This is a genomic window from Micromonospora sp. DT81.3 (assembly GCF_049847225.1).
Classification (GTDB): Bacteria; Actinomycetota; Actinomycetes; order Actinomycetales; family Microbacteriaceae; genus Microbacterium.
This window is the reverse complement of sequence record NZ_JBNCNY010000004.1, coordinates 114516-229858: the sequence shown is the minus strand read 5'-3', so window position 1 is coordinate 229858 and position 115343 is coordinate 114516. Positions and strand designations below refer to the sequence as shown.

At 69.6% G+C, this 115343-nt stretch carries 105 protein-coding genes, 5 tRNA genes, 1 other RNA gene and 2 pseudogenes (2 of these 113 cut by a window edge); 86 read left to right on the top strand and 27 right to left on the bottom strand.

Going from position 1 to position 115343, the window contains the following annotated elements:
* On the bottom strand, positions 1-508 hold the 5' end (the start) of the coding sequence (aceE, locus tag ACPW96_RS11285; RefSeq protein ID WP_425883192.1) for a pyruvate dehydrogenase (acetyl-transferring), homodimeric type. 2234 nt of this gene lie to the left of the window's left edge; the window shows 508 of its 2742 coding nt (coding positions 1-508); it begins with the start codon at positions 506-508; its stop codon lies off the left edge, out of view.
* Positions 509-675: 167 nt separating this feature from the next.
* Between aceE and ACPW96_RS11280 the strand changes: the two genes are divergently transcribed.
* From ACPW96_RS11280 to rnpB, 5 genes and pseudogenes are all read left to right on the top strand, one after another.
* A tRNA-Val gene (locus tag ACPW96_RS11280) sits at positions 676-751 on the top strand.
* A 49-nt stretch (positions 752-800) separates the two neighbouring features.
* A complete protein-coding gene (locus ACPW96_RS11275) occupies positions 801-1532 on the top strand; it encodes a zinc ribbon domain-containing protein (protein ID WP_425818449.1) in 732 nt (243 codons plus the stop codon).
* Positions 1529-1927: pseudogene (locus ACPW96_RS11270) on the top strand (reverse transcriptase-like protein); the annotation flags it as partial. The gene ACPW96_RS11275 and the pseudogene ACPW96_RS11270, both read left to right, overlap by 4 nt.
* 19 nt (positions 1928-1946) lie before the next feature.
* Complete coding sequence (locus ACPW96_RS11265) at positions 1947-3689, top strand: bifunctional 3'-5' exonuclease/DNA polymerase (protein ID WP_425883190.1); 1743 nt, start codon at positions 1947-1949, stop codon at positions 3687-3689.
* Between the two features lie 40 nt (positions 3690-3729).
* An RNA gene (rnpB, locus tag ACPW96_RS11260) (RNase P RNA component class A) lies at positions 3730-4096 on the top strand.
* Positions 4097-4135: 39 nt separating this feature from the next.
* On the opposite strand, the gene ppgK is transcribed toward rnpB, so the two are convergent.
* Entirely contained in the window at positions 4136-4924 is a 789-nt protein-coding gene (gene ppgK / locus ACPW96_RS11255) for a polyphosphate--glucose phosphotransferase (protein ID WP_425883189.1), read from the bottom strand.
* Positions 4925-5013: 89 nt separating this feature from the next.
* Between ppgK and ACPW96_RS11250 the strand changes: the two genes are divergently transcribed.
* Genes ACPW96_RS11250 through ACPW96_RS11240 form a run of 3 tightly spaced genes read left to right on the top strand, consistent with a single transcriptional unit; the run spans position 5014 to position 9637 of the window.
* Entirely contained in the window at positions 5014-5241 is a 228-nt protein-coding gene (locus ACPW96_RS11250) for an SPOR domain-containing protein (RefSeq protein WP_425818441.1), read from the top strand.
* Between the two features lie 38 nt (positions 5242-5279).
* Positions 5280-6617, top strand: coding sequence for a type I glutamate--ammonia ligase (glnA, locus tag ACPW96_RS11245; RefSeq protein ID WP_425818439.1), 1338 nt, complete (start codon positions 5280-5282; stop codon positions 6615-6617).
* A gap of 17 nt (positions 6618-6634) precedes the next feature.
* The gene (locus tag ACPW96_RS11240; RefSeq protein WP_425883187.1) at positions 6635-9637 is read left to right on the top strand and encodes a bifunctional [glutamine synthetase] adenylyltransferase/[glutamine synthetase]-adenylyl-L-tyrosine phosphorylase; all 3003 of its coding nucleotides are present in this window, start codon (positions 6635-6637) and stop codon (positions 9635-9637) included.
* A gap of 65 nt (positions 9638-9702) precedes the next feature.
* Here ACPW96_RS11240 and glnA (ACPW96_RS11235) read toward each other — a convergent pair whose 3' ends face one another.
* A complete protein-coding gene (gene glnA, locus ACPW96_RS11235) occupies positions 9703-11127 on the bottom strand; it encodes a type I glutamate--ammonia ligase (RefSeq protein WP_425818435.1) in 1425 nt (474 codons plus the stop codon).
* A gap of 134 nt (positions 11128-11261) precedes the next feature.
* On the opposite strand from glnA (ACPW96_RS11235), the gene ACPW96_RS11230 reads away from it, so the two are divergent.
* Positions 11262-11666 carry an RDD family protein gene (locus ACPW96_RS11230; protein ID WP_425818433.1) on the top strand — a complete coding sequence of 135 codons (405 nt, stop codon included), beginning with the start codon at positions 11262-11264 and terminating at the stop codon, positions 11664-11666.
* A gap of 49 nt (positions 11667-11715) precedes the next feature.
* On the opposite strand, the gene ACPW96_RS11225 is transcribed toward ACPW96_RS11230, so the two are convergent.
* Positions 11716-12426, bottom strand: a complete 711-nt coding sequence (locus ACPW96_RS11225; protein ID WP_425883185.1) for a DUF4191 family protein — start codon at positions 12424-12426, stop codon at positions 11716-11718.
* A 127-nt stretch (positions 12427-12553) separates the two neighbouring features.
* On the opposite strand from ACPW96_RS11225, the gene ACPW96_RS11220 reads away from it, so the two are divergent.
* Positions 12554-13936: a hypothetical protein gene (locus tag ACPW96_RS11220; RefSeq protein WP_425883183.1), complete on the top strand. Its 1383-nt coding sequence runs from the start codon at positions 12554-12556 to the stop codon at positions 13934-13936.
* Positions 13937-13945: 9 nt separating this feature from the next.
* Here the strand turns inward: ACPW96_RS11220 and sucB are convergent, their stop codons facing one another.
* The 3 genes from sucB to ACPW96_RS11205 all read right to left on the bottom strand — a co-directional run bounded on the left by sucB (position 13946) and on the right by ACPW96_RS11205 (position 18778).
* The gene (gene sucB / locus ACPW96_RS11215; RefSeq protein ID WP_425883181.1) at positions 13946-15769 is read right to left on the bottom strand and encodes a 2-oxoglutarate dehydrogenase, E2 component, dihydrolipoamide succinyltransferase; all 1824 of its coding nucleotides are present in this window, start codon (positions 15767-15769) and stop codon (positions 13946-13948) included.
* 109 nt (positions 15770-15878) lie between these two features.
* Positions 15879-17252 (bottom strand): dihydrolipoyl dehydrogenase, encoded by a 1374-nt coding sequence (gene lpdA / locus ACPW96_RS11210; protein ID WP_425883179.1) that lies wholly within the window; start codon positions 17250-17252, stop codon positions 15879-15881.
* Positions 17249-18778: a leucyl aminopeptidase gene (locus ACPW96_RS11205; protein ID WP_425883177.1), complete on the bottom strand. Its 1530-nt coding sequence runs from the start codon at positions 18776-18778 to the stop codon at positions 17249-17251. Before ACPW96_RS11205 ends, lpdA begins: the two co-directional genes overlap by 4 nt.
* A gap of 85 nt (positions 18779-18863) precedes the next feature.
* Between ACPW96_RS11205 and ACPW96_RS11200 the strand changes: the two genes are divergently transcribed.
* From ACPW96_RS11200 to ACPW96_RS11190, 3 genes are all read left to right on the top strand, one after another.
* On the top strand, positions 18864-19823 hold the full coding sequence (locus tag ACPW96_RS11200; protein ID WP_425818421.1) for a proteasome assembly chaperone family protein: 960 nt from the start codon (positions 18864-18866) through the stop codon (positions 19821-19823).
* Between the two features lie 204 nt (positions 19824-20027).
* A complete protein-coding gene (locus tag ACPW96_RS11195) occupies positions 20028-21431 on the top strand; it encodes an RNA polymerase sigma factor (protein WP_425883176.1) in 1404 nt (467 codons plus the stop codon).
* Positions 21432-21466: 35 nt separating this feature from the next.
* Entirely contained in the window at positions 21467-22180 is a 714-nt protein-coding gene (locus tag ACPW96_RS11190) for a coenzyme F420-0:L-glutamate ligase (RefSeq protein ID WP_425883174.1), read from the top strand.
* Between the two features lie 10 nt (positions 22181-22190).
* On the opposite strand, the gene ACPW96_RS11185 is transcribed toward ACPW96_RS11190, so the two are convergent.
* Complete coding sequence (locus tag ACPW96_RS11185) at positions 22191-23213, bottom strand: sugar-transfer associated ATP-grasp domain-containing protein (protein WP_425883172.1); 1023 nt, start codon at positions 23211-23213, stop codon at positions 22191-22193.
* Positions 23214-23258: 45 nt separating this feature from the next.
* Here ACPW96_RS11185 and ACPW96_RS11180 point away from each other — a divergent pair, with 45 nt between their 5' ends.
* Positions 23259-23981 carry an alanine racemase C-terminal domain-containing protein gene (locus tag ACPW96_RS11180; RefSeq protein ID WP_425883170.1) on the top strand — a complete coding sequence of 241 codons (723 nt, stop codon included), beginning with the start codon at positions 23259-23261 and terminating at the stop codon, positions 23979-23981.
* Positions 23978-25042, top strand: a complete 1065-nt coding sequence (locus ACPW96_RS11175; protein ID WP_425883168.1) for an alanine racemase — start codon at positions 23978-23980, stop codon at positions 25040-25042. Before ACPW96_RS11180 ends, ACPW96_RS11175 begins: the two co-directional genes overlap by 4 nt.
* Position 25043: 1 nt before the next feature.
* Here the strand turns inward: ACPW96_RS11175 and ACPW96_RS11170 are convergent, their stop codons facing one another.
* Complete coding sequence (locus ACPW96_RS11170) at positions 25044-25271, bottom strand: DUF7455 domain-containing protein (protein WP_425818409.1); 228 nt, start codon at positions 25269-25271, stop codon at positions 25044-25046.
* A gap of 172 nt (positions 25272-25443) precedes the next feature.
* On the opposite strand from ACPW96_RS11170, the gene ACPW96_RS11165 reads away from it, so the two are divergent.
* Both ACPW96_RS11165 and ACPW96_RS11160 read left to right on the top strand, forming a co-directional pair.
* Complete coding sequence (locus ACPW96_RS11165; RefSeq protein WP_425883166.1) at positions 25444-27558, top strand: DNA gyrase/topoisomerase IV subunit B; 2115 nt, start codon at positions 25444-25446, stop codon at positions 27556-27558.
* Positions 27559-27569: 11 nt separating this feature from the next.
* The gene (locus tag ACPW96_RS11160) at positions 27570-27995 is read left to right on the top strand and encodes an HNH endonuclease (RefSeq protein ID WP_425818407.1); all 426 of its coding nucleotides are present in this window, start codon (positions 27570-27572) and stop codon (positions 27993-27995) included.
* On the opposite strand, the gene ACPW96_RS11155 is transcribed toward ACPW96_RS11160, so the two are convergent.
* Positions 27947-30394: a DNA gyrase/topoisomerase IV subunit A gene (locus ACPW96_RS11155; RefSeq protein ID WP_425883164.1), complete on the bottom strand. Its 2448-nt coding sequence runs from the start codon at positions 30392-30394 to the stop codon at positions 27947-27949. The two genes, ACPW96_RS11160 and ACPW96_RS11155, sit on opposite strands and share 49 nt — an antisense overlap.
* 95 nt (positions 30395-30489) lie before the next feature.
* On the opposite strand from ACPW96_RS11155, the gene ACPW96_RS11150 reads away from it, so the two are divergent.
* The gene (locus ACPW96_RS11150; protein ID WP_425883163.1) at positions 30490-31614 is read left to right on the top strand and encodes an alkaline phosphatase family protein; all 1125 of its coding nucleotides are present in this window, start codon (positions 30490-30492) and stop codon (positions 31612-31614) included.
* A 39-nt stretch (positions 31615-31653) separates the two neighbouring features.
* Here the strand turns inward: ACPW96_RS11150 and sepH are convergent, their stop codons facing one another.
* On the bottom strand, positions 31654-32715 hold the full coding sequence (gene sepH, locus ACPW96_RS11145; protein WP_425883161.1) for a septation protein SepH: 1062 nt from the start codon (positions 32713-32715) through the stop codon (positions 31654-31656).
* Positions 32716-32919: 204 nt separating this feature from the next.
* On the opposite strand from sepH, the gene ACPW96_RS11140 reads away from it, so the two are divergent.
* Positions 32920-33213, top strand: coding sequence for a DUF4193 domain-containing protein (locus ACPW96_RS11140; RefSeq protein WP_425818399.1), 294 nt, complete (start codon positions 32920-32922; stop codon positions 33211-33213).
* Between the two features lie 22 nt (positions 33214-33235).
* Here the strand turns inward: ACPW96_RS11140 and ACPW96_RS11135 are convergent, their stop codons facing one another.
* A complete protein-coding gene (locus ACPW96_RS11135) occupies positions 33236-33760 on the bottom strand; it encodes a DUF3093 domain-containing protein (protein WP_425818397.1) in 525 nt (174 codons plus the stop codon).
* 12 nt (positions 33761-33772) lie between these two features.
* Between ACPW96_RS11135 and dut the strand changes: the two genes are divergently transcribed.
* The 5 genes from dut (at position 33773) to dxs (ending at position 40643) form a co-directional block, all read left to right on the top strand.
* Positions 33773-34228 (top strand): dUTP diphosphatase, encoded by a 456-nt coding sequence (gene dut, locus ACPW96_RS11130; protein ID WP_425883159.1) that lies wholly within the window; start codon positions 33773-33775, stop codon positions 34226-34228.
* A complete protein-coding gene (locus ACPW96_RS11125) occupies positions 34225-34824 on the top strand; it encodes a DUF3710 domain-containing protein (RefSeq protein WP_425818393.1) in 600 nt (199 codons plus the stop codon). Before dut ends, ACPW96_RS11125 begins: the two co-directional genes overlap by 4 nt.
* Positions 34821-35582, top strand: a complete 762-nt coding sequence (locus ACPW96_RS11120; RefSeq protein WP_425883157.1) for a DUF3159 domain-containing protein — start codon at positions 34821-34823, stop codon at positions 35580-35582. Before ACPW96_RS11125 ends, ACPW96_RS11120 begins: the two co-directional genes overlap by 4 nt.
* A 108-nt stretch (positions 35583-35690) precedes the next feature.
* On the top strand, positions 35691-38558 hold the full coding sequence (gene acnA, locus ACPW96_RS11115; protein ID WP_425883155.1) for an aconitate hydratase AcnA: 2868 nt from the start codon (positions 35691-35693) through the stop codon (positions 38556-38558).
* Between the two features lie 132 nt (positions 38559-38690).
* Positions 38691-40643 carry a 1-deoxy-D-xylulose-5-phosphate synthase gene (gene dxs, locus ACPW96_RS11110; RefSeq protein WP_425883153.1) on the top strand — a complete coding sequence of 651 codons (1953 nt, stop codon included), beginning with the start codon at positions 38691-38693 and terminating at the stop codon, positions 40641-40643.
* An 8-nt stretch (positions 40644-40651) separates the two neighbouring features.
* Here the strand turns inward: dxs and ACPW96_RS11105 are convergent, their stop codons facing one another.
* The 5 genes from ACPW96_RS11105 to ACPW96_RS11085 all read right to left on the bottom strand — a co-directional run bounded on the left by ACPW96_RS11105 (position 40652) and on the right by ACPW96_RS11085 (position 46807).
* Entirely contained in the window at positions 40652-41368 is a 717-nt protein-coding gene (locus ACPW96_RS11105; protein WP_425818386.1) for an SPFH domain-containing protein, read from the bottom strand.
* A gap of 231 nt (positions 41369-41599) precedes the next feature.
* Positions 41600-43705, bottom strand: coding sequence for a 3-hydroxyacyl-CoA dehydrogenase NAD-binding domain-containing protein (locus ACPW96_RS11100; RefSeq protein WP_425883380.1), 2106 nt, complete (start codon positions 43703-43705; stop codon positions 41600-41602).
* A 58-nt stretch (positions 43706-43763) separates the two neighbouring features.
* On the bottom strand, positions 43764-44966 hold the full coding sequence (locus ACPW96_RS11095; protein WP_425883151.1) for a thiolase family protein: 1203 nt from the start codon (positions 44964-44966) through the stop codon (positions 43764-43766).
* Between the two features lie 73 nt (positions 44967-45039).
* The gene (locus ACPW96_RS11090) at positions 45040-46233 is read right to left on the bottom strand and encodes a ribonuclease D (RefSeq protein ID WP_425883150.1); all 1194 of its coding nucleotides are present in this window, start codon (positions 46231-46233) and stop codon (positions 45040-45042) included.
* Positions 46226-46807: a DUF3000 domain-containing protein gene (locus tag ACPW96_RS11085; RefSeq protein WP_425883148.1), complete on the bottom strand. Its 582-nt coding sequence runs from the start codon at positions 46805-46807 to the stop codon at positions 46226-46228. The genes ACPW96_RS11090 and ACPW96_RS11085 overlap by 8 nt, the downstream gene beginning before the upstream one ends.
* Before the next feature lie 25 nt (positions 46808-46832).
* Between ACPW96_RS11085 and ACPW96_RS11080 the strand changes: the two genes are divergently transcribed.
* Positions 46833-48068 (top strand): alpha/beta hydrolase family protein, encoded by a 1236-nt coding sequence (locus ACPW96_RS11080; protein ID WP_425883146.1) that lies wholly within the window; start codon positions 46833-46835, stop codon positions 48066-48068.
* On the opposite strand, the gene ACPW96_RS11075 is transcribed toward ACPW96_RS11080, so the two are convergent.
* The 3 genes from ACPW96_RS11075 to ACPW96_RS11065 are packed head-to-tail and all read right to left on the bottom strand — an operon-like array spanning position 48037 to position 50150.
* A complete protein-coding gene (locus tag ACPW96_RS11075; protein WP_425883145.1) occupies positions 48037-48759 on the bottom strand; it encodes a dihydrofolate reductase family protein in 723 nt (240 codons plus the stop codon). The genes ACPW96_RS11080 and ACPW96_RS11075 overlap by 32 nt on opposite strands.
* A gap of 7 nt (positions 48760-48766) precedes the next feature.
* Complete coding sequence (locus tag ACPW96_RS11070; protein WP_425883143.1) at positions 48767-49207, bottom strand: SufE family protein; 441 nt, start codon at positions 49205-49207, stop codon at positions 48767-48769.
* Between the two features lie 37 nt (positions 49208-49244).
* Positions 49245-50150: a sulfurtransferase gene (locus ACPW96_RS11065; RefSeq protein WP_425883142.1), complete on the bottom strand. Its 906-nt coding sequence runs from the start codon at positions 50148-50150 to the stop codon at positions 49245-49247.
* A gap of 131 nt (positions 50151-50281) precedes the next feature.
* On the opposite strand from ACPW96_RS11065, the gene zapE reads away from it, so the two are divergent.
* The 3 genes from zapE (at position 50282) to ACPW96_RS11050 (ending at position 53386) form a co-directional block, all read left to right on the top strand.
* Positions 50282-51316 carry a cell division protein ZapE gene (gene zapE, locus ACPW96_RS11060; RefSeq protein ID WP_425883140.1) on the top strand — a complete coding sequence of 345 codons (1035 nt, stop codon included), beginning with the start codon at positions 50282-50284 and terminating at the stop codon, positions 51314-51316.
* Between the two features lie 169 nt (positions 51317-51485).
* Positions 51486-52760, top strand: a complete 1275-nt coding sequence (locus ACPW96_RS11055; protein ID WP_425883138.1) for an ammonium transporter — start codon at positions 51486-51488, stop codon at positions 52758-52760.
* A 95-nt stretch (positions 52761-52855) separates the two neighbouring features.
* On the top strand, positions 52856-53386 hold the full coding sequence (locus ACPW96_RS11050; protein WP_425883378.1) for a type II toxin-antitoxin system PemK/MazF family toxin: 531 nt from the start codon (positions 52856-52858) through the stop codon (positions 53384-53386).
* Positions 53387-53391: 5 nt separating this feature from the next.
* On the opposite strand, the gene ACPW96_RS11045 is transcribed toward ACPW96_RS11050, so the two are convergent.
* Positions 53392-53464 (bottom strand) — tRNA-Val (locus tag ACPW96_RS11045).
* Positions 53465-53611: 147 nt separating this feature from the next.
* Here ACPW96_RS11045 and ACPW96_RS11040 point away from each other — a divergent pair.
* The 6 genes from ACPW96_RS11040 (at position 53612) to ACPW96_RS11015 (ending at position 57476) form a co-directional block, all read left to right on the top strand.
* Positions 53612-53684 (top strand) — tRNA-Gly (locus tag ACPW96_RS11040).
* A gap of 58 nt (positions 53685-53742) precedes the next feature.
* A tRNA-Cys gene (locus ACPW96_RS11035) sits at positions 53743-53813 on the top strand.
* A gap of 43 nt (positions 53814-53856) precedes the next feature.
* Positions 53857-53928, top strand: a tRNA-Val gene (locus ACPW96_RS11030).
* A gap of 75 nt (positions 53929-54003) precedes the next feature.
* Positions 54004-54675, top strand: coding sequence for a DNA alkylation repair protein (locus ACPW96_RS11025; RefSeq protein WP_425883136.1), 672 nt, complete (start codon positions 54004-54006; stop codon positions 54673-54675).
* Between the two features lie 146 nt (positions 54676-54821).
* Positions 54822-56831 (top strand): threonine--tRNA ligase, encoded by a 2010-nt coding sequence (gene thrS / locus ACPW96_RS11020; protein WP_425883135.1) that lies wholly within the window; start codon positions 54822-54824, stop codon positions 56829-56831.
* A 138-nt stretch (positions 56832-56969) separates the two neighbouring features.
* Positions 56970-57476: an HIT family protein gene (locus ACPW96_RS11015; RefSeq protein WP_425883376.1), complete on the top strand. Its 507-nt coding sequence runs from the start codon at positions 56970-56972 to the stop codon at positions 57474-57476.
* Between the two features lie 7 nt (positions 57477-57483).
* Here ACPW96_RS11015 and pdxY read toward each other — a convergent pair whose 3' ends face one another.
* Complete coding sequence (pdxY, locus tag ACPW96_RS11010; RefSeq protein ID WP_425883133.1) at positions 57484-58335, bottom strand: pyridoxal kinase PdxY; 852 nt, start codon at positions 58333-58335, stop codon at positions 57484-57486.
* A 71-nt stretch (positions 58336-58406) separates the two neighbouring features.
* Here pdxY and pdxS point away from each other — a divergent pair, with 71 nt between their 5' ends.
* From pdxS to ACPW96_RS10990, 4 genes are all read left to right on the top strand, one after another.
* A complete protein-coding gene (gene pdxS, locus ACPW96_RS11005; RefSeq protein ID WP_425818362.1) occupies positions 58407-59321 on the top strand; it encodes a pyridoxal 5'-phosphate synthase lyase subunit PdxS in 915 nt (304 codons plus the stop codon).
* A gap of 12 nt (positions 59322-59333) precedes the next feature.
* Positions 59334-59933: a pyridoxal 5'-phosphate synthase glutaminase subunit PdxT gene (gene pdxT, locus ACPW96_RS11000; RefSeq protein WP_425883132.1), complete on the top strand. Its 600-nt coding sequence runs from the start codon at positions 59334-59336 to the stop codon at positions 59931-59933.
* A complete protein-coding gene (locus ACPW96_RS10995) occupies positions 59930-60466 on the top strand; it encodes a DUF1697 domain-containing protein (RefSeq protein WP_425883131.1) in 537 nt (178 codons plus the stop codon). The genes pdxT and ACPW96_RS10995 overlap by 4 nt, the downstream gene beginning before the upstream one ends.
* A gap of 83 nt (positions 60467-60549) precedes the next feature.
* Positions 60550-61236 (top strand): hemerythrin domain-containing protein, encoded by a 687-nt coding sequence (locus ACPW96_RS10990; protein ID WP_425883130.1) that lies wholly within the window; start codon positions 60550-60552, stop codon positions 61234-61236.
* Here the strand turns inward: ACPW96_RS10990 and ACPW96_RS10985 are convergent.
* On the bottom strand, positions 61233-62600 hold the full coding sequence (locus ACPW96_RS10985; protein WP_425883128.1) for a pyridoxal phosphate-dependent decarboxylase family protein: 1368 nt from the start codon (positions 62598-62600) through the stop codon (positions 61233-61235). The two genes, ACPW96_RS10990 and ACPW96_RS10985, sit on opposite strands and share 4 nt — an antisense overlap.
* 89 nt (positions 62601-62689) lie before the next feature.
* Between ACPW96_RS10985 and ACPW96_RS10980 the strand changes: the two genes are divergently transcribed.
* The 8 genes and pseudogenes from ACPW96_RS10980 (at position 62690) to ACPW96_RS10945 (ending at position 71577) form a co-directional block, all read left to right on the top strand.
* Entirely contained in the window at positions 62690-63448 is a 759-nt protein-coding gene (locus ACPW96_RS10980; protein ID WP_425818352.1) for a YebC/PmpR family DNA-binding transcriptional regulator, read from the top strand.
* Between the two features lie 156 nt (positions 63449-63604).
* Positions 63605-64195 carry a crossover junction endodeoxyribonuclease RuvC gene (gene ruvC / locus ACPW96_RS10975; RefSeq protein ID WP_425883126.1) on the top strand — a complete coding sequence of 197 codons (591 nt, stop codon included), beginning with the start codon at positions 63605-63607 and terminating at the stop codon, positions 64193-64195.
* A 31-nt stretch (positions 64196-64226) separates the two neighbouring features.
* On the top strand, positions 64227-64847 hold the full coding sequence (ruvA, locus tag ACPW96_RS10970; protein WP_425883124.1) for a Holliday junction branch migration protein RuvA: 621 nt from the start codon (positions 64227-64229) through the stop codon (positions 64845-64847).
* Complete coding sequence (ruvB, locus tag ACPW96_RS10965) at positions 64840-65862, top strand: Holliday junction branch migration DNA helicase RuvB (RefSeq protein WP_425818346.1); 1023 nt, start codon at positions 64840-64842, stop codon at positions 65860-65862. The genes ruvA and ruvB overlap by 8 nt, the downstream gene beginning before the upstream one ends.
* An 81-nt stretch (positions 65863-65943) precedes the next feature.
* Positions 65944-66345, top strand: a complete 402-nt coding sequence (locus ACPW96_RS10960; RefSeq protein WP_425818344.1) for a preprotein translocase subunit YajC — start codon at positions 65944-65946, stop codon at positions 66343-66345.
* Positions 66346-66390: 45 nt separating this feature from the next.
* Positions 66391-68262, top strand: coding sequence for a protein translocase subunit SecD (secD, locus tag ACPW96_RS10955; RefSeq protein WP_425883122.1), 1872 nt, complete (start codon positions 66391-66393; stop codon positions 68260-68262).
* Entirely contained in the window at positions 68262-69251 is a 990-nt protein-coding gene (gene secF, locus ACPW96_RS10950; RefSeq protein WP_425818340.1) for a protein translocase subunit SecF, read from the top strand. Before secD ends, secF begins: the two co-directional genes overlap by 1 nt.
* 32 nt (positions 69252-69283) lie before the next feature.
* Positions 69284-71577, top strand: a pseudogene (locus ACPW96_RS10945) (RelA/SpoT family protein).
* Here the strand turns inward: ACPW96_RS10945 and ACPW96_RS10940 are convergent.
* From ACPW96_RS10940 to ACPW96_RS10930, 3 genes are all read right to left on the bottom strand, one after another.
* Positions 71564-72124, bottom strand: a complete 561-nt coding sequence (locus tag ACPW96_RS10940) for a type IV toxin-antitoxin system AbiEi family antitoxin (protein ID WP_425818336.1) — start codon at positions 72122-72124, stop codon at positions 71564-71566. The pseudogene ACPW96_RS10945 and the gene ACPW96_RS10940 overlap by 14 nt on opposite strands.
* A gap of 94 nt (positions 72125-72218) precedes the next feature.
* Positions 72219-74033, bottom strand: coding sequence for a DUF349 domain-containing protein (locus ACPW96_RS10935; RefSeq protein ID WP_425883120.1), 1815 nt, complete (start codon positions 74031-74033; stop codon positions 72219-72221).
* Between the two features lie 77 nt (positions 74034-74110).
* The gene (locus ACPW96_RS10930) at positions 74111-74449 is read right to left on the bottom strand and encodes a hypothetical protein (RefSeq protein WP_425883118.1); all 339 of its coding nucleotides are present in this window, start codon (positions 74447-74449) and stop codon (positions 74111-74113) included.
* Between the two features lie 170 nt (positions 74450-74619).
* Here ACPW96_RS10930 and ACPW96_RS10925 point away from each other — a divergent pair, with 170 nt between their 5' ends.
* From ACPW96_RS10925 to ACPW96_RS10790, 28 genes are all read left to right on the top strand, one after another.
* Positions 74620-75897 (top strand): replication-associated recombination protein A, encoded by a 1278-nt coding sequence (locus ACPW96_RS10925; RefSeq protein WP_425818635.1) that lies wholly within the window; start codon positions 74620-74622, stop codon positions 75895-75897.
* A gap of 183 nt (positions 75898-76080) precedes the next feature.
* A complete protein-coding gene (gene rpsD / locus ACPW96_RS10920) occupies positions 76081-76710 on the top strand; it encodes a 30S ribosomal protein S4 (protein ID WP_425818330.1) in 630 nt (209 codons plus the stop codon).
* Positions 76711-76850: 140 nt separating this feature from the next.
* Positions 76851-77168, top strand: coding sequence for an ATPase (locus ACPW96_RS10915; RefSeq protein WP_425818328.1), 318 nt, complete (start codon positions 76851-76853; stop codon positions 77166-77168).
* Positions 77169-77244: 76 nt separating this feature from the next.
* Positions 77245-79911 carry an alanine--tRNA ligase gene (gene alaS / locus ACPW96_RS10910; protein ID WP_425883116.1) on the top strand — a complete coding sequence of 889 codons (2667 nt, stop codon included), beginning with the start codon at positions 77245-77247 and terminating at the stop codon, positions 79909-79911.
* A complete protein-coding gene (gene ruvX, locus ACPW96_RS10905; RefSeq protein WP_425818324.1) occupies positions 79908-80384 on the top strand; it encodes a Holliday junction resolvase RuvX in 477 nt (158 codons plus the stop codon). The genes alaS and ruvX overlap by 4 nt, the downstream gene beginning before the upstream one ends.
* Before the next feature lie 2 nt (positions 80385-80386).
* Positions 80387-81958: an endolytic transglycosylase MltG gene (gene mltG, locus ACPW96_RS10900; protein ID WP_425883114.1), complete on the top strand. Its 1572-nt coding sequence runs from the start codon at positions 80387-80389 to the stop codon at positions 81956-81958.
* Positions 81959-81962: 4 nt separating this feature from the next.
* Positions 81963-82811, top strand: coding sequence for a shikimate dehydrogenase (locus tag ACPW96_RS10895; protein WP_425883112.1), 849 nt, complete (start codon positions 81963-81965; stop codon positions 82809-82811).
* A 4-nt stretch (positions 82812-82815) separates the two neighbouring features.
* The gene (aroC, locus tag ACPW96_RS10890) at positions 82816-84033 is read left to right on the top strand and encodes a chorismate synthase (protein ID WP_425883110.1); all 1218 of its coding nucleotides are present in this window, start codon (positions 82816-82818) and stop codon (positions 84031-84033) included.
* A complete protein-coding gene (locus ACPW96_RS10885; protein ID WP_425883108.1) occupies positions 84030-84542 on the top strand; it encodes a shikimate kinase in 513 nt (170 codons plus the stop codon). The genes aroC and ACPW96_RS10885 overlap by 4 nt, the downstream gene beginning before the upstream one ends.
* 21 nt (positions 84543-84563) lie before the next feature.
* The gene (gene aroB, locus ACPW96_RS10880; RefSeq protein WP_425818314.1) at positions 84564-85640 is read left to right on the top strand and encodes a 3-dehydroquinate synthase; all 1077 of its coding nucleotides are present in this window, start codon (positions 84564-84566) and stop codon (positions 85638-85640) included.
* Positions 85637-86170 (top strand): GNAT family N-acetyltransferase, encoded by a 534-nt coding sequence (locus ACPW96_RS10875; RefSeq protein ID WP_425818312.1) that lies wholly within the window; start codon positions 85637-85639, stop codon positions 86168-86170. The genes aroB and ACPW96_RS10875 overlap by 4 nt, the downstream gene beginning before the upstream one ends.
* A gap of 40 nt (positions 86171-86210) precedes the next feature.
* Positions 86211-86669 carry a type II 3-dehydroquinate dehydratase gene (aroQ, locus tag ACPW96_RS10870; protein ID WP_425883106.1) on the top strand — a complete coding sequence of 153 codons (459 nt, stop codon included), beginning with the start codon at positions 86211-86213 and terminating at the stop codon, positions 86667-86669.
* 108 nt (positions 86670-86777) lie between these two features.
* On the top strand, positions 86778-87338 hold the full coding sequence (gene efp, locus ACPW96_RS10865; protein ID WP_425818308.1) for an elongation factor P: 561 nt from the start codon (positions 86778-86780) through the stop codon (positions 87336-87338).
* Positions 87339-87357: 19 nt separating this feature from the next.
* Positions 87358-87768, top strand: coding sequence for a transcription antitermination factor NusB (gene nusB, locus ACPW96_RS10860; RefSeq protein WP_425818306.1), 411 nt, complete (start codon positions 87358-87360; stop codon positions 87766-87768).
* Between the two features lie 72 nt (positions 87769-87840).
* Complete coding sequence (locus tag ACPW96_RS10855; protein WP_425883104.1) at positions 87841-89415, top strand: Rieske 2Fe-2S domain-containing protein; 1575 nt, start codon at positions 87841-87843, stop codon at positions 89413-89415.
* A 161-nt stretch (positions 89416-89576) separates the two neighbouring features.
* Positions 89577-90125 (top strand): bifunctional pyr operon transcriptional regulator/uracil phosphoribosyltransferase PyrR, encoded by a 549-nt coding sequence (gene pyrR, locus ACPW96_RS10850; RefSeq protein ID WP_425818302.1) that lies wholly within the window; start codon positions 89577-89579, stop codon positions 90123-90125.
* Positions 90122-91081 carry an aspartate carbamoyltransferase catalytic subunit gene (locus ACPW96_RS10845; RefSeq protein ID WP_425818301.1) on the top strand — a complete coding sequence of 320 codons (960 nt, stop codon included), beginning with the start codon at positions 90122-90124 and terminating at the stop codon, positions 91079-91081. The genes pyrR and ACPW96_RS10845 overlap by 4 nt, the downstream gene beginning before the upstream one ends.
* Positions 91078-92385 (top strand): dihydroorotase, encoded by a 1308-nt coding sequence (locus tag ACPW96_RS10840; RefSeq protein ID WP_425883102.1) that lies wholly within the window; start codon positions 91078-91080, stop codon positions 92383-92385. The genes ACPW96_RS10845 and ACPW96_RS10840 overlap by 4 nt, the downstream gene beginning before the upstream one ends.
* Positions 92382-92933 (top strand): hypothetical protein, encoded by a 552-nt coding sequence (locus ACPW96_RS10835; protein ID WP_425883101.1) that lies wholly within the window; start codon positions 92382-92384, stop codon positions 92931-92933. The genes ACPW96_RS10840 and ACPW96_RS10835 overlap by 4 nt, the downstream gene beginning before the upstream one ends.
* A complete protein-coding gene (gene carA / locus ACPW96_RS10830) occupies positions 92933-94144 on the top strand; it encodes a glutamine-hydrolyzing carbamoyl-phosphate synthase small subunit (RefSeq protein ID WP_425883100.1) in 1212 nt (403 codons plus the stop codon). The genes ACPW96_RS10835 and carA overlap by 1 nt, the downstream gene beginning before the upstream one ends.
* Entirely contained in the window at positions 94144-97452 is a 3309-nt protein-coding gene (carB, locus tag ACPW96_RS10825) for a carbamoyl-phosphate synthase large subunit (protein WP_425883098.1), read from the top strand. Before carA ends, carB begins: the two co-directional genes overlap by 1 nt.
* Positions 97449-98318: an orotidine-5'-phosphate decarboxylase gene (gene pyrF, locus ACPW96_RS10820; RefSeq protein WP_425883096.1), complete on the top strand. Its 870-nt coding sequence runs from the start codon at positions 97449-97451 to the stop codon at positions 98316-98318. The genes carB and pyrF overlap by 4 nt, the downstream gene beginning before the upstream one ends.
* Positions 98311-99228, top strand: coding sequence for a guanylate kinase (gene gmk / locus ACPW96_RS10815; RefSeq protein WP_425818289.1), 918 nt, complete (start codon positions 98311-98313; stop codon positions 99226-99228). Before pyrF ends, gmk begins: the two co-directional genes overlap by 8 nt.
* Before the next feature lie 80 nt (positions 99229-99308).
* The gene (gene rpoZ, locus ACPW96_RS10810) at positions 99309-99566 is read left to right on the top strand and encodes a DNA-directed RNA polymerase subunit omega (protein ID WP_425818287.1); all 258 of its coding nucleotides are present in this window, start codon (positions 99309-99311) and stop codon (positions 99564-99566) included.
* A gap of 135 nt (positions 99567-99701) precedes the next feature.
* Positions 99702-100895, top strand: a complete 1194-nt coding sequence (metK, locus tag ACPW96_RS10805; RefSeq protein ID WP_425883094.1) for a methionine adenosyltransferase — start codon at positions 99702-99704, stop codon at positions 100893-100895.
* A gap of 34 nt (positions 100896-100929) precedes the next feature.
* Entirely contained in the window at positions 100930-102915 is a 1986-nt protein-coding gene (locus ACPW96_RS10800) for a primosome assembly protein PriA (protein WP_425883092.1), read from the top strand.
* A gap of 40 nt (positions 102916-102955) precedes the next feature.
* Positions 102956-103876 carry a methionyl-tRNA formyltransferase gene (gene fmt / locus ACPW96_RS10795; RefSeq protein ID WP_425883091.1) on the top strand — a complete coding sequence of 307 codons (921 nt, stop codon included), beginning with the start codon at positions 102956-102958 and terminating at the stop codon, positions 103874-103876.
* Positions 103873-105243: an RsmB/NOP family class I SAM-dependent RNA methyltransferase gene (locus ACPW96_RS10790; protein ID WP_425883090.1), complete on the top strand. Its 1371-nt coding sequence runs from the start codon at positions 103873-103875 to the stop codon at positions 105241-105243. The genes fmt and ACPW96_RS10790 overlap by 4 nt, the downstream gene beginning before the upstream one ends.
* 7 nt (positions 105244-105250) lie before the next feature.
* On the opposite strand, the gene glsA is transcribed toward ACPW96_RS10790, so the two are convergent.
* On the bottom strand, positions 105251-106408 hold the full coding sequence (glsA, locus tag ACPW96_RS10785) for a glutaminase A (protein ID WP_425818279.1): 1158 nt from the start codon (positions 106406-106408) through the stop codon (positions 105251-105253).
* A gap of 81 nt (positions 106409-106489) precedes the next feature.
* On the opposite strand from glsA, the gene rpe reads away from it, so the two are divergent.
* From rpe to gltB, 12 genes are all read left to right on the top strand, one after another.
* The gene (gene rpe, locus ACPW96_RS10780; RefSeq protein ID WP_425818277.1) at positions 106490-107170 is read left to right on the top strand and encodes a ribulose-phosphate 3-epimerase; all 681 of its coding nucleotides are present in this window, start codon (positions 106490-106492) and stop codon (positions 107168-107170) included.
* A 57-nt stretch (positions 107171-107227) separates the two neighbouring features.
* Entirely contained in the window at positions 107228-107491 is a 264-nt protein-coding gene (locus tag ACPW96_RS10775) for a phosphoribosyl-ATP diphosphatase (RefSeq protein ID WP_425818275.1), read from the top strand.
* Between the two features lie 49 nt (positions 107492-107540).
* Positions 107541-108380 carry an ATP phosphoribosyltransferase gene (hisG, locus tag ACPW96_RS10770; RefSeq protein WP_425818273.1) on the top strand — a complete coding sequence of 280 codons (840 nt, stop codon included), beginning with the start codon at positions 107541-107543 and terminating at the stop codon, positions 108378-108380.
* Positions 108381-108402: 22 nt separating this feature from the next.
* Positions 108403-109209: an imidazole glycerol phosphate synthase subunit HisF gene (gene hisF / locus ACPW96_RS10765; RefSeq protein WP_425818271.1), complete on the top strand. Its 807-nt coding sequence runs from the start codon at positions 108403-108405 to the stop codon at positions 109207-109209.
* On the top strand, positions 109206-109607 hold the full coding sequence (gene hisI, locus ACPW96_RS10760; RefSeq protein ID WP_425883088.1) for a phosphoribosyl-AMP cyclohydrolase: 402 nt from the start codon (positions 109206-109208) through the stop codon (positions 109605-109607). The genes hisF and hisI overlap by 4 nt, the downstream gene beginning before the upstream one ends.
* A complete protein-coding gene (locus ACPW96_RS10755; protein WP_425883087.1) occupies positions 109607-110251 on the top strand; it encodes a Trp biosynthesis-associated membrane protein in 645 nt (214 codons plus the stop codon). Before hisI ends, ACPW96_RS10755 begins: the two co-directional genes overlap by 1 nt.
* 50 nt (positions 110252-110301) lie before the next feature.
* On the top strand, positions 110302-110532 hold the full coding sequence (locus ACPW96_RS10750; RefSeq protein WP_425818265.1) for a DUF6704 family protein: 231 nt from the start codon (positions 110302-110304) through the stop codon (positions 110530-110532).
* Positions 110533-110534: 2 nt separating this feature from the next.
* Positions 110535-111311, top strand: a complete 777-nt coding sequence (gene trpC, locus ACPW96_RS10745) for an indole-3-glycerol phosphate synthase TrpC (RefSeq protein WP_425883086.1) — start codon at positions 110535-110537, stop codon at positions 111309-111311.
* A complete protein-coding gene (gene trpB, locus ACPW96_RS10740; protein ID WP_425883084.1) occupies positions 111308-112567 on the top strand; it encodes a tryptophan synthase subunit beta in 1260 nt (419 codons plus the stop codon). Before trpC ends, trpB begins: the two co-directional genes overlap by 4 nt.
* Entirely contained in the window at positions 112564-113382 is an 819-nt protein-coding gene (gene trpA, locus ACPW96_RS10735) for a tryptophan synthase subunit alpha (RefSeq protein WP_425883082.1), read from the top strand. The genes trpB and trpA overlap by 4 nt, the downstream gene beginning before the upstream one ends.
* Positions 113383-113392: 10 nt before the next feature.
* Entirely contained in the window at positions 113393-114382 is a 990-nt protein-coding gene (gene lgt, locus ACPW96_RS10730; protein ID WP_425883080.1) for a prolipoprotein diacylglyceryl transferase, read from the top strand.
* 78 nt (positions 114383-114460) lie between these two features.
* Positions 114461-115343, top strand: partial view of a glutamate synthase large subunit gene (gene gltB, locus ACPW96_RS10725; RefSeq protein WP_425883078.1) — the beginning only. 3692 nt of this gene lie beyond the right edge of the window; only the first 883 of its 4575 coding nucleotides appear in the window; its start codon is at positions 114461-114463; its stop codon lies off the right edge, out of view.

The window sequence follows — 115343 nt, the reverse complement described above, 5'->3', positions numbered from 1 at the left end:
CGAGCTGCGCCTCCGTCAGGCGGCCCTCGAGGAAGGCGCGCGCATACGTGCCGGGGGAGGCGTGCCCCTGAATGAAGATCTGGTCGCCGCCGCTCGGGTGGTCGGCGCCGCGGAAGAAGTGGTTGAAGCCGACCTCGTACAGCGCGGCCGACGAGGCGTACGTCGAGATGTGGCCGCCGACGCCGATGCCCGGGCGCTGGGCACGGTGCACCGTGACCGCGGCGTTCCACCGGATCCACGCGCGGTAGCGGCGCTCGATCTCCTCGTCGCCGGGGAACTCCGGCTCGTTCTCTGGCGCGATCGTGTTGATGTAGTCCGTGGTGGGAACCATCGGCACGCCGAGGTGCAGATCCTTCGAGCGCTTCAGCAGGCTCAGCATGATCTCGCGCCCGCGGGCGTGACCCTTCGCCGCGACCAACTGGTCGAGGGACTCCTGCCACTCGCCGGTCTCATCGGGATCGCTGTCGAGCTGGCCCTGAGAATACGGATCCTGGTCGTGAACGGTCACGCGCGGCCTTTCGTCGGTTTTTCTGGCAGATCGTGCCAGGGAATCACTCTGGGAGCACGGGCGGCTTGTCGGCCGTGCACAACGCACCCTCTTCAAGCCTATCCATTTCGAGCGCGTGCGGTGCTCTCCCGACGGCGCGCGCACCCTCGCCTAGACTGAACGCGCACGGGCCTTTAGCTCAGCTGGTAGAGCGCCACGTTTACACCGTGGATGTCGTCGGTTCGATCCCGGCAGGGCCCACCACGATCCACCCCGCCGCGCGCTCCGGGGGGCGGGGGATTAGGTTGGTGGGGTGAATGCCAGCCCCGCAGACCAGCGCGCTCTCCTCGACGTGGCCGATTTGGACCGGCGCGCCCGGCGCGCCGAGGCATCCCGTCGCACTCCGCCCCAGGCGGCCCGCATCGGGGAGCTCACGGCGCAGCGCACGCTGCAGGCGCACGAGCTCGCGCTCCGGTCGGGCGTGCGCGACGACGCGCAGGTCGAACTGTCCCGTCTGGAGTCCGACGTCGCGGTGGCCGAGGCGCGCCGCGCGCGGGACGCCGCAAGGCTCGCCGCCAGCTCCAACTCGAAGGACGCGCAGGCGCTCGAGCACGAACTGGCGAGCCTCAAGAAGCGCCTGAGCGACCTGGAGGACGCCGAGCTGGACGTCATGGAGCGCCTGGAGCAGGCCGAGGCCGCGGTGGCGGCGCAGCAGGCGGTCATCGACGAGACGAACGCCGAGGGGTCCCGTCTCTCCGCCGAGGCGAAGGCCGTCGTCGCGGAGGCGACCGCCGAGCTGGAGCGCATCGCCCGCGACCGCGCAGCGATCGTCGCCTCGCTCCCGGCCGACCTGGTGGGGTACTACGAGAAGGTCGCGCTCCGGAGCCCGGGCGCGGCGCTCTTCACCCGCGGCACGTGCGAGGGCTGCCGCATGGTGCTCTCCGGCACCGATCTGCAGGCGCTGCGCAACGCGCCCGAGGACCGCATCGTGACGTGCCCCGAGTGCGGCTGCATCCTGGTGCGCACGGAGGAGTCGGGACTGTGACCGGGAGGCTCATCGTCGAGGCCGACGGCGGCTCCCGCGGCAATCCGGGCATCGCCGCCGGCGGCGCGGTCGTGATCGACGCGGAGTCGGGCGAGGTTCTGACCGAGCTGGGTGTCTACGTCGGCATTGCCAGCAATAACGTGGCCGAGTACAACGGGATGATTGCGGGCCTGGAGGCTGCGCTGGAGCGCGACGCCGAGGCATCCGTCCACGTGCGCCTGGATTCGAAGCTCGTGGTGGAGCAGATGACGGGCCGCTGGAAGGTCAAGCACCCCGACATGCAGGTGCTGGCGCGCAGGGCCCAGCAGCTCATCGCCGGCCGTGCGGTCACCTTCGAGTGGGTGCCTCGCCTCTCGAACAAGCGGGCGGATGCCGCGGCGAACGAGTCCATGGATCGGCGCGAGAGCTTCCGCCGTGACCTCCAGCCGTCGCGCTGAGCCCGCCCCCGCCTGGATCGTGCTCGGGCGGGTCACCGGGGTTCTCGTTGGAGCGGTGCTGCTGGATGCGGACTCCCACGAGCTCGCGCGCATCGACGTTCCGGCATCCGGGCTGGCGGAATGGGTCGCGGCTCGCGAGCGCGACGGAGCACCGCGCTGGGTGTGGAGCGACACCCCCACCTGGTACGGACCGCTGCTGGAGGCAGGGGTGCGGGTCGCGCGGTGCCACGACCTGCGGCTGTGCCATGCGATCCTCCGGGACAGCGCCTACGTCCGATCCGCGGAGCCCCTTCGAGCAGCGCGGGAGTGGGACGCCCCATCGGCCGACCTGACCCCTGGTGAAGACACGCTCTTCGAGGTCGCGGACGCCGGCGGACCGACGGGCGCGCCCGACGGACTCGACGCCGCCATGACCGAGTTCCCCCGGCAGCGCGCCGCCCTGGCATCGAGTGACCAGGACGCACGCCTGCGGCTCCTGCTGGCCGCCGAGTCGGCCGGTGCGCTGATCGCGTCCGAGCTGCGCTCGGCGGGTGTGCCGTGGGACGCCGCAGCCCACGATGCGATCCTCACCGACATCCTCGGCGCACGCCCCGTGGGCGGCGGCAATCCGGCCGAACTCGAACGAACCGGGCAGGCGGTGCGCGAGGCGCTCGGCGACCCGGCCCTCAGCCTGGACTCGCAGCCCAAGCTCATGAGGGCGCTGCACCGCTCCGGCATCCTGGTCGAATCGACGAGTCGCTGGGAGCTCGCCCAGCACGACCACCCGGCGATCGAGCCGCTGCTCGCGTACAAGAAGCTGTCCCGCCTCAACTCAGCCAACGGGTGGACGTGGCTCTCGACATGGGTGCACGACGGTCGCTTCCGCCCCGTCTACGTACCAGGCGGCGTGGTCACGGGGCGGTGGGCGTCTTCCGGTGGGGGAGCCCTGCAGCTTCCTCGGCAGCTGCGTGCCGCCGTGAGCGCCGACCCGGGTTGGACACTCATCGTCGCCGACGTGGCTCAGCTCGAGCCGCGGGTGCTCGCCGGCATGGCGAGCGATACGGCGATGGCGGATGCCGCGCGCGGGCGCGACCTTTATGCCGGGATCGTCGAGCGCGGCGCCGTGGCAACGCGCGCCGAGGCGAAGGTGGCGATGCTCGGCGCGATGTACGGAGCGACCACCGGCAGCAGCGGCCGGCTGGTGCCCCGGCTCCGCTCGATCTTCCCTCGGGCGATGGCCCTCGTGGATCAGGCGGCGCGCACGGGGGAGGACGGTGGCATCGTCACCACCTGGCTCGGGCGCAGCTCGCCGCCGCCGTCGCCTGGGTGGCGAGAGGCGCAGTCGCGAGCCGGCGACCACGCGGCGCTGCCGGCCGATGAGCGCCGGGCTCGCCAGAGCGCTCGTGATCGCGGTCGGTTCACCCGCAACTTCGTCGTGCAGGGCACGGCGGCGGAGTGGTCGCTCGCCTGGATGGCCGAGATCCGGAGGCGCCTCGACGCCCTCGGTGAAGTGGGCGAGGGGACTGCCGCCCCTCGCTCGGGCCCGGCGTTCGGCCGGAGGCCGCACCTCGCGTTCTTCCTGCACGACGAGGTCATCCTGCACGTCCCGCTCGAGCTGGCGGATGCCGCGGCCGACGCGGTGCGCGATGCCGCCGCATCCGCATCTCGGCTGCTCTTCGGCGACTTCCCCTTGGATTTCCCCCTCGAGCTGCACATCGCCGAGACGGCCGAGAAGACCTGAAGCGGGCGCCCGGCGCCGCTCGATAGAATGAGACCGCGAATGGGTCGGCTGGACGGTCACGTCGCGCGCGGTTCGCCGCACGCGCCGAGGAACGTCCGGGCTCCACAGGGCAGGGCGGTGGGTAACTCCCACCCGGAGTGATCCGCGAGACAGTGCCACAGAGAAGAGACCGCCGGGGTTCGCCCCGGTAAGGGTGAAACGGTGGTGTAAGAGACCACCAGGGGTCGCGGTGACGCGACTCGCTGGGTAAACCTCGCCCGGAGCAAGGTCAGACAGGGGATGTTGACGTGGCCCGCCGAGTCCCCGGGTAGGCCGCTGGAGCGGCACGGCAACGTGTCGCCGAGATAGATGACCGTCCACGGGGCTTCGCCCCCGGACAGAACCCGGCGTACAGGCCGGCCCATTCGCCCTTTCTCACCATCCCGCTGCGCGGGCGGGCGGGGAACTCAGCTCGCTGCAACCACCGCAGGCGGGCCGTCTGCCGCCAGGCTCGCGGCGCCGATGATCCCCGACGAGTTGCGGTGCACCGCGGGAACGATCGGCGTGCGCAGCTTCAGCAACGGCAGGAACCTCTCCGGGTGCTTGGAGACCCCGCCGCCCACGACGAAGAGGTCGGGAGAGAAGAGGAACTCGATGTAGGAGTAGTACCACTGCAGGCGCTCGGTCCAGTCGCCCCATGACAGCTTCTCGCGCTCCATCGCGGAGTAGGCGGCGTATGACTCGGCGTCGCCGCCGTGCTTGGCGCGCTGCACATGCCCCAGCTCGGAGTTCGGGATCAGGACGCCGTCGTAGATCATCGCGGACCCGATGCCGGTGCCGAGGGTGGTGAGGATCGTCAGGCCCGCTTGCCCCTCCGCCGCGCCGTGGCGGACTTCGGCGATGCCGGCGGCATCCGCATCGTTGACGAAGTGGATGCCCCGGCCCAGGCCGTCCTCGAAGAACTTCTCCGCCTCGAAATCGATCCACTTCTTCGACACGTTGGCCGCAGAGAGCGTGCGCCCGCCCTTGACGATCGCGGGGAACGCCACGCCGAGCGCCATGTCCGAATCCCCGACGCCCAGCGTGTCGAGCACCTCGCGGACGGCGGCCAGGACGGCCTTCGGCTCTGCCCCCTCGGGAGTCGACACGCGGATGCGGTCGCTCGAGAGCTTTCCCTGATCGAGGTCGACGATGCCGGCCTTGATGCCGGTCCCGCCGATGTCGACTCCGATTGCCTGTGTCGCACCCCGTGTCATGCCTCCACCATACCCAGGCGCGGCATCCGGGATCAGTAGGATCGAGACAGCCGAGCCGTTCGACGGGCTCAGGAATCGAAGGAGTCATCGTGACCCGTGACGACGAGAAGTACTGGTACAACTTCACGACCGGACAGGTCGAGAAGGGCTACGAGTCCCCGGCCATCGACAGGGCCGGTCCTTTCGACACCGAAGCCGAGGCCGCGCACGCGCCCGAGCTGCTGCGCGAGCGCTCACGCGCCTGGGCGGAAGAAGAGGCGCGCGAGAACTCGTGGGGCACCCCGCCGCAGACGGAACAGGACACTGACGGCAAGTAGTCTGAGACGTCACGGGCCGAAGGGAATCCAGGGAATCCATGGACAAGCAACGAGACTTCGTTCTGCGCACGATCGAGGAGCGGGGCGTCAAGTTCGTACGCCTGTGGTTCACCGACGTCATCGGCACGCTGAAGTCGGTGGCGATCGCCCCGGCAGAGGTCGAGGGGGCCTTCAGTGAGGGCCTCGGCTTCGACGGCTCCGCGATCGAAGGTCTCACGCGCAGCTACGAGTCCGACCTGCTCGCCCACCCCGACCCGACGACCTTCCAGACACTGCCGTGGCGCGGGGAGATCGACCCCACCGCGCGAATGTTCTGCGACATCACGACGCCTGACGGGCAGCCGGCGGTGGCCGATCCCCGGCACGTGCTGAAGAAGGCGCTGGCCAAGGCGGCGGATCGCGGGTTCACCTTCTACACCCACCCCGAGATCGAGTTCTACCTGCTCAAGTCATCCTCCTTCGGCGCGGAGGGACCGGAGCCCGTCGACTCCGCCGGCTACTTCGACAACGTGCCCGGCGGCACGGCCCACGACTTCCGGCGACGCTCGGTGCGCATGCTCGAAGACCTCGGGATCTCGGTGGAGTTCAGCCACCATGAGGGTGGACCAGGCCAGAACGAGATCGACCTGCGGTACGCCGACGCCCTGGCGACGGCCGACAACATCATGACCTTCCGCACGGTCATCAAGGAGGTGGCGATCGAGCAGGGCGTCTACGCGACGTTCATGCCGAAGCCCCTCGGCGGCAAGCCGGGCAGCGGCATGCACACCCACATGTCCCTCTTCGAAGGCGATGTGAACGCCTTCTACGAGGAGGGGGCCACCTACCAGCTCTCCAAGGTCGGGCGGCAGTTCATCGCCGGTCTGCTGCGGCACGCCAACGAGATCGCCGCGGTCACGAACCAATTCGTGAACTCCTACAAGCGGCTCTGGGGCGGCGACGAGGCGCCCAGCTTCATCACGTGGGGTCACAACAACCGGTCCGCGCTGGTGCGCGTGCCGCTCTACAAGCCCAATAAGGGCCAGTCGTCCCGCGTGGAGTACCGCGCGCTCGACTCCGCCGCGAATCCCTACCTCGCCTACGCACTGATGCTGGCGGCCGGCCTCAAGGGCATCGAAGAGGGCTACGAGCTGCCGCCGGAGGCGGAGGACAACGTCTGGTCGCTGACCGACGCCGAGCGCCGCGCGCTGGGCTACGCGCCGCTGCCTGCCAGCCTCGACCACGCCCTCGAGTACATGGAGGAGAGCGAGCTCGTCGCCGAGACGCTCGGCGAGCAGGTGTTCCAGTACGTGCTGCTCAACAAGCGGAGGGAGTGGCAGGAGTACCGCTCCCAGGTCACCCCCTTCGAGCTGAAGAGCAACCTCGAGATGCTCTGACCCGGCGATGACCGCCGATGTCCACGAACGACCGCTCCTCCGCGCTGACCGACCTTGCCCGGCTGGGGTTCAGCAGCCTCGGTGAGGCAGAGGCGCAGCTCACAGAGCTGGCCGAGACGACCGGGCTGCCCCGCGAGGTTCTGACCGCGGATGCCGCCACGGCGGGCGATCCTGACGCCGGTCTCAGGGGCATGGTGCGCGTTGCGCGCCGGGATGCCGATGCCGTCCGCGACGTGCTGGCCGATGACCTCAGCCGCCGGGCGGTGTGGGCGCTGCTCGGCGCCTCGACGGGCTTCGGCGACTTCTACCTGCGGCATCCGGAAGAACTCGCGCACCTGCGGGGCTCCGCCGGCGCCCTCCCATCGAGCGCGGAACTGATCGATGCACTGCTCGAGTCGGTGGGCGCCGTCGACGGGTTCGCCGAGAGCGGTGACGAATCGGCATGGTGCGCACTGCGCGTGCGCTACCGACGGCTCGTGGCCCAGATCGCCGTGTACGACCTGCTCAGCAGCGATCCCGTGGAGGCCGTCCGTGCCGTCTCGGCTCGGTTGGCGGATGCCGCCGGCGCGGCGCTGGAGGCGTCGCTCGCGGTCGCGCGGACGCGCATCTCCACGGGCGTCGCGGGGGCCGGTCTCTTCCCGCGCGAGGAGGTGGCGGCGGCACAGCTTGCGATCATCGGGATGGGCAAGACCGGAGCCCGTGAGCTCAACTACGTGAGCGATGTCGACGTCATCTTCGTCGGCGGGGCCGCGCCAGACAACGACACCGAACTGCCGGAGAGCAGGGTCATCGACATCGCGACGCGGCTGGCGGTGCAGACCATGCGCGGCATCTCGGGCGCGGAGATGGAGCCTGCGCTGTGGGAGGTCGACGCCAACCTGCGACCGGAGGGCAAGCAGGGCGCGCTCGTACGCACGCTGGACTCGCACCTGGCGTATTACGACCGCTGGGCGAAGAGCTGGGAGTTCCAGGCGCTTCTGAAGGCGCGCCCGATCGCCGGCGATGCCGAGCTCGGCGAGGCGTACGTCGATGCGGTGCAGCCGAAGATCTGGACCAGCGCCGCGCGCGAGAACTTCGTGGACAGCGTGCAGCGCATGCGGGAGCGGGTCACCGAGCACATCCCCACGGCGGACGTGCCCTACCAGTTGAAGCTCGGGCCGGGCGGCATCCGCGACATCGAGTTCACCGTGCAGCTGCTGCAGCTGGTGCACGGCCTCAGCGACGCCGGCATCCGTCAACGAGGGACGCTCGACGCCCTCGATGCGCTCGTGAGCGAGGGGTACATCGGCCGCAACGATGCCGCGATCTTCGCGCGGGACTATCGGACGCTGCGTCTTCTGGAGCACCGCCTGCAGCTCCAGGGACTCTCGCGCACGCACCTCATGCCCCGCACGCCGGATGGGCTCCGAGTGCTCGCGAGGGCGGCCGGCATCGCCGAGACCGGCCCCGACGTCTGGGCGCTGTGGGAGAGCGTGAAACGCGAGGTGCGCGAGATCCACGTGCGGCTCTTCTACCGGCCTCTCCTGTCCGTCGTCGCCTCGATGCCGGAGGAACAGCGTTCCCTCTCGACCGAGCAGGCCCACGACCGTCTGGCGGCCATCGGCTTCCGCGACCCCGCCGGGGCTCTGCGGCACATCGCCGCCCTCACGAGCGGCCTCAGCCGCAAGGCGACCATCCAGCGCCACCTGATGCCCGTGATGATCCAGTGGTTCGCGGACGGCGTGGATCCTGACTACGGGCTGCTGGCCTTCCGCCGCATCAGCGAGCGGCTCGGCAACATGCCGTGGTTCCTGCGGATGCTGCGGGACTCGTCGGCCGCCGGGGAGAGCCTGACGCGCGTGCTCTCCGGCTCGCGGTACATCGGCGAGCTGATGGAGTGGATCCCCGAATCGGTCGCGTGGCTCGACTCGGACGAGCACCTGCACCCCCGCAGCGGACGGGCGCTGCAGGAGGAAGCGCGGGCGATCCAGACGCGCCACGACACGATCGACGACGCGATGCGATCGGTGCGGGCGCTGCGCCGCCGGGAGCTGCTGCGCACGGCCATGGGGGGCCTCCTCGGCGTCCTCACGATCGAGCAGGTCGCGCAGGCGCTCACCACCATCACCGAGGTGACGATCCAGGCGACGCTGAGGGCGGTGTGGCGCTCGGTCGTCCCCGCCGCGGACGGCGCCCTCGACTTCGCGGTCATCGCGATGGGACGGTTCGGGGGAGCGGAGCTGGGCTTCGGCTCCGACGCCGACGTCATGTACGTCTACAACCCGAACGGCGTCGACCCGCAGCGGGCCCAGGAGCTGGCGCTCCTCGTGGTGTCCGAGCTGCGGCGGCACTCCGAAGACCACCGCCTGCCGCTCGAGCTCGATGCGGGTCTGCGACCGGAGGGCCGGAACGGGCCGCTGGCGCGGTCGCTCGAGGCGTACACCGAGTACTACCGTCGCTGGTCACTCTCCTGGGAGGCACAGGCGCTGCTGCGGGCCCGCGGGGTCGCGGGAAGCGTGAAGCTCATCCGCGCCTTCACCGAAGTCGCCGATGGGGTGCGCTACCCGGCCGTGGTCGACCCGCAGGGCCTTCGTGAGATCAAGCGCATCAAAGCACGCGTCGAGAACGAAAGACTCCCTCAGGGCGTCGAGCGGACACGGCACCTCAAGCTGGGGCCCGGCTCGCTCAGCGACGTGGAATGGCTCGTGCAGCTGTGGCAGCTTGAACACGGTCACGGCATCACCGGCCTCCGAACCACCTCGACGATGACCGCGCTCGTGGCGGCGGAGGACGCCGGGCTGGTGAGCGACACCGGTGCCCAGCGCCTGCGGGAGGCCTGGCGCCTGGCCAGCCGGCTGAGGTCCGCCAACACCCTGCTCACCGGACGCACCAGCGACGTCCTTCCCACCGATCGCCGCCAGCTGGACGGCATCGGGCGGCTGCTCGGGTACCCGCCGCGCTCCGCGACGGAGGTCGAGGCGGATTACCTGGGCGCCACCCGCCGGGCACGCCGGGTCTTCGAGCAGCTCTTCTACGGGTAGCACGTACCGGGATCACACGACGAAGAGGGCCACGGTCGCCCGCGGCCCTCTTCGTGCGTCGTGCGTCAGACCCCGAAGTACAGCTCGTACTCGAAGGGGTGCGGGCGCTGAGCGAGCGGCTTGATCTCGTTCTCGACCTTGTACTCGATCCACGTGTCGATGAGCTCCTGCGTGAACACGCCGCCCTCGAGGAGGAACTGGTGGTCGGCCGCGAGGGCGTCGAGCGAGTCCTGCAGGGAGTTCGGGACCTGAGGGATGTTCTTCGCCTCCTCGGGGGGAAGCTCGTACAGGTCCTTGTCCACGGGCTCGTGCGGCTCGATGCGGTTCTTGATGCCATCGAGACCGGCCATGAGCTGCGCGGCGAAGGCCAGGTAGGGGTTGCCCGAGGCGTCGGGAGCGCGGAACTCGATGCGCTTGGCCTTGGGGTTGGTGCCCGTGATGGGGATGCGGATGGCCGCGGAGCGGTTGCCGGCCGAGTACACCAGGTTGACCGGGGCCTCGAAGCCCTTGACCAGGCGGTGGTAGCTGTTCAGCGTCGGGTTCGTGAATGCGAGCACGGCGGGCGCGTGCGCCAGCAGGCCGCCGATGTACCAGCGAGCGACATCCGAGAGTCCGCCGTAGCCGGCCTCGTCGTAGAAGAGGGGCTTGCCGTCGAGCCACAGCGACTGGTGCGTGTGCATGCCGGAGCCGTTGTCGCCGAAGAGCGGCTTGGGCATGAACGTCGCGACCTTGCCCCACTCGAGCGACGTGTTCTTGACGATGTACTTGAACTTCAGGATGTCATCGGCCGCGTGCACCATGGTGTCGAAGCGGTAGTTGATCTCGGCCTGGCCGCCGGTGCCCACCTCGTGGTGCGCGCGCTCGAGGATGAGTCCCGCCTCGATGAGCTTGAGGCTGATGTCGTCACGAAGGTCGGCCTGCTTGTCGACCGGGCTGACCGGGAAGTAGCCGCCCTTGTAGGGAGTCTTGTTGGCGAGGTTTCCGCCCTCCTCCTCGCGACCGGTGTTCCAGGCGCCCTCTTCGGAGTCCACGGAGTAGAAGCTCTGGTTCTGCGTGACGGAGTAGCGCACGTCGTCGAAGATGTAGAACTCGGCCTCGGGCGCGAAGAACGCGGTGTCGGCGATGCCGGTCGAGGCGAGGTACTTCTCCGCCTTCTTGGCGACCTGACGCGGATCCTTCGAGTAGATCTCGCCGTTGCGCGGGTTGTAGATGTCGAACACCATGATGAGCGTCTTGTGCTCGCGGAAGGGGTCGACGTACGCCGTCGTCACGTCCGGAATCAGCTGCATGTCGGACTCGTGGATGTTCGCGAAGCCCCGGATGGAGGAGCCGTCGAACAGCTGACCGACCGTGAAGAACTCTTCGTCGACGGTCGACGCAGGGATGTTGAAGTGCTGCTGAACGCCAGGGAGATCGGTGAAACGGATGTCAAGGAACTTGACGTCGTTCTCCTTGATGAAGGTCAGCACCTCGGATGAATCGCGGAACATGGAACTCCAGAGGTAGGGCATCGGGAAGGACGACCCACCCGTAGCGGGTCGATTCGAACCTACCGACAGGGCGTTGCCCGACGGTATCTCCCACGTTTCGGCCGTGTTACGCGTGCCTGGTTACGCTGAGGAGCATGACGTCATCCGCCCCGCAGAGCACCTACCCCGGGCAGCGCCTCGGCCTGCCGGCCACCGGGCCGGGAAGCATCGCCCGTGTCGGCCGCCGACTCGCGGCCCTGGCGATCGACTGGACGGCCGCCGTTCTGATCTCGGTTGCCTTCTTCGCGTATGACTCGCTGGCGACGCTCACGATCTTCGCTCTCGTCCAGGTGGTCTTCATCCCCACGCTGGGCGGCAGCCCAGGGCATCGCCTGGTCGGACTGCGGGTGGCCGCCATGCGTGGAGGCTGGGTCGGCCTCTGGCGCCCGCTGGTGCGCACCGCGCTGCTCGTGCTGGTCATCCCGGCCGTCATCTGGGACCCGGATCAGCGCGGCCTGCACGACAAGGCGGCCGGCACGCTGCTGGTGCGCCGGGGCTGATCAGCGAGGGCGCCGGCCCGATCGATCAGCGAGGCGCTTACCCAGATGATCAGCGAGGACGCTGGGCCCGCACCTTGGTGGGGTCGATTCCCTTCGGAATGGGGAGGGAAGACAGCGACTGCGAGACCGAGTCGATCCGGCGGATGACGGCGGCCATGGTGCTCTTGTCGATCTTCTTCGGGAGCGCCTTGATCGTCTTCGAGAGGTCGTCGATCTTCACATCGCCGTCGCCGTGACCGAGGTAGAGCACCGTGACGGGAACGCCCTGCGCGACCCGCTGCACCTTCTGGCGCTCCTCGTTCACGAGACGCGTGAGGCGGCCGCGCGCACCCTCGCCGACGAGGACGACGCCTCCGCGGCCCACGGCACGGTAGACGGCTTCCTGCGTTTTCGGGTTGACGGCCACGGGCATGTCGCTCGTCTGCCAGTTGCGGCCGAGGCTCGTGGACAGCACGTGTCCGGCGGCCCCCGGCATCCCGTCGATCTTGCGGTACATGGCCTTCGTCGAGAGCCGTGTCATCGTCATGAGAGCGGCGAGGATGCCCGCCATCAGGCCGGTGATGCCCCACAGCAGCACGCTCCACCACACGAGCGGCGGGATCAGGAAGCCGATGAGCACGCCGACGCCGACGGCCACCAGCACGATGCCGATCAGGAGCCACGGGAGCCACCGGTACGCCTCCCGCGTGAAGCGGAAGAGAGAGCTGATCTGCTTGAAGAAGCCGGGGCGCTTCTCGGGCTCGGGACTGCGTGCTGCCATGCGTCAAGAGTACCTTCAGAGCGTTGTCGGCCGAGCCGATTCCTCCCCAGGCGAACCGGAGGCGCGAGGCTGCACAGAATGCGTCTCGCCGGCTCGATGCCGCCGCGCGGCCGAGAACACTGAGACCGTGCCACCGCCTACGTCCCCTCCCGCCCCTGTCGCCGATGCGCCTCTCACCGATGCGTACCGCATCATCCGCACGGTGTCCCCACCCGAGACGCCTCTGGAGGGAACTCTTGCGCGCGACGGCGACCAGGTCGTCCTGCTCGTGGATGCGGCGGCCCTCGAGTCCTGGGCCGGCTGGGCCTTCGATCGCGCGCAGCACGTGCTCGGTCCCCACGACATCGCACGCAGACCAGACGGCCATGTAGCGGTGATGCCGTGGTGCACTGAGCGAGTGGATGTCTTCTTGGGACGGCGGCGCGCCGCCGCTTCGCCGCTGTCCGGTGGAGAGGTGGTGACCCTGGTCGTCAGCGCCCTCCGCGGAACCGCGGAGGCTCACCAGGGCCGGGCCGGAGACGAGGCGAGTCCCCGGGGAAGCTGGTGGCTGACGGATGCCGGGCGGCCGGTGTTCGTGCACGGTGAGTCCGGCGCCGATGTCGAGGCGGGTGCTCGCCGGATCGTGGAGGACGCAGTCTCGTCATGCGACGATCGCGTCCTCAGTCGACTCGTGTCGGCGGCGATGAGTGCGCTTGATCGCCCGCGGACGCTAGCGGTGGAGGCGAGTCGGCTGGAGAGCGAGCTGTTTCACGCCTCCGCGCCTCAGCCCCTCGCGACCACGATCTTCCCGGCGGCGCGCGTGCGGGACCTCGAGGCGCCGGCGCTCCGCCCGGTCGGCGGCACCGCCGTCACCGCGGATTTCTCGCGTCCGCTGCGGGACACCATCGCGCGTCACGTCGACGGTGAGCTGGCCGACGCCGTCGCCGTGACGGTGGGCGGCGTCGTGCGAGCGGTGCGCGCCAAGTTCGGGCGTGGCCGGCGTGCCCCCTGGCTCGCGGCCGCCGGTGTGGCCGGCGCGATCGTGCTGGCAGGGGCCCTCTGGCCGACCGACGGGGGACACGATCCGGTGGCAAAGGCGGCCGAGCCGGGCTCCTCGTCGGCGTCACCCCATCCATTCCCGACCGACGCATCGACGCCCGCAGCACCGCTCCCTGTTGACACTCCGGCGACGCCCGAGGCGGAGGCGCCGGAGGCGGAGACGCCGGCGCTCCCGCTCGAAGCGGAGGCCGGCCTGCTTCTGGACCGGTGGGCTTCGTGCGGATCGGCGGACGAAACGTCGTGCCGCGACGACGTGCTCGAGCAGACGGGGCTGCAGGTGAGTCCCGGCGTCATCGACCTGCCGGCGCGCGAGCGGGTGATCACGCTGCTCGATGACTATGGCGGCGCCGCTGTGCTGCGCGTCGAGTCCGCCGCAGGCAACGCGGCGCCGCAGCTGATGGTCATCATCCGGACAGACGACGGATGGCTGCTCCGCGACGTGTACGACGTCGCCGAGCAGCCATCCAAGTGAGGCCTGGAGTCAGATCCCCAGATCGCCCGCGAAGTCCGCCGCTTCCAGGCGGGTCTTGACGGCGCCGAGGAAACGTGCGGCATCCGCGCCGTCGATGATGCGGTGGTCGTACGACAGCGCGAGATACACGTACGAGCGCACCGAGATCGCGTCCTTGCCGTCGACCTGCACGACGCCGGGCTTCTTGACCACGGCGCCGAGCCCGAGGATCGCCGACTGCGGCAGGAAGACGATCGGTGTGTCGAAGAGCGCTCCCCGCGACCCGGTGTTCGTCAGCGTGAACGTCCCGCCCGCGAGCTCGTCGGGCTTCAGCTTGTTGTCGCGGGTGCGCGCGGCGAGGTCGGCGATGTCGCGGGCGAACTGCGCCAGGCTCTTGCCTGCGGCGTCCTTCACGACGGGCGTCAGCAGGCCGCGCTCGGTGTCGACGGCGATCGAGATGTTCTCGCCGGCGGGGTAGACGATGTCGGTGCCGTCGACCGTCGCGTTGACGATCGGGAACGCCTGGAGCGCCTCGACCGCCGCGACGGCGAAGAAGGGCAGGAACGACAGCTTGTCGCCGGTCTTGGCCTGGAAGTCGCTCTTCACCTGGTCGCGGAACGACGACAGCTTGGTCACGTCGACCTCGACGACTGTGGTCAGCTGTGCGGTCGCCTGCATCGACGCGACGGCGCGCTCGGCGATCACCTTGCGCAGCCGCGACATGGGCTGGGTGGTTCCGCGCAGCGGTGAGACCTCGAGCTTGGGGGACGGGGCCGGCGCGGGAGTGGCCTGTGCCGCCGGAGCGGACGCGGCTTCCGCCGCCTTGAGCACGTCTTCCTTGCGGATGCGACCGCCGACGCCCGTGCCCTGCACGGTGGCGAGATCGACACCCTGCTGCGCCGCGAGGCGACGGACGAGGGGCGTGACGTAGCTGCGGTCGCTCGACGCGTCGTCCACGAACGTCGGCGCCGGCGGCTCCGGCCGCTCGGCCTTCGCCGCCTCGGGGGCGGCCTGCTGCGGAGCAGCCTGCTGCGGAGCGGGGGCACTCGGCTGCGGAGCGGCGGGCGCCGGCTCTTCGGCGGGCGCCGGCTCTTCGGCAGGCGCCGGCTCTTCGGCGGGCGCCGGCGCGGGCTCAGCCGCGGGCGCGGCCTGCTCCTGCGTCGGTGCTTCCGGCGCTGGGGCCTCGGCCGGCGCACCGCTGCCCACCTTGGCGAGCACGGCACCGACGGCGACCGTCTCGTCCTCCTGCACCACGATCTCCTGGAGCACTCCGGCGACGGGGGAGGGGATCTCGGTGTCGACCTTGTCGGTCGAGATCTCGAGCAGACCCTCGTCCACCTCCACGGTGTCGCCGACCTGCTTCAGCCAGCGGGTGACAGTGCCCTCCGTGACGCTCTCACCGAGCTCGGGCAGCACGATCGACGTGCTGTCGCCACTGGCGGCGGGTGCCGGCTCGGGCGCGGGGGCTTCCTGCGGCGTCTCCGATGCCGGGACGTCGGCTTCGATCGGCTTCTCGACGGACGAAGCCTCGGGCTCCTCCACGGGGTCGCTCGTCGGCTCCGAAGGAGTGGAGTCGGCCGGGGCCGCCTCCGCTGCGGCATCCGAACCCGCGCCGCTGCCGTCGCCGATCTTCGCGAGCACGCCACCGACCTCGACGGTCTCGTCCTCCTGCACGAGGATCTCCTCGAGCACGCCGCTGACCGGAGAGGGGATCTCCGTGTCGACCTTGTCAGTCGAGATCTCGAGCAGGCCTTCGTCCGCCTCGACGGTGTCTCCCACCTGCTTCAGCCAGCGGGTGACCGTTCCCTCGGTCACGCTCTCGCCGAGAGCGGGGAGGACCACGGATGTGCTCATGACGGTGTCTCCTTCAAGATGTCGATGACTTCTCTAGCTTAGTGATGCCCCTGCGAAGCATTGCTCTCCAACGCATGGAGCGTTGCCCTGCCACGCGGCGGGCGATGGTCTACAGGGCGTGCAGCGGCTTTCCGGCTAGGGCGAGGAACGCCTCGCCGAGCGCTTCGCTCTGGGTGGGATGCGCGTGGATCAGGGGCGCGATGTCCTCGGGATGGGCCTCCCAGCCGACGGCGAGCTGACCCTCGGCGATCAGCTCGCCCACTCGATCGCCCAGCAGATGCACGCCGAGGATGGGCCCGTCCTTCTGCCTCACGACCTTGACGAGCCCGGCCGTGCCGATGATCTCGCTCTTGCCGTTGCCGGCGAGGTTGTACTCGTACGACACCACGCCGTCGGCGCCGTGCGCATCGATCGCCTGGGCTTCGCTGAGGCCGACGGACGCCACCTCGGGGCTGGAGTATGTCACCTTCGGAATGTTGACGTCCCGGACGAGCGCGGGGCTCAGTCCCGCGATCTGCTCCGCCACGAAGATCCCCTGCTGGAAGCCGCGGTGCGCCAGCTGCAGGCCGGGCGTGATGTCGCCGACCGCCCACACGCCGTCCACACCGGTGCGGAGGGAGTCATCGACGGTGACGTATCCGCGGTCCAGGGCAACGCCGGCCTCCTCGAAGCCGAGACCGCTCGTCACAGGGCCGCGACCGACCGCCACGAGCAGATAGTCCGCCTCGTAGGACTTCCCGTCCTCGAGCGCGACCGTGACGCCGTTGCCGGTCTGGGTCACACCCTGGAACCGCACGCCGAGGTCGTAGGCGATCCCGCGCTTGCGGAATGCGCGCTCCAGCCCCTTGCTCATGGCGAGGTCCTCGTTGGGCACGAGGTGCGGAAGCGCCTCGATGATCGTCACCTCCGCACCGAAGGAGCGCCACACGCTGGCGAACTCGACTCCGATCACACCGCCACCGAGGATGACGACGTGCCCGGGCACCTCCGTGAGCTCCAGCGCGCCCTCGCTCGTGAGGACCCGGCCGCCGATGTCCAGGCCCGGCAGCGTGCGGCTGTAGGAACCGGTCGCCAGGATGACGTCGGCACCGGTGTAGGTGTCCTCGCCCACCCGGACGGAGCGCCCGCTCTCCAGTCGTCCCTCCCCGGGCACGACCGTGACGCCGCGCGCCTTCAGCAGGCTCTCGAGGCCCCTGAACTTCTTGGCCACGATGCCCTCGCGGTAGGAACGCACCCCCTCGACGTCGATGCCATCGAGCTGCGCCCTTACTCCGAACGAAGCAGCGTCGCGCACGTTCTCGGCGACCTCCGCCGCATGCAGGAGCGCCTTCGTCGGTATGCAGCCTCGGTGCAGGCACGTGCCTCCCACCTTGTCCTTCTCGATGAGCGCCACCGACTTGCCGAGCTCGGACGCGCGGATGGCCGCCGCGTAGCCGCCGCTGCCGCCTCCGAGCACGACGATGTCGAACGTGTGGTCGCTCATCGCGACTCCTCTCCCTGTTTGGCGGATGAGCCCTCGGTGGCGGACGAGCTCTCTGCGGCGGTTGAGCTCGCGAGGAACTCGATGAGCGAGCGAACCGTCGCGCCCGTCGGCCCCTTGTCGGTGAAACCGTATCCGCCGCCCTTGTTCATCCCCACGCCGGCGATGTCGAGGTGCACCCAGGGGATGCGGGGCGCGTCATCCTCGTCCGACACGCGGCCGACGAAGTGGCGGAGGAACAGGCCGGCGAACAGCGAGCCGCCCGCCGGGTCGCCGATCTTGGCGTTGGCGAGGTCGGCGATCGGGGAGTCGAGGTCATCGACCATGTGAGCGGGCAGGGGCAGGTGCCACGCGAGCTCGCCCGTGCGATTCGCGGCCTCCAGGTACTCCTTCACCGCACCGCCCTCACCCATCACACCGGCGTGGCGCGTGCCGAGCGCGATCGTGATGGCGCCCGTGAGCGTCGCGACGTCGATGATCACATCAGGGTGCTCCCGGCTGGCGGCGACGAGGCCGTCGCCCAGCACGAGCCGGCCCTCGGCATCCGTGTTCAGCACCTCTACGGTCGTGCCGTCGAGCATCCGCAGCACGTCGCCCGGTCGCGTCGCCCGCCCCGACGGCATGTTCTCGGCGATGCACAGCCATGCCGTCACGTGCACGGGAAGCCCGCGCGTCGCAGCCGCACGCAGCACGGCCAGGGCGGTGGCCGCGCCGCACATGTCGTACTTCATCCCCACCATGGATGCCGCGGGCTTCAGCGAGAGCCCCCCGGTGTCGAACGTGATGCCTTTGCCGACGAGGGCGACGTGCCGGACGGCGTCCGCGGGGGAGTAGTCCAGTCGCACGAGACGCGGCGGGCGGTCGGACCCTTGGCCGACGCCGAGGATGCCGCCGAATCCGCCATCGGCGAGCGCGGCCTCATCGAAGACCTGCACATCGACGGGGAGATCCGCCACCGAGTCGACGGCTCGCCGGGCGAAGTCGTCGGGCCCCAGCCATTCGGCCGGGATCGTGACGAGGTCCTTCACCAGGGCGACGGCGTCGGCGTCCGCCTGAGCGGCCAGCACGGCGTTCGGCGGCAGATCGGCGTGCAGCACGACCCGCGATGCGCGCTTCTTCGCACCGCCGCTCTTGTATCCGTCGAACGCATACCCGCCGAGGCCCGCGCCCTGCGCCGCGGCGCTCAGGCTCTCGGCATCCACGGCGCCGAGCACGCCGACCGCGACGGTCTCGAAGCCCGTGAGGGTGCGGATGCCGGTACCGACCGCGTCGCGGATCGAGACGGCATCCGGCGTCTTTCCCGCGCCGACGACAGCGAGCGGAAGCGATGTCAGGTCCGGCAGATGCACGCGCGCGAACGCACTGGGTCCGCCGGTGAACCCCACGGCGGTGAGCGTCTCGTGGAGCCCCGGCCACTCGCCGAACGCCGATGTGTCCTCGCCGTCCAAGGAGGGGACTGCCAGCAGGATGGCATCTGCGTCGGATTCTCGAATGGGTGCGCTGCTCTGGGCGAGCTCGGGAAGAGACATGCACCCCATCCTAGGTTTCACCGTGTTCGCTGAAAGCGGGAGCACCGCGACGCCCTGCCGGCCGACCGACTCGTACCATGGAGGCATGCCCCCAATCGGAGACCTCTACGAGCGTGTTGCGAACGGCCCGGCCGTTCCGCCGGGGCTTCCCCTCGTCATCCTGCTGACGGGCTTCACGGATGCCGGCAGCGCGGTCGCCGGGCTCATCGACTACACGCGCGACGAACTGGATGCCGAGCCCATCGTCGTGTTCTCCAACGATGCGCTCCTCGACTACCGGGCGCGCCGTCCGATCGTCGCCTTCGAAGAGGATCACCTCACCGACTACCAGCCGCCGCGGCTCGAACTCTCCTTGGTGCGCGACGCGCTCGGCCAGCCGTTCCTGCTGCTCGCCGGCTACGAGCCGGACTTCGCGTGGGATGCGTTCGCCGACACCGTGCTGCGCTTCTCGACCGTGCTCGACGTGGCGACCGTGACGTGGGTGCACGCGATCTCGATGCCCGTGCCGCACACCCGTCCGATCGGCACCACGGTGAGCGGAACACGTGAGGAGCTGACGGCGGCGCACTCGGTGTGGCGTCCCCACACGCAGGTCCCCGCCACGGCCGGGCACCTGCTCGAGTATCGCTTCGCCGAGTCGGGCGCCCGCATCGCCGGCTTCGTCCTCCTCATTCCCCATTACCTGGCCGACACGGAGTTTCCCGGGGCCACCATCGCCGCGATGGACCGCGTGATGACCGCGACCGGCCTCGTCTTCACCGCCGACGACCTGCGGGAGGAGAACCGCGAGTACGTCACGAAGGTCGACGAGCAGGTCGAGGGCAACGAGGAACTGAGTCGCATGGTGCGCGGGCTCGAGGAGCGCTACGACGCCTACATGGCCGGGATGACGGGCGGAGTGGTGACCCCGCCGCTCCTGGATGACGGCGACCTGCCCAGCGCCGATGAACTCGCCGCCGAGCTCGAGCGGTACCTCGCCACGCGGCCGTCGCCGGACGATGACAAGCGCGGCGGGGGAGCACACCCGTCGCCGATGTCGGAATAGCGCGGCGCTTCCGGGCGTTTTCTCGGGTACGCGCGTGTCCCGCGCGTCACCACCATTGCGGTACGTATGTACAATGGTGTATCTGACCCGTTGTCAACGGGCTCGTCACTTCGGTCGATCGGGCTCCGCACTTGACAAGGGTCTTACTAGTGTCCGAAAACGACCGGCGGCGCGTGAAGTCCGCGAGCCGGTGAAAGGCGAAACGTGACTACTGTTACGAAGACCACGCGGACCTCCGCAGAGAAGGACACCGAGGCCGACGCCGGCGTCGAGGTTCCGGCGAAGAAGACCACGGCCGCGAAGGCCCCCGCGAAGAAGGCTGCTGCCAAGGCACCCGCCAAGTCGACGGCCGCGAAGGCCGCCGCGAGCAAGGCCAAGCCCAAGGATGACGACGCCGACGCCGCCGTCGAGCTCGATGACGACGTCGAGGTGGAGGTGGAGCTCGACGATGTCGATCTCGACGTCGAGGTCGAGGTGGACGACGAGGAGACTCCGGCGCCCGCCGCCGCGAAGCCCGGTCGCAAGGCGGCCGCTGTCGCCGAGCCCGAGGCCGAGACCGAAGCGGTCGAGGAGGACGACGAGGACGAGGAGTCCACGAAGCCCGCCTTCACCGAGCCCCTCCCCACCGGCGCGATCGTCATCTCGTCTTCCGACGAGGACGATGTGCCGGTCTACTCCTCGATGATCACCGGCGCCACTGCCGACCCCGTCAAGGACTACCTCAAGCAGATCGGCAAGGTTCCGCTGCTCAATGCGGCCGAAGAGGTCGAGCTCGCGATGCGGATCGAGGCGGGTCTGTTCGCCGAAGAGAAGCTCTCGCACATGACGCCGGCCGAGAAGTCCAGCCAGCTGGGCCTCGACCTGCAGTGGGTGGCCCGCGATGGTCAGCGCGCGAAGTCGCACCTGCTCGGTGCCAACCTGCGCCTCGTGGTCTCGCTCGCCAAGCGCTACACCGGCCGCGGCATGCAGTTCCTGGATCTGATCCAGGAGGGCAACCTCGGTCTCATCCGCGCCGTGGAGAAGTTCGACTACACCAAGGGTTTCAAGTTCTCGACCTACGCGACGTGGTGGATCCGTCAGGCGATCACGCGCGCCATGGCCGACCAGGCGCGCACGATCCGCATCCCGGTCCACATGGTCGAGGTCATCAACAAGCTCGCGCGCGTCCAGCGTCAGATGCTGCAGGACCTGGGGCGCGAACCCACGCCCGAGGAGCTCAGCCGCGAGCTCGACATGACCCCCGAGAAGGTCATCGAGGTCCAGAAGTACGGCCGCGAGCCCATCTCGCTGCACACCCCGCTCGGCGAGGACGGCGACAGCGAGTTCGGAGACCTCATCGAGGACACCGAGGCGGTCGTGCCTGCGGATGCCGTCGGCTTCACGATGCTGCAGCGCCAGCTCGAGTCGCTCCTGGACTCGCTGTCGGAGCGGGAGGCTGGTGTCATCCGCATGCGCTTCGGCCTGGGCGATGGCCAGCCCAAGACGCTCGACCAGATCGGCGACACGTTCGGGGTGACGCGCGAGCGCATCCGTCAGATCGAGTCGAAGACGATGGCGAAGCTGCGCCACCCGAGCCGCTCGCAGTCGCTGCGCGACTACCTCGAGTGAGTTGAGGCTTGAGTGAGCATGAGGCTCCGGCGAGCATGAGCTCGGAAGGACAGCCTCCCGCGGCCAACGAAGGAAAACAGCTCGAGGTGCAGGTGGACGGCGCGCGCTACGCGCGCATCCCCCTGCGCACCCGCGTCGTGATGCCCGGTGATGACCTCGATGAGATCGTCACCCAGTACGGGGCGGCGGCGGTGCGGCCGGGCGATACCTTCTTCGTGACCGAGAAGATCGTGGCGATCACCCAGGGCCGCTCCTACCTGCTCGATGAGATCCGCCCGCGCAAGCTGGCGCTCTTCCTCTCCAAGTACGTGACGCGCACGCCCTACGGCATCGGCCTCGGGATGCCCGAGACCATGGAGATGGCGCTTCGCGAGTGCGGTGCCCCGCGCATCCTCTTCGCAGCCGCCGTGTCTGCCGTGACCAAGTTCTTCGGCCGCAAGGGCGATTTCTACCGCATCGCGGGGGACAAGGCCCGGGCGATCGACGGCCCGACGAGCGGCACGATTCCGCCGTACAACCAGGCCGTCGTGCTCGGTCCGGACAAGCCCCGTGAGGTCGCCGCGCACCTGAAGACCCTCCTCGGCGGCACCGCCGAGGTAGCCGTCGTCGACATCAACGACCTCGGCGGCAACATCCTCGGGTCGACGCTCGACAAGGCGGGGGAGAAGCGCCTCGTCGCCATCCTCGGCGACAACCCGCTCGGTCAGGGACACCAGTCCACGCCGCTCGGGATCGTCCGCGCGATCTGAGCGCGCTTCGTCAGAAGCCGATGGCCTCGCGGTAGCGGGGCTTGTGGCCGGTGCGGATGCCGGTCACGCTCGGCTTGTTCTCATACACTCCGGCGCCCCAGTTGCCCTCGACCAGCACCGGTCCCGTCGGGCTGACGACGACATCCCACCCCACGTACTGCACCTGTGGCACGACGCGCGCCACCTGATCGATGAAGACACGGACCTCGTCCATCATCGGCAGCTGGAAGTCCGCGATGACGAAGCCCGAGTCGGGGTGCTTCTCGTGCACGTGCCCGTGGGAGTCGTAACCGGGACCGACCGCGTGTCCGTCGTCGTCGAGCATCGTGTAGAAGCCGCCGAACGACATCTGGTCCGACACCTCGCCTCGCCCGAACTTCTGCGCGATGGCCAGGACGTGGGTCCTGTCCCCGTCGAAGAAGGCGGTGATGCGCGTCGTGTTGACGGTGCCGGGACAGACGGCGGCCAGGTCTGCGTGCTGCTGGATGACCTCTTCGACGAGCAGGCGCCCCTGGGCGAGAAGGGTGGCGTGGAACTCGTTCCAGTTCTCGACATCCGCGGCGTGGTAGCGGAAGACGCCCGAGCCCGCCTGGCCCATCGGGGTCTTCACGACCACCGTGCCCCGGCGTTGCAGGAAGTCGCGCAACCGGTCGGCGTTGCCCGGTTCGACGATCATCCATTCCCGCCGCAGGAACGCGTCGAAGACCTTGTCGAACTCGATCTTGTCGTGGAACACGTGCCGATACTCCGGCTGCGCGTAGCGCTGCGAGATCTGGTTCGACACGGGATGCGTCATAAACGTGGAGCGCTCGTCGCGGTTCAGGATCGCGAAGTCGTAGTCGATGTAGTCCTGGAATCCGACGTTGTGGCGCGCGGCCGACCAGAGCATGTCGGCGACGACCACCGGAACGGCCTTGCCGTGCTGTGCGGAGGCCTCCTTGGCCCGCTCGATCACCGAGCCGGCGTCGATGCGTCGCGCCCGCTCGAGAAGGTAGCGCAAGCGGGGGGCGAGGCCGAGGCCTTTCGAGGGCATGGGTGCTCCGGAGTCGGGATCGGGGGACCCGGATAGTCTAGTTGCGTGATCTCCGGCAACCCTGGGCGACCCACGCCCTCGGGCCCGCCCGAGCGGAGTGCGCCGATCGTGCGGCTCTCGCGGTCCGCTCTCGAGCGCAATCTGCGACGCGTGCTGTCCGGCGTGGATGCTGGCGTGATCGACGTGCGAGCGGATGCCTGGGGCCACGGTGCCCGGTTCGTCGCGCGTTCCGCCGTCGAGGCGGGCGCCGCCGCGGTGCTGGCCGATCCGTGGGCCGCCCTCGCGCTGGCCGATGTCGTCGACGGACGCCGAGTGCTCGCCTCGGGGCCGACGCTCGACCCGAACGCCGTCTTCGGTCTCTCTGACACCACGGCTCCCGTGATGAGCGCCCACGGGTGGGTGGTGAGCCTGAAGGCCCTCCGAAAAGGGGAGGGCGTCTCCTACGGCTACACCCACAGAGCTGCCCGCGACACCACCGTCGCCCTGGTCACCGGCGGCTACGCCCAGGGGATCGTCCGCGCGCTGGGCAATGTGGCGAGCGTCGCGATCGCCGGTCGACGGCATCCGATCGTCGGACGTGTGGCCATGGACGTGTGCGTGGTGGATGTCGGCGACTCGGGTGTTGCGCGCGGAGACGAGGTCGCCTTCTTCGGCGACCCGGCGACGGGCGCTCCGGCGATCGGCGAATGGGTGGCGGGCACCGGGATGTCAGCCGGCGAACTGGCTGCCGCCGTCGGGATGCACGCCGCTCGGGAGTACGTCCCGTGAGCTCCGGAGGCGCCAGTGCCCCGCCGGCCGGCCCCCGCCTGAGCGTCGACCTCGACGCGTTCGCCGAGAACATCGCGGCCGTCCGCGCACGGGTCTCGCCCGCCGAGCTGATGCTCGTCGTCAAGGACGACGCCTACGGGCACGGCATCCAGACGATCGTGGCGCGAGCGGTCGCCGAGGGCGTGCGCTGGTTCGGCGCCTTCGATGTGAGCGCCGCGGTGATCACGCGCGCGATCAGCGGTCCCGAGTCCCGCATCTTCTCGTGGCTCACCGTCGGCCGGCGGGAGATCGCGGTCGCGCTCGACGACGACATCGAGCTCGGCGTCGGTGACGCCGGTTTTCTGGACGACGTCGCCGCGGTCGCGGCCGCCCGCGGCGGCGTCGCGCGGGTGCACCTGAAGATCGACACCGGACTGCACCGCAACGGCATCCGCCCGGAGGATTGGCCCGCCGTGCTCGAACAGGCGATGGCCCACGAGCGATCCGGGGTACTCCGGGTCGTCGGGGTATGGAGCCACATCGCGGAGGCGAGCGACGAGGAGGACGACACGTCTCGCGCGCAGTTCGACGCCGCGGTGGCCGCTGCGGAGGCGGCAGGCTTCACGATCGGGGTGCGCCATCTCGCCGCCAGCGCGGCCTCCTTCGCGCGTCCGGAGTTCCGCTACGACGTCGTTCGCGTCGGGGCATTCTGCTACGGCATCCGCTCGGCGGGCGGACCGAGCGAGGAACAGCTCGGCATCCGCCCTGTCGCGCGGCTGACGGCCCCAGTGATTCGGGTCGACGGCGACGATGCCACGATCGCGGTCGGAGCCCTGGACGGACTGCCATCGCTCCTCGCAGGACGGGCCCGCGTCACTACGTCAGAAGGCGCCAGAGCGCTCGCGGAAGTGGGCCCGACCGAGAGCCGCGTCCAGGGGTGGCCGGGCGCCGCGGCCGGCGACGAGGTCGTCGTCTTCGGCGCCGGGGGCTCTTCAGCCACAGATCTGGCCGAGAAGATCGGAACGGTCGGCGAGGAGATCCTGGTGAGGGTCTCGCCGACCGTTCCGAGAGAAGCCGTCTAGGTCAGAGGACCTCGGCGAGACGCGCGGTCTCGTCGTGCCACGAAGTGGCGATGCTGCGGAGCTTGTCCTCGTACTTGCGGCCGTGGTGGGCGCAGAACAGAAGCTCGCTGCCGTTCACTTCGGCGGCGATGTATGCCTGCGCGCCGCAGGAGTCGCAGCGGTCGGCCGCGGTGAGGCGGTGCGACATGACAGCGGCGGCCGGCTCGGCAGGTGTCGATAGCGTGTTCATCGCGGTGCCTCCTTGGTGCGTATCGCGGTCTGGTGCGGGGTCTCTCAATGTAACCACGCGGATGTTTCGGCAAGGCCGCGATCGCCTGGTATTTCGCTGTGCGCGTACGGAGCTTTCGGAGCGCCGAGTGTCGAGCGGAGCCCCGGAGCCGCCGCGGCTAGGCTTGCCGATTGTGACCTCCGAGTACTCCGCGCATCACCTTCAGGTCCTGGAGGGACTCGAGGCGGTCCGCAAGCGCCCCGGAATGTACATCGGGTCGACCGACTCCCGCGGTCTCATGCACTGCGTCTGGGAGATCATCGACAACGCCGTCGACGAGGCGCTCGCCGGGAACGGCGACCGCATCGACATCACGCTGCACGCCGACGGCAGCGTCGAGGTCCACGACACGGGCCGCGGCATTCCGGTCGACATCGAGCCCCGAACGGGACTCTCGGGCGTCGAAGTGGTCTTCACCAAACTGCACGCAGGCGGCAAGTTCGGTGGTGGCTCGTACGCGGCATCCGGCGGTCTTCACGGCGTCGGCGCGTCGGTGGTCAACGCCCTGTCGGAGCGACTCGACGTCGAGGTCGACCGCGGGGGCAAGACCTGGGCGATGTCCTTCCACCGCGGAGAGCCGGGAGTGTTCGCCGACAAGGGCGACAAGTCGCCCGACTCGCCCTTCACCCCGTTCGAGGAGCGCAGCGAGCTGCGCGTCGTCGGCAAGGCGCCCCGGGGCGTCACGGGCACGCGCATCCGCTATTGGGCCGATCGTCAGATCTTCACCAAGGACGCCGCCTTCCAGTTCGAGGAGCTCTCGACCCGCGCGCGCCAGACGGCCTTCCTGGTGCCGGGGCTCGAGATCGTCGTGAAGGACGCACGCCCACAGGCAGGCTCAGGGACCGCTGGAGGCTCGGCGACCGACGAGATCATCGAGACGTCCTTCCGCTTCGACGGAGGCATCTCCGAGTTCGCGGAGTTCCTCGCCGTCGACTCGCCGATCACCGATACGTGGCGACTGACCGGAACCGGAACGTTCACCGAGACCGTGCCGGTGCTGCAGCCGACGGGGGCGATGGTGCCGACCGAGGTCGAGCGCGAGTGCCACGTCGACATCGCGGTGCGCTGGGGGACCGGTTACGAGACCACCACTCGCTCGTTCGTCAACATCATCGCCACCCCCAAGGGCGGCACGCACCAGCAGGGTTTCGAGCAGGAGCTGCTGAAGGTGCTGCGCGATCAGGTGGCGCAGAATGCCCGGCGACTCAAGGTCGGAAGCGACAAATTGGAGAAGGACGACGTGATGGCGGGCCTCACCGCCGTGCTGACGGTGCGCCTGCCCGAGCCGCAGTTCGAGGGCCAGACCAAGGAGATCCTGGGCACCCCGGCCGTCCGCCAGGTCGTCACCCAGGTGGTGCGCAAGGAGCTGGGCGCGCGCTTCTCCTCGCCCAAGCGCGACGACAAGAACCAGACGGCGCTGCTGCTGGACAAGGTGGTCTCCGAGATGAAGGCCCGCATCTCGGCGCGGGCGCACAAGGAGACCCAGCGCCGCAAGAATGCGCTCGAGTCGTCGTCCCTGCCCGTGAAGCTCGCGGATTGCCGCTCGTCCGACGTCGAGCAGTCCGAACTCTTCATCGTGGAGGGCGACTCGGCCCTCGGCACGGCCAAGCTCGCGCGCAACAGCGAGTTCCAGGCGCTGCTGCCCATTCGCGGCAAGATCCTCAACGTGCAGAAGGCATCGGTCAGCGACATGCTGAGCAACGCCGAATGCGCGTCGATCATCCAGGTGATCGGGGCAGGTTCCGGGCGCTCGTTCGACCTCTCGGCCGCTCGCTACGGCAAGGTGATCCTGATGAGCGACGCCGACGTCGACGGAGCGCACATCCGCACCCTGCTGCTCACCCTGTTCTTCCGCTACATGCGCCCGCTCGTCGAGGCAGGACGGGTGTTCGCGGCCGTGCCGCCGCTGCACCGCATCATCGTGATGAACCCCGGCACCAAGCCGAACGAGACGATCTACACCTACAGCGAGCCGGAGCTGCACGCGCTCCTCGCCAAGGTGACCAAGTCGGGCCGACGATGGCACGAACCGGTGCAGCGCTACAAGGGGCTCGGCGAGATGGATGCCGATCAGCTCGCCACGACGACGATGGATCGGAGCGGGCGGATGCTTCGGCGAGTGCGTCTGCAGGACGCCGAGGTCGCCGGCAGCGTGTTCGAGCTGCTGATGGGCAACGAGGTCGCCCCCCGCCGCGACTTCATCGTCGAGTCCTCGCACCGCCTCTCGCGCGAGGCGATCGACGCGTAGGCGGCAGCGGCATGGCTGTCGGTCAGAGCAGGCGCGCACGGGCCGCCCGGCGCCGCAAGCGGCGGATGGATGCGGCGGACAACGACCTGACCGCCGCCGAGTGGGCGACGATCAGAGAAGCGTGGGGCGGCGGCTGCGCATACTGCGGAGCCTCGGACGCCGCGCTGCAGCGCGACTGCGTGCTGGCCCTGTCCCGCGGCGGGCGCTACACGATCGAGAACATCGTCCCCGCCTGCCGCTCGTGCAATGCGAGCAAGGGCAACGACGAGGTGACGCGGTGGCTCCGCCGTAAGAAGCTGGACGAGCGCACCTTCCTGCTCCGCCATCGCGACATCCTGACGCTTCTGCGCCCCGTCCCGGAGGGAAACGCCGAAGCGTCGGCCGCGGGTCAGGCGAGCGTTCGGCCGATGGACCCGATGACAGCGTCGAGGGGCTGACCCGATGCATCCCGCTTGGCAGTCGCCTCGGGCAGCTGCCGGGTGGCTCCGTCCGTGCCCACCGCCCTGGCGGGTGCCGGTCCGACCCAGGCCAGGGTGAGCCGGTCCTCGCCGCGCAGGAACGCGTGCGCTCGCACCCCACCCGTTGCCCGGCCCTTCGCGGGGAACTCCTCGACCTTCGACACCTTCACCCGACCGGGATCGGTCCCAGGAAGCACCCCGTCGGCGCCCGAGATCGTCACCGCCACGACATCCTCGCCCTCGACCGCCCCGAAATGGATGACGCTGGCCTTCGGGGAGAGGTTCATGCCGGCCATGCCGCCCGCCGGCGCGCCCTGGGGGCGGACCGAGGACGCCGGGAAACGCAGGAGCTGGGCGTCGCTCGTCACGAAGACCAGCTCGGCCCCGTCGGGGGCGGGTGCGGCACCGACCACCGCATCGCCGGGTTTGAGGCCGATGATCTCGAGCTCCGGCCGCGGAAGGAGCGTCGAGGGGACGATCCGCTTCACCACGCCTTGAGCCGTGCCGAGCGCGACCGGCGTGTCGTCGTCGAAGCGCACCAGAGCCAGCACGCGCTCGGACTTGTCCGTGATGCCCAGGTAGTCCCTGAGCGGCACCCCGGCGCCCAGCTGCATCGAGGTGGACGGCAGAGAAGGGAGGTCTACGGGGGTGAAGCGCAGGATCCGCCCCGCCGTCGTGATGGCGCCGAGTTCTCCGCGGGTGGTGGATGCCGCGGTTGCGAGGATGGCGTCGTGCTTGCTCCTGCGCGTGGGGGTGGTGAGCGTCTGGCCATCCGGACGGTCCACCCGGACGGCGCGTCCGGTCGTGGAGAGCACGACGACGGTCGGCGCGTCGGCGATCTGCAGATCCGGCGCGGGGGCACCTCGCGTCGGCCGGGGAGCGGCCGGATTCGCGTTCATGAGCATGGTGCGGCGGGGGGTCCCGTGTGCGTCGGCGGCCGCCTCGAGCTCCTTGGCGACCTGCAGATTGATGAGCGCGCTGCTGCCCAGCAGCTCCTGCAGCTGCGCGATCTCGGCCTTCAGCGCATCGCGCTCGGCCTCGAGCTCGATGCGGGAGAACTTCGTCAGGCGACGAAGGCGCAGCTCGAGGATGTACTCCGCCTGCACCTCGCTGAGGTCGAACACGTCCCGGAGGCGCGCCCTGGCCTGCTCGCTGTCATCGGAGGTGCGGATCACCTGGATGACCTCGTCGATGTCGAGGATCGCGATCAGCAGCCCCTCGATCAGGTGCAGACGCTCTTCCCGCCGTGCGAGCCGGAAGCGGCTGCGGCGCGTGATGACCTCGATGCGGTGGTCGAGGTAGACCCGCAGCAGCTCCTTGAGGCCGAGGGTCAGCGGCTGACCGTCGACGAGCGCCACATTGTTGATGTTGAACGAGTCCTCGAGGGGCGTCAGCCGGTAGAGCTGGTCGAGCACCGCCTGCGGGTCGAAGCCGGTCTTGAGGCCGATCACGAGCCGCATGCCGTGGTTGCGGTCGGTCAGGTCGTTGACGTCGGCGATGCCGGTGAGGCGCTTGGCCTGCACGGCATCCTTGAGCTTCTCGATCACCCGCTCGGGACCCACCTGATACGGCAGCTCGGTGATGACGAGCCCCGTGCGGCGGGGGCCGAGCGGCTCGACGGTCACCTTGCCCCGGACCTTGAAGGCCCCGCGGCCCTTGGTGTACGCGTCCTTGACGCCGTCGAGCCCCATCACGATGCCCCCGGAGGGGAAGTCGGGACCGGGCACGAATTCCATCAGATCCTCGACGGTGGCGTCGGGGTTCTCGAGCAGATGGATGGCGGCCGCGACGACCTCGATGAGGTTGTGCGGCGCCATGTTGGTGGCCATGCCGACGGCGATGCCGCTCGCGCCGTTGACCAGGAGGTTCGGATAGGCGGCGGGGAGCACGGCCGGCTGCCGGAACTGGCCGTCGTAGTTGGGGATGAAATCGACGACGTCCTCGTCGAGGTTCTCGGTCAGCGCGAGCGCGGCCGGAGCCAGCCGCGCCTCCGTGTACCGAGCGGCAGCCGGACCGTCATCCAGCGAGCCGAAGTTGCCGTGTCCGTCCACGAGCGGCACACGCAGCGAGAACGGCTGCGCCAGCCGCACGAGCGCGTCGTAGATCGGCGCGTCGCCATGCGGGTGCAGCTTTCCCATGACCTCGCCGACGACGCGAGCACTCTTCACGTGACCGCGGTCGGGGCGGAGGCCCATATCGGCCATCTGGTAGAGGATGCGGCGCTGCACCGGCTTCAGGCCGTCGCGCGCATCGGGCAGCGCACGGGAGTAGATGACCGAGTACGCGTACTCGAGGAAGGAGCCCTGCATCTCCGCGGAGACATCGACGTCTTCGATGCGCTCGGCGATGTCTTCGGCTGGTGGGTTGGTGCGGGGCATGCGTGCCTTCGGTCAAGCGGGTCGACCCTCGCTCTGCGGGAAGGGCCTTGAACGACAGCCAGGGCAAGGCCGCACGCTGTGCGAGACTTGCCCCGATGTCCCTGATGATACCCGCCGGGCCCGCCTCCGCCCGGAGCCTCACCGGTGTGCTGCCGGATGTCGTGGCCGCCCTCACCGGTGGAGAATCGCCGCTTCGCCCCGCGACATCCGCGGTCGTCTTCGTCGTCGACGGACTCGGCGCGCTGCAGCTTCGCGCGCATGCCGGCCATGCGCGGATGCTGGCCCCGAGGATGGGGAAGAAGGACGTCGGGCGCAGCGTCTTCCCATCCACGACAGCCGCCGCACTCACGTCGCTGCTGACCGGCGAGTGGCCCGGTCAACACGGCCTGATGGGATACAGCGTGCTGGACCCCACCAGGGGCGTGCTGATCAACCAGCTCAGCGGCTGGGAGAACGAGGGAATCGACCCCGAGACCTGGCAACGGGTGCCCACCGTCTTCGAGCGGTTCGCGGCTCTGCGCTCGTTCGCCGTCGGACTGCCGGCATACGCAGCCAGCGGGTTCACACGGGCGATCCTCCGCGGCGCCGAGTACGTCGCCGCCGAGTCGCCGGCGGAGCGGGTGAGCGTGGCGCTCGAATTCGCCGGCCGCCATCCCGGCACGCTCGTGTACTGCTACTTCCCGGAGCTCGACAAGGCCGGCCACAAGCACGGCGTCGCATCGGATGAGTGGGTCTCCGCCCTCGAGGGCATCGACGCCGCGCTCGGTGCGGCGAAGATCCCCGACCGTGTCGGCGCCCTGGTGACGGCGGACCACGGGATGATCGACGTGCCCCGTCACCGCCACGTGCTCCTGACCGACGAGGACCCCCGGCTCGAGGGAGTGGCCCACATCGGCGGCGAGCCGCGGCTGCTGCACATCTACCTGGACGAGGGGGAAGACGCCGCCGGGGCGGCCCTGCGGTGGGAGACCGTGTCTGGTGCGACGGCGGATGTCGCGACGCGAAGCGCCGCTGTGGCGGCGGGGATCTTCGGACCCGACGTCGACGACGAGGTGCTGCCGCGCATCGGCGATGTGCTCGTGGCGGCGCGCGGGACGTGGGCCTTCTACGACGACCGGCTGACCGACAAGCGGCCGCAGCTCATGGTCGGCCAGCACGGTTCGACGAGTCCGGAGGAGACCGTCGTCCCGCTTCTAAGGCTGGGAGCGTTCGCGGCCTGACGCCCTCCCCTCGGGCTACTGCTCGTCGGTGCCCTCGGGCTACTGCTCGTCGCTGCGCGCTCCGAAGACGATCTCGTCCCAGGACGGCATCGATGTGCGGCCCTTGCGGCGACCGGATGCCTCGCCACGGGCGGGCTCGGGTTGCCTCGGGCTCGGATCGGTGCGCGAGAAGTCCTCATAGCCCGGCTCCAGCGCGTCGAACAGCGCGACCGGGGAGTGGTCCCGCTCGGGCTCCCGTTCCGCGCCGGGCAGCGGCTCGCGCTGCCCCCGGCGCCGGCGAAGGGCCTCGAGCAGGTCCGCTGTCTCGGAACTCGTGACCGATGTGTCCGGCGCGCGCTTGATCGCGGCGTTCTGCACCGCGACGGCGGCCGGTTCTCCGGCGTCGCCCGTCTCGAGCACAGGGGCGGTTGGCTGTGCCGATCCGGCGGAGTGCTCAGTGTCGGGGACGCGCCGTGGACCGAATGCGCCGCTGTCGAAGCGGGAGTCGTCCTTGAGCGGCGCCTGATCCAGAGCGCGGAGCCGGGGGATCAGGCCTTCGGGCAGCGACCCCTGCCTCGACAGCTGGACGGCGTCGGCGTTCAGGGGAGACAGGGTGCTTCGCCGGGGATCGAACGCCCAGCGGGCGTCGTGATCGATATCGGATGCCGCGAACTCGACCTTGACGATCCAGCCCGTCTGCTCCTTCCAGCTGGTCCATCGCTCGCTCGTGGCTCCGGCCTCGGCCAGCTTCGCGCGGATCGCGGCGCCGAAGGTCGGGAGCGCGTCGTGCTCCAGGTCGCCGCCCATCAGCACGGGGACCGCCAGAGCCTGACCGACGATGTGCTCGCGTTCCGCGAGCACGGGCCCCTCGTACCGCGCGACGTCCTCGACCCGTGCCCCGAGAAGTTCGGCCACCTCGGCGGCCGAGAGGCCGGCTCGGATGTGCGCCTGCACCTCACGGGGACTCGGCCGAGGAGTGCGCGCTTCTGCGTTGCGTTCCTGACGCGCCTTGCGCAGCTCGGCGCGGAGCACGTCATCGATCGACAGCGCGAATCGCTCGCCCGACTCGGTCGCCAAGACGATCGTGTCGTCCTCGGTTCCGATGATTGTGAGCTGTTCCATTGCCTGACGCCTCTCCGAACGGTATGCGTATGCGCCCATGCTCGCACGGCGACGCCCGGGCATCGGGAATACACCGGGCGTGCCGCGAGTTTGGCTCCTCGCACGACAGCATCGCATTTGCGTAATGCCCTCGCTTCATGCAAACTATCGCCGCCTGACACGCGCAGGCCCACAGACAATACGCAACGGAAGAGACATTCAGGCATGGCCACGGATTACGACGCACCCCGCAAGACCGAGGACGACAGCGAGTCGATCGAGGCCCTGAAGGAACGCGTTCCCGACAAGCTGTCCGCGTCGGTGGATGTGGAGGACGCCGACAACCCCTCGGGCTTCGAACTGCCCGGCGCAGATCTCTCCGACCTCGAACTGGATGTCGTCGTCCTGCCGGCGCAGGAGGACGAGTTCACCTGCGTGAACTGCTTCCTCGTCAAGCACCGCTCTCAGCTCGACCACGACGACGCCGCGGGCCCCATCTGCAAGGAGTGCGCCGCGTAGGGACCTCAGCGCAGCAGGCTGCCTAGGATCGGGGCGCCGACTGCGCCCGCACGATCGCCGCCGCAAGGCGATCCGGCGTGCGGCTGGAGATCGACCAGGTCGCGACCGGGTCATCCGGATCGATGTTCGGGACGACCACCAGTCCGTCGATGCCTCCGCGGATGAGATGCCACCCTCGCGGGTCCAGACCCGGTCCCCGTGCGGTGCGCGCCGCCTCTGCGGTCAGCGGCACGGGCTCGCCAAGCAGCGACACGTCGATGTGCGCGCGACCCGCGCGCAGCATCCCGTCGCCCACCGCGATCAGCGGCGACAGCATGATCAGCAGCGTCACAGCCGCCACACCCACGATCGCCCCGATCACCAGGGCGACCGTCGCATCGAAGGGGGCGAAGACGAGCGCCGCCATCGGAGCGACCACGGCCGCGGCCACGAGCGCCCAGAGCGAGGGCGTGAGTCTTTCCCGGTAAGCGGCGAGGGTCGGCCGGGCCGCGTCGAGGCGGCCGCCGGAGCCGTCGTCGGGCGGACTGTCGTGATGAGTGATCTGCATTACCCTCGTTGGGTGACCGAAAGCGTGGACGTCCTCATTATCGCCCCGGAGGTTCCGGCCTACGCACACCCGGGCGATGCCGGCGCGGATCTCGTCTCCAGCGAGTCCGTTCGGCTCGAGCCGGGCCGGCGAGCGCTGGTGGGCACCGGTGTGCGGATCGCGCTGCCGGAGGGCTACGCGGCATTCGTCGTGCCGCGCAGCGGCCTCGCCACCAAGTACGGCATCACGATCGTGAACTCACCCGGCACGGTCGACGCCGGCTACCGGGGCGAGATCAGGGTCACGCTGCTGAACACCGACCCCACGGAGGCGTACGACATCGCACCGGGGGATCGGATCGCCCAGCTGATCGTGCTGCCGGTGCCTCGTGTGCGCTTCATCCCCGTCGACACCCTTCCCGAGAGCGTCCGCGGCGAGGGCGGCTTCGGGTCCACCGGCTATCAGCAGACCACCGGGAGCAACGCATGAGCGACGACACACCTACGGGTGCCCCCCGCAAGGCCGCTCCCGATGACCGCGCGGTCTCGGGGCCTTTCGACGAATCGGAGGCGAACCCCGTCCGTCCGTACATCGACCTCGGCGGCATCAAGATCCTTCCGCGCGAGGGCCTGAATCTTCGCCTCGAGGTCGAGGAGCAGACCAAGCGGATCGTCGCGGTGGGCCTGGACTACGCGGACTCCTCGCTGCAGGTGCAGCCCTTCGCCGCGCCGCGCACCGCCGGCCTGTGGGACGAGACGCGCGACCAGATCCGCGATCAGGTCCGTCAGCAGGGCGGGCGGGTCGAGGAACGTGACGGCCCCCTCGGCCCCGAACTGCTTGCGGAGGTGCCGGTCGCGGCGACGGCCGACGGCGCGCCGGGCAAGCGCCTCGCACGTTTCGTGGGCGTCGACGGCCCTCGCTGGTTCCTCCGGGGCGTGATCGGCGGCGCCGCGACCTCCGACGTCGCGGCGGCCGCGCAGGTCGAGGACCTGTTCCGCTCGATCGTCGTCGTGCGGGGCAACTCGCCGATGCCGCCGCGAGACCTGATTCCGCTCCGGATGCCGTCCACGCCTGGTTCCGCGTGAGCGAGGACCGCGTCCCCGAGCGCAGCGAGTCGTCGGACCTGACGCCGCCACCGCCGGAGCCGTCCGCTTCGGAGCTGCTCGGTGCCGCCCTGGGCGGAGCCGCGCGCAGCGCGGGTCTCGATCCGAATTCGGATGCGTCCACCGGACGAGTGGTGTGGACCGCCATGGGCGGCTGGCGCGGAGTGGTCGAGTCGGTTCTGCCCAGCCTCACCTTCGTCCTCGCCTTCACGCTCACCTACGATCCGGACACCGAGACCGGCAACCTGCCGCTCAGCCTCGGGCTGTCGGTAGGGCTTGCCGTGGTCTTCACCGTCATCCGCCTTGCGACGAAATCTCCTCCCGGACCGGCCATCAGCGGTCTCATCGCCACCGTCGCCGCGGCCGCGCTCGCGCTCTTCACCGGGCGCGCGGAGGACAACTTCATCCCCGGGTTCGTCACCAACGTGCTGTACGGGTCGGCGTTCCTCGTCTCGGCGCTGATCGGCTGGTCGCTCATCGGCCTCGCCGTGGGCTTCCTGATGGGGGAGGGCACGGCCTGGCGCAAGGACAAGCGCAAGCGCCGGGTCTTCTTCTGGCTCGCGATCGCGTGGGCCGCGCTGTTCGCCGCGCGGCTCGCGGTGCAGGTTCCGCTCTACCTCGCCGGGGACGTCACAGCGCTCGGCACGGTCAAGCTGATCATGGGCCTGCCGCTGTTCGCGCCCATGGTGGCGGTCAACTGGCTCGCCGTCCGCGCCCTCTATCCCACGCACAAGGCATGATAGATTTATCTTGATGTCAAGATAAATTCGCCCTCTTCCGGGTCGCCCGCCTGCGGCGCAGACTGGTTAGGCACGCCTTGCTAGCCCAGTTCGCACCCTGCGACGAAGATGGAAGCGAGCGTCCGCGGTCGACGAGAAGGAGACGGCATCGTGTCAACGGTGAACAGCTTCGGTGCGAAGAGCACCCTGACGGTCGGCAGCACCGACTACGAGATCTTCCGCATCGATTCCGTTCCGGGATACGAGAAGCTCCCGTTCAGCCTCAAGGTGCTGCTCGAGAACCTGCTCCGTACCGAGGACGGCGCCAACGTCACGAAGGCGCAGATCGAGGCGCTCGGGTCGTGGGATGCCGCGGCGGAGCCGGACACCGAGATCCAGTTCACGCCCGCCCGCGTCGTGATGCAGGACTTCACCGGCGTGCCGTGCATCGTCGACCTCGCCACGATGCGCGAGGCGGTCGAGACTCTCGGGGGAGACCCGAAGAAGATCAACCCGCTCGCGCCGGCCGAACTCGTCATCGACCACTCGGTGATCGCCGACCTGTTCGGCACCGAGAACGCTCTCGAGCGCAACGTCGAGATCGAGTACCAGCGCAACGGCGAGCGTTACCAGTTCCTGCGGTGGGGCCAGACGGCGTTCGAGGACTTCAAGGTCGTCCCGCCGGGGACGGGCATCGTGCACCAGGTGAACATCGAACACCTGGCGAAGGTCACGTTCACCCGCCCTTCGACAGGCTCAGGGACCGATTCCGTGGTCCGCGCGTATCCCGACACGTGCGTCGGCACCGACTCCCACACGACGATGGTCAACGGTCTCGGCGTGCTCGGCTGGGGCGTCGGCGGCATCGAGGCCGAGGCGGCCATGCTCGGCCAGCCCGTGTCGATGCTCATCCCGAAGGTGGTCGGGTTCAAGCTCTCCGGTGCCATCCCGACCGGAGTCACCGCCACCGACGTCGTCCTGACGATCACCGAGATGCTCCGCAAGCACGGTGTCGTCGGCAAGTTCGTCGAGTTCTACGGCTCCGGAGTCGCATCGGTGCCGCTGGCCAACCGCGCCACCATCGGCAACATGAGCCCGGAGTTCGGTTCGACCGCCGCCATGTTCCCCATCGACGACGTGACGCTCGACTATCTGCGCCTCACGGGCCGCAGCGAGGAGCAGGTGGCCCTCGTCGAGGCGTATTCGAAGGCGCAGACGCTCTGGCACGACGCCGACTCCGAGCCGGTCTTCAGCGAGTACCTCGAGCTGGACCTCGCCACCGTGGTTCCCTCCATCGCCGGACCGAAGCGTCCCCAGGACCGCATCATCCTGGCGAATGCCAAGACGCAGTTCGCAAGCGACCTCGTCAACTACGCGGACAGCGACCACGATCTCGTTGATCTGACGACGGCGGAGTCCTTCCCGGCATCCGACCCCCCCGGTCTGAGCCCCGAGGACGAGAACAGCCACCACGAGCACCACCACCACAGCCACGCGCCCACCAACGGCTCCAAGCCCACACCGGTCGTGCTCGAAGACGGTCAGCGGTTCACGCTCGACCACGGGGCCGTGACCATCGCCGCGATCACGTCGTGCACGAACACCTCGAACCCCTCCGTCATGCTCGCGGCGGGCCTGCTGGCCCGCAACGCCGTGAAGAAGGGCCTGAAGGCCAAGCCGTGGGTCAAGACCACCCTCGCGCCGGGGTCGAAGGTCGTGACCGACTACTACGAGAAGGCCGGCCTCACGCAGGATCTCGAGGATCTCGGCTTCTACACCGTCGGCTACGGCTGCACGACCTGCATCGGCAACTCCGGACCCCTCATCGAGGAGGTCTCGGCCGCCGTCCAGCAGAACGACCTCGCGGTCACCGCCGTGCTCTCGGGCAACCGCAACTTCGAGGGGCGCATCAACCCCGACGTGAAGATGAACTACCTGGCGAGCCCGCCGCTGGTCATCGCTTACTCGCTCGCCGGGTCGATGAACTTCGACTTCGAGACCGATGCGCTCGGCAAGGACCAGGACGGCAACGACGTGTTCCTGCGCGACATCTGGCCGGACTCGGCGGAGGTGCAGGCGACGATCGACTCGTCGATCAACAAGGACATGTTCGACACCCAGTACGCGAGCGTGTTCGAGGGCGACGAGCGCTGGAAGACGCTGCCCACGCCCACGGGCGACGTCTTCGAATGGGATGCCGCCTCGACGTACGTCCGCAAGCCCCCGTACTTCGACGGCATGACGATGGAACTGACCCCGGTCACGGACATCTCCGGCGCCCGTGTGCTCGCCACGCTCGGCGACTCGGTCACGACCGACCACATCAGCCCCGCCGGCAACATCAAGGTCGACAGCCCCGCCGGCCACTACCTCAACGAGCACGGCGTCGACCGCAAGGACTACAACTCCTACGGATCGCGCCGCGGCAACCACGAGGTCATGATCCGCGGCACCTTCGCGAACATCCGGCTGAAGAACCAGCTTCTGGACGGGATCGAGGGCGGCTACACCCGCGACTTCACCCAGGAGGGCGGACCGCAGTCGTTCATCTACGACGCGAGCCAGAACTACCAGGCCGCCGGCACGCCGCTGGTGATCTTCGGCGGCAAGGAGTACGGGTCGGGTTCGTCGCGCGACTGGGCCGCGAAGGGAACCAGCCTCCTGGGGGTCAAGGCCGTCATCACCGAGAGCTTCGAGCGCATCCACCGCTCGAACCTCATCGGCATGGGTGTCGTTCCATTGCAGTTCCCGGCGGGGGAGTCCTGGGCATCCCTCGGCCTCGACGGCACCGAGATCGTCTCGATCTCGGGCCTCGAGCAGCTGAACGAGGGCGTCACCCCCAAGACCGTGCGCGTCACGGCCACTCCGAGCGAGTTCTCCGCGGCAGGCAAGCAGCCGGTGGAGTTCGATGCGGTCGTCCGTATCGACACACCAGGTGAAGCGGATTACTACCGCAACGGCGGCATCCTCCAGTACGTGCTGCGTTCGCTCGTCTGAGCATCGTGGAGAAGGGCCTCCGGCGTCGCGGCGCCGGGGGCCCTTCGCATCCCGCGGGATAGACTGGAGGCCGGCATCCGGGTCTCGGAATGCCTTCCCGGCAGGGGCCCTGAGCAGCGCAGAGGGAGACGGATGGCGATCCTTCCGAGCATCACCGGACCGGACGACCTCGATGGGCTGAGTCTCGATCAGCTCCGGGAACTGGCGGCCGAGGTGCGCAGCTTCCTCGTCGAGAACGTCTCGCGCACCGGTGGGCACCTGGGTCCCAACCTCGGCGCGGTCGAACTGACCATCGCGCTGCACAAGGTATTCCGCTCGCCGGATGACCCGATGATCTTCGACACCGGCCATCAGTCCTACGTGCACAAGCTTCTGACGGGCCGCCAGGATTTCTCCGGCCTTCGATCCCGTGGCGGTCTGGCCGGCTACCCGCAGCGCTCCGAGAGCCCTCACGACGTGGTCGAGTCCTCGCACGCCTCCAGCTCTCTGAGCTGGGCCGACGGGATCTCCCGCGCCCTGACGCGCACGGGTCGCGCCGACCGTCACGTGATCGCCGTCGTCGGCGACGGAGCGCTCACGGGCGGAATGACGTGGGAGGCCCTCAACAACATCTCCGACGACAACAACCGCAACCTCGTCATCGTCGTCAACGACAACGGCCGATCGTACGCACCCACGATCGGCGGGATGGCCCGGTACCTGAACCGGGTGCGAACGGGCGACACCTACCGGGACTTCTACCGAGGCACCGAGACTTTCTTCGCCAAGATGGGGCCCGCCGGTCGCGCGGTGTACCGCGGTGTGCGCGGCGGCACCCACGGCTTCCTGTCGCGATTCACGAACAACGCAGCGCTCTACTCCAACCTCGACATCAAATACCTCGGGCCGATCGACGGACACGACCTCGACGCCCTGGTCGAGACGCTCGAGCTCGCCAAGACGTACGGCGCACCGGTCATCGTGCACACCATCACCGAGAAGGGCCGCGGCTACCAGCCGGCCCGGGACGACGTCGCCGACCAGTTCCACGCCGTCGGCAGGATCGACCCCGCCACCGGCGGGGCCCTCAGCACGGCCCGTCCGGCATGGACGGATGTCTTCGCCGACGAACTGGTGGAGATCGGCGCCCGCCGCGACGACGTCATCGCGATGACGGCCGCGATGCTGCGGCCCACGGGCCTCGCCCCGTTCGCAGAGCGGTTCCCCGACCGCGTCTACGACGTCGGGATCGCCGAGCAGCACGCGGTGGCATCCGCGGCCGGCATGGCATTCGGCGGGCTGCACCCCGTCGTGGCGGTCTACGCGACCTTCATGGGCCGCGCGTTCGATCAGGTGCTGATGGATGTCGCCCTGCACCGCGCCGGAGTCACCTTCGTGCTGGATCGGGCAGGGGTCACGGGCCCCGACGGCCCGAGCCACCACGGCATGTGGGACCTCGCGATGCTGCAGATCGTTCCGAACATCCGCATCGCCGCTCCGCGCGACGCCGAGCGCCTGCGGGAACTGCTCTCCGAGGCGGTCGAGGTGTCCGATGCCCCCACGGTGATCCGCTTCCCGAAGGGTGACGTGGCACCGCCGATCGATGCGGTGCGCCGCCTTCCGGACGGCGTCGACGTGCTCGTCGAGTGCGACGCCCAGGATGTGCTGCTCGTCGGTATCGGTCCGTTCGCCCATCTGGCGATGGATGTCGCCGCGCGTCTGCGAGCGCAGGGAATCGGCGCCACGGTCATCGATCCGAGGTGGGCGATCCCGGTGCAGCAGTCCATCGTCGACCTTGCAGCATCCCATCGCCTCGTCATCACGCTGGAGGACGGCATCCGCGTCGGAGGCGTCGGCACCCGGGTCCGGCAGGTTCTGCGCGAGTCCGGCGTCGACACGGCCGTCGACGAGCTCGGCCTTCCGGACTCGTTCATCGATCACGCCAGCCGCGAGCAGATCCTCGAGGATGCCGGCCTCACGGCCGCCAAGATCGCCCAGGACGTCGTGGCGCAGGTGCTGGGCACCCGCATCCCGGTCGCGCGTCAGACGCTGACGAGCGAGTTGCCGGCGATTCCGGACTTGGCGGGGCGGCGCTCGGACGCGTGACCGATGCCCTAGCGGACCGAGGTCAGGTGGCTCGCGAAGGCGGCGGGCGCGGCATCCCACTTCTCGCCTGCCGGGTCGGGCACGGAGGGCGAGATCGCCTTCGAGAGCAGGTACCCGTCGGTCAGCGCATCGCCGGTCACGAGAACGCTCAGCAGTTCGATGCCGCAATCGTGGCGCACGCGGTCGGTGCACTCGTCCACGATGCGCGGCGATAAGAGCGTATTCGGTGGAAGGACCGCGCCTTCGAGGTCGTGCACGATGTCGCGCAGCGCGGCCCCCACGATGTTGCCGGCACGCTCGCGCACGTTGACGACATCCAGCTCCAGGATCCGCAGGTCGTGGCCGGAGACGATCGGTCGCCAGTCGAACGACGCGTGCACGAGATGCTGGTGCCCGTCGGCGCCCGTGAGGCTGCGCGCCGGCAGATCCGTGGAGCGCGCGCGCACGTCGACCGTGCGATACCAGTAGAAGATCGGGAAGGCACCGTGTGTTCCAGGACGGAGGACGACGACCTCGCGACGATCGTCACCCCCACCTCGCGCACCGCGCCGGATGATCGGCTTGCCGTTTCGCGTTCGGATCGCGGCGGACCCCTCGTCGATGGTCACGAGGAAGAGCTTCATGAGCGCAGGGATGACGATGAGCAGCGTCAGCGCGGCACCGCTCGTCTTCACGAGCACGCTCAGCGCGTTACCGCTGAACATCGTCGAGATCGCATCCAGCATCCGTGCCCTTTCGTTCGCCCGACGATCACAGGATGCCTTCTCGGCGGAGGTTTGGAGGGCCGCCTCGGCCGTTACGAGTGAGTGTTCATCAGGTCGACGACGACCGTTGTGCATGTCGTAGGCGGCCGTTGCCGAACCGGCGACGCGTCGGCGACGCTCGGCGGCACCACCGCCGCACCACGAAGAGGCCCACGACTCGACGAGTCGTGGGCCCCTTCGCTCAGCTCGGCGTCAGCCGCCGATGCCCTTGATGGCCGGGTGGTGGAAGGTGTCCCCGTTGACGCGCTCGGATGCGCCCTCGCGGTCGAGGTAGGGCGAGACGCCACCGTCGATGAACGGCAGGCCCGCGCCGAGGATGAGGCACAGGTCGATGTCCTGTACCTCGGGCACGACGCCCTCCTCGAGCATGATCCGGATCTCGCTCGCGAGCCCGTCCTGCACGCGGCGCAGGATCTCCTCTTCGCTGGCAGGCGTCGATCCGGTCCTCAGCACCTTCTGGGCGGACTTCGTCCACCCGGTGACCCGTCCGCTCCTGTCCTTCTCGACGACCTCGGGCAGCGCGGCGAGCTCGTGGAAGTTCTCCGATGAGAAGAAGCGGTCCGGGAAGGCGTGCACCATGGTGTCCTGCACGTGCGCGGCCACCTTCCAGCCGACGAGGTCGATGAGCTGGAACGGGGTCATCGGAAGGCCGATCGGGGCGAACGCCTTCTCCACCGTCAGCAGGGGAGTCCCCTCGTACACCGCGCGAGCCGCCTCGCCCATGACCTTCGCCAGGAGCCGGTTCACGACGAAGCCCGGCGCGTCGGCCGTCAGCACCGCATTCTTGCCGAGTCCCTTGGCCACGACGAACGCCGTGGAGAGGGCCGCGTCGCTGGTCGTGGGCGTCTTCACGATCTCGATGAGCGGCATCACCGCGACCGGATTGAAGAAGTGGAAGCCGACGAGCCGCTCGGGCCGAGACAGCTTGGCGCCGATCTCCTCGACCGACAGCGACGACGTGTTCGTGGCCAGGATCGCGTCCTCGGCGAGAATCGGCTCGATCTCGGCGAACACCTGCTGCTTGACCCCGACCTCCTCGAACACGGCCTCGATGACGAAGTCGCAGTCGGCGTACTCCGACTTGTCGGTGGTGCCGTGCAGCAGGCCCCGCAGCTTGTTGGCTCCGTCGCCGTCGAGGCGGCCTTTGGCTTCGAGCTTGTCGATCTCCTCGCGGATGTGCGCGAGGCCCTTGTCCACGCGCGACTGATCCAGGTCGGTGATCAGCACGGGCACCTGCAGGCGGCGGAGGAACAGCAGCGCGAACTGGCTGGCCATGAGCCCCGCGCCGATGATGCCCACCTTCGTCACCTTGCGGGCGAGCGCCTTGTCCGGTGCGCCGACCGGACGCTTGGCCCGCTTCTGCACGAGATCGAAGGCATACATGGACGCCGCGAACTGGTCGCCGACCACCAGATCGGCGAGCGCTTCGTCCTCGCGGGCGAATCCTTCGGCCTTCGTCCCGCCCTTGGCCTTCTCGAGCAGCTCCAGGGCGGCATAGGGGGAGCGGGGGACGGTGCCGATGCGGCTCTCGAGCATGTTGCGGGCCATCTTGATGGCGATCGGCCACTTGGTGAGACGCTCGATCTTGCCAGGCTCGTTCTTGCGGTGCACCTTGACGGTCCCGCCGAGCACGCCGTCCGCCCACCGCAGCGAGCTCTCCAGGTAGCTCGCGGCGGGGAAGATGGCGTCCATGATCCCCAGATCGAACGCCTGCTGGGGCTTCAGCATCCGGTTCTGCTTCAGGGGATTCGAGATCACCACCTCGAGGGCGTTCTCGATGCCGATGAGATTCGGCAGCAGGTACGCGCCTCCCCAGCCGGGGATGATGCCGAGGAACACCTCGGGGAGCGCGATCGCGGCTGCCGAGGCATCCACGGTCCGATAGGTCGAGTTGAGCGCGATCTCCAGTCCGCCGCCCAGGGCGAGGCCGTTGACGAAGGCGAAGCTCGGCACACCGAGCTCGGACAGCGTGCCGAGCACCTGGTGTCCACGCTGGGTGATGAGCCTCGCGATCTCCCTCGATGGCAGGCGGCTGACATCGGACAGATCCGCACCGGCGGCGAGGATGTACTGCTTGCCCGTGATGCCGACGGCTTGGATCTCGCCCGCGGCCGCGCGAGTCTTCAGACCCGCGAGGGTCGCTTCGAGCTCGGTCAGCGTCGCCGGACCCAGGGTGTTGGGCCGGTTGTGGTCGCGCCCGTTGTCGAGGGTGATCAGGGCGAGCACCTTGCCGCTGGGGAGGGTGATGTCGCGCACGCGGGAGTGCGTGACGACCTCATCACCAGACATCGCCTCCAGCGGGGAGAAGTCGATCCCGTCGTACTGGGCCACAGAGGAGTTCGTCATCCGTCGGTTCCTACTTCCGCTTGCCGTTGTAGAAGGGGTTCTCCCAGATGACCGAGCCGCCCTGGCCGAGACCCACGCACATGGCGGTGAGGCCGTAGCGCACGTCGGGCCGCTCCTTGAACTGAGCAGCGAGCTGGATCATCAGGCGAACGCCGGATGCCGCAAGCGGATGCCCGAACGCGATCGCGCCGCCCCACTGATTCACGCGGGGGTCATCATCGGCGATGCCGAAGTGGTCCAGGAGCGAGAGCACCTGGATCGCGAAGGCCTCGTTGAGCTCGAACAGGCCGATGTCGTCGATCGTCAATCCGGCCTTCTTGAGTGCCTTCTCGGTCGACGGCACCGGGCCGATGCCCATGATCTCTGGCTGCACGCCGGCGAAGGCGAAGGAGACGAGCTTCATCTTGGGCTGAAGGCCCAGTTCCTTCACCGCGGCACCGCCCGCGAGCAGGCTGATCGTCGCGCCGTCGGTCAGCGGCGAAGACGTGCCGGCGGTGACGCGACCGTGCGGGCGGAACGGCGTCTTGAGCGACGCGAGGTCCTCCATGGTGGTCTGCGGGCGGCGGCCCTCGTCCTCGGTCGCGAGACCCCATGCTCCGTCCGCGTTCTTGATCGCCACGGGCACCAGGTCCGACTGGATCTTGCCCGCGTCGTACGCCGCCTGCACCTTGTGCTGGCTGAGCATGCCGAAGCGATCCGCCCGCTCCTTCGTCAGGTGCGGGAAGCGGTCATGGATCCGCTCGGCCGTGATGCCCATGTTCAGGGCATCGGCCGAGACCAGCTTCTCGGTCAGGAAGCGCGGGTTCGGGTCGGCGTCGCCGCCGAGGGGGTGCCGTCCCATGTGCTCGACGCCGCCGGCGAGGGCGATGTCGTACATGCCGATGCCGATCGAGCCGGCCATGGTCGTGACACTGGTCATGGCGCCGGCGCACATCCGGTCGATCGCAAACCCCGGCACCGACTGGGGGAGACCCGCGAGGATCGCCGCCGTGCGTCCGAGGGTCAGGCCCTGGTCACCCTCCTGCGTCGTCGCGGCGATGGCCACGTCATCGACGCGGGCACCGGGCACATCGGGGTTGCGCTCCATCAGCCCGATCATCGCCTTGACGACCATGTCGTCGGCGCGGGTGTTCCAGTACATGCCTTTTTCGCCGGCGCGCCCGAAGGGGGTGCGCACGCCGTCTACGAAGTAGACGTCCGAAATCTCGGCCACTTTGCCTCCAAACTAGGGGAATGCATCCAGCCTAGGAGCGGCGTCGGAGGGCCAGGAATCGGTTGGGCTGAACCTACGAAGGGGGTTCCGAGCGCTCTGCTGGGGGTTGGTGGGATTCAACAAAGGCTTGGGCAATCTGCTGTGCGGTGTGCGCAATCTGCCACTGCCGCGCCCCGAGAGTCGCGAGTGCGCCTGCCACGGACTCCGCGTCCTCGCCGGGGGGCGACCACGCCACTCGCCGCAGCATCTCGGGCGTCAGGAGGTTCTCGGTGGGCATGCCGAGCTGCTCGGCGATGGCCTCCACCACGGGACGCGCCGCCTTCAGCCTCGCGTCGGCGTCGGGGTTTCGATCCACCCACGCCCGGGGAGGCGGCAGCGTGTCGCTGGGCACGCGATCGGGTGGCAGCTCCGTCTCCGCTCTACCGGCCTCGATGGCCGCCCACCAGCGGTCCAGCTGCGACCGGCTGGCGCGGCCCGAGAAGTCCTTCAGCGCGGCCAGCTCCTGCTTCGACTTCGGATCGGCAAGGACCGCCGCGATCAGCGAGCGATCGGGCACCAGGCGGCCGGGGGCGATGTCCTGCTCCTGCGCGTACGCCTCTCGTGCCTGCCAGAGCGAACGCGCCACGGCGAGCCCTCGGCGACCGCGTACGGTGTGCAGCCCGCTCAGCCGGCGCCACGGGTCCTCCCGTACTGCCTTGGGGGCGCGCTCCAGCACCGCGGCGAACTCCTCGCGGGCGAACTGGGTCTTGCCCTGCTCCTCGAGCTCGTCGACGAGGGCATCGCGCACGTCCACCAGGTGCTCGACATCCTTGGCCGCGTAATCGAGCCACGACTGGGGGAGCGGCCTCGTCGACCAGTCCGATGCGGAGTGCGCCTTCGCCAGGGTGATGCCGAGCGTGTCCTCGACGACCGCCCCGAGCCCCACCCGATCGTGTCCGAGCATGCGGGAGGCCAGCTCCGTGTCGAAGATCACCCGCGGAACGAGATCGAGCTCCCGCAGCGACGGGAGGTCCTGGCTCGCCGCATGCAGGATCCATTCCTCCTCGCCGATGGCCGCCTGAAGTGCGGCGAAGTCCCCGATGGGCGGCGGGTCGAAGAGGAAGATGCCGGCTCCCCGGCGGAAGACCTGGATCAGGTACGCGCGCTGCGAGTAGCGGAATCCCGATGCCCGCTCGACGTCGACGGCCACCGGACCGTGTCCCCCGGCGAGCGCCTCCGATGCCGCCGCAAGGCCTTCTGCGGTGTCGATGACGGCGTAGTCAGCCACGTGTCACCCGACGACTCCCGAAGACGGCGATGTCCTCCGACCCCGGTGGCAGCCCGGCGAGCATGCAGACGAGCTCCGCCCACGCTTCGACGTGCGGGCCGAGCGGCCCCTCCGGTGACCACGACGCCCTCAACTCGATCTGCGCTCCGTCGCCCTCGGCGGCCAGTGACCCGAACCCCTTGGACAGGGTCTTCGTGGCGGTGCCGGATGCGGAGTGGTAGGCGGCGCTGCGGGAATCGAGTGCATCCACGAGCCAGGACCACGCGACGTCGGCCAGGAGCGGGTCGGTGCCGATCTCCGGCTCGAGCGGTGCCTGGGCGAAGCAGACGATGCGCTGGCTCCCGTTCCACGGCGGCGGCTCTGCGGGGTCGTGCAGCAGGATGAAGCGACCGGTGCCGAAGGCCGAGTCGACGCCTTCCTGCTCGGGGCGCACATCCCCGGCCAGTGCGAGCGCGTTCGGCGCGAGACCGCCGGGCGCCGGGATCTCGCGCACCGAGAGGTCGCTGCGGAAGACGACGGCCCGCATTTCCGCCTCCGCGCGCGCGAACGCATCCATCGGGCGATCACCTGTCACGGCGACAGACTAGAGTGATGCATCGATGAAGACCCCCAGGCACGCCGCATCCGCCGCTCCTGCCCTCGTCGTGGCGGTACAGCTCACCACGGCAGTGCTCGCAGCGGCCCTCGCCGGTGTGGTCGGCGCGATGGCGTTCGTCTCCGTGCGCGTGGCGCGCAGAGTGGTGACGCCCGCCGCCCGTCAGGCCGACACGGTGATCCTCGGACTCGACACCGGCGCGCAGACGATCACCCTGTCCCGCACCGCCGACACGCAGCTGCCCGGTCGCTACGGGCTCTTCACGAGCGGCAGCGAGTCGTACCTGAAGCTGGGCTCCGTGCTGGCCGAAGACGAGACGTCGGTGAAACGGAAGCTGCTGACCCGGGTCGACAACGAGACGACGCTCTCCCGCGATGCCGCCTTCAGCGGCTGGTACTTCGATTCGCCCGATCAGCTGCACGTGCCCTTCACCTCCGAACTGATCGGAGCCTCCCTCGGACCGTGCCCCGCCTGGTTCTTCCCCGCGGCCCCGGCGCCGGACGGCGGCGGGGACGACGAGACCTGGGTCATCCAGATCCACGGACGCGGCACGACGCGCGCCGAGTGCCTGCGGGCCGTGCCGCCCTTCCGGGATCTCGGCATCCACAGCCTGCTCGTGTCCTATCGCAACGACGGCGAAGCGCCCCGCAGCCGAACGGGCACCTACGGGCTCGGCGCGACGGAGTGGCGTGATGTGGATGCCGCCATCGCCTTCGCTCGGCGAAGGGGCGCGAAGCGCATCGTCCTCATGGGCTGGTCGATGGGCGGGTCGATCGCCCTGCAGCTGGCGCTGTCCTCGCCGCACGCGGATGTTATCGCCGGCATCGTGCTCGAATCGCCGGTGGTGGAGTGGCGCGTCGTCCTGGACCATCAGGCCGGCCTGCTCGGGCTCCCGCACGCGGTCACCGACATGGCGATCGGCGCCCTCGGCGCGGATTGGGCGACCCGCGTCACACGAACGGGCGAGCCCATCCCCTTCGACAGGCTCGACGTCGTGGCGCGCGCGGCCGAGCTGCGGCATCCGATCCTCATCCTGCACAGCGATGACGACGGATTCGTCCCGTCGGACGCCTCGCACGACCTGCTGGTGGCGCGGCCCGACCTCGTCACCCTTCAGACCTTCGATACGGCGCGGCACACGAAGCTCTGGAACTACGACCAGGAGCGCTGGATCACGGTGATCGGGTCGTGGCTGACCGACCTCGGTCTCACGCGCGTGGCCGCAGGCGGAGATAGCTGAAGCCGGCTTCATCCACCAGCATCCCGGCGACCTCCGTGTCGGGGCGGGATGCCGCATCCACCGTCACGAAGGGCGCCTGCGCCGGTTCGATCAGCGGTGCCGTCGTGACGCAGTACTCGTCGATGACCCCGGCCGCGATGAACTGCGACGACAGCGAGGGGCCGCCCTCGCACACGACGCGTGTCATGCCCTCCGCGGCGAGCGCGGCGAGGATCGCGGCCGGCTCGATCCGGTCGCCGGAGCCTTGGACACCGAGCACCCGGGCACCGATCGAGGCGGCGCGCTCGGCGACCTCGTCCACCCGCGTCGCGGGGCAGACGAGCAGCACCCGGCCGGGTTCGTCCCCCTCCACGTCGAGGCGATGTCCCGTGATGTCGCCGGTGCTGGTGACGACGGCGAGGCGGGCGGCACGGGGTACCACGTAGCCCTCGGCACGCACGCTCTGGGCTCCGACCACGACCACGTCCGCGTCGCGCCGGATCACGCCGAGGATCGCCCGGTCGACCCTGCTCGTCAGCGTCTCGCTGGTCCCGTCCGGCCCGGCGGCCGATCCCGTCAGCGTCGTCACCATGTTCAGGCGCACGTACGGGCCCGGCGCTCTGGCATAGATCTCGGCGAGCCAGTCCCTTCCGGTGCCGGGGGACACATCCGCGACGGCGAGCGAGTGCGGAACGACCTCGGTGACGATCACAGGGCGCTCAGACGGCGGCCTTGGCGCGCACCTGGCGCTTCGCCCGCATCAGCATGCCGGTCATACCGCCGAGCCGAAGCGGTGAGACGGCCCGCGTGAGGCCCAGCGTCTGCGGGAAATCGTTCGGGATGCCGAGCACCTCGTCGACCGAGAGACCGGTGATGCCCTGCGCGAGGATGCTGGCGAAGCCGCGGGTCGTCGGCGCCTCGCGTGGTGCGGTCGCGTGCATCGCCACCCGGCCGTCGGCATCCACGTCGACGATGATGTAGACCGGCGACTGGCACTCCACGACCCGCTCGCACAGCTCGGGGTGCCCCTCGTAATGCGGTGGCACGGCCGGCAGCTCGTGGGAGAACTCGAGCAGCAGCTGGAGCCGGTCGGGTTCGGGCAGCTCGAGGAATTCGTCCCGGATGTCGGCCAGGGACTGGGGGAGTGCGGTGTCGCTCATCACGCCAATTCTCCCACGCACCCGCCGGCGTGGGCGGTCAGGAGCGAGCCGGGACCTCTCCGGGTTCCGCGCCCGTGGCGATCGGAACGCGCACCGCGCTGCCCCACTCGGTCCACGAGCCGTCGTAATTGCGCACCTTGTCGAAGCCGAGCAGGTGGTGCAGCACGAACCACGTGTGGCTGGAGCGCTCGCCGATGCGGCAGTACGCGACGATGTCGTCGCCGTCCTTCAGCCCGGCGCCCTCCCGGTAGATCGCGTCGAGCTCGGCGCGGTTGCGGAACCCGCCGTCCTCGGCCACGGCCTTCGCCCACGGGACGCTGCGCGCCGAGGGGATGTGGCCCGCGCGCAGCGCGCCCTCTTCGGGGTAGGCAGGAGCGGTGGTGCGCTCGCCCGAGTACTCCTCGGGGGAGCGCACGTCGATGAGCGGCTTGCCGAGGTGAGCGAGCACCTCGTCCTTGTACGCACGCAGGGCCCGGTCGTCGCGCTCGACCACCGGGTACTCCGTCGGCTTGGGCGCCGGGGCGTCGGTGGTGAGAGGACGACCCTCGGCGATCCACTTGTCGCGGCCGCCGTCGAGCAGGCGCACGTCCTGGTGCCCGAAGAGCGAGAAGACCCAGAGGGCGTAGGCAGCCCACCAGTTGTTCTTGTCACCGTAGATCACGATCGTGTCGTCGCGGGAGATCCCCTTCCTGCTGAGCAGCGCGGCGAAGCCGGCGCCGTCCACGTAGTCGCGCACCACGGGGTCGTTGAGCTCCGTGTGCCAGTCGACCTTGACGGCTCCGGGGATATGCCCCGTCTCGTAGAGCAGCACGTCCTCATCCGATTCCACGATCGCCAGGCCCGGCGTACCGAGCCGTGCCTGCAACCAGTCGCCGGTGACGAGCCGGCCGGGCTCCGCGTACTCGGCAAACTTGTCGGATGACGTGTCGAATTCGACGGACAATGGGGCTCCTCGGGTGGGCGCGAGCGGATCGCTCATCGTTGACGGCGTAGGGTTGTTCCCGTCCCTTCGACCATAAGTCGCCGTGACACCGACCGCACCCGTTCTGTAAAGGTTCGACACAGGATCACTGCATGACAGCGACATCCGCCCGCACGGGGATCATCCATCTCTCCGACCTCCAGCCGCAGGTCACCGGAGCCGAGATGGTGGCGAGCCTCGTGCCGCCTCCGCAGTTCGACGAGGCCACGTTCGAGACCTATCGCGCGGATGCCGCATACCCGTCCCAGCAGGGCGCGAAAGAGACGCTCATGGCGTTCTCGGGCATCGCCCCGGCGGCCAAGCGCGGCGGCTTCTTCAGCCGCCCGAAGAAGGGGCCGGAGCTCAAGCCGGGCGTCTACCTCGACGGCGGCTTCGGCGTCGGCAAGACCCACCTGCTGGCGGCGATCTACCACGCCATGCCCGCCCGCCGGAAGTACTTCGGGTCGTTCATCGAGTACACCGCTCTCGTGGGGGCGATGGGCTACAAGAACACCGTCGACCTGTTCCGCGGGTCGGAGCTGCTCTGCATCGACGAGTTCGAGCTGGACGACCCTGGCGACACGATGGTCATGACGCGGCTACTGGGAGAGCTCGTCGCCTCCGGCACGCGCCTGGCGGCGACATCCAACACCCCGCCCAACGCGCTCGGCGAGGGCCGCTTCGCCGCGCAGGACTTCCTGCGCGAGATCCACGCGATGTCCGCCAGCTTCCAGACGATCCGCATCGACGGCGTCGACTACCGGCAGCGCTCCTTCGACGGACACGCGGTGGTGCTGAGCGAGAGCGAGTACGAAGCGGCGGTGGCGGATGCCGCGACCCGCGGCGTCGCGTCCGATGACCCGTTCAACGGACTCATCGGGCATCTCGCCCGCCTGCACCCGTCCAAGTACATCCGCCTCGTGGAGGAGCTGGACCTCGTCGGCGTCACCGGTGTGCGAGAGCTCACCGATCAGTCCGAGGCTCTGCGCTTCGTCGCGTTCGTCGACCGCGTCTACGACGCCCAGATCCCCGTGCGGGCCACGGGGCTGCCCCTCGATCTCGTCTTCGGCGAGGAGATGCTGGCCGGCGGCTACCGCAAGAAGTACCTGCGGGCCATCTCACGACTGAACGCCTCGACGCACGCCTGAGGGGCGTGTCCATGGCCGCCTCCCGGCCCGTCGAAACGTGATGTTTACGTGGGGGCGTGGCACGTAACGCTCGTGAAACACGACACGCACGGCGGGGGAAACCCGCGGTCGCGACACTGAGGGAACCCGACGCTACACCTGCGTCCCCCGCAGAGAGGTTCCACACGAGATGGATCAAGGCAACACAGCATTCATCCTCCTATCCGCCGCGCTCGTCCTGCTGATGACGCCAGGGCTGGCGTTCTTCTACGGCGGTCTCGTCAAGGCGAAGAGCGTCATCAGCATGATGATGCTCAGCTTCGGCGCGCTCGGTCTCATCGGCGTCCTCTGGGTGCTCTACGGCTACGCCATCGCATTCCCGACGACCGCCGCCGGCACCATCCAGTTCCCCTGGACGATCGACCCCGCCGAGTTCGGGCTGGCGAGCCTGCTCGAGGCACCGGAGGACGCGGCCTACCCGCCCCTGGCGTTCGTGGCGTTCCAGGCGACGTTCGCGATCCTCACGGTCGCCCTCGTCTCCGGCGCCATCGCCGACCGCGCCAAGTTCGGCGCGTGGATGGTGTTCGCCGCCGTCTGGGCGACCATCGTCTACTTCCCGGTCGCGAGCTGGGTGTTCAACTTCGGCCTGGCTGAGGACGGCAGCTTCTCCTACGGCGGCTGGATCACCTACGGCATGCAGACGTGGTTCGGCGTCGGTGCGATCGACTTCGCCGGCGGTACCGCGGTGCACATCAACGCGGGTGCGGCTGCCCTCGCCCTGGCACTGGTGCTCGGCAAGCGCGTCGGCTTCCAGAAGGGCATCACTGTTCCGCACAACCCGCCGTTCGTCCTGCTCGGCGCCGGTCTCCTGTGGTTCGGCTGGTTCGGCTTCAACGCCGGCTCAGAGCTGGCAGCGGACAACGTGGCGGCGCTGGCCTTCGTCAACACGATCGCCGCACCGGCCGCCGCCCTGCTGGCCTGGCTGATCGTCGAGAAGATCAAGGACGGCAAGCCGACCTCCGTCGGAGCCGCCTCGGGCGCCGTCGCCGGTCTCGTCGCCATCACGCCCGCGTGCGCCGCGCTCAGCCCGGTCTGGGCCATCCTGCTCGGCCTGATCGCCGGCGCCGTCTGCGCCCTGGCCATCGAGCTGAAGTTCAAGTGGGGCTTCGACGACTCGCTCGACGTGGTGGGCATCCACCTCGTCGGTGGTCTCATCGGAACGCTCTACCTCGGCTTCTTCGCCAACGGCACCGGCCTGTTCATGGGCGGCGACGGAACGCAGCTGCTCGTTCAGGCGATCGCGGCCTTCTCGGTGCTCGCCTACTCGTTCGTGCTGGCCTACGCGATCGGCTGGGTCATCCAGAAGACGATGGGCTTCCGCGTCAAGAACGAGGACGAGGTCGCCGGCATCGACACCATCGTCCACGGCGAGGAAGGCTACGTGCTCGCGGACAGCCGCCGCTGATCCGTATCTGCACCACCCGTCCGGAAGGGGCGTCGCGGAAACGCGGCGCCCCTTCCGGCGTTCCCGCCGACTCGCGCAAGTAGGGTGGGCCGGTGATGGTTGCACGACGCGGAATCCTCGGCTCGATCCGCCGGCTCTTCGGGACGAGGTCCCCGGCGGTCGCGCCGGGCGCGGGTCTCGTCGCCTCCACCGGCGAGCTCGGGCGCACGGGAGCGACGGTGACCGCGGCCGTGGCCCCGCCCGCACGCAACGGGCTGCAGATCTCCTACGCCCCGCACCCCGATGGCGATCCCGACGCCGGAGAAATCGTCTGGACCTGGGTGCCGTACGCCGAGAACGACGGTCGTGGCAAGGACCGCCCGGTGCTGGTGATCGGCCGGCAGTCGGAGGATCGCGTCTACGCGGTGCGCCTCACGAGCAAGTCGCACGACGGCGATCGTGACTTCCTCGCGCTCGGGGCGGGCACATGGGATGCGCAGGGGCGGCCGTCCTGGGTCGACATCGAGCAGGTCTACAGCGTGCACGTGGACGGCATGCGACGCGAGGCGGCCGCGCTCGATCTCGAGCGATTCGTGCGCGTCGCGGACGCGCTGCATCGCCGCTACGGCTGGGCCGTCGGGAACTGATTCGGTGGGCGATACCAGACTCGAACTGATGACCTCTTCCGTGTGAAGGAAGCGCGCTACCAACTGCGCCAATCGCCCGTCGGCCCCGCAGGACCGGTTCACGATACTACCGGATGCCTCGGCCGCGAACGAACCGGCAGCGGATGACGCGCGCGGAGCGTCATGGTTTTGCGCTCGCGATTTTGTCGGCTAAAGTTGCACGAGTGCCCGGAGCGATCCGGAAACGCGGATGTAGCGCAGTTGGTAGCGCACAACCTTGCCAAGGTTGGGGTCGCGAGTTCGAGTCTCGTCATCCGCTCGAGTGCAGGGGTCTCCTCTTTCTGGGAGACCACGGCACGTGGGGTCAAACCACACGCGGTGGCGTGGCCGAGCGGCTAGGCACCGGCCTGCAAAGCCGTTTACACGGGTTCGAATCCCGTCGCCACCTCAAGAACACTGTCACCTTCACTGCAACTGAATAGCCCGAACGGGCGCGATTGGCGCAGCGGTAGCGCGCTTCCCTGACACGGAAGAGGTCACTGGTTCGATCCCAGTATCGCGCACAGATGAAACCCCCGGCTCTCCGGGGGTTTTCTCGTTTCCGGCGAGCGCGCACGGGCCCCTCCTAGGCTGAGCGCATGAGCGACCTGGTGCGCGACATCCGCGAGGGCCTGCACGCGGCGGGCGATCCGCCGCGTGCTGCGGGGCAGCAGGTTTACATGAAGTCCGCCATGCCGTTCCTCGGCGTGGGCGTGCCACAGACACGCCGCATCGCCCGCGCCGCCGCCAAGGGCGAGAAGGATGCGGCGGTCCTTCGACGCGCAGCACGGGATCTCTGGGACGAGGCCGCCTTTCGCGAGGAGCGCTACGCCGCGATGGCCCTGCTGGCCGTGCCGCCGGCATCCGATGATCTCTCCGTCACGGCGGTCATCGAGCATATGGTGCGCACCGGGCAGTGGTGGGACTACACCGACGAGCTCTCGCATCGGCTCGCCGATCTGCACGATCGGCATCCGGAGAGCACCGCGGAGCTCGCGCGCTCGTGGAGTGTCGACGACGACATGTGGATACGGCGGATCGCCATCATCTCCCAGCTCGGTCGTCGCGACCGGGTGGATCCGCAGCTGCTGGCGGGCGTGATCGCGCCGAACGTCGCCGACCGGGAGTTCTTCATCCGCAAGGCGATCGGCTGGGCCCTGCGGGAGTACGCCCGCGTCGCCCCGGACTGGGTGCGCGGGTTCGCCGACTCACACGCGCTCAGCCCGCTGAGCCGGCGTGAAGCCCTCAAGCACCTTGACCCCGCCCGGTAGACTTCGGGCATGGAACTCCACCGGCTGAACCTCGCGGCTCTCGTCGCGGTCACCGGCACGCGAACGCCTCGGGCCTGAGCGGGCAGGGCGCGAGCGCGCCCGAAGCTGAGCAGTAGCCTTGATCCGACCACTCTTGGAGAGTTCCCTTGTCTGACAACGCCCAGCCGTCTCAGGACGGCTTCGCCCTCTTTCCCGATCGATCCGTCGTCGCCATGCGCGTGAACGGCGAGCTGAAGGATCTCGCGACTCCGGTCCCCGGTTCGGATGCCGTCGAGCCGATCACCATCGACAGCCCCGACGGCCTCGACATCCTGCGCCACTCGGCCGCCCACGTGCTGGCCCAGGCGGTTCAGCGCATCAACCCGCAGGCGAATCTCGGCATCGGTCCGCCGATCACCGACGGCTTCTACTACGACTTCGGCGTCGAGGAGCCCTTCACGCCCGAGGATCTGAAGGCGATAGACAAGGAGATGCAGCGCATCATCCGCGAGGGTCAGCGGTTCGTGCGCCGCGTGGTCAGCGACGAGGAAGCGCGTGCCGAGCTCGCCGCGGAGCCGTTCAAGCTCGAGCTGATAGGGCTCAAGGGCGGCGCTTCGACAGGCTCAGCGACCGAGATCGCGGAGGGCGCATCCGTCGAGGTCGGAGCCGGCGAGCTCACGATCTACGACAACGTGAACCGCGACGGCGAGGTGGTCTGGAAGGACCTCTGCCGCGGTCCGCACTTGCCGAGCACCCGCGTGATCGGCAACGGCTGGGATCTCACCCGCATCGCCGCGGCGTACTGGCGCGGCAGTGAGAAGAACCCGCAGCTGCAGCGCATCTACGGCACCGCATGGCCCTCGAAGGATGAGCTGCGCGCCTACCAGGAGCGCCTCGCAGAGGCCGCCAAGCGCGACCACCGCCGGCTCGGCAAGGAGCTCGACCTGTTCTCGTTCCCCGACGAGATCGGCTCGGGCCTGTCGGTCTGGCACCCCCGCGGCGGCATCATCCGCCAGGAGATGGAGCAGCACGCGCTGCGTCGCCATAAGCGTGCCGGCTACACCTACGTCTACACCCCGCACATCACGAAGAAGGACCTCTTCATCGAGTCCAACCACCTCGTGACGTACAAGGAGGGGATGTTCCCGCCGATCCACCTCGATGAGGAGCGCGACGAGAACGGCGAGATCACCAAGCAGGGCGTCGACTACTACCTCAAGCCGATGAACTGTCCGATGCACATCCTGATCTACCGCGAGCGCGCGCGCAGCTACCGCGATCTGCCGATGCGACTCGCCGAGAACGGGACGGTCTACCGGAACGAGCTGTCGGGTGCGCTGCACGGTCTCACCCGCGTCCGTGGATTCACCCAGGACGATGCGCACCTGTTCGTGACCCCCGAGCAGCTCGAGGGCGAGGTGGCGGAGGTGCTCGAGTTCGTGCTCTCGCTGCTGCGCGACTTCGGCTTGAACGACTTCGAGCTGGAGCTCTCGATGCGCGACGACGAGAAGTCGAAGTGGATCGGCGACGAGGAGCACTGGGCCGAGGCCACAGACGCGCTTCGCCGGGTGGCGCTCGCGAGCGGGCTGAAGCTCACCGAGGTCGCCGGCGAGGCGGCGTTCTACGGACCCAAGATCGACCTCAAGGTCAAGGACGCCATCGGCCGCACCTGGCAGCTGTCGACCGTGCAGCTGGACTTCAACCTGCCCGAGCGGTTCGACCTGGAATTCACGGATCGCGACGGCGCCAAGAAGCGGCCGGTCATGATCCACCGCGCCCTGATGGGGTCGATCGAACGGTTCTTCGCGATCCTGCTGGAGCACTACGCGGGCGACTTCCCGGTGTGGCTGTCGCCTGTGCAGGTCGTCGGAGTTCCCGTCGCGGAGCAGTACGGCGAGTACCTCGACGATGTGATCGCCCGGCTGCGCGCCGACGACGTGCGGGCCGAGGTCGATCACTCCGATGACCGCATGCAGAAGAAGATCCGCAACCATACGACGGGCAAGGTGCCGCTGATGCTGATCGCGGGGGAGCAGGACCGTGCGGCGGGTACCGTGTCGTTCCGGTTCCGGGACGGCTCACAGCAGAACGGCGTGCCGGTGGATGAGGCCGTCGGGCGCATCCGCACCGCCATCGACTCGCACGCGCTGGTGCACACCGCGGAGGACCTGGCGTGACCCTTCGTCTCGCTTCGCTCGCTCAGGGACCGGATGAGGGTGCGCTCGCTCAGGGACCCGATGAGGGCGCGCTCGCTCAGGGAACCGATCGTGACTGATAAAGAGGGGTCGCTGGAGGACGCCGCGACGCTCGCGGGGATTCCCGACGAGTTCCAGCGCCTGTGGACACCGCACCGCATGGCCTACATCAAGGCCGGGCCGCAGGTGCTGCGCGACGCATGCCCGTTCTGCGCGGCACCCGCGCTGTCGGATGAGGAGGGGCTTCTCGTCGCCCGCGGGCGCACGGCCTACGTGCTGCTGAACCTCTTCCCGTACAACTCGGGACACCTGCTCGTCTGCCCCTACCGTCACATCTCGACCTACGACGAGGCGACCGACGAGGAGGTCGCCGAGATCGGCGCCCTCACGCAGACCGGAATGCGCGTGCTCAGTGCGGTGTCCCGGTGCGACGGGTTCAACATCGGCATGAACCAGGGATCGATCGCCGGCGCGGGCGTAGACGCTCACCTGCATCAGCACATCGTGCCCCGTTGGGCGTCGGATGCGAACTTCTTCCCGATCATCGCGAAGACCAAGGCGCTGCCTCAGCTGCTGGGTGACGTGCGCGCCAGCATCGCCGAAGGCTGGCCACCGTCCGGTTCGTGAACGGGTCTCAGCGAACCTGGCGAACGGGGAACTGAAGGCGGGGGTGGGCGTAGAACGTCTGCGACTCGACGAGCTGCAACTCGCGCGAACCGGACTCGTGGGTGGTGCGCAGCAGATCGAACACGCTCGAGACCGTGTGGGCCAACGCCTGTGCGGCATCCCCGAGCCGGCGATAGTGAGCGGTGAACAGGGCGGCCGTGACGTCCCCCGACCCGTTCGCCTTCATCGGCAGCAAGGGCGTCTGCGCGATCCACGCCCCCGCATCGTCGACCACGAGCATCTCGATCGTCTCTCGCTCACGGTCGGGACGCTCCACGCTGGTCACGAGAACCGTGCTCGGTCCCATCTCCCTGGCGGCGTCCGCGGACTCGAGAGTGGACACGAGCGTGTCCGGCTCGGTGCCGGTGAGGTAGCCGAGCTCGAACTGGTTCGGCGTGATGATGTCGGCGACCGGAACGACCCGCTCGCGCAGCAGCTCCGGGATGGCCGGGGCGACGAAGCATCCCGAGTTCGCGTTGCCCATCACCGGATCGCATGCGTACACGGCTGACGGATTGGCCGCCTTGACCCGGGCGACGGCGTCGACGATGACATCGCCGATGCCCTCGCCGCCTTGATACCCGGACAGCACGACGTCGATCTCGGGGAAGACGCCGCGCTCCTCGATGCCGGTGATCACATCACGCACATCATTCGGGGAGATCAGCGGCCCCCGCCAAGCCCCGTACCCCGTGTGGTTCGAGAAATTGACCGTGTAGACGGGAAGGACCTCGACGCCGATGCGCTGCAGGGGGAAGACGGCGGCGGAATTGCCGACATGGCCGTACGCGACCGCGGACTGGATGGACAGGATCTTCACCGCTCGATCATGCCACCGCCTCCCCACTGGCGGTAAAGCGAGAACCACGGACCGGAATAGAATCGACCATCATGACGGACAGCAGCAACCAGACCACATCCCGCGCACAGACCGGCTCCAGCCGGGTGAAGCGCGGACTCGCCGAGATGCTCAAGGGCGGGGTCATCATGGATGTGGTCACCGTCGAGCAGGCGAAGATCGCTGAGGATGCCGGCGCCGTCGCCGTCATGGCGCTCGAGCGGGTGCCGGCCGATATCCGCGCCCAAGGCGGAGTCTCCCGCATGAGCGATCCCGACATGATCGACGGGATCATCAGCGCCGTCTCCATCCCCGTCATGGCGAAAGCCCGCATCGGGCACTTCGTCGAGGCGCAGGTGCTGCAGGAGCTGGGCGTCGACTACATCGACGAGTCCGAGGTGCTCTCACCCGCCGACTACGTGAACCACATCGACAAGTGGAAGTTCACCGTTCCCTTCGTCTGCGGCGCGACCAACCTGGGTGAGGCGCTTCGCCGCATCAACGAGGGCGCGGCGATGATCCGCTCCAAGGGCGAGGCGGGCACCGGCGACGTCTCGGAGGCGACGAAGCACATCCGCAAGATCTCCGCCGAGATCAACGTGCTGCGCTCCCTGACGAAGGACGAGCTTTACGTCGCCGCCAAGGAGCTGCAGGCGCCGTACGAGCTCGTCGCCGAGATCGCCGAGACCGGCAAGCTTCCCGTCGTGCTGTTCGTCGCTGGCGGCGTCGCCACCCCCGCCGACGCCGCGATGATGATGCAGCTGGGCGCCGACGGCGTGTTCGTCGGCTCGGGCATCTTCAAGTCCGGCAACCCCGCTGAGCGCGCCGCGGCGATCGTCAAGGCCACCACCTTCTACGACGACGCCAAGGTCATCGCCGATGTCTCCCGCGGATTGGGCGAGGCCATGGTCGGCATCAACGTTTCGGACCTCGCCGCGCCGCACCGCCTCGCAGAGCGTGGCTGGTAGCGGCTCGCGAGCGTGAGCACGCGTCGCCCGCACATCGGCGTCCTCTCGCTGCAGGGCGACGTCCGGGAGCACGCGCGGGTGCTGACCGACCTCGGTGCAGACGTCGAGCTGGTCCGCCGCCCGGCGGAGCTGGCTGCCATCGACGGCCTCGTCATACCCGGGGGCGAGTCGAGCGTGATCGACAAGCTGTCTCGTGCGTTCGGCATGCGTGAGCCGGTGCGCGACGCCATCGCCGCGGGGATGCCGATGTACGGCACCTGCGCCGGACTCATCCTGCTGGCCGACCGGATCACGGACGGCATCGAGGGTCAGCAGACGTTCGGCGGACTGGATGTGACCGTCCAGCGCAATGCATTCGGCAGCCAGGTCGACTCGTTCGAGACCGATCTCGATGTCCCGGTGCTCGGTGACCCGGCCGTCCACGCCGTGTTCATCCGCGCCCCGCTCGTCCTCGAGTCGGCGGAGGGTGTCGAAACCCTTGCCAGCCTCGAGGACGGACGCGTGGTCGCGGTACGGCAGGGTGCGCTGCTCGGCACGTCGTTTCATCCGGAGGTCACGGGCGAGCATCGCTTCCACGAGCTCTTCCTCGAGAGCGTGCGGGCAGTCCGGTGACCACCTGGGTCGCGCTCCTTCGCGGGGTCAACGTCGGTGGCATCACGATCCGCAACGCCGACCTCGTTGCCCTGTTCCAGGACACTCTGGGTTTCCATGACGTGCGCACGTACCTCGCGAGCGGGAACGTGCGATTCGAGACGGATGCCGCGGCCGGCCGCCGGGATGCGCTCAAGGCCTCCATCGAAGCCGGCCTCCGCGAACGATTCGGCTACGACGCCTGGATCGTTCTGGTCACCCTGACCGAACTGGTCCGCGCGGTCGAGGGATTCCCGTACGACGCGTCCGACGGCGCGCGGCAGCCGTGGGTGATCTTCTGCGTCGACATGGCCACCCGCGACGAGCTCACGGCGGCAGCGGCATCCCTCGACCCCGCCGTGGACCCGGCAGCCGCCGGACCCGGCGTCGTGTACTGGAATCCCGTGAAGGGCTCGACGACCGACACCCCGTTCGCGAAGATCCTGGCGAAGGCGACCTACAAGTCGCGGACGACCAACCGGAACCTGCGCACGCTCGCGAAGATCGCGTCCTGAGGCGCTTGCCGTTCGAAGCGTGCGCGCTATAACCTGCGCGCAATGGCAATGGGTGATCCTTTCAGAACCAGGGGGTCCGTGCGATGAGCGTTCCGCTGCCCGCGACCGGCGATCCGCCGCCGGCCAAGCTCTGCGACGCGCAGGACCTGGTGCTCGCGCACCTGTGCTTCCGGCGGCTCTACGCGCTCGCACCCGAGGCGGTCCGGCACGCGGACCCGGGCGATCGCGCTCGGATCGCATCGATCGGGAAGAACGTGTCGCTTGTGGACGACGCGCTGCATCACCACCACCGCCTCGAAGACGCGATGCTGTGGGACACCGTGGAGGGTCGTCGACCGGCATGCGCCATCCATGTCGAGCTGATGAAGCGCCACCACGCCCAGGTTGCGCTCCTGCTCGATGAGATGCCCGCCCTGCTGGAGGCATGGCAGACGGGCCCCGGGCCGACGACATCCGCCCCCCTCGCGTCCACGCTCGATGAGATCTCTCGCGTGCTGGGCGACCACCTCACGGCCGAGGAGGAGCACATCGTGCCGGTGATCGAGGAGGTCATGACCGCGAAGGAGTGGGAGGAGTTCGGCGACGTCGCGCAGAAGTCCTACGCGCGCTCGCAGATCTTCCTCTTCTACGGACTGATCCTGGAGCTGATGAGCCCCCAGGAGCGGGAGAGCTTCGCGAAAGAGGTGCCGCTGCCCATCAAGATCCTCTACGCGCTGGTGGGCCGGCGTCAGTACGAGCGGATCATGAACGACCTCAGAGCCGGCGCCTAGGAGTCGACGACCAGCCTGCGGATCGCCGCAAGAGTGCGCTCGATGTCCTCTGGTGTGGTGGCCCACGAGGACATGGAGCACCTCAGCGCCGCGCGGCCATGCCACTCCGCGCCCGTGACGACGGCCGTTCCGTCGCTCAGGATGGCCGAGCCCAGGCTCCGCGTCGCCTCGTCGTCGCTCAGCCGGAACAGAACCTGCGTGTAGACCACATCGTTGACGACCTCGACGCCCGCGATGTCGGCCAGCCCGTCCGCCATCGCTCGCGCATTGACGCGCAACCTGTCCACAAGGGCGGCGACGCCGCTCCGTCCGAGACTGCGCAGAGCGGCCCACGCCGGAACGCCGCGCGCTCGTCTGGACAGCTCCGGCGTGACATCCCACGGGTCGAGTCGCGTATAGACCAGATAGTCCCCACCCGTGCGGAACATGGCGATGGAGTCCGCGGGATCACGCACGATCGCCATGCCGCAGTCGTACGGCACATTGAGCGTCTTGTGGGCGTCGGTCGCCCACGAGTCGGCGCCCGAGATCCCCTCCGTGAGGTGTCGGAGCGACGGTGAGGCGGCGGCCCAGAGGCCGAACGCCCCGTCGATGTGGATCCAGGCGCCCCGATCGCGCGCGATGGGGACGAGGCTCACGAAGGCGTCGAACGCGCCGGTGTGCACTTCGCCGGCCTGAAGGCAGACGATGAGCGGCCCCTCTCCCTGCGCGAGCGCCTCGCGAAGCCCATCGGGCGACATCCGTCCCTCGCCGTCCGCCGGCACGATCACGAACTCGTCGCGGCCGATCCCGAGCATGCGCGCTGCCCTGTCGATGGACCCGTGCCGGTGCTCGCCGACGACGAAGCGCACCGATGGAGCGGATCGGATCCCACGCTCCGCCATGGCCCACCCGCTGCGGGCCAGCACGGCATTGCGCGCCGTGGCGAGACAGGTGAAGTTCGCCACCTGGCCGCCCGTCACGAACCCGACGCTCGCCGAGGCGGGCAGCCCGAACATGTCGAGCATCCATCGGCCCGCGACGCGCTCGAGCGCGACGGTCGCCGGTGTCAGCGCCGACGAGCCGGAGTTCTGGTCCCACGACGACACGAGCCAGTCCGCCGCGAGGGCGGCCGGCAGCGATCCGCCGATGACCAATCCGTAGAAGCGGCCGCCGGCAATCCCGGCCAGGCCCGGGTCCGCGATGCGGGCGAGGTCCTCGACGACGGCCTCGGCATCCATCCCCGCATCGTCGAGAGGCACGTCGAGCTGCGCCAGCATGCCCTCGATCGAGACCGGAGGCCATACCGGTCGCTCGTCCAGGGAGTGCAGGAACTCCGTCGCCCGCCGATGCGCCGCGTCGAGCGCGCGGTCTCGATCGTCCACGGGCGTCAGTGTTGCACCGGGTCCGCTCGTGCGCAACCGGGCGCGCACCCGGCACGTGTGGCATCCCCCGCGCACCGTAAACTGGGGGCATGTCCGGTCACTCCAAGTGGGCCACGACGAAGCACAAGAAGGCGGTCATCGACTCCCGCCGTGCCAAGTCGTTCGCCAAGCTCATCAAGAACATCGAAGTCGCCGCGAAGATGGGCGGCGCCGACCTCGCGGGAAATCCCACGCTGCAGGATGCCGTCCAGAAGGCCAAGAAGACGTCGGTGCCCATCGACAACATCAACCGCGCGGTCAAGCGGGGCGCCGGGCTGACGGGCGAGTCCGTCGACTACTCCACGATCATGTACGAGGGCTACGGGCCTCACGGCGTGGCGCTGCTCATCGAGTGCCTCACCGACAACAAGAACCGCGCTGCCGCGGAGGTGCGCACGACCATGACGCGCAACGGCGGCACCATGGCGGATCCGGGAAGCGTCGCCTACAACTTCCACCGCAAGGGCGTCATCGTCGTGTCCTCCGATGGCACGACGGAGGACGATGTCATGCTCGCCGTGCTCGACGCGGGGGCGGAGGAGATCGAGCCGCACGCCGATGGATTCGGCATCATCACGGACGCGTCCGACCTCGTGAAGGTGCGTTCGGCGCTGCAGGATGCCGGGATCGACTACGAGTCGGCGGATGTCGAGTTCGTTCCCTCGCTCAAGGTCGAGGTGGATGCGGACACGGCTCGCAAGGTGTTCCGGCTCATCGACGCGCTGGAGGACAGCGACGACGTGCAGAACGTGTACAGCAACTTCGACCTGACGCCCGAGGTGCAGGCCGAGCTCGCCGACGACGAGTAGCCGGCGCTGCGCCCGCGGAGACGCATGGGCCCTCGCCGGCGAAGGCGGTCCCTGAGCGACGCTTCGTCTCGCTTCGCTCGCTCAGCGACCGGCTTCGCGACGAGACGAAGGGCGCGCCTGCGGACCCGTCCGGCACCTCCCGCCTAGCGTGGGAGCGTGGCCTCCCTCCGTGTGCTCGGAATCGACCCCGGCCTCACCCGCTGCGGTGTGGGCGTGGTGGATGTCGCGCGCGACCGATCGGCCACGCTGGTGCACGTGGGAGTGGTCCGCTCGTCTCCGGACGCACCGATCGCCGAGCGCCTCGCCGCCATCGCGGCCGGCATCCGTGCCGTCATCGATGAGCACGGCCCGCACGTCGTCGCGGTCGAGCGCGTCTTCGCCCAGCAGAACATGCACACGGTGATGGGGACGGCCCAGGCCAGTGGCATCGCGCTGCTCATCGCCGCCGAGCACGGGCTGCCGGCGGCCCTGCACACGCCGACCGAGATCAAGGCGGCCGTCACGGGGTACGGCGCCGCCGACAAGCGCCAGGTGCAGACCATGGTCGCCCGCGTGCTGCGCCTGGAGGCCCTTCCCCAGCCGGCGGATGCCGCCGATGCGCTGGCCCTCGCCCTCTGCCACGGCTGGCGCGGAGGCCCCGCCGGCGATGCCTCGCACTCCGACACACCGGCCCTCCGCGCGTGGCGCGATGCCGAGCGACGGGCATCCCGCATCGCGCGGCGCCCTACACCCCGCGTGGCACCCTGAGGCTGTCCGCGCCGCCGCCTAGGCTTGGCGAATGATCTCTTCTCTTCGGGGAACGACCGCGCACGTCGACGCGGACACCCTGGTCGTCGAGGTCGGGGGAGTGGGCCTCACGGTCGCCGTCCCCGCGGGTCTCGCCCGCTCCACGCACCCCGGCGACGTCGTGCACATCCACACGCACCTCGTGGTGCGCGAGGACGCGCTGTCGCTGTTCGGCTTCGAGACGCGGGGGGAGCTGGCCGTCTTCTCGCTGCTGCTGGGAGTCACCGGCGTCGGTCCGAAGTCGGCGCTCGGGGTGCTCTCCGGGCTCTCCGTGGAGCAGATCGCCGCCGCGGTGGCGGCCGACGACGACGCGCCGTTCCGCCGGGTCCCGGGCATCGGCCCGAAGACCGCCAAACTCATCGTGGTGCAGCTCGCCGGCAAGCTCGAAGCTCCCGTGCGCACCGCGGCCAGGGTCATCGACGCTCCGGCCGCCGTACTGACGCAGGTGGCGGAGGCGCTGACAGGACTCGGCTGGCCCGAACGGGTCGCGACCGAGGCGGTCACCACGACCGCCGCCGAGGCATCCGCTGTCGATCGCGCCTCGGTCCCCGTGCTGCTGCGCCTGACGCTCGCCGCCCTCGGTCCCGCACCGCATGGGGCCGCTCGTGGATGACATCCGGGACGCCGACGATCCGGTCGATGAGACCGAGCTCGCGATCGAGGGAGCGCTCCGGCCCGCTTCGCTCGCCGAGTTCGTGGGGCAGCAGAAGGTGCGGGGACAGCTCCAGCTGCTGCTGGATGCGGCCCGCATCCAGCAGCGCCCGGCCGATCACATCCTGCTGTCGGGGCCTCCTGGTCTGGGAAAGACGACACTCGCGATGATCGTCGCGCACGAGAGCGCGCGGCCACTGCGCCTCTCCAGCGGGCCGGCGATCCAGCACGCCGGCGACCTGGCGGCTCTCCTGTCGAGCCTGACGCCGGGCGAGGTGCTGTTCATCGACGAGGTGCACCGGATGGCGCGCTCCGCCGAGGAGATGCTCTACCTCGCGATGGAGGACTTCCGCATCGACATCATGGTCGGCAAGGGCGCGGGCGCCACGAGCATTCCACTGGACCTGGCGCCGTTCACGCTCGTCGGAGCGACGACCAGGTCGGGGCTGCTGCCCAATCCGCTGCGCGACCGGTTCGGCTTCACCGCGCACCTCGAGTACTACGAGCCCGCGGAACTGGAGCGGGTGATCGAGCGCTCAGCGGCGATGCTGGGCGTCGACATCCCGCCACCGGCCCGAGCCGAGATCGCACGGCGCTCACGGGGGACGCCCCGTATCGCGAACCGGCTGCTGCGCCGCGTGCGCGACTACGTGCTGGTGCACGAGCTGCCGGCCGGACTGGACGCCGTGCGCGCGGCGCTCGAGCTCTACGACGTGGATGTGATCGGCCTGGACCGGCTGGACCGGGCCGTGCTGGAGGCACTCGTCAAGCGCTTCCGCGGCGGTCCGGTGGGACTGAACACGCTCGCCATCGCGGTCGGCGAGGAGCCCGACACCGTCGAGAGCGTCGTCGAGCCGTACCTCGTGCGCATCGGCTTCATGGGCAGGACGCCGCGCGGTCGCATCGCCACCCCCGAGGCCTACGCGCATCTGGGCGCCCCACACCCAGACGGTGCGCTCAGGTTCGATGACCTATAATCGCTGAAGGCTTCTCGCCGCAATCCCCTAGGCATCCTCGTCGTCGTGGCGTGCCGCTCCCGGAAGGTCATCCCCTCTCGCATGGCAGAATTCTTCGCTAACTACGGCCTGTTCATCCTGCTGGCGGTGCTCCTCGTCTTCATGTTCTGGAACTCGCGCAAGCGCATGCAGAAGCAGAAGCTCGAGCAGGAGGCCAAGGCACGGCAGACGGTGCCCGGCGCCGAGGTGCTGCTGCAGGGCGGGCTCTACGGCACCATCGTGGCGTACGACCCCGACAACCTCGACCAGCCGGCCGAGGTCGAGATCGCACCCGGCACCGTCATCAAGGTGCACAGCCAGGCGATCCTCCGCGTCGTGGACCCCGTGGCCGAGACGGAGCTCACCGAAGAGCCCATCCAGGATGCACCCGCGATCGAGTCGATCGACGACGTGGCCATCAAGCCTGCCGTCGACCCCGACACGCGCAAGAAGACCGAGGACTAAACCCGCTCGCCCGCTCGCGGGCGTACGCAGAAAGCTGATCCCTTCGTGGCGACATCCACCCCCGTCCGGCACGCCTGGCGCGCGCTCCTCAGCCTCCTCATCATCACGGCCGTTCTCTTCGGCATCAACGCCCTCGGCGTCTACGTCTTCAAGCAGAGTTCGTGGAGCCCTGAGCTGGCCCTCGACCTGCAGGGCGGAACGCAGATCATCCTCGAGGCGCAGACCGAGGACGGCACAGCACCGAACGAGGATCAGCTGAACCAGGCGGTGACGATCATCCGCCAGCGCGTGGATGCCACGGGCGTCGGCGAAGCGGATGTCACGACGGAGGGCGGCCGGAACATCGTCGTCCAGATCCCCGGGACGGCCGATGAGGAGACCCGCAACCGGATCGAGCAGAGCGCTCAGCTCGAGCTGCGGGCCGTGCTGTACGCCGGCGAGCCCGCCACCGACTTCGTCGGCACGGACGGCAACCGCACCCCGTATCCCACACCGGACCCGACGCTGCAGGCGACGCCCTCCGTTGCTCCGAGCAGCGGCAGCGACCCGGCGTGGATCACGCCGGCCCTGCAGGCGGAGTTCCTGGCCTACGACTGCGCGGACCCGGCGAACGACCCCGCGCAGGCGCCGGCCGATCAGCCGCTGATCACCTGCGACCCCACGGGTTCGGTCAAGTACATCCTCGGCCCGGTGGAGCTCGACGGCTCGTCCATCGACGATGCGACCTTCGGCCTCGAGCAGACCACCGGCCGGTGGGCCGTCAACCTCGACTTCGACGACGAGGGCACCAACACCTTCGGCGAGATCAGCCAGCGGCTGTACGGCGCGACGGCGCCGCTCGACCAGTTCGCCTTCGTGCTCGATGGCTACGTGCTCTCGGCGCCGCAGATGAACGGCGTCATCCTCGACGGCAAGCCGAGCATCACCGGCTCGTTCACGCAGGAGACCTCCAAAACGCTGGCAGACCAGCTCAAGTACGGCGCCCTCCCGCTGAGCTTCGCGGTGGTCAGCTCGGACACGATCTCCGCGACCCTGGGCTCGCAGCAGCTGCAGATCGGGCTCATCGCCGGTCTCATCGGACTCGCGCTCGTGGCGATCTACTCGCTCATCGTCTACCGCGCGCTCGGATTCGTGATCATCGCGTCGCTGATCGTCATGGGCGTGCTCACCTACATCACGATGTGCATCCTCGCGTGGCGCATGGGCTTCCGCCTGTCGCTCGCCGGCGTCGCCGGCCTGATCGTGACGATCGGCTTCACCGCCGACTCGTTCATCGTCTACTTCGAACGCATCAAGGATGAGCTGCGTGACGGCAAGTCGATCACGTCGGCCGTCGAGGACGGCTGGGGTCGAGCGCGGCGCACGATCTACATCTCGAAGTCGATCAACATCCTCGCCGCCGTGGTGCTGTACATCCTGGCCGACGCCACCGTGAAGGGCTTCGCCTTCACCCTCGGCCTCACGACGCTCATCGACATCCTGATCTTCATCCTGTTCACCCATCCGGTGATGCAGCTGCTGGCCCGCACGCGCTTCTTCGGGTCCGGACACCCCCTGTCGGGTCTGGATCCCGAGGCGCTCGGGGCGGTCTATCGCGGTCGGGCGCAGTTCCGCGAGCCCGTTCCCGTGGCGGTCAGGGGCGGCGCCGCCGGACGGGCCACCCGCTCGCGCGGCGAGGCCGAACGGCGCCAGACGATCGCCGAGCGCAAGCAGGCCGAACTGGCGGCGGCGAAGACGTCGGCCCCCACGCCGGTGAAGCCCCCGGCATCGGGCAAGAATGCGGCAACGGGCAAGAACCCGACGTCGACGAAAGCCCCTGCGCCCGCGAAGAACACGACGGCTGTGCCGGTCACGCCGACCACCACCACGACGACAGCCAAGGCACCGACCACGTCCGGCAAGGAGGGAGGCCGCTGATGCGCTCCATGAGTCAGCTCGGCAACGAGCTCTATTCCGGCAAGACCTCGTTCCCGTTCGTGGGACGCCGGCGGCTGTGGTTCATCCTCGCCGCCGTGCTGGTGATCGCCTCGGCGCTGGTCCCGCTGATCCGGCCGGTGCAGTTCTCGATCGAGTTCACCGGCGGATCGCAGTTCACCGTGTCGGGGCTCGAGTCGCCCGACCAGAACGATGCCACGGAGGCCGTGCAGAGCGTCGTACCGGATGCCACCACCAAGGTGACGACGATCGGCAGCACGGCCGTCCGCGTGCAGACCGATCAGCTCACCCCGGATGAGACCCAGGACGTCACCGAAGCGCTCGCCGCGGCGTACGACGTTCCGGTCACCGAGGTCACCGCGTCGTTCATCGGCCCCAGCTGGGGCCAGGACGTCACCCGCCAGTCCCTGTGGGGTCTCGCCATCTTCCTCGCGCTGACCTTCATCATCCTGGCGCTGTACTTCCGCACCTGGAAGATGTCCGTGGCGGCCATCCTCGGCCTGATCGACGTGCTGATCATCACGATCGGCATCTACGCCCTGGCCGGCTTCGAGATCTCCCCGGCGGCGGTGATCGGCTTCCTGACGATCCTGTCGTACTCGCTGTACGACACCACGGTCGTGTTCGACAAGATCCGCGAGAACACGACGGAGGACGGCGAGATATCCGGCCGCACCTTCGGAGAGTCCGTCAACCTCGCCGTCAACCAGACGCTGATCCGCTCGATCAACACCTCGATCGTGGCGGCCCTCCCGGTCGGTGCCATCCTTTTCATCGGCGCCTTCTGGCTCGGCGCCGAGACCCTCACCGACATCTCCCTCGCGATCTTCGTCGGCATCTTCGTCGCCACGTACTCCACGCTGTTCGTCGCGGCGCCGCTGTACTCGCTGTTCCGCGAGAACGAGGCTCCCATCAAGGAGCGGGACGCCCGTGTGCTGGAGTCGCGTCAGCGGGCGACGGTGGCCGCTTAGGCGGCTCGGGAGGCACCTCGCCCGGGCGTAGGATTGACCAGTTCGTCCAGGCAGGCAGGGGGGTGATGCGGTGACAGAGACGGTCCCGGCGGCCGCGCAGTCATCCAGCCTCCGCCGGCTGGTTCCGCGCATCTTCTCGAGGTCCGCCCGCAGGGACGACCTCGAGCATCTGCTGCGCACGGTGCGCTCGAACCACCCGAAGGGCGATCTGAGCGTCATCGAGCGCGCGTACGCCGTCGCGTCGAAGGCCCACGAGGGGCAGGTGCGCCAGAGCGGCGAGCCGTACATCACGCATCCGGTCGCCGTCGCCCAGATTCTCGCCGATCTGGGACTCGGCCCGCGTGCGATCGCGGCGGCTCTCCTGCACGACACGGTGGAGGACACCGGGTACGGGCTCGATCAGCTCTCCGCCGAGTTCGGCGACGAGGTCGCCATGCTCGTCGACGGCGTGACCAAGCTCGACAAGGTCAAGTACGGCGAGAGCGCCCAGGCCGAGACGGTCCGCAAGATGATCGTCGCGATGTCGAAGGACATCCGCGTGCTGCTCATCAAGCTGGCGGATCGGCTGCACAACGCACGCACGTGGGGCTTCGTGCAGCCCGAGAAGGCCCAGAAGAAGGCCACCGAGACGCTCGAGATCTACGCCCCGCTGGCGCATCGCCTCGGCATCCAGACCATCAAGTCGGAGCTCGAGGATCTCTCGTTCGCGGTTCTGCACCCCAAGCTCTATGCCGAGATCGAGAGCCTCGTCAAGCAGCGGACGCCGCAGCGGGAACAGTACGTGCACAGCGTGATCGAGGCCGTCGACGAGGACCTGCGTGAGCTGCGCGTGCGCGGGCGGGTCGCCGGCCGGCCGAAGCAGCTCTACTCGGTGTATCAGAAGATGGTCGTGCGGGGCCGGGAGTTCGACGACATCTACGACCTGATCGGCATCCGCGTGCTGGTCGGCACGGTGCGCGACTGCTACGCCGTGCTCGGGGCGATCCACGCACGGTGGACACCGCTGCCCGGCCGGTTCAAGGACTACATCGCCACCCCGAAGTTCAACCTCTACCAGTCGCTGCACACCACGGTCATCGGGCCGGGCGGCCGCACGGTGGAGATCCAGATCCGCACCCACGAGATGCACCAGCAGGCCGAGTTCGGCGTCGCCGCGCACTGGAAGTACAAAGAGCGGATGAACGGCGGCAAGTCCGAGACCGGCAAGTCGATGGACGCCGACATGGCCTGGCTCGCGCACATCTCCGACTGGCAGGCGGAGACGGCCGATCCGGGCGAGTTCCTCGACTCCCTGCGGTTCGAGATCGGTGCCAAGGAGGTCTACGTCTTCACGCCGAAGGGCCGCGTCATCGGCCTGCCGGGCGGCGCGACGCCCGTGGACTTCGCCTACGCTGTGCACACCGAGGTCGGGCACCGCACGATGGGCGCGAAGGTGAACGGGCGCCTGGTGCCGCTCGAGTCGAAGCTCACCAGCGGCGATGTGGTCGAGGTGTTCACGTCGAAGAACCCGGATGCGGGGCCGAGCCAGGACTGGCTGGGTTTCGTCGCCAGCACACGGGCGCGCAACAAGATCCGCGGCTGGTTCACGAAGGAGCGCCGCGAAGAGGCGATCGAGCAGGGCAAGGAGGCGATCGCCCGAGCGATGCGCCGTCAGAACCTGCCCCTGCAGCGCCTGATGAGTCAGGACTCCTTCACGGAGGTCGCACACCACCTCAAGTACGAGGACGTGTCGGCGCTCTACGCCGCCGTCGGTGAGGGACACGTCTCCACGCAGTCGGTGATCGAGAAGGTCACGTCGCTCGTCGGAGCCAACGACACCTCGACCGGCCCCATCGACCTCCCGCAGATCGGCCGGCAGCGGCAGCCGCGCAGCGGCGACTCCGGCGTGCTGGTGCGCGGTGCCCCCGACATCCTGGTCAAGCTCGCCAAGTGCTGCACGCCGGTGCCGGGCGATGAGATCGTCGGCTTCGTGACCCGGGGGAGCGGCGTCTCGGTGCACCGCAGTGACTGCACGAACGTGCGGTCCCTCATGGAGGATCCCGAGCGGATCATCGAGGTGGATTGGGCGCCGACGACCAAGAGTCTCTTCCTCGTGCAGATCCAGGTCGAGGCGCTCGACCGCTCGGGCCTGCTGTCGGACGTGACGCGGGTGCTCAGCGAGCACCACGTCAACATCCTCTCGGCCACCGTCTCGACGAGCAACGATCGCCTGGCGATCAGCCGGTTCGTGTTCGAGATGGGCGACACCGTGCACCTGGATCGTGTGCTGAACGCCGTTCGGCGCATCGACGCCGTGTACGACGTCTATCGCGTCACATCATCCTGACGAGCTCCGACTCCTCGTCCTCCAGCACCCGGAGGGCGCCCCGCTTCCCCGGTACGGGCCCGTGGGCGTGGAACCAGGCGCGCGCCTCGGCCAGCACGCCGGGGAAGACCCGCGCCATGCCTCGGAGCGCGACGGCGGAGTCCGGCTCCGCCTGCACGATGCGGGCCAGATCCGCCGTCGTGCGGGCGGGCGCGGTCACGAGGACCCCGCCTACGGTCGTCACGTCATCCGTCTCGATGTACCCGTCGCGGTAGAGGAAACGGCGATCTATCAGCTGATGGATGCGCCGGGGGACCGCGCGCTGCACGGCGTGACGGGCCGGCACCTCGTCGAGGGCGCCGTAGACCCAGGCGGCGGACAGGTGCGTCGCCGCGAGGGTGTCACCCAGCAGCACGGCGAGGGAGGCCGCCCTCAGGTGCGTCGTCTCGACGGCATCCGCGGGGATGTATCCCTCTCCGAGTTCGACGAGGTGACCGTCGAGCCGCGCCGCCGACAGCTCGGCGGCAGAGAACCGGTCATCGGCGAAGTAGAGATACGACGAGTGCATCTCTGGAGTGTGCCCGAGATCGGAGGGCCCGAAGCCCGAAGGCGCCCCTCTGTGGAGAACACAGTCCTCCACAGCGGCCGCGGCCGAGGAATCCTCAGACGCCGAGCGCCCGCAACCAGGCCTTCCGAGCGTCCAGCGCTTCCTGCGCCTTCGCGATGGCGCCCTTATCGCCGGCCGCCTCGGCCTTCGCCAGCTCTCTCTCGAGCTTCTCGATCGCCTCGTTGAGCTGACGCGACATGTCGCCGGCACGCGCCTTGGTCTCGGGGTTGTTCCGCTTCCAGTCGACGTCTTCCCGCGCCCGCAGAGCCGTTTCCACCTTGCGGAGCTCATCGTCGAGGGCTCGCTCCTTCTCGCGCGGCGAGATGCGGCCGACCTCGTCCCAGCGACGCTGGATGCCCGTCAGGATGCTCCGCGCCTTGACGATGTCCGCCTGATCCGCGACGGCCGCGGCCTCGGCGAGTAGGGCGCGCTTCTCCTCGATGCGCGGCTGCGACTCCGCCTGCTCGGCGGCGTCGCGCTCGACGCGGGCGCCGTAGATGGCATCGCCGGCCGCCTTGAAGCGAGCCCACAGGGCGTCATCGACCTTCTTGCCGGCCCTGCCGACGGTCTTCCAGTCATCGAGCAGTCCCCGATACGCGGTGATGCCGTCCTCGCCCTTGGGAATGAGCGCCTCGGCCTTCTCGACGAGCGCCGTCTTGCGGTCACGGGCAGCCTTGTGCGTCTCGTCCAGTTCGGCGTAGAACTCGCGACGGTGCCGCTCCACCGTCGAGCGAGCGTCGCGGAATCGCTTCCAGAGCTGCTGGGAGATCGACTTGGGGAGGCGAGGGCCGTTCTGCTGCTGCGACTGCCAAGACTCGAAGAGGGCGGCCAGTTCGGTGGATGCCTGCTTCCATTGCGTCGTGCGCGGATCGCGTGCGGCGAGGGCCTCCGCCTTCTCGACGAGCGAGGTGCGCTCGGCGATGGCGGCGTCCACCGCTTCGCGGGCGGCGGCCGCCTCGGTCTCGGTGGCGGCGGACAGCGACTCCGTGAGCGCGTCGATGCGGGCTTCCAGCGAGGCCAGGTCGCCGACGGCGGCGGCGCCGGTGATCTCCTCGCGCAGGTGTGCGGCGGCCGACCCGAGATCGGATGCCGATGCGCCACCGCGGCTGTTGCGCTGTTCGAGCAGCCGCACCTTGGCGGCAAGGTCCTGGAACTTGCGCTCGAAGTACGCGAGCGCCTCCTGCGGGTCGCCGTCGGGGAACTGCCCGACCTCGCGCCAGGAGTCGCCCTCGCGCACGAAGACGGTGCCGCCCTCGTCGACGCGGCCCCACGGCTCGGCCGGCTTGGGCGCGGTCGAGGAGACCGGACGTCCCGGCCGCGGCGCCGGCCTCGGTACGGGGCGGGGGGTGGGGACGGGACCGATGGGAGCCGCGGCCACCGGCTCCGTCTCTCCGGCGGGTTCGGGCTCTGCGGGGGATTCGGGCTCTGCTGCAGGCTCCGGCGCGGCGGTGGGCTCTGGCTCCGCGGCGGGCTCCGCGGCGGGCTCCGGTTCGGCGGCGGGCTCAGCGGCGGGCTCCGGCTCAGCGGCGGGCTCCGGCTCCGCGGCCGGCTCGGGTGCGCCGACCGGCTCCGGCTCGACCTCCGGCTCCTCCAGTGACGAGCCCGCGGCATCCGCTTCGGGGTCGCCGTCGGCCGGGACCTCCCGCGGATCCGCCAGCTGTCCGGCGGTGGCCGGGTCGTCCGCGACCGCGGGCGAGTCATCCGCCTCGAGGGACGACCCCTCCGCGTCGTCGCGCTCCAACGGCGACTCGGGCGCCTCGGTGATCTCGGCGGAGGACTCGGGCGCGTCGGCGCCTTCCGGGGTCTCGATGGTGGACTCGGAAGAGCCGGAGGAGTCGGGGACGTCGGTGGCGGACTCGGTGGAAGACACGTGATTCTCCTTGCGCGGCCCAGGGCCGACGGGAGTGCGGATGGACGCCCCCAGCCTAATACGCCGGGGCGTTCCGCTCAGGGGGTCTCGGTGGGTCCCGGCACCGGCTCACCCGTGGGCGTCGCGCTCGGCGTGGGCGACGGCGACGTGGTCTGCGTCGGCGTGGGCGACGGCGACGTCGTCTGCGTCGGAGCGGGCTCCGGAGCAGCGGGGCCCACGGTGTAGTACAGGACCTGCGATCCGATGGCGCCGAGGATCAGGACGCCGGCGACGATTCCGGCCGTCCAGTTGTCGCGCGTGCGGCGGCGCTGCTGACCCTGGTGATAGGCGGCTCGCGCCTGATACAGACGTGCACGTTCTCGGGCGGCGCGGCCGGCGCGATCCTTGCCGCTGGGCGGCTTGCTGCCAGACGCCACGGGTCCTCCTCGGTGACACGGTGGTCCGATCGAACCGAGCAGAAGCCTACGCATCCCGTCCCGGCATCCCCAAACCGGTGCGCGGAGCGCGTGTCGGCGTCGGCGATTAGCCTGGGTGGGTGACGAGTCCCACCGCCCTCTTCCAGGGACAGACGCCCCTTGCGGTGCGGATGCGGCCGGTGTCGCTCGACGAGGTCGCAGGGCAGGCCCACCTGCTGAAGCCGGGATCGCCCATCACGGCGCTCGCCGATCCGAAAGCCGTCGCACCCGGTGCGGTGTCGATCATCCTGTGGGGCCCGCCTGGCACCGGCAAGACGACGCTCGCGCAGGCGATAGCCCGCTCGTCGGGCCGGCGGTTCGTCGAGCTCTCGGCCGTGACCGCGGGAGTGCGCGACGTGCGGGAGGTGATGCAGGACGCGCTGAATCAGCGTGACCTCTACGGTCACTCCACGATTCTCTTCCTCGACGAGATCCATCGCTTCACGAAGGCGCAGCAGGATGCGCTGCTCCCTGGCGTCGAGAACGGCTGGGTCATCCTCATCGCTGCTACCACGGAGAACCCGTCGTTCTCCGTCATCTCGCCCCTGCTCTCACGTTCGCTGCTGCTGACCCTCCAACCCCTCAGCGACGAGGACCTCGGCGCACTGGTCGACCGTGCCCTCGAGGATCCCCGCGGGCTGCACGGCACGGTGACCCTCGCGCCCGATGCGCGGGCGGCGCTCATCCGCCTCGCCTCCGGCGACGCGCGGCGGGCTCTCACCGCGCTCGAGGCGGCGGCCGGGATGGCGGCGACCGACGGCGAGGATGCACCGCTCGTCACGGCCGACATCGTGGCGCAGGCCGTCGATCGGGCGCTGCTGCGCTACGACAGGCAGGGCGACGAGCACTATGACGTGATCAGCGCGTTCATCAAGTCGATTCGCGGATCGGACGTCGACGCGGCCATCCACTACCTCGCGCGGATGATCGAGGCGGGGGAGGACCCGCGCTTCATCGCCCGCCGGCTCGTCATCTCCGCCGCGGAGGACATCGGACTGGCCGACCCGCAGGCGCTGCAGATCGCGGTCGCGGCCGCCGACGCCGTGGCCTTCATCGGGATGCCGGAAGGCCGCATCCCCCTGGCGGAAGCCACCGCCTACCTGGCGACGACGGCCAAGTCCAACGCCGCCTATCTCGCGGTCGACAAGGCGATCGCCGACGTCCGAGCCGGCAGGATCGGCCGCGTGCCGGTCCATCTGCGCGACGCGCACTACGCCGGTGCGAAGCGGCTGGGGCACGGCAAGGGCTACAGATACCCCCACGACACCGACATCGGTGTCGTCGCGCAGCAGTACCTGCCGGACGAGCTGCGGGGGACGCGCTATTACGAGCCGACCAACCACGGCACGGAACGCGACATCCAAGCCCGGCTCGACAAGATCCGCCGCATCCTGGACGGTGAGCGGTGAACGCCGCCGCCGCACGGGCGGAAACGCCCGATCTGGTAGACTGAACCGGCTCGAAACGGATTTCGAGCATCCTCTCACCCCCACACCACTTTTCGATGCGCCCCGGCGTGCGCCCGAAACTGCAGGGGAGAGCGATACGTCCGTGAGCCGCGAACGACGCGGCCACGTCATCGAAAGGTTCTCGTGTCGACCAAGTCACGTACCCGCAGCAAGACCCGCCTCTCCCGCGCGCTCGGAATCGCCCTCACCCCGAAGGCCGCCAAGTACCTCGAGAAGCGCCCCTACGCTCCCGGTGAGCACGGCCGCACCAAGCGCAAGCAGGACAGCGACTACGCGGTCCGCCTGCGTGAGAAGCAGCGCCTGCGCGCCCAGTACGGCATCCGCGAGAAGCAGATGCGCAACACGTTCAACGAAGCCCGTCGTACCGAGGGCCTGACCGGTGAGAACCTGGTCGAGCTGCTCGAGATGCGTCTGGACTCGCTCGTGCTCCGCTCCGGCTTCGCCCGCAGCACTTCGCAGGCGCGCCAGCTCGTCGTGCACCGCCACATCCTGGTCGACGGCCAGCTCGTCGACCGCCCCTCCTTCCGCGTGAAGCCGGGTCAGCTGATCCACGTCAAGACCAAGAGCGAGGGCACCGAGCCGTTCCAGGTCGCCGCCGCCGGTGGTCACGCCGACGTGCTGCCCCCCGTTCCCGGCTACCTCGAGGTCGACCTTCCGACGCTGCAGGCACGCCTTCTGCGCCGCCCCAAGCGCGCCGAGGTTCCCGTGACCTGTGAAGTCCAGCTCGTCGTCGAGTACTACGCCGCGCGCTAGCACTTCGACAGGCTCAATGACCGGAAGGTCGCAGAGCAGCCGAGAGGCGCCGGGGGCAGACCCCCGGCGCCTCTCGTGGTTTCGGCCTACGATGGACGGATGCCGCGATCAGGCGGCCCGGATGCTCGAGGATGGGTGACATGAAGAACGCTCTCTGGTTTCTGATCGGTGTGATCGGCGGCTTCGCAGCGGCGCACCTGATGAGCAAGGATCCGCGCGGGAACGAGCTGCTCGCCGACATCGACGCGCGCATAGCCGAATTCACCGACCGCGTGTCCGATGCGTACCACCTGCAGGAGGCCAAGTTCGGCGGCCTGCTCAGCGACGTTCAGGATGCCGCCTCCGACGCCATCGAGTCCGCCAAGGACGCCGCCGCCGAAGCCGTGCAGAAGGCGCAGGCGCTCGCGGCCGACGCCGGGAACGCCGCAACCCAGTCCTCAGAAAAGCTCGCAGACTGACCCTTCGCGCATCCAACCCGCAGCTCCGGACGACCCCGGGGAGCGGGAGCGCCCGCATGCAAGGAACACCTGACCGATGAAGACCGCGGAGATCGCGAAGCGCTACCTCGACTACTTCGAGAAGAACGGCCACGTCATCGTGCCGAGCGCATCGCTCGTCAGCGATGACCCGACCCTCCTGTTCACGGTCGCCGGAATGGTGCCCTTCATCCCATTCCTGAGCGGGAATGTGCCGCCGCCGTACGCGCGCGCCGCCGATGTGCAGAAATGCATCCGCACGAACGACATCGAAGAGGTGGGCAAGACGCCCCGCCACGGGACGTTCTTCCAGATGCTCGGCAACTGGTCGTTCGGCGACTACTTCAAGGAGGGCGCGATCACCTTCGCGTGGGATCTTCTGACGGGGTCGGAGGCCGACGGAAAGCTCGGCTTCGATCCGAAGGACCTCTGGGTCACGGTGTACGAGGACGACGATGAGGCGATGGAGCTGTGGAAGCGCATCGCCGGCCTCCCGGAGGATCGCATCCAGCGTCTCGGAAAGGAGTCGAACTACTGGCACACCGGAACGCCCGGTCCCGCCGGCCCGTGCTCCGAGATCTTCTTCGACCGCGGACCGGCATATGGCGTCGACGGCGGCCCGGCGACGGATGACGACCGGTACGTGGAGATCTGGAACCTCGTCTTCATGCAGTACGCGATCGACAACGTGCGATCCAAGGTCGACTTCGACATCCTCGGCGACCTGCCCGACAAGAACATCGACACCGGCATGGGTCTGGAGCGCGTCGCGTTCATCAAGCAGGGCGTCGACAACATGTACGAGACCGACCAGGTGCGGCCGGTGCTCGACCGAGCGGTCGCCCTTTCCGGCAAGACGTACGGGGCCGATCATGAGGACGACGTGCGCTTCCGCATCGTCGCCGACCATGTCCGGTCATCCCTGATGCTGCTCTCCGACGGTGTCACGCCGTCCAACGAGGGGCGCGGCTACATCCTGCGCCGCCTGATGCGCCGCGCCATCCGCGCCATGCGCCTCCTCGGCGTTGACGGTCCGACGTTCCCCGAGCTCTTCACGGCGTCGCGCGATGCGATGAAGGAGTCCTACCCGGTGGTCGGCGACGACTACGCGCGCCTCTCCGCGTACGCGTACGCCGAGGAGGAGACCTTCCTCCGCACGTTGGCGTCCGGATCGACGATCCTCGACACCGCGCTCGAGCTGACGAAGGATGCCGGCGGCACGACGCTCGCGGGGGACGAGGCCTTCCTGCTGCACGACACCTACGGATTCCCGATCGACCTCACCCTCGAGATCGCGGAGGAGGCCGGGCTCACAGTCGACCGCGCCGCGTTCGACACGCTGATGCAGGAGCAGCGCGCTCGGGCGAAGGCCGACGCGAAGTCGCGCAAGCGTGCGCTGGCGGACCTGAGCGTCTACCGGGACTTCCGCGCTCAGGGCGAGACGGTCTTCACCGGATACAGCGACCTGGAGACGGAATCGGCGGTGCTCGGCCTGCTCGTGGACGGTCAGTCCGTCAACCGGGCTGCACAGGGTCAGATCGCCGAGGTCATCCTCGGCCAGACCGCGCTGTACGCCGAGTCCGGAGGCCAGGTGGCCGACAAGGGAACCATCGTCGGCCCGGGCTTCGAACTCGAGGTGCTCGACGTGCAGAAGCCGATCCAGGGGCTCATCAGCCACACGGTCGAGGTGACGCGCGGCGAGGTCGGCGTCGGCCAGCCGGCGACATCCGTCGTGGATGCCGCCAACCGGCGCGCCGCTCGGCAGGCGCACTCCGCGACGCACCTGGTGCACGCCGCGCTGCGCGACACGCTGGGCAAGGGCGCGACGCAGGCGGGGTCCCTCAACCGCGCCGGCTACCTGCGCTTCGACTTCACCTGGGGTCAGGCGCTCTCGCCCGAGACCCGCACCGAGATCGAGGAGATCGCCGGCAACGCCGTGCGCGACAACCTCGAGGTGCAGACGCGCATCGTCTCGCTCGACGAGGCCAAGGAAGCAGGCGCGATGGCGCTGTTCGGCGAGAAGTACGGCTCCGAGGTGCGCATGGTGGACATCGGCGGCCCCTGGTCGCGCGAGCTCTGCGCGGGCACCCACGTCTCCTCGAGCGCCGAGATCGGCCTGATCAGCCTGGTGGGCGAGTCCTCGGTCGGCGCCTCGAACCGCCGCATCGAGGCACTGGTCGGCCAGGACGCGTTCCGCGAGCTGGCGGCGGAGCGCGCCATCGTCTCCCAGTTGAGCTCCGCGCTCAAGACGCCGCGCGACCAGCTTCCCGGCCGCATCGCCGAGCTCGCCGCGAGCCTCAAGGCGGCCGAGCGCAAGATCGCGGCCTACGAAGCGCGGGCACTCGCGGAGCGGGTTCCCACCCTGGCCGGACAGGCCGTCCCGGTGGGACGGTTCCAGTTGGTCGCGGACCAGGTGGGCGCCGTGGCCTCGCAGGATGATCTGCGGTCTCTCGTCACCTCGGTGCGCGATCGCCTCGGCCACGCACCGGCGATCGTGGCGCTCGGCGGCCAGATCGGCGGCCGGCCCGTCGTGATGGTCGCGACGAACGACGAAGCGCGGAAGGCAGGCGCGAAGGCGGGTGCTCTCGCGAAGCTCGCCGCCGCGACCCTCGGCGGCGGCGGGGGAGGGCGCGATGACATCGCGCAGGGCGGCGGCGCGGATGCCTCGGCCCTGCCGGCCGCGCTCATCGCTGTGCGCGACGCGCTGGGCAAGACCGCGGCGTGAGCGGATTCCGGCGCGGCGCGCGCCTCGGCATCGACGTGGGCAAGGCCCGAATCGGCGTCGCTCGCAGCGACCCGGACGGCATGCTGGCCACCCCCGTCGAGACCGTCGCGCGCGCCGTGGGCGACCCGATCGCGCGCATCCGCGAGCTCGCGGGCGAGTACTCCGCGGTCGAGCTCGTCGTCGGGCTTCCGCTGAACCTCAAGGGCGACGAGACCCTCTCGACGGTCGACGCCCGCCAGTTCGCCGAGGCCCTTGCGGCGGCATCCGAGATACCCGTGCGCATGGTCGATGAGCGTCTCAGCACCGTGAGCGCGAATTCCGTTCTGCGCGATGCGGGACGTTCTCAGCGATCCTCTCGTAGCATTGTGGATCAAGTGGCGGCGGTCGTGCTTCTTCAGCACGCCCTCGACACCGAGAAGCAGACCGGGCGAGCACCCGGTCTGCCCGTACCGCCCAGCCAGGAGCCCGCCTGACCATGCCCGATCCATCGTCAACGTCCGACGATCCGTTCTCCGACCTCTACGGGAAGCTTCCCGATCCGAAGGAGCGGGAAGCCCGTGTGGCTGCGGACGAGCGCGACGCCGACGGGGGAGTGGCAGGCGCCGCAGACGGTGGAGACCCACTGGGCGACGGCCGTTCGCCGGCCGGCGGCGGCGCGCGGGGCCCTGCGCCCGACGCGCCCGTCTCGCGACGCGCCGCTCGACTGGCCTCCACCACTCCCTCCGCGACGATCCCCGCGGCGTCCTCCGTGCCTGCATCCTCTTCGGTGCGCCCGGATGACGACCCGTGGGTCGGACCGCCGACGCTCGCCATGAGCGCCGTTCCTCAGGCTCGGGGCCCACAGGCGGCGCGGGCTTCCGAGACCCTCGGAACTTCGGCCGCTGTGGCGCAGCCCACGATCGACGAGCTGTTCAGCGCGGAGGCGCACGAGGTCCACGCCGACCCGCCCGCGGCGAAGCGCCGCAAGCGACGCGGTGGCTGCCTGATCGCGCTGGTGATCTTCGCGCTGTTCGTCGGCGGCATCGTCGCGGCGGGGTTCTGGGTCTGGAACACCTACGAGGACAACATCCGCGAGGTCATGGGCTGGGAAGAGCCCAAGGACTACGAGGAGGGGCTCGCCACCGGGGAGGCGCTGCTCACCATCGATTCGGGCGACGGCGGCCAGGCGATCTCCCAGTCGCTCTACGAAGCCGGTGTCACGAAGACCCCCGAAGCGTTCTACTCCATGCTGATCGCGCAGCCCGAGCAGCCCGTCTTCTATCCGGGCGTCTACCGGCTGCAGCAGAAGATGACCTCGGCGGCCGCCCTTACGGCACTGCAGGATCCCGCCAGCAAGCTGGAGAACTCGGCACTGCTGCGCGAGGGCCTCACCGTCGAGCAGACGCTCGTGGAGCTGTCGGAGGGGATCGGGCTGCCGATCGAGGACTTCCAGGCGGCCGTGACCGATCCGGCCGCGTACGGCGTGCCGGCTGACAGCCTGGAGGGCTGGCTCTTTCCCGCGATGTACACCTTCGATCCGGGTGTCACCGCTCCGCAGGTCATCCAGACGATGGTGGACCGCACGATCGCGTCTCTCGACGCGGCCGGAGTGCCGGCGGAGCAGCGCCAGGAGGTCCTGATCAAGGCCTCCATCATCCAGCGCGAGGCCCGTTTCCAGCAGGACTTCTACAAGGTCGCCCGGGTGATCGAGAACCGGCTGAAGCCCGACAACCAGGAGACCTTCGGTCTGCTGCAGATGGACTCCACGGCGCAGTACGGCTTCGACGAGATCGACGACGGCACCGTCAGCACGTCCGCCGAGGCGCAGTTCGACGACAACCCGTGGAACACCTACGTGCACCCCGGTCTGCCGATCGGACCCATCGCGAATCCGGGCGATACGGCGATCGACGCGGCCATGCACCCGGCGGACGGCCCATGGCTGTACTTCGTCACCGTCAACCTCGAAACCGGTGAGACCGTGTTCACCGACAACTTCGCGGACCACGAACGGGCGATCGAGCAGTGGACCCAGTGGTGCGAAGATCACCCGGACTCCGGGTGCTGACCGAGTGACGCCCCCGCCGACCGGGACGCGCCTGGCCGTCTGGGGCGACCCCATCGCCCACAGCAGGTCGCCCCAGCTCCACGGCGCGGCGTACGCCGTGCTCGGGCTCGATTGGACGTACGAGCGGCGACGGGTCGACGCGCGGGAGTTCGACGCCGCGCTGGCCGAGCTCGGCCCGCAATGGCGGGGTCTGTCGGTGACGATGCCGCTCAAGGAGAGGGCCTTCTCCGCGTCGCCCACCCGTGATCGCCGTGCCGAGCTGACGGGCGCCGTGAACACACTGCTGCTCGGCGACGAAGACGGACCGCGGGGCTTCAACACGGATGTCGGCGGCATCGTGGGCGCTTTCGGCGATCGCGGCGTCGAGCGGGTGGAGGCGGCCAGGGTCATCGGAGCGGGCTCCACGGCATCCTCTGCGGTCGTCGCCCTGCAGGAGATGGGCGCGCGGCAGATCGAGGTCGTGGCGCGACGCCCCGACCGTGCTGCGACACTCGTGCACCTCGGCGATGCGCTGGGCACGCGCGTGAGCATCCATCCGCTGTCGGGCACCGTCGGGCGACCCGTCGACGTGACGGTCGCCACGCTTCCGAGCGGCACCGAACTGCCGGGGAGCTTCGCGGACGTCCTCGCGGAGGGCGGCGGAGCGCTGCTGGATGCCGCGTACGCGCCGTGGCCGAGCCACCTGGGCACGGCATGGGAGCGCCGCGGCGGTGCGCCGATCTCGGGTGTGGAGATGCTCCTGCACCAGGCGCTTCTGCAGGTGCGCATCTTCGTCACGGGCGACGTCGAGGCGCCGCTTCCGGACGAGCCCCTGGCGCTCGCCGCGATGCGCGCGGCACTCATGGGAGACTAGACGAATGCTCCGCGTGCTCACGGCCGGCGAATCGCACGGCCCGGAACTCGTCGCCATCATGGAGGGCCTTCCCTCCGGCGTCCCCATCTCCGCCGACGCCGTGCGCGCCGACCTCGCCCGGCGCAAGCTCGGCTACGGCCGGGGATCGCGCATGAAGTTCGAGGAGGACGAACTGTCCTTCTCGGGCGGCGTTCTGCACGGATTCAGCATCGGCAGCCCCATCGCGCTCCGCATCGCGAACACCGAATGGCCCAAATGGGTCGAGGTGATGAGCCCCGAGCCTCTCGAGCTCACGGAGAAGTCGCGCGGCAGGGGAGCACCCCTCACCCGCCCCCGTCCGGGGCACGCCGACCTCGTCGGCATGCAGAAGTACGGCTTCGATGAGGCCCGACCGATCCTCGAACGCGCCAGCGCGCGAGAGACGGCCGCCCGGGTCGCGCTCGGCGCCCTGGCCCGCGCATTCCTCGGCGAGCTGGGCATCACCCTCGTCAGCCACACGCTCTCCATCGGCCCCGTTCGCGTTCCCGACGACGCCGCCCTTCCGCGGCCGGAGGACGTCGACGCGCTCGACGCCGACCCGCTTCGGTGCTTCGATGCCGAGACGTCGGCCCGCATGGTCGAGGAGGTCGACGCGGCCCGCAAGGACGGCGACACCCTCGGCGGCATCGTCGAGGTGCTGGCCTACGGGCTGCCGCCCGGCCTCGGCTCGCACGTGCACTGGGATCGCCGGCTCGACGGCAAGCTCGCCCAGGCGCTGATGAGCATCCAGGCGATCAAGGGCGTGGAGGTCGGCGACGGGTTCCTGACGACGACCCGCCGGGGGTCCGCCGCACACGATGAGCTCTTCGCGACCGACGGCGGAATCGCGCGTGCCTCCGATCGAGCGGGCGGCACCGAGGGCGGCATGTCCACCGGAACCGTGCTGCGCGTCCGCGCAGGGATGAAGCCCATCGCCACCGTCCCGCACGCCCTCCGGACGGTGGATGTCGCCACCGGCGACACGGCATCCGCCCATCACCAGCGATCGGACGTCTGCGCCGTGCCGGCCGCAGGCGTCGTCGCCGAGGCGATGGTCGCGATCGTGCTGGCCGAAGTGGCGCTCGAGAAGTTCGGCGGGGACTCCGTCACGGAGACCCGCCGCAACCTGCAGTCGTACCTCGCGAGCATCCCGGACACCCTGCGCACCCTCACCGGCAGCGACGCGGCGCTCGCCGGGGCATGACCCCGCTTCAGCGCGCGCTCGTGCTGGTCGGCCCGATGGGCGCCGGCAAGTCGAGCGTCGGGAGGCGGGTCGCCAAGGGCCTGGGCGTCGGATTCTTCGACACGGACGTGGCGATCGTGAGGGCTCACGGGCCCATTCCCGAGCTCTTCCGCGCGCGGGGCGAGGCGCACTTCCGAGCCCTCGAGCGCGCCGCGGTGCGAGATGGTCTCGCAACGAACGGCGTCGTCGCGCTCGGGGGAGGGGCGGTGCTGGATGCCGACACCCGGGCGGACCTCGCCCCGCACGACGTCGTGCTGCTCACGGTCGAGCCCCGCGTCGTGGCCTCGAGACTGCGGGACACCACACGGCCCCTGCTCCAGGGCAGGGACCCGATCGCGGAATGGACGCGCATCAGCGAGGAGCGCGCACCACTGTACGCGGAGGTGGCCGACGCCACCTTCGACACCTCGCACGGACCCCTGAGCGCCGTGGCCGACGCCATCGTCGCCTGGGCCCGCTCGAGGCGCTGACCGACCAGAAGTGAGAGACGAATGAGCGACACGACCACGATCGCAGTGACGAGCGGGGCGGGGTATGAGATCACGGTCGGCCACGGCGTCCTCTCGACGCTGGGCGCGGTCCTTCCACCCGCCGCGCGCAAAGTGCTCGTCATCCACCCCCCGACGCTCGCCGCCCAGGCCGAGGAGCTGAGGGCGTCGCTGAGCGGCGACCGCGAAGTGCTGCTGGCGGAGATCCCGGATGCCGAGGCCGGCAAGCGGATCGAGGTGGCGGCCTTCTGCTGGCAGGTGCTCGGGAAGGCGGACTTCACGCGCACGGATGCGGTCGTCGGCTTCGGCGGTGGAGCGGTGACGGACCTCGCCGGCTTCGTGGCTGCCACGTGGCTGCGCGGTGTGGCGGTGGTGCAGGTGCCGACGACCGTGCTCGGGATGGTCGATGCGGCCGTCGGCGGCAAGACCGGGGTCAACACCGCCGAGGGGAAGAACCTCGTCGGCGCGTTCTGGGCTCCGCACGCGGTGCTCTGCGACCTGGACGTGCTCTCCACGCTCTCGCGGAACGAGGCGGTCGCCGGCTTCGCCGAGGTGGTCAAGGCCGGCTTCATCTGGTATCCCGAGATCCTCGATCTGGTCGAGGCCGATCCTGCGGAGGCGACGGATGTGACCTCGGCCTCGTTCCGCCGGTGCATCGAGCTGGCCATCGACATGAAGGCCCGCGTCGTGAGCGACGACTTCCGCGAGGCCGGCCTTCGCGAGGTGCTCAACTACGGGCACACGCTGGGGCATGCGATCGAGCACGCGGAGCGGTACCGCTGGCGCCACGGCGCCGCCATATCGGTCGGCATGGTCTTCGCCGCCGAGCTTTCGCGCCTCGCCGGGCGGCTCTCGGATGCCGCGGCGCAGAGGCACCGGGACGTGCTGGACTCGCTCGGGCTACCAACCGCCTACGGCGCGGGCAGATGGCCGACGCTGCTCGCGACCATGCAGCGCGACAAGAAGAGCCGCGGCGGCCTGCTGCGCTTCATCGTGCTCGATGACATCGCCAAGCCCACGGTTCTGCAGGCTCCGGACGAGTCGCTCCTGTTCGCCGCCTACCAGGAAGTGGCGGGGTGAGCAGCCTTCTGGTCCGGCGCATCTTCGCCGACGAGTGGCGCGCTGTTCGCGCACTGCGGCTGGAGTCCACAGCGGACCCCGACGCACCGATCGCCTTCCTGGAGAGCCACGACGAGGTCGCCGCGCGCCCCGACGACTTCTGGCGCACGCGCGCCGCGACGGGGGCGGAGAGCGAGGTCGCCGCGCAGTTCGTCGCGGTCGACGCCGACGAGTGGGTGGGCAGCCTGTCCGTGATCATCCGGGCGAGCGGAGAGGCGGACTACTTCGGCAGGATCGCGGACGATCGTCGCGCCTTCGTCGTGGGGGTCTATGTGCGGCCTCAGCGACGAGGCTCCGGCGCGGTCGACCTGCTGCTGACCGCTGCGGCCGAATGGGCGATGGGGCTCGGGCTCGACCGGCTGCAGCTCGACGTGCATCGCGACAACCCACGCGCACAGGCGGCCTACCGCAGGGCGGGATTCGAGCCCACCGGCGAGACCCTCTCCGGCCCGATCGGGCCGGAGATCGTCATGGCCCGCTCGCTGCCATAGGGCTCCACCCCGACGGCGGCGGCGCTGGTATCGTGCGAACGTGACGACTCCCCGGCGCCTGCTCCTGGTCAACGGACCGAACCTCAACCTCCTCGGCACGCGGGAGCCGGAGCTCTACGGCACCGAGACGCTCGCCGATGTCGAGGCCCTCGTATCCCGGACCGCCGGCCGGTTCGGGTTCGACGTCGAGGCAGTGCAGAGCAACCACGAGGGCGTGCTGATCGACGCCATCCACTCGGCTCGCGAGACATGCGCGGGCATCGTGATCAACCCGGGCGGACTGACCCATACCTCGATCGCTCTCCGGGATGCCCTCTCCGGTGTCGCGCTGCCCGTCGCCGAGGTGCACATCTCCGACATCCACGCGCGCGAGGAGTTCCGCCACCATTCCTATGTGCGGGATGTCGCATCGGTGCACGTCGTCGGCGAGGGTGTGCAAGGGTACGCAACCGCCGTGCGGCTGCTCCTCGACGTGATCACGGGCCGCGCCGACGGCTGAACCTCAGGCCCGGCTCGGGAAGACCGGTAGACTCGAGGGTCGGCGCGCTTGAAAGCCACCTCGCCGATGCTTCGACAAGATCAGCAACCGAAAGAAGAACTCCAGGCCATGGCATCCACCGCAGACATCAGGAACGGCGTCGTGCTCAGCATCGACGGTCAGCTTTGGAACGTCATCGAGTTCCAGCACGTCAAGCCCGGCAAGGGCGGCGCGTTCGTTCGCACGAAGCTCAAGAACGTGGTCTCGGGCAAGACCGTCGACCGCACCTACAACGCCGGCGCCAAGATCGACATCGAGAACGTCGACCGCCGCGACTTCACCTACCTGTACAACGACGGCGAGGGCTACGTCTTCATGGATGTCGCCGACTACGACCAGCTCACCGTGCCGGCCACGGTCGTCGGGGACGCGGCCAACTTCCTGCTCGAGAACCAGCAGGTGCAGATCGCGCTGAACAACGGCAACCCGCTGTACGTCGAGCTCCCGGCATCCGTCGTTCTGGAGATCACCTACACGGAGCCCGGTCTGCAGGGCGACCGCTCGTCGGCCGGCACCAAGCCCGCGACCGTCGAGACCGGATACGAGATCCAGGTGCCGCTGTTCCTCGAGACCGGCACCAAGGTGAAGGTCGACACGCGAACGGGCGACTACCTCGGGCGCGTGAACTGACGCGGCGGGTGCTGTTCAGATGAGTGCTCGTTCGAAGGCGCGCAAGCGCGCCCTCGACATCCTGTTCCAGGCCGATGTCCGCGGTGACGATGTCGGTGTGACGCTCGCGTCGGAGGCGAAGCGCGCCGCCGCCGAGCCCGCGCGCGAGGCCTCGTGGCTGTACGCCCGCGAGATCGTGGACGGCGTGATCGATCACCGCGACGAGATCGACGAGCAGATCACGACGCACAGCCGGGACTGGAAGCTCGAGCGGATGCCGGCGGTCGATCGCGCGCTGCTGCGCATGGGCGTCTGGGAGGTCCTCTTCAACGACGAGGTCCCCACGGCCGTCGCGATCGACGAGGCTGTCGAGCTCGCGAAGGAATTCTCGACGGACGATTCCGGCGCCTTCGTGCACGGCGTCCTCGCGCGCGTCGCCCGCACGAGCTGACGGGCCGCCCGGCGCGGACGGTCGCCTCGCTGGGTACCCCTGCCTACACTCGAACCTGAAGGGAGCACATCCATGCGGATCACAGGCCTCGGCCATGCCGGCATGTTCATCGAAACCCTCGGCGGGAGCATCCTCTGCGACCCCGTCCTCGGGCCGACCTTCTTCGGGTCGTGGTTCCCGTTCCCCGACAACCGAGGGCTCGACTGGGAGCGCTTCGGCAAGGCGGACTTCCTGTACGTTTCGCATCGCCACCGGGATCACTTCGACCCCGCCCTGATGGAGCGCTACATCCCGAAGGACATCAAGGTCCTGCTGCCGGACTACCCGACCGATGACCTCGAGCAGGATCTGCGGCGGCTCGGCTACGACAACATCATCTACACGCAGGCCGGCGTCCCCCTGCAGTTCGGGGACCTCAAGCTCATGGTCACCCCGCTCCGCGCGCCGAGCGACGGCCCGATCGGCGACTCGTCGCTGAGCGTCGACGACGGCACCGCGAGCATCCTGAACCAGAACGACTCGCATCCTCTCGACCTGGAGAAGCTGCTGTCCTTCTCCAAGCCTCAGGCGTACTTCACCCAGGTGTCCGGCGCGATCTGGTGGCCGATGGTCTACGACCTGCCGCAGGACGCCAAGCAGAACTTCGCCAAGCTGAAGCGCGACGCACAGGACAAGCGGGCGATGTACTACATCGAGAAGGTGGATGCCGAGCACGTCTTCCCGATGGCCGGGCCCCCGATGTTCCTGCGGGAGGAGCTCTTCCGGTACAACGGGCACGGGCTGGAAGGCGACGCGATCTTCACCGACCAGCGGCAGTTCCTCGCCCACATGAAGGAGCATCGACCCGATCAGAAGGGCTACGAGTTCCTGCCGGGCACCGTGGTCGAGCTGAACGACGGCGACCTCTCGGTCACGCAGACGCTCTACACGGATGCCGAGATCGACCGGATCTTCGACGACAAGTGGTCATACCTCGCCGAGCAGCGGGACTCGCGGCAGGCGGAGCTCGCGGCGGAGGAGGCCTCCCGGGCCCCGGTGCTGCCACCGGACGAGATGCTCGCCGCGCTCAAGGAGTGGTGGGAGCCGCTGCTGCGCCGCGGCCGCATCTTCCGGGAGGGCGTCGGCGGACCGGTGCGATACACGATCGGCGACCTCGACATGGTCGTGGACTTCCCCAAGGCGAAGCTGCGGGAGTACGCGGGGGAGGAGACCGGCTACTGGTTCACCATCCCGGCCGACCTGGTCTCGACGAACATCCGCGACCGCGAGATCGACTGGTCGAACTCGATCTTCCTGTCGATGCAGTTCCAGGCGGGCCGCGTCGGCAAGTTCAACGAGTTCATCTACACCTTCATGAAGTGCCTGTCGCGCGACCGGATTGAGTACGTCGAGAACTGGTACGCCGAGCAGTCGGACGTGTCGGAGGACGTGCAGCTCGGCGACTGGGTCGTTCAGCGCCGCTGCCCGCACCTTCGGGCCGACCTGTCCAAGACCGCCAAGATCGAGGACGGCGTGCTCACGTGCAGCCTGCACGACTGGAAGTGGGACTTGGCCAGCGGACGCTGCCTGAGCACGCACGGGCATCCCATCCGCTCGCGCACCGCCGAGGACGCCCTCACCCGCGAGGCGGCGCAGCCGGCCGCGTGACGCCGTGCAGGCGGCGCGAGAATCGGTCGAGCGTCCGAGACTCTGTGCGGCGCGGAGGTTCTCGGTCGCCGCACTGATTCTCGGCGAGCGACGAGCCGAGATAGGCTGAGACAACCAGCAACCTTTAACACCGTCCCGTGAGGCGGAGAAGGGAGCGGCGGATGAGCACGCGAACCGTGCTGCACGAGGCCGACATAGCCCGGGCCCTGACTCGGATCTCGCACGAGATCCTGGAGTCCAACAAGGGACCCGCGGGTCTCGTCCTCCTCGGCATCCCCACTCGGGGCGTCACCCTGGCACGGCGCATCGCCTCCCAGATCGAGCTGTTCGGCGACGAGCCGGTGCCGTGCGGCGCGCTGGATGTGACGATGTACCGCGACGACCTGCACCGCAACCCCACCCGTGCGCCGCAGCGCACCGACATCCCGGACGGCGGGATCGACGGCAAGGTCGTGGTGCTCGTGGATGACGTGCTGTTCTCCGGTCGCAGCATCCGGGCCGCCCTCGATGCGCTGCAGGACATCGGCCGGCCGGCGGCCGTGCGGCTCGCCACCCTCATCGACAGGGGGCACCGCGAACTGCCCATCCGGCCGGACTTCGTCGGCAAGAACCTGCCCAGCGCCCGCGACGAGCGGGTGCAGGTGCGGCTGCGCGAGACCGACGGCGAGGAGTTCGTGTCGATCGCAGCGGAGGGGACGATCGAGTCATGAGGCACCTCCTCGACACCAAGACGCTCTCGCGCGAGGATGCCCTCGGCATCCTCGACATCGCCGAGGACATGGCCGACACCCAGTCCCGCGAGGTCAAGAAGCTGCCGACGCTGCGCGGCAAGACGGTTGTGAACCTGTTCTTCGAGGACTCGACCCGCACCCGCATCTCGTTCGAGGCCGCCGCCAAGCGCCTGAGCGCCGACGTGATCAACTTCGCCGCCAAGGGCTCGAGCGTGTCGAAGGGCGAGAGCCTGCAGGACACCGCTCAGACGCTGCAGGCGATGGGGGCGGATGCCGTGGTGATCCGGCACGGCGCCTCCGGCGCACCGCGCACCCTGGCCTCCAGCGGCTGGATCACCGCCGGGGTGGTCAACGCCGGCGACGGCACCCACGAGCACCCCACTCAGGCCCTGCTGGACGCCTTCACGATGCGCAAGCGCCGGCACGGGGCGGCGAGCCGCGGGCGCGACCTCGAGGGCCTGCGGGTCACCATCGTCGGCGACATCCTGCACTCTCGCGTCGCCCGCTCGAACGTGTGGCTGCTCGATGCCCTGGGCGCCGAAGTGACGCTGGTCGCTCCGCCGACACTGGTGCCGCAGGATGTGTCGGCGTGGCCGGTGCGGGTGGTCTACGACCTCGACGAGGCGATCGCCGCCGATCCCGACGCCCTCATGATGCTGCGCATCCAGCTGGAGCGGATGAACGCCGCCTACTTCCCGTCGGAACGCGAGTACGCGAGGCGATGGGGTCTCGACGCGGGTCGGCTGGCGATGCTGCCCGCGGATACGATGGTGATGCACCCCGGTCCCATGAATCGCGGGCTCGAGATCTCATCGGATGCCGCCGACTCGCCGCGCTCCACGGTGCTCGAGCAGGTCGCGAACGGCGTCTCGGTGCGGATGGCCGTGCTCTATCTGCTGCTCACTGGCGACCTGACGAACGAGGGGGGACGATGAGCGAGACGCTCCTCATCGCAGGCGCGCGCATCGAGGGCGGCGACGCCGCCGATCTGATCGTCGAGGGCGGCCGGATCGTGGAAGCGGGCACCGGGCTCTCACGCGCCGGCGCGACGCGCATCGACGCCGACGGACTCGTGGCGCTTCCCGGGCTGGTCGATCTGCACACGCACCTGCGCGAGCCGGGCTACGAGGTGTCGGAGACGATCCTCTCCGGCACCCGCGCGGCCGCCGCCGGAGGATTCACCGCCGTCTTCGCCATGCCCAACACCTCACCGGTGGCTGACACCGCCGGAGTCGTCGAGCAGGAACTCGCCCTCGGTGAGGCAGCCGGCTACGCGACGGTGCAGCCGATCGGCGCCGTGACGGTCGGCCAGAAGGGCGAGCGACTCGCCGAACTCGGCGCCATGGCGTCTTCCCGCGCGCGCGTTCGCGTCTTCAGCGATGACGGCTTCTGCGTCTGGGATCCGCTGATCATGCGGCGAGCGCTCGAGTACGTGAAGGCCTTCGACGGCGTGATCGCCCAGCACGCCCAGGACCCGCGCCTCACCGAGGGCGCCCAGATGAACGAGGGCGCCGTGTCGGCCGAGCTCGGGCTGGCCGGCTGGCCGGCGGTGGCCGAGGAGTCGATCATCGCCCGCGACGTGCTGCTGGCCGAGCACGTCGGCTCGCGCCTGCACGTCTGCCACCTCTCCACAGCGGGCTCGGTGGATATCATCCGGTGGGCCAAGAAGCGCGGCATCCGCGTGACCGCGGAGGTGACCCCGCACCACCTTCTGCTGAACGAGGAGCTCGTGCGCGGCTACGACGCCCGGTACAAGGTCAACCCGCCGCTGCGTCGCGAGGAGGATGTGCTCGCCGTGCGGGAGGGCCTCGCCGATGGGACGATCGACATCGTCGCCACCGACCACGCTCCGCATCCCTCCGAGCACAAGACGTGCGAATGGCCGGCGGCCGCCAACGGCATGGTGGGGCTGGAGAGCGCCCTGCACGTCGTGCAGACGGCCGTCGTCGACACCGGGATGCTGTCGTGGGCCGACGTCGCGCGCGTGCTGTCGAAGACGCCGGCGCGGATCGGACTGCTGGACGGTCACGGCACCCCTCTCGACGTCGGTCAGCCCGCCGAGCTGACGCTCTACGATCCGCGCACCACGAGCGTCTTCTCGGCATCCGACCTGCACGGCCGCAGCAGGAACTCGCCCTACCTCGGCACCGAGCTGCCTGGTCGCGTCGTGTGGACGATCCACCGCGGGGCGCCGACCGTCGCCGACGGCGTCCTCGCCGAGCACGGGGTGCGCGCATGACGCGCGAGGCCGCCGTGCTGGTGATGGTCGGTGTCGCGCTGCTCGTCCTCGTCGCCATGCTGTGGGGCTGGCGTCGCCGGAGGGGCCGCGACGCGGGTCTGCAGGCGCCGCTCGGCGACATCCCCGCCGGCGCGGAGGTGCTGGCGACCGCCGAGGGCCTGTACGTGGCGACGACCGCGCACGACAGGCCGCTCGACCGCCTGAGCATCCGCCCCCTCGCCTTCCGCTCGCGGGTCACGGTCACCGTGACGAGCGCCGGTGTCGCGCTGGACATGCCGGGCGCCCCGCGGGTGTTCGTCGCCAGGGACCGCCTCCGTGCCGTCGGCCGGGCCACCTGGACCATCGATCGGGTGGTGGAGCCCGGCGGACTTCCCTTTCTCGCCTGGGAGGTCACCGACGAGGTGACCGCCGACAGCTACTTCCGCGTGCAGGATGCCGACCCGGCGACGGTGCTCGATGCCATCGCGCAGCTGCTGCCTCCCGGCGGAACCCCACCGATCACCGACGCCTCTCGCCGCGCCGATCAGCCCCAGACGGGACAGGAATAATGACCTCCGCCTTCGCAGCCTCCCTCCGCAGCCCCGAACCCGCCGTGCTCGTGCTCGAGGACGGCACCCGCCACAACGGCCGCGCCTATGGCGCGCGCGGCACGACGGTCGGCGAGGTCGTGTTCGCAACGGGGATGACGGGCTACCAGGAGACGCTGACCGATCCCTCGTATGCCGGGCAGATCGTGCTGCAGACCGCACCGCACATCGGCAACACCGGGATGAACGCCGAGGACGAGGAGTCGCGGCGGATCTGGGTCTCGGGGTACATCGTGCGCGACCCGTCCCGCATCGTCTCGAACTGGCGGTCGGAGGAGTCCCTCGACGACGCGCTCGTCACCGACGGCGTCGTGGGCATCAGTGGCATCGACACCCGCGCCGTGACGCGCCACATCCGCTCGGCGGGCAGCATGCGCGGCGGGATCTTCTCGGGGGATGCGGCTGCGCTGAGCGCCGACGCCCAGCTGGCGCTGGTCGCCCAGGCACCGAACATGGCCGGGCTCAACCTCTCGGCATCCGTCTCCGTGCCGGCCGCGGAGGTGACGGCGGCGACGGTTCAGAAGATCGGCAACCTCGCCGTACTGGACCTCGGCGTCAAGCAGGCCACGATCAACAATCTCGCCGCCCGGGGATTCGACGTGCACGTGCTGCCGCAGGACGTGACGCTCGAGCAGCTGCTCGCGATCGAGCCTGTCGCGGTGTTCTACTCGAACGGCCCCGGCGACCCCGCCGCGAGCGATGACCATGTCCAGCTGCTGCGGGGCGTGCTGGATGAGAAGCTGCCGTTCTTCGGCATCTGCTTCGGCAACCAGCTGCTCGGGCGGGCGCTCGGCTTCGGCACGTACAAGCTGCCCTTCGGCCACCGCGGGATCAACCAGCCGGTGCTCGACAAGCAGACCGGACGCGTGGAGATCACCGCGCACAACCACGGCTTCGCCGTCGACGCGCCCCTGGAGGGCGTCACCGACAGCCCCAACGGCTACGGGCGGGTGGAGGTCAGCCACGTCGGGCTCAACGACAACGTGGTCGAGGGCCTTCGCGCCCTCGACATCCCGGCCTTCTCCGTGCAGTACCACCCCGAGGCCGCCGCAGGACCGCACGATGCCAACTACCTCTTCGACCGCTTCGCCGAGCTCGTGCTGACCACAATCGATGAGCGCCCGCAGCGAGACCAAGCGTCAGCGACCGACCTCTCCGAGGGGAACAAGTAATGCCCAAGCGCGACGACATCGCCAGCGTGCTCGTCATCGGCTCCGGTCCCATCGTGATCGGCCAGGCGGCCGAGTTCGACTACTCGGGCACACAGGCGTGCCGCGTGCTGCGCGAGGAGGGCGTTCGCGTCATCCTCGTGAACCCCAACCCGGCGACGATCATGACCGACCCTGACTTCGCCGACGCGACGTACGTCGAGCCGATCACCTGGCAGGTGCTCGAGACGATCATCGCGAAGGAGAAGCCCGACGCGATCCTTCCGACCCTGGGTGGCCAGACGGCGCTGAACGCCGCGATCGAGCTGCACAACCACGGGATCCTGGAGAAGTACGACGTCGAGCTGATCGGCGCCAACTTCGAGGCCATCAACAAGGGCGAGGACCGCCAGATCTTCAAGCAGCTCGTGCTCGACGCGGGGGCGGATGTCGCGGCCAGCCGGATCGCGCACACCATGGACGAGTGCCTCGCCGCCGCGGAGGAACTCGGCTACCCGCTGGTCGTGCGCCCGAGCTTCACGATGGGCGGTCTCGGCTCCGGCTTCGCGTACGACGAGCGCGACCTGCGCCGCATCGCCGGCGCGGGCCTGCACGACTCGCCGACGCACGAGGTGCTGCTGGAGGAATCGATCCTCGGATGGAAGGAGTACGAGCTCGAGCTCATGCGCGACACCGCCGACAACACCGTGGTCGTCTGCTCGATCGAGAACGTCGACCCCGTCGGCGTGCACACGGGCGACTCGATCACGGTGGCGCCCGCGCTCACGCTCACCGACCGCGAGTACCAGAACCTGCGCGACATCGGCATCGACATCATCCGCGCCGTCGGCGTCGACACCGGCGGCTGCAACATCCAGTTCGCGGTCAATCCCGCCGACGGCCGCGTGATCGTCATCGAGATGAACCCGCGGGTGTCGCGCTCGTCGGCGCTCGCTTCCAAGGCCACCGGCTTCCCGATCGCCAAGATCGCCGCGAAGCTCGCCATCGGCTACCGGCTCGATGAGATCCCGAACGACATCACCAAGGTCACGCCGGCGAGTTTCGAGCCGACGCTCGACTACGTCGTCGTGAAGGTCCCGCGCTTCGCGTTCGAGAAGTTCCCCGCCGCCGACACGACGCTGACGACCACCATGAAGTCGGTCGGCGAGGCCATGGCGATCGGGCGCAACTACGCGACGGCGCTGCAGAAGGCGCTGCGCTCTCTGGAGAAGCGGGGATCGAGCTTCCACTGGGGGGACCCTTCGACAGGCTCAGGGACCGGCGATCTGACGGTCGACGAGCTGATCGAGATCTCCAGGACCCCGACCGACGGGCGGATCATCGCCGTGCAGCAGGCGCTCCGTCTCGGCGGAACCGTGGAGCAGCTGTTCGAGGCCACCGGCATCGACCCGTGGTTCCTCGACCAGATCGTGCTCATCAACGAGGTGGCCGAGTTCGTGCGCGCCGCCTCTGAGCTGGATGCCGACACCCTCCGCATCGCGAAGGAGCACGGCTTCAGCGACGTGCAGGTCGCGCAGCTGCGCGGCACGGGAGAGGCCGAGATTCGCGGCCTGCGGCACGGCTTGGGCCTGCGCCCCGTGTACAAGACGGTCGACACGTGCGCGGGGGAGTTCCCCGCACTCACGCCCTACCATTACTCCAGCTACGACTTCGAGACGGAGGTGGAGCCGTCGGACCGCCGCAAGATCGTCATCATCGGCTCCGGCCCCAACCGCATCGGGCAGGGCGTCGAGTTCGACTACTCGTGCGTGCAGGCATCGTTCGCGCTTTCCGACGCCGGGTATGAGACCGTCATGGTCAACTGCAACCCCGAAACGGTCTCGACGGACTACGACACCAGCGACCGCCTGTACTTCGAGCCGCTCACCCTGGAGGACGTGCTCGAGGTGCTGCACGCCGAGGGCGCCTCGGGTGAGATCTACGGCGTCATCTGCCAGCTCGGCGGGCAGACGCCGCTCGGCCTCGCCAAGGGCATCGAGGAGGCGGGCTACCGCATCCTGGGCACGAGTCCCGAGGCCATCGACCTCGCCGAGGAGCGTCAGCTGTTCAGCGACATCCTGGATGCCGCCGGCCTTCTCGCGCCGCGGCACGGCACCGCCATCGATGTGCACGGAGCGGTCAAGGTGGCCGAGGACATCGGATATCCGATACTCGTGCGGCCGAGCTTCGTGCTCGGCGGCCGCGGCATGGAGATCGTCTACGACACCCAGTCGCTGCGCGACTACTTCGTGCGCACGGCCGGTGAGGTGATCGTCGGCCCCGGGATGCCGCTGCTGGTCGACCGCTTCCTGGACGACGCCATCGAACTCGACGTCGACGCCCTCTACGACGGTTCGGAGCTCTACATCGGCGGAGTGATGGAGCACCTCGAAGAGGCCGGCATCCACTCGGGCGACTCCAGCTGCACGCTCCCGCCCATCTCGCTCGGTCGCACCGAGGTCGACCGCGTACGCGACGCCACGCTGGCGATCGCGCAGGGCGTCGGCGTGCAGGGCCTGATCAACGTGCAGTTCGCGATCAGCGCCGGCGTGCTCTACGTCATCGAGGCGAACCCGCGCGCCAGCCGCACGGTGCCCTTCGTGTCCAAGGCGCTCGGCATCCCGCTCGCCAAGGCCGCCGCCCGCATCATGGCCGGGTCGACGATCGCCGAGCTCAAGGACGAGGGGCTCCTGCCGGTCATCGACGGCTCCCGGGTGCCGCTGGACTCGCCGGTGTCGGTGAAGGAGGCGGTGCTGCCCTTCAAGCGATTCCGCACGAAGGACGGTCAGACGGTCGACTCCGTGCTCGGCCCCGAGATGCGCTCCACCGGAGAGGTCATGGGCATCGACCGCGACTTCCCCCGCGCGTTCGCCAAGAGCCAGGAGGCCGCGTACGGCGGCATGCCCCTCTCGGGCACGGTGTTCATCTCCGTCGCCGACAGCGACAAGCGCGCCGTCATCCTGCCCGCGCACCGGCTGCAGGAGCTCGGCTTCACGCTCGTCGCGACCGAGGGGACGGCCGAGATCCTCGCCCGCAACGGCATCGCGGTGCAAGTGGTCAACAAGTACAGCGCCACCCTCGAGTCCGGCGCCACGAACATCGTGGACCTGATCAACGCCGGCGAGATCGACATCGTCGTGAACACGCCGAGCGGTCGGTCGGCGCGCGCCGACGGCTACGAGATCCGCGCCGCCGCCGTGGCGGCCGACAAGGCGCTCTTCACGACCATGGCCGTGCTCGGCGCGGCCGTGAGCTCGTTCGACGCCGTCCGCGCCGGGTACGACGTCAAGAGCCTGCAGGAGTACGCGGTGGAGCGGGCGGCACGCCTATGAGCGGCGCCCCGGCGTTCGGCATGAGGGTGCGCGAGGTACTGGCGAGCACCGGACCGCTGTGCGTCGGCATCGATCCGCACGAGCGGCTGCTGACCGAGTGGGGACTGGATGCCTCGGCGGCCGGCGCCCGGGAGTTCGGCCTGCGGGTGGTGGATGCCGCGGCCGGCCGGGTCGGCATCGTCAAGCCGCAGGTCTCGTTCTTCGAGCGCTACGGATCCGCCGGCTTCGCCGCGCTCGAGGACGTGCTCGGCGCGGCCCGCGCGGCCGGCCTGCTCGTGATCGCCGACGCCAAGCGCGGCGACATCGGCAGCACCATGGAGGCGTACACCCGTGCGTGGCTGACCCCCGGGTCCCCGCTCGAGGCCGACGCCATGACGGTGAACCCCTTCCTCGGGATCGGAGCGCTGGCCGATACGTTCCGCTTCGCGCTGGAGAACGGCAAGGGCATCTTCGTGCTGGCGGCCACGAGCAACCCGGAGGCCGTCGGTCTGCAGCGCGCCGTGCTCTCCCCGGAGGATGGATCGGCCGTCGGCCGGACGGTCGCCGCGCACATCGTGAGGGAGGTCTCGGCCTTCAACGCCGCCGCGACGCCCGACGGCGCGTGGGCCGGCATCGGCTTCGTGATCGGCGCCACGGTCGATAGAGGGCTCGCCGGCCTGCCCGAGACGATCAGCCCGGTGGCTCCGATCCTCGCGCCGGGGTTCGGCCACCAGGGCGCCCGCCCGGAAGAACTCGACAGCCTTTTCGGACCCACCGCGCCGTCCGTCATCGCATCGGAGAGCAGAAGCCTGCTGTCGTCGGGTGCTGATGGGATGGCGGCGGCAATCGATACCCGCGTCAAGCAGTACAGGAGCACCCATGGCTGACGGCCAGCGACCACCCGAGGTCGACCGTGTCGCCGCATCCCGCAAGGCCGTCGCCGCCCGCCGCGCGCGCGCGAGCCTCAAGCGCGACGTCACCACCCGCGTCGTCTCGCCTCAGGAGCTGCTCCGGCGTGCATACGCCGACCCGTCGTCCCCGGCGGGAACGATGCGCGTCACCGAGTTCCTGACCAGCATCCCGGCCATCGGCGAGGGCAAGCGCGACCGCATCCTCGACGCCCTCGACATCTCCCCGGTCAAGCGGCTCGGCGGGCTGGGCGCGCGGCAGCGCCGCGATCTCGGCCGATGGCTGAATGACCGCCTGCCCGAACCGGGGCCCCGCCCCGGCCGCAGCCGGCTGATCGTGCTGGCAGGACCGACGGCCGTCGGCAAGGGGACCGTCGCCGCATACATCAAGCAGCATTTCCCAGAGATCCATCTGTCGGTCTCGGCGACCACGAGGCCGCCCCGCCCCGGCGAGGTGCACGGCGAGCACTACTTCTTCGTCGACGACGCGGAGTTCGACCGCCTGATCGAGTCCGGGGCGCTGCTCGAGCACGCGACCGTGCACAACAAGTACCGCTACGGCACGCCGCGGGAGCCGATCGAGAGGGCTCTCGCCGCGCAGCAGACGGTGCTGCTGGAGATCGACCTGCAGGGCGCCCGTCAGGTGCTCGAGGCCGAGCCCTCCGCGACGCTCGTGTTCCTGCTGCCTCCCAGCTGGGACGAACTGGTGCAGCGGCTCATCGGCCGCGGCACCGAAGACGCCGAGGAAAGGGCCCGGCGGCTGCGCACCGCACGAACCGAATTGGCCGCTCAAGGGGAGTTCGACTACCGCGTCGTGAACGACGACGTCGCCTCCGCGGCCCGCGAGGTCGTAGAATTGGTGCAGGCGCACGCGCGCAACGCCTCCTGAGCTCCGTCCCAGGGCGTCGCGCGCGCACAACTCGCCGCCGCTTCTCACCGACATCCGTCACGTACACAGGAGGTTTCGCCATGGCCGGAACGAAGAACCAGGGCATCATCGACCCGCCGATCGACAACCTTCTGGACAAGGTCGACTCCAAGTACCAGCTGGTCATCTACGCATCCAAGCGCGCGCGTCAGATCAACGACTACTACTCCGACCTGCACGAGGGAAACCTCTTCGACAACGTCGGTCCGCTCGTCGATTCGTCCGTCGAGGACAAGCCGCTGACCATCGCGCTGCACGAGATCAACGAGGACAAGCTCCGCCTCCGCCACATCGAGTAGCGTGCTGCGGCGCGCACAGCGTCACACAGCTGCATCCGGGCACCGCCATGTCGGTGCCGGGGGGCATACTGGTGCGGACCCGCACCCGAACTCGAGCCCGCCCCGGCGGCTGAGCCGGGCCAACCTGGAGCATCGATGACAGAGCTGCGCCTGTTCACCTCGGAGTCCGTCACCGAGGGACACCCCGACAAGATCTGCGACCAGATCTCCGACAGCATCCTCGATGCGATCCTCTCCGAGGATCCGCTCGGTCGAGTGGCGGTCGAGACGCTGGTCACCACCGGCCTGGTGCACGTCGCCGGCGAAGTGTCGACGCGCGCATACGTCGAGATCCCCGCCATCGTGAGGGCGGTGGTGAACCGCATCGGCTACACGTCGAGTGACACGGGCTTCGACGGCGATTCCTGCGGGGTCAGCGTCTCGATCGGCGCGCAGTCATCCGATATCGCGGCCGGGGTCGACAAGGCGTTCGAGCGCCGCGAGGGCGGATCCATCGATCCCCACGACGAGCAGGGCGCCGGCGATCAGGGCATCATGTTCGGCTACGCGACGACGGAGACCCCGCAGTTCATGCCGATGGCCTCGTGGACCGCGCACCGCATGGCGGAGCGCCTCGCCGAGGTTCGCCGCTCGGGGGCGCTGCCCTTCCTCCGGCCGGACGGCAAGACGCAGGTCACGCTCGGCTACGACGGCCAGGTTCCCAAGACCGTGGATTCGGTCGTGCTGTCCACTCAGCACCACCCCGACATCTCGCAGAAGGCGCTCCGGGCCGCGGTGCGCGCGGAGGTCATCGACCCGGTGCTCGAGTCCACCGGGCTCGAACTTCCCGATGTCAAGTTCTACATCAACCCCGCCGGCCCGTTCGTGACCGGCGGACCCAAGGGGGACGCCGGGCTCACCGGGCGCAAGATCATCATCGACACCTACGGCGGGGCGTCACGGCACGGGGGCGGGGCGTTCAGCGGCAAGGACCCCTCCAAGGTCGACCGCTCCGCCGCATACGCGATGCGGTGGGTCGCGAAGAACGCCGTCGCCGCCGGCCTCGCCGACCGCCTCGAGGTGCAAATCGCCTACGCCATCGGCAAGGCGAAGCCCGTCGGCGTGTACGTCGAGACGTTCGGGACCGGTCACCTCGACGACGACGCCATCACCCGAGCGATCCTCGAGGTATTCGACCTGCGCCCCAAGGCGATCATCGACCGGCTCGACCTGCTGCGCCCCATCTACGCGCAGACGGCCGCTTACGGGCACTTCGGCCGCGAGCTGCCGGACTTCACCTGGGAGCGTCTCGACCGCGTCGACGAGCTTCGCGCGGCCTCCGGGCTCTGACGAGATGGCTCCGCCTCTCGCCGGGGCGGTAGCGATGCCGCGGCGCGTGGCACGCGTGCTGATCGACTCACCGCTTCCGCAGCTCGATCGACTCTTCGACTACGCGATCCCCGATCACCTCGCCGCAGGGGCGCGGCCGGGCGTGCGCGTGCGGGTGCCGCTGCGCACTGCGGGACGGGTCGTGGATGCCTTCCTCGTGGAGGTCGGAGAGGCAGATGACGCGGAGCGCCCGCTCTCAGAGCTCGATGCCGTCGTCTCCGACGCCGCGGTGCTGCCGCGATCGCTGTACGCCCTGGCGCGCCGCGTCGCGGATCGAGCGGCGGGATCGGCGAGCGACATCCTGCGTCTCGTGGTGCCCAAGCGCCAGGTGCGGGTCGAGAAGGCCTGGCTCGCGGCGGATCCGCCGCCGATGCCCGCCGTCTCCGAGGAGGCCCGCGACTGGGCCGGTCGTGCCCTGACGCCCTTCGCGGGGCTGGCAGACAGACTGGTCGCGGGGGAGCGGCTCGCGCTGGACGCACCGCCCGGTCCCGCCGTGACACCGGCGGGCGGCCAGGTCGGCGCGTGGGCGACGATCCTCGCCGCCGCGGCCGTGCGCGTACTGGCGGAGGGCCGCAGCGCGATCCTCATCGTTCCGGACTACCGGGATCAGGAGCAGCTCGAGGCGGCGCTCGATGGGGTCGTGCCCGACGGCGCCCTGGTGCGGTACGACGCGCGGCGACCGAATCCCGAGCGGTACCGCGGGTTCCTCCGCACACTCGGCGACGCGGCGTGCATCGTGATCGGCAACCGATCCGCCGTGTACGCCCCGGTCGCCGAGCTCGGCCTCGTGGCCGTATGGGACGACGGTGACCCGCTGCTCGAGGAGCCGCTCGCCCCGTACGTCCATCCGCGGGACGCGGCGCTGGTGCGGCAGGAACTCGACGGCGGCGCCCTGCTCTTCGCCGGCCACACCCGAACGACCGACGTGGAGCGGCTGGTGGCGGTCGGCTGGGTGCGCGAGATCGCGGCGACCCGGCGGGCGGCGCCGAAGGTCGTGCTGAGCGCATCGAACGAGGGAGAGTCCCGGTCCGCCCGGGTTCCCTCCGCCGCCTTCCGGGCGGCACGAGTGGCCCTGGAGACGGGCCCCGTGCTCGTGCAGGTGGCCCGTCCTGGTTACTCCCCGGTGCTGGTCTGCGGCGACTGCCGCAAGCCGGCCCGGTGCGCCGCCTGCGCCGGTCCGCTGCATGCACCGGGCCCCCGCGCGGTGCCGGTGTGCGGATGGTGTGGGCGGGCGGCGCACGCCTGGGCGTGTCCGCACTGCGAATCCACGAAGCTGCGGCTCGCGTCCTCGGGCAGCGAGCGCACGGCGGACGAGCTCGGCCGCGCCTTCCCCGGCGTACGGGTCATCCTCGCCGACGGCGATCATCAGGTGACCCGGGTCGATGCGCGACCGGCGCTCGTCGTGGCGACGCGCGGCGCGGAGCCCCTCGCCGACGGCGGCTACCGAGCGGTGATCCTGCTCGACGGCGACCGGATGCTGCTCGCCGAGTCGCTGCGCATCGGCGAATCCTGCCTTCGGTGGTGGTCGAACGCGGCCGCCCTGGCGGCCCCCGGCGCGCCCGTGCACCTGGTGGGCGTGACGGGCGCGGTGGCACGCGCACTCGCGACCTGGACCCAGTCGGCCTATGCCCGCGCCGAGCTCGCGGAGCGCGCACCGCTGCGGATGCCGCCGGCGTACCGCGTCGCGCTCGTCGAGGGGGCGCCGATTTCGGTGGATCGTGCCCTCGGGGCGCTGCGGGATGCCGTTCCGGCTCTGCCGGGCGAGGCGGTGCTCGGACCGCTCCCCGACGAGGAGCCCCGCGCCGACATCCCCACCGCGCGCGCCCTGGTGCGCTTCGACTACGCCAGCGGATCCGCGGTCACCGCGAGCCTTCGCTCCTCGGTCGTGGGCGAGGCGCTGCGGTCCCGCCGCGCGGTGAAGGGACGCACGCCGCGGAATACACTCAGAGTGCGGGTCGACGTCGTCGATCCGGAGCTGTGAGGTCCGGCGTCGCCCGGCCTCGACCCAACGAGGAGGCGTCGTGCGGCTGATCTTCGCCGGGACGCCCGACGTCGCCGTGCCTTCGCTGCGTGTGCTCGCGGCATCCGACCACGACATCGCGACCGTCGTCACGCGCCCCGACGCGCCGATCGGCCGCAGACGGGTGCTGACACCGTCACCCGTCGCCGCAGCGGCGGAGGAGCTCGGCCTGCCCGTGTTGAAGACGGCGCGGCTCGACGAAGCGGCTACCGCCCGGCTCGCGACCACGGATGCCGAACTCGGGGTGATCGTGGCTTACGGCGGGCTGGTGCGCGAACCGCTGCTGTCGATGCCCGAGCACGGCTGGATCAACCTGCACTTCTCGCTCCTTCCCCGCTGGCGGGGCGCCGCACCGGTCCAGCACGCACTGATCGCGGGCGACGAGGAGACCGGCGCGAGCGTCTTCCGCCTGGTGGCAGAACTCGACGCGGGGGATGTGTTCGAGGAGCGCCGCTACGCCGTGCCCGCGAGGGCGACGGCGGGGGAGGTGCTGAACGACCTCGCCGGTCTCGGCGCCGAACTGCTGCGCGACGTCGTCGCCGCCATCGAGGGCGGCAGAGCGGTGGCGATCCCGCAGGCAGGGGCCGCGACCTTCGCCCCGAAGCTGACCGAGCCCGACGGAGCGGTCGACTGGAACGAGCCGGCCGACCGAGTGGCGGGTCGCATCCGCGGCGTCACACCGGAACCCGGCGCACACACCACCGTCGCGGGGATCCGCATCAAACTGCTCGATGCCGAGGTGCCGGAGGGCGAGGTGCTGCTCAAGCCGGGCGAGATCGCGGGCCACGGCCGCGACATCCTGATCGGCACGGCCACGCAGTCGATCTCCGTCTCGAAGGTGCAGCCCGCCGGCAGACCGGTGATGTCATCCGGCGACTGGTGGCGCGGGGTGCGCAGCAGCCAAGTGCGGGCGGGGACATGAGCGCCGTCCAGCCGGCGCGGCGGGTGGCCTATGAGACCCTTCGAGCCGTGCACGAGTCCGACGCATACGCGAACCTCCTGCTGCCGAGGGCCATCGCCCGCGCCGGTCTGTCGACGCAGGATGCGGCTCTCGCCACCGAGCTCACGTACGGCACCCTGCGCCGCCAGGGCACGTACGACGCGATCATCACGGAGGCGTCGTCGCGAAACGTGCATGAGATCGACCCGCCGGTGCTGGATGCGCTCCGCCTCGCGGTGCACCAGCTGCTGCACACGCGCGTCGCCTCGCACGCGGCCGTGAACGAGTCCGTCTCGCTCGCCCGCGAGGCTGTGGGGAACTCGGCGACCGGGTTCACCAACGCGGTGCTCCGGCGCGTCGCGCGGGAGACGCCGGGGGAGTGGATGTCGAGGATCGACGCCGCCGCGCGCTCCGACGACGAACGCCTGGGACTGCACACCGCTCACCCGGTCTGGATCGTGCGCGCCTTCCGCCGCGCCCTCGCCGCCGAGGGGCGCGCCGACGAGCTCGACGCGCTGCTCGCGGCCGACAACGTTTCGCCAGGGGTGACCATGGCGGCGCTCCCCGGCCTCAGTGAGTCGCCCGACGGGGCGCAGCGCACGCCCTATTCGCCGATCGGCTTCCGCCTCGGCGGCGGCGACCCGGATCCGGTGGTGCGCGCCTCCGAGGGGCGCGTCCGCGTGCAGGACGAGGGGTCCCAGCTGGCCGCGCTCGCGCTCACCCGGGCGACGGCGGTCCGCGAGGGGGAGCGGTGGCTCGACCTCTGTGCCGGCCCCGGCGGCAAGACGGCCGTGCTCGCGGCCGAAGCCCTGGCCGGCGGCGCCGTCCTCGAGGCCAACGAGATCATGCCTGCCCGCGCCGGGCTGGTGCGTGCGGCCATCGCCGGCGTTCCGCTGACCGTGGAGGTCTCGGAGGAGGACGGACGCGATCGCGCCCGCCGGGCCCTCGGCCGCTACGACCGCATCCTCGTCGACGCTCCCTGTACGGGCCTCGGCGCCCTGCGGCGCCGACCCGAGGCCCGGTGGCGCAAGACCCCTTCCGACGTGCCGGATCTCGCCCGTCTGCAGGCGGGGCTGGTGGATGCCGCGCTGAAGGCGCTCGCACCCGGGGGCATCGTGGCCTACGTCACGTGCTCCCCGCATCTGGCCGAGACCTCCGCTGTGGTGGCGGACGCCCGGCGGGCGTGGGGGGACCGCATCGAGGAGCTCGACGCCCGGGCCGTGCTGGAGGGACTCAGCGAGAGTCCACTCGATCTGCCGGCCCCTGCCGACGGCTCCGGCCGGGCCCAGCTGTGGCCCCACCGGCACGGCACGGATGCCATGTTCATCTCGCTGCTGCGCCGGGTCTGAGCGGCCTTCAGCTGCGGATTCGCACGCGGTCGGTCTCGCCGAGCTGCGTCCGCAGCACCACGAGCACCGCGGGGTGCGTGCGAGCCAGGTCGCTGCCGTCGATGACGATGTTCTCGGTGTCGCCGAGTTCGCCGATCACCGACAGCACCCGTTCCACCCCGCTGATCCCGAGCTCGCCGCCCAGATGGAGCACCGTCTCGCCGTCAGCCCGCTCCACCCGGATGGCGGGCTCCGCGATCGCTGCGTGCGATTCGAGGAGGTGCATCTCGAAGTCGTCGGAGAGCCTCTCCAGCGCGGCGGTCGCGCGAACGCTGTTCCCGTGCCTGTCCAGCCGCGGGCTGAAGACGCCCACACCGAACTGCGACGGGGCGACCGCGAGCAGTCCGCCGCTCACGCCGCTCTTGGCCGGCAGGCCGACGCGCAGCAGCCACTCGCCCGAGAAGTCGTACATGCCGCAGCTGGACATCACCGACACGACGTCGCGCGCGACCGCGGGTGAGACGACCTGCTCACCGGTCGTCGGGTTGCGCCCGCCGAACGCCAGGGTCGCGGCCATCACCGCGAGATCCCGCGTCGTGACGAGCACCGAGCACTGCCGGAAGTACACCTCGAGTGCCTCGTCCACGTCGCCGGTGATGATGTCGTACGAGCGCATCAGGTGACCGAGCGCGCGGTTGCGGTGGCCCGTCTGCGACTCCGAGCGGTACACCGACTCGTCGATCCACAGCGAGCGCCCCGCGAATCGGGACAGCCCCGCCACGATCGTCGCGGTGCGTCCGTCGATGCCCTCGCCCGGCAGGAGCGACGTCGTGGCGATGGCACCGGCGTTCACGAGCGGGTTCGCGGGGCGGCCCGTCGCCGGCTCGAGGCTGATCGCGTTGAAGGGCTCGCCGCTGGGCTCCACGCCGACGCGGCGAAACACCTCCTCCCTCCCCAGGTGTGCGAGGGCCAGCGCCAGCACGAACGGCTTGGAGACCGATTGGATGCTGAACTCCACATGATCGTCACCGACCGACAGGACGGCCCCCCGCGGCCCGACGATCGCCAGGGCGAGGTGGTCGGGGTCGGCGGCGGCCAGCTCCGGGATGTACTGGGCGGTCTGGCCGTCGTCGTTCGGGCGGATGTCGGAGACGATGCCGTCGAGGAGCTGCAGGATGGGGTCCACGCCCTGAGACTATCGACGCCGGCGGTGTCGAAGGGGGCACTTCGATGGGGGCACTATCGACGCGGTCGACATAATGGAGCAGTGCCCCCGATCGAAGACGCGCAGCCTCGCATCAACCCCAGCATCCTGGCCGCCGACTTCGTGAACATGCAGTCGGAGCTCGCCCGGATCCCCGGCGCCGACTTCGTGCACGTCGACGTCATGGACAACCACTTCGTGCCGAACCTGACGTTCGGCCCGCAGATGGTCGAGCGGGTGCAGGCGACGAGCCCCGTGCCGCTGGACGTGCACCTGATGATCACCGACCCCGCCCGCTGGGCGCCCGGCTACGCCGAGCTCGGGGCGGCATCCGTCACCTTCCATCTCGAGGCGGCGACCGAACCCGTGGCGCTCGCGCGTCGGCTGCGCGACATCGGCGCGCGGGCGGGCGTCGCGGTGAAGCCGGGCACACCCGTCGAGGGGCTCTTCCCGGTGCTCGACGAGTTCGATCAGATCCTCGTGATGACCGTCGAGCCCGGCTTCGGCGGTCAGTCGTTCATGCCCGAGACGATGCCCAAGCTGCGGATGCTGGCCGACGAGGCCCGCCGGCGGGGAAGCGCCGTCTGGCTCCAGGTCGACGGCGGGATCGGTGAGTCCACCATCGCCCAGGCGGCCGAGGCCGGAGCCGACACGTTCGTCGCCGGGTCGGCTGTCTTCGGCGCCGAGAACCCGGATGCGGCGATCGCGGCCCTCCGCTCGACGGCCGCTCGTCACAGCCACTGAGCCAGGGCCGGTCGTTCCGCGAACGTGGGGCGTCCCACCGCCCGGTACCCTGGCAGGGTGAAGACTTTCGACGAGCTGTTCGCCGAGCTCGGCGACCGGGCGATCGAGCGACCCGCGGGCTCGAGCACGGTGGCACTGCTCGACGCCGGGGTGCACGCGATCGGCAAGAAGATCGTCGAAGAGGCTGCCGAGGTGTGGATGGCCGCGGAGTACGAGTCGACGGACGAGGCCGCCGAGGAGATCTCTCAGCTGCTCTACCACCTGCAGGTGATGATGCTCTCGAAGGGCATCTCGCTCGAGGATGTCTACCGACATCTCTGACGCCGAGCCCCGCCACCTGTTCTCTCCGACACCGAAAGCCGCCGCATCCATGTTGCGTATCGCAGTGCCCAACAAGGGGTCCCTGGCCGACACCGCCTCCGAGATGCTCGCGGAGGCGGGGTACACGCTTCGCCGCGATCCCAAGGACCTGCACGTCCTCGACCCGCACAACGGCGTCGAATTCTTCTACCTCCGCCCTCGCGACATCGCGACGTATGTGGGATCCGGCGCGCTGGATGTCGGGATCACGGGGCGCGACCTGCTGCTGGATGCCCGGATGCCGGCGCGCGAGATCGAGGCGCTCGGCTTCGCGGACTCCACCTTCCGGTTCGCCGGTCCACCAGGCCGCTTCTCCGAGCTGAAGGACCTCGAGGGCGTGCGTGTCGCGACGGCATATCCCGGCCTCGTCGACGGCTACCTCGACGAGCACGGCGTCGCCGTCGATCTGGTGCCGCTGGACGGTGCGGTCGAGTCCGCCGTGCGCCTGGGCGTCGCGGATGCCGTGGCCGACGTGGTGTCGACGGGCACGACCCTCAAGCAGGCGGGCCTCGAGATCTTCGGACCCGTTCTGCTCGAGTCCGAGGCCGTGCTGATCAGCGCGCCGGAAGAGGTCGACGGCACAGAGACGCTGCTTCGTCGCCTCCGGGGCGTGATGGTCGCTCGCAGCTACGTCATGGTCGACTACGACCTGCCGGCGGCGCTGGTGGAGACGGCCGTCGCGGTCGCTCCCGGGATCGAGTCGCCGACGATCTCGCCCCTGCGCGATCCGGCGTGGGTCGCGGTGCGGGTGATGAGCCCGCGCAAGGGCGTGAACCAGGTGATGGACTCCCTCTATGCCATCGGCGCGCGCGCGATCATCGTGACCGAGATCCACAACGCGAGGCTGTAGGCGCTGTGAACCGGCGGTCGATATGAGCCTCGTGTGCCGCGTCATCCCGTGCCTCGACGTGAACGCGGGGCGCGTGGTGAAGGGCGTGAACTTCCAGAACCTGCGCGACATGGGCGATCCGGTCGAGCTCGCCCAGCGGTACTACGAGCAGGGTGCGGACGAGATCACCTTCCTGGATGTCACCGCGACCGTCGACGCGCGCTCGACGACGTACGACGTCGTGCGCCGCACGGCCGAGCAGGTCTTCATCCCGCTCACGGTCGGCGGGGGAGTGCGCGCCGCTGACGACGTCGCACGCCTTCTGGCGGTCGGGGCCGACAAGATCGGCGTGAACTCGGCGGCGATCGCGCGACCGGCTCTGCTGGACGAGATCGCCGACCGCTTCGGGGCGCAGGTGCTCGTGCTCTCGCTGGACGTGAAGCGCTCGGCGGCGACGGCGAGCGGTTTCGTCGTGACGACGCACGGCGGACGCACGGAGACCAGCCTCGACGCGCTGGAGTGGGCGCGCGAGGCGATCGAGCGCGGAGCCGGCGAGCTGCTGGTCAACTCCATCGACGCCGACGGCACCAAACAGGGGTTCGACCTGGAGCTCATCCGGCTGATGCGCGAGGTCTCCAGCGTTCCGGTGATCGCGTCGGGCGGCGCCGGTGCGGCCCCGCATTTCGCGCCGGCGATCCGTGCGGGCGCGGATGCCGTGCTGGCCGCGAGCGTCTTCCACTCCGGCTCCCTCACCGTCGGCGATGTGAAGGATGCCCTTCAGGCCGAGGGGATCGACGTGCGATCCACTGCGCTGCAGGAGCGAGAAGCCCACGAGGGGAGCGATACGTGAGCGATATCGAGCGAGACGACACCGACGCCCGGATCGCGCGGGTCGCCTTCAACGACGATGGGCTCGTCGCGGCCATCATCCAGCAGTGGGACACCCGCGAGGTGCTCATGCTGGGCTGGATGGATGCCGAAGCGCTCAGACGCACGCTGACCACCGGGCGCGTCACCTTCTGGTCCCGCTCGCGCCAGGAGTACTGGCGGAAGGGCGACACGTCCGGGCACACCCAGCACGTACACGGTGCGCGGCTCGACTGCGACGGCGACGCCGTGCTGATCGAGGTGCACCAGGTGGGTCCGGCCTGCCACACCGGCACGCGGACCTGCTTCGATGCCGGCGACCTGCACCCGGTTCTCGGCGCCGAACCGACCGTCGCAGCCGACGCGGTGAGCTCCCCGTGATGCGCAGGGCGCGCCTTCTCGCGGTGACCGTCGTGCTCGCCGTCGGCGCGCTCGGCACCATCTCCTCCACCCAGACGTGGTTGTCGGTCACGCTTCGCCAGGGACCGGACGGCGCCCTTCTGGTGCCGGGGGCCGCGGCTCTGCCGGTGCTCGCCCCCCTGAGCCTCGCCGTGCTCGCCCTCGGGGCGGCTCTGTCGATCGTGGGACTGGTCCTGCGCTACGCCTTCGGGGCTCTGACCGTCGTGATCGCCGGCGTGCTGGCATGGCTGACGGGCGTCGTGGTGTTCCAGCGACCACCCTCCGCCGCCGCCTCGACGGTCACCGAGGCCACCGGCATCACCGGCCTCGACGCGGTGGCCGAGCTGGTCGAGCGCGTCACCCTCACGCCGTGGCCGGCGGTGACCCTCATCGCGTGGATGGTGCTGCTCGCGGCGGGTGCCTTCGTCATCGCGACGGCCAGCACCTGGAAGGGCGCCGGGCGCCGCTACCGCACCGATGCCGCCGCGGCGACCGCGGCTCCGGCATCCGGCTCGACGCCCACCTCGGCGTCCGCCGTCGCGTCCGCTTCGGCATCCGCCTCCACTCCGCTGGATGCCGTCGACTCATGGGACGGCCTGTCGCGAGGCGAAGATCCCACACGCTGAACGTCCCCGCTAGACTGAAAAGCGCCCGCACAGCCCCCTCGGAGGAGACTATGAGCAACCCAGACGGCGACCCCGGCCACGGACACTCGCCCGCCGCGTGGACAGCCGTGACGATCATGCTCGTCGCGTTCACCATCGGCACGGTGGCGTTCTTCTTCGACTGGGCATGGCTCGTGTGGGCCTCCGCAGCTCTCGTGGTCGTCGGTCTGATCGTCGGCTGGGCCCTGGCCAAGGCCGGCTACGGCGTCGGCGGCGACAAAGTCCTCGCGAAAGAGCACTGATCATGCTCGCCGACCTCACGGCCGGCGCTGTCGAAGACGCAGAGGCGCGTGCCGCCTCCCGTCCGCTCGCCGTCGTCGAGCGTGCCGCCCTCGAGGCACCCGCAGCCCGCGACGCCTACGCCGCGCTCGCTCCCAGCGAGCGCGTCAAGATCATCGCCGAGGTCAAGCGGGCGAGTCCTTCGCGCGGCGACCTCGCCCGCATCCCCGACCCTGCCCTGCAGGCGAGCCTCTACGAGCAGGGCGGCGCTTCGGCGATCAGCGTGCTGACCGAGGCCCGGCGGTTCAAGGGCAGCCTGGCCGACCTCGTCGCGGTCCGGAACGCGGTGTCGGTCCCGGTGCTGCGCAAGGATTTCATCGCGACCCCGTACCAGGTGTTCGAGGCCCGGGCCGCCGGGGCCGATCTCGTGCTGCTCATCGTGGCGGCCCTTCCGCAGCCCGTCCTGACCGAGCTCCACGCCTTGACCCTGCAGCTCGGGATGACGCCGCTCGTCGAGACGCATTCGGCCGACGAGGTGTCGCGTGCGACAGACATCGGCGCCCGGCTCGTCGGCGTGAACGCCCGCGACCTGTCGACGTTCGAGCTCGACCGCGACCTGTTCGGGCGCCTGGCCGACCGCATCCCGGCCGGCGCGATCAAGATCGCGGAATCCGCCGTCCTCCACCCGGATGATGTCGCCCACTACCGGCGCGCGGGCGCCGACGTCGTCCTCGTAGGGGAGGCTCTCGTGACCGGTGATCCCATCACCACGCTCCGCGATTTCCTGGCGGTGCCCAAGTGAGCCTCCGCGAGGCCACGGGGCCGTTCTTCGGTGAGTTCGGCGGGCGGTACATGCCCGAGTCGCTGATCGCCGCGATCGACGAGTTGACCGCCGCCTACGAGGCGGCGATGGCGGAAGACGGCTTCAAGAGCGAGCTCTCCGAACTGCTGCGCTCCTACGCCGGCCGCCCATCCATCGTGACCGAGGTGCCGCGCTTCGCCGAGCACGCCGGTGGGGCGCGTGTCTTCCTCAAGCGCGAGGACTTGAACCACACGGGCTCGCACAAGATCAACAACGTGCTCGGCCAGGCGCTGCTCACGAAGAAGCTCGGCAAGACGCGCGTGATCGCCGAGACGGGAGCCGGACAGCACGGCGTCGCCACCGCGACCGCCGCCGCCCTGTTCGGTTTCGAGTGCACGATCTACATGGGCGAGGTCGACACCGAGCGCCAGGCGCTCAACGTCGCGCGCATGCGGCTGCTCGGCGCGGAGGTCATTCCCGTCACGACGGGATCCCGCACGCTCAAGGACGCCATCAACGACGCGTACCGCGACTGGGTGGCCAGCGTCGAGACGACGAACTACATCTTCGGCACCGCCGCGGGCCCGCATCCGTTCCCCGCGATGGTCCGCGACTTCCAGAAGGTCATCGGCGAAGAGGCCCGCGCCCAGCTGCTCGAAGAGGTCGGCCGCCTGCCGGATGCCGTCGTGGCATGCGTCGGCGGCGGCTCGAACGCGATCGGGATGTTCGACGCGTTCCTCGATGACGCCGATGTGAAGCTCTACGGGGTCGAGGCCGCCGGAGACGGCGTCGACACGGCGCGGCACGCGGCATCCATCGAGCGGGGGCGCGCCGGCGTGCTGCACGGTGCGCGGACGTTCGTGCTGATGGACGAAGACGGCCAGACCGTCGAGTCGCACTCGATCTCGGCCGGCCTCGACTATCCGGGCGTCGGTCCCGAGCACGCGTGGCTCGCGGCGATCGGACGCGCGGAGTACATCCCGGCGACGGACGACGAGGCGATGCAGGCGCTGCGCCTGCTGTCGCGGACCGAGGGCATCATCCCCGCGATCGAGTCCGCGCACGCACTGGCGGGGGCGCTGCGCCTCGGTCGCGAACTGGGCCCGGATGCCGTGATCGCCGTGTGCCTCTCGGGCCGCGGCGATAAGGACATGGACACCGCCGCCCGGTACTTCGAGCTCTACGACCGGGCCGCGGAGGACATCCTCGACGCCCCGCCGAACGACGCCGCCAAGGGCGAGGGGACCAAACTGTGACCCGCGTCTCCGACGCGATCGACGACGCGCACGCCGAAGGGCGCGGTGTACTGGTCGGATACCTGCCCGTCGGCTTCCCCGATCTGCAGACCAGCATCGATGCGGCGGTCGCCCTCGCCCAGAACGGCGCCGACATCCTCGAACTGGGCCCGCCCTACAGCGATCCCGTCATGGACGGGGCCGTCATCCAGGAAGCCACCCAGACGGCGCTCGCGGCCGGATTCCGGACGCGGGACCTCTTCACCGCGGTGCGCGAGATCACCAGCCGGGTCGATGTGCCCGTGCTCGTCATGACGTATTGGAACATGGTGCTGCAGTACGGGGTCGACCGCTACGCGGACGACCTGCTGGCGGCCGGTGGAGCGGGGCTCATCACCCCCGACATCACCCCGGAGGCAGCAGGAGACTGGATCGCCGCGAGCCGCCGGACCGGGCTCGACCGGGTGTTCCTCGCCGCGCCCACGTCCACGGATGAGCGCCTCGACCTCGTGGTGCAGAACTCCACGGGCTTCGTCTACACGGTCTCGACCATGGGCATCACGGGGGAGCGCGCCGAGCTGGATGCTGCGGCGCGCACGCTCGTGGAGCGCCTGCGCGCCCGCGGCGCGGACCACGCGTGCGTCGGCATCGGGATCTCCAACGCCGAGCAGGTGCGGGGAGTCCTCCGCTACGCCGACGGCGCCATCGTCGGAACCGCCCTCGTTCGCGCGCTTCGGGACGGCGGGCTCGACGGCCTCGCCGAGACGACGCGTGCGCTGGCCGCGGGAACCCGGCTGAGGCAGGACACGACAACGGACCGGGCGAGCGACAAGTAAACTCGCACGCATGACCCTCGCGCTTCCGCACGCCCTGACGAGCGTCGTCGCCAGCATCCCGAGTCCGCCGGTGAGCTACGTCGACGTCGGACCGCTGCGCATCCACTTCTACGCGCTCTGCATCATCGCGGGAATCATCGTCGCGGTCTTCCTGACGAACGCGCGGCTGACCCGGCGCGGCGCCGAGCCGTGGGTCGTCATCGACATCGCCCTGCTCGCGGTTCCCATCGCGATCATCGGCGCCCGCATCTTCCACGTGCTGACCCACCCAGGGTTCTACTTCGGCGAGGGCACCGATCCGTGGGCCGTGTTCCGCATCTGGGAGGGCGGCATCGCCATCTTCGGCGCCCTTCTCGGCGGCGCGGTCGGCGCCTTTCTCGGATGCCGGTGGACCGGCATCCGGTTCTGGACGTTCGCCGACGCCCTGGCGCCGGGGCTGCTCATCGCGCAGGCGCTCGGCCGCTTCGGCAACTGGTTCAATCAGGAGCTGTACGGCCTGCCCACCGACCTCCCGTGGGGTCTGGAGATCGACAGCGACAACCCCGCCTTCCCGATCGGACTGCCGGCCGACACGCTCTTTCACCCCACCTTCCTCTATGAAGTGATCTGGAACCTGCTGGGTGCCGCCGTGCTGCTGTGGGCCGGTCGTCGATTCCGGCTGCAGTGGGGACGCCTGTTCGGTCTGTACCTCATCTGGTACGGCGCCGGACGCATCGTCTGGGAGTCGATCCGCATCGACCCGAGCGAGATCTTCTTCGGCCTCCGCACCAACGTGTGGGCCTCGATCATCGCCGTCCTGATCGGCATCGCAATCGTCGTGGTGCAGAAGCGTCGTCACCCCGGCTTCGAGCCTTCCCCGTACGTGCCGGGGAGAGCGTGGTCCCCGGCGGGGGCGGTACAATCGGAAGGTACCCCCGACGACTTCGTCGATGTGAGCGAGCCGCCCGCAGCCGAAGACGCATCACGAGACACCGCCACAAGCACAGTCGCCGCTAAGTAGAACGAGCTTCAATCTCGTACCTGCACTCTCCAGAGGGCCGACGTCGTCCCATTGAGCTTCAACGTGAGGACGGTTGACATGGCTTCGAGCCCACGTCACGGCGCCCTCGGCGCCTTTCCCGAGAAGCAGGGAATGTACAACCCGGCGTTCGAGAAGGACGCCTGCGGCCTGGCAATGGTCGCGACGCTTCGAGGCGTACCCGGTCACGACATCATCGACCTCGCCCTGACGGCGCTGCGCAACCTCGAGCACCGCGGTGCGATCGGCTCGGATGCCGGCACCGGCGACGGCGCGGGCATCCTGACCCAGATGCCCGACGCATTCCTCCGCGAGGTCGTCGATTTCGAGCTTCCCGCCGTCGGCGAGTACGCCGCGGGCATGATCTTCCTGCCCCGTGACGATGACGAGCGCGCCGCACAGAAGGCGGGCATCGAGCACATCGCCGAGTCCGAGAACCTCGTCGTGCTCGGCTGGCGCGAGGTGCCGACCGAGCAGTCGCACCTCGGCAAGCTGGCCTTCAACGCGCGGCCGGAGTTCGAGCAGCTCTTCGTCGCACGGCCGGCGGTCGGCGATGCACCCGCGCTGTCGGGCATCGCGCTCGATCGCCGGGTGTTCCGGCTGCGCAAGCGCGCCGGACTCGAGCTCGGCGCGTACTTCGTGTCGCTCTCCTCGCGCACCCTCGGGTACAAGGGCATGGTCACCACGCTGCAGCTCGAGCCTTTCTACCCCGACCTGCAGGACGAGCGGTTCGCCTCGGAGCTCGCGGTGGTGCATTCCCGCTACTCGACCAACACCTTCCCGTCGTGGCCGCTCGCGCAGCCGCTGCGCATGCTCGCCCACAACGGCGAGATCAACACCGTGAACGGCAACCGCAACTGGATGCGCGCCCGACAGTCCCAGCTGGAATCGGAACTCCTCGGCGAGATCCGCCCGCTGCTGCCGATCTGCACCCCGGGTGCCA

Excerpts from the sequence above, each read along its gene's own strand:
- ppgK (WP_425883189.1), bottom strand. The coding sequence starts at position 4,924 with ATGACACGGGGTGCGACACAGGCAATCGGAGTCGACATCGGCGGGACC.
- glnA (WP_425818439.1), top strand. The coding sequence starts at position 5,280 with ATGGACAAGCAACGAGACTTCGTTCTGCGCACGATCGAGGAGCGGGGC.
- ACPW96_RS11240 (WP_425883187.1), top strand. The coding sequence starts at position 6,635 with ATGTCCACGAACGACCGCTCCTCCGCGCTGACCGACCTTGCCCGGCTG.
- glnA (WP_425818435.1), bottom strand. The coding sequence starts at position 11,127 with ATGTTCCGCGATTCATCCGAGGTGCTGACCTTCATCAAGGAGAACGAC.
- ACPW96_RS11230 (WP_425818433.1), top strand. The coding sequence starts at position 11,262 with ATGACGTCATCCGCCCCGCAGAGCACCTACCCCGGGCAGCGCCTCGGC.
- ACPW96_RS11225 (WP_425883185.1), bottom strand. The coding sequence starts at position 12,426 with ATGGCAGCACGCAGTCCCGAGCCCGAGAAGCGCCCCGGCTTCTTCAAG.
- sucB (WP_425883181.1), bottom strand. The coding sequence starts at position 15,769 with ATGAGCACATCCGTGGTCCTCCCCGCTCTCGGCGAGAGCGTGACCGAG.
- lpdA (WP_425883179.1), bottom strand. The coding sequence starts at position 17,252 with ATGAGCGACCACACGTTCGACATCGTCGTGCTCGGAGGCGGCAGCGGC.
- ACPW96_RS11205 (WP_425883177.1), bottom strand. The coding sequence starts at position 18,778 with ATGTCTCTTCCCGAGCTCGCCCAGAGCAGCGCACCCATTCGAGAATCC.
- ACPW96_RS11200 (WP_425818421.1), top strand. The coding sequence starts at position 18,864 with ATGCCCCCAATCGGAGACCTCTACGAGCGTGTTGCGAACGGCCCGGCC.
- ACPW96_RS11190 (WP_425883174.1), top strand. The coding sequence starts at position 21,467 with ATGAGCTCGGAAGGACAGCCTCCCGCGGCCAACGAAGGAAAACAGCTC.
- ACPW96_RS11185 (WP_425883172.1), bottom strand. The coding sequence starts at position 23,213 with ATGCCCTCGAAAGGCCTCGGCCTCGCCCCCCGCTTGCGCTACCTTCTC.
- ACPW96_RS11170 (WP_425818409.1), bottom strand. The coding sequence starts at position 25,271 with ATGAACACGCTATCGACACCTGCCGAGCCGGCCGCCGCTGTCATGTCG.
- ACPW96_RS11160 (WP_425818407.1), top strand. The coding sequence starts at position 27,570 with ATGGCTGTCGGTCAGAGCAGGCGCGCACGGGCCGCCCGGCGCCGCAAG.
- ACPW96_RS11155 (WP_425883164.1), bottom strand. The coding sequence starts at position 30,394 with ATGCCCCGCACCAACCCACCAGCCGAAGACATCGCCGAGCGCATCGAA.
- ACPW96_RS11150 (WP_425883163.1), top strand. The coding sequence starts at position 30,490 with ATGTCCCTGATGATACCCGCCGGGCCCGCCTCCGCCCGGAGCCTCACC.
- sepH (WP_425883161.1), bottom strand. The coding sequence starts at position 32,715 with ATGGAACAGCTCACAATCATCGGAACCGAGGACGACACGATCGTCTTG.
- ACPW96_RS11140 (WP_425818399.1), top strand. The coding sequence starts at position 32,920 with ATGGCCACGGATTACGACGCACCCCGCAAGACCGAGGACGACAGCGAG.
- ACPW96_RS11135 (WP_425818397.1), bottom strand. The coding sequence starts at position 33,760 with ATGCAGATCACTCATCACGACAGTCCGCCCGACGACGGCTCCGGCGGC.
- ACPW96_RS11125 (WP_425818393.1), top strand. The coding sequence starts at position 34,225 with ATGAGCGACGACACACCTACGGGTGCCCCCCGCAAGGCCGCTCCCGAT.
- acnA (WP_425883155.1), top strand. The coding sequence starts at position 35,691 with ATGGAAGCGAGCGTCCGCGGTCGACGAGAAGGAGACGGCATCGTGTCA.
- dxs (WP_425883153.1), top strand. The coding sequence starts at position 38,691 with ATGGCGATCCTTCCGAGCATCACCGGACCGGACGACCTCGATGGGCTG.
- ACPW96_RS11105 (WP_425818386.1), bottom strand. The coding sequence starts at position 41,368 with ATGCTGGATGCGATCTCGACGATGTTCAGCGGTAACGCGCTGAGCGTG.
- ACPW96_RS11080 (WP_425883146.1), top strand. The coding sequence starts at position 46,833 with ATGAAGACCCCCAGGCACGCCGCATCCGCCGCTCCTGCCCTCGTCGTG.
- ACPW96_RS11070 (WP_425883143.1), bottom strand. The coding sequence starts at position 49,207 with ATGAGCGACACCGCACTCCCCCAGTCCCTGGCCGACATCCGGGACGAA.
- zapE (WP_425883140.1), top strand. The coding sequence starts at position 50,282 with ATGACAGCGACATCCGCCCGCACGGGGATCATCCATCTCTCCGACCTC.
- ACPW96_RS11055 (WP_425883138.1), top strand. The coding sequence starts at position 51,486 with ATGGATCAAGGCAACACAGCATTCATCCTCCTATCCGCCGCGCTCGTC.
- ACPW96_RS11050 (WP_425883378.1), top strand. The coding sequence starts at position 52,856 with ATGGTTGCACGACGCGGAATCCTCGGCTCGATCCGCCGGCTCTTCGGG.
- ACPW96_RS11025 (WP_425883136.1), top strand. The coding sequence starts at position 54,004 with ATGAGCGACCTGGTGCGCGACATCCGCGAGGGCCTGCACGCGGCGGGC.
- pdxS (WP_425818362.1), top strand. The coding sequence starts at position 58,407 with ATGACGGACAGCAGCAACCAGACCACATCCCGCGCACAGACCGGCTCC.
- ACPW96_RS10990 (WP_425883130.1), top strand. The coding sequence starts at position 60,550 with ATGAGCGTTCCGCTGCCCGCGACCGGCGATCCGCCGCCGGCCAAGCTC.
- ACPW96_RS10980 (WP_425818352.1), top strand. The coding sequence starts at position 62,690 with ATGTCCGGTCACTCCAAGTGGGCCACGACGAAGCACAAGAAGGCGGTC.
- ruvA (WP_425883124.1), top strand. The coding sequence starts at position 64,227 with ATGATCTCTTCTCTTCGGGGAACGACCGCGCACGTCGACGCGGACACC.
- ACPW96_RS10960 (WP_425818344.1), top strand. The coding sequence starts at position 65,944 with ATGGCAGAATTCTTCGCTAACTACGGCCTGTTCATCCTGCTGGCGGTG.
- secF (WP_425818340.1), top strand. The coding sequence starts at position 68,262 with ATGCGCTCCATGAGTCAGCTCGGCAACGAGCTCTATTCCGGCAAGACC.
- ACPW96_RS10940 (WP_425818336.1), bottom strand. The coding sequence starts at position 72,124 with ATGCACTCGTCGTATCTCTACTTCGCCGATGACCGGTTCTCTGCCGCC.
- ACPW96_RS10925 (WP_425818635.1), top strand. The coding sequence starts at position 74,620 with ATGCGGCCGGTGTCGCTCGACGAGGTCGCAGGGCAGGCCCACCTGCTG.
- ACPW96_RS10915 (WP_425818328.1), top strand. The coding sequence starts at position 76,851 with ATGAAGAACGCTCTCTGGTTTCTGATCGGTGTGATCGGCGGCTTCGCA.
- alaS (WP_425883116.1), top strand. The coding sequence starts at position 77,245 with ATGAAGACCGCGGAGATCGCGAAGCGCTACCTCGACTACTTCGAGAAG.
- mltG (WP_425883114.1), top strand. The coding sequence starts at position 80,387 with ATGCCCGATCCATCGTCAACGTCCGACGATCCGTTCTCCGACCTCTAC.
- aroC (WP_425883110.1), top strand. The coding sequence starts at position 82,816 with ATGCTCCGCGTGCTCACGGCCGGCGAATCGCACGGCCCGGAACTCGTC.
- ACPW96_RS10885 (WP_425883108.1), top strand. The coding sequence starts at position 84,030 with ATGACCCCGCTTCAGCGCGCGCTCGTGCTGGTCGGCCCGATGGGCGCC.
- aroB (WP_425818314.1), top strand. The coding sequence starts at position 84,564 with ATGAGCGACACGACCACGATCGCAGTGACGAGCGGGGCGGGGTATGAG.
- efp (WP_425818308.1), top strand. The coding sequence starts at position 86,778 with ATGGCATCCACCGCAGACATCAGGAACGGCGTCGTGCTCAGCATCGAC.
- nusB (WP_425818306.1), top strand. The coding sequence starts at position 87,358 with ATGAGTGCTCGTTCGAAGGCGCGCAAGCGCGCCCTCGACATCCTGTTC.
- ACPW96_RS10855 (WP_425883104.1), top strand. The coding sequence starts at position 87,841 with ATGCGGATCACAGGCCTCGGCCATGCCGGCATGTTCATCGAAACCCTC.
- pyrR (WP_425818302.1), top strand. The coding sequence starts at position 89,577 with ATGAGCACGCGAACCGTGCTGCACGAGGCCGACATAGCCCGGGCCCTG.
- ACPW96_RS10845 (WP_425818301.1), top strand. The coding sequence starts at position 90,122 with ATGAGGCACCTCCTCGACACCAAGACGCTCTCGCGCGAGGATGCCCTC.
- ACPW96_RS10840 (WP_425883102.1), top strand. The coding sequence starts at position 91,078 with ATGAGCGAGACGCTCCTCATCGCAGGCGCGCGCATCGAGGGCGGCGAC.
- ACPW96_RS10835 (WP_425883101.1), top strand. The coding sequence starts at position 92,382 with ATGACGCGCGAGGCCGCCGTGCTGGTGATGGTCGGTGTCGCGCTGCTC.
- carA (WP_425883100.1), top strand. The coding sequence starts at position 92,933 with ATGACCTCCGCCTTCGCAGCCTCCCTCCGCAGCCCCGAACCCGCCGTG.
- carB (WP_425883098.1), top strand. The coding sequence starts at position 94,144 with ATGCCCAAGCGCGACGACATCGCCAGCGTGCTCGTCATCGGCTCCGGT.
- pyrF (WP_425883096.1), top strand. The coding sequence starts at position 97,449 with ATGAGCGGCGCCCCGGCGTTCGGCATGAGGGTGCGCGAGGTACTGGCG.
- gmk (WP_425818289.1), top strand. The coding sequence starts at position 98,311 with ATGGCTGACGGCCAGCGACCACCCGAGGTCGACCGTGTCGCCGCATCC.
- rpoZ (WP_425818287.1), top strand. The coding sequence starts at position 99,309 with ATGGCCGGAACGAAGAACCAGGGCATCATCGACCCGCCGATCGACAAC.
- metK (WP_425883094.1), top strand. The coding sequence starts at position 99,702 with ATGACAGAGCTGCGCCTGTTCACCTCGGAGTCCGTCACCGAGGGACAC.
- ACPW96_RS10800 (WP_425883092.1), top strand. The coding sequence starts at position 100,930 with ATGCCGCGGCGCGTGGCACGCGTGCTGATCGACTCACCGCTTCCGCAG.
- ACPW96_RS10790 (WP_425883090.1), top strand. The coding sequence starts at position 103,873 with ATGAGCGCCGTCCAGCCGGCGCGGCGGGTGGCCTATGAGACCCTTCGA.
- hisG (WP_425818273.1), top strand. The coding sequence starts at position 107,541 with ATGTTGCGTATCGCAGTGCCCAACAAGGGGTCCCTGGCCGACACCGCC.
- hisF (WP_425818271.1), top strand. The coding sequence starts at position 108,403 with ATGAGCCTCGTGTGCCGCGTCATCCCGTGCCTCGACGTGAACGCGGGG.
- ACPW96_RS10755 (WP_425883087.1), top strand. The coding sequence starts at position 109,607 with ATGCGCAGGGCGCGCCTTCTCGCGGTGACCGTCGTGCTCGCCGTCGGC.
- ACPW96_RS10750 (WP_425818265.1), top strand. The coding sequence starts at position 110,302 with ATGAGCAACCCAGACGGCGACCCCGGCCACGGACACTCGCCCGCCGCG.
- trpC (WP_425883086.1), top strand. The coding sequence starts at position 110,535 with ATGCTCGCCGACCTCACGGCCGGCGCTGTCGAAGACGCAGAGGCGCGT.
- lgt (WP_425883080.1), top strand. The coding sequence starts at position 113,393 with ATGACCCTCGCGCTTCCGCACGCCCTGACGAGCGTCGTCGCCAGCATC.